Annotated in this window: 142 protein-coding genes, 2 tRNA genes and 1 pseudogene (1 of these 145 only partly in view); 106 read left to right on the forward strand and 39 right to left on the reverse strand. The window is 41.4% G+C overall.

The window, feature by feature from the left end:
* Positions 1–88: 88 nt before the first annotated feature.
* From N5O98_RS07595 to N5O98_RS07655, 13 genes are all read right to left on the reverse strand, one after another.
* Positions 89–463, reverse strand: coding sequence for a hypothetical protein (locus N5O98_RS07595; protein ID WP_269495583.1), 375 nt, complete (start codon positions 461–463; stop codon positions 89–91).
* Positions 464–528: 65 nt separating this feature from the next.
* Complete coding sequence (locus N5O98_RS07600) at positions 529–1,029, reverse strand: DUF3872 domain-containing protein (RefSeq protein WP_007834013.1); 501 nt, start codon at positions 1,027–1,029, stop codon at positions 529–531.
* A 7-nt stretch (positions 1,030–1,036) separates the two neighbouring features.
* Positions 1,037–1,609, reverse strand: a complete 573-nt coding sequence (locus N5O98_RS07605) for a conjugal transfer protein TraO (RefSeq protein ID WP_007834014.1) — start codon at positions 1,607–1,609, stop codon at positions 1,037–1,039.
* Positions 1,610–1,611: 2 nt separating this feature from the next.
* The gene (gene traN, locus N5O98_RS07610) at positions 1,612–2,598 is read right to left on the reverse strand and encodes a conjugative transposon protein TraN (RefSeq protein ID WP_007834015.1); all 987 of its coding nucleotides are present in this window, start codon (positions 2,596–2,598) and stop codon (positions 1,612–1,614) included.
* A 20-nt stretch (positions 2,599–2,618) separates the two neighbouring features.
* Positions 2,619–3,908: a conjugative transposon protein TraM gene (traM, locus tag N5O98_RS07615; protein ID WP_007834016.1), complete on the reverse strand. Its 1,290-nt coding sequence runs from the start codon at positions 3,906–3,908 to the stop codon at positions 2,619–2,621.
* A complete protein-coding gene (locus tag N5O98_RS07620) occupies positions 3,901–4,197 on the reverse strand; it encodes a hypothetical protein (RefSeq protein ID WP_007834023.1) in 297 nt (98 codons plus the stop codon). The genes traM and N5O98_RS07620 overlap by 8 nt, the downstream gene beginning before the upstream one ends.
* Positions 4,198–4,227: 30 nt before the next feature.
* The gene (traK, locus tag N5O98_RS07625; protein ID WP_007834025.1) at positions 4,228–4,851 is read right to left on the reverse strand and encodes a conjugative transposon protein TraK; all 624 of its coding nucleotides are present in this window, start codon (positions 4,849–4,851) and stop codon (positions 4,228–4,230) included.
* Between the two features lie 19 nt (positions 4,852–4,870).
* Complete coding sequence (gene traJ / locus N5O98_RS07630) at positions 4,871–5,878, reverse strand: conjugative transposon protein TraJ (protein ID WP_007834027.1); 1,008 nt, start codon at positions 5,876–5,878, stop codon at positions 4,871–4,873.
* 18 nt (positions 5,879–5,896) lie between these two features.
* Positions 5,897–6,526, reverse strand: coding sequence for a DUF4141 domain-containing protein (locus N5O98_RS07635; protein ID WP_007834029.1), 630 nt, complete (start codon positions 6,524–6,526; stop codon positions 5,897–5,899).
* Positions 6,527–6,573: 47 nt separating this feature from the next.
* Positions 6,574–7,188, reverse strand: a complete 615-nt coding sequence (locus N5O98_RS07640; protein WP_007834038.1) for a hypothetical protein — start codon at positions 7,186–7,188, stop codon at positions 6,574–6,576.
* Positions 7,189–7,219: 31 nt separating this feature from the next.
* Positions 7,220–9,718 carry a TraG family conjugative transposon ATPase gene (locus N5O98_RS07645; protein ID WP_195664315.1) on the reverse strand — a complete coding sequence of 833 codons (2,499 nt, stop codon included), beginning with the start codon at positions 9,716–9,718 and terminating at the stop codon, positions 7,220–7,222.
* Positions 9,715–10,047 (reverse strand): DUF4133 domain-containing protein, encoded by a 333-nt coding sequence (locus tag N5O98_RS07650; protein WP_007834043.1) that lies wholly within the window; start codon positions 10,045–10,047, stop codon positions 9,715–9,717. The genes N5O98_RS07645 and N5O98_RS07650 overlap by 4 nt, the downstream gene beginning before the upstream one ends.
* A 1-nt stretch (position 10,048) precedes the next feature.
* On the reverse strand, positions 10,049–10,345 hold the full coding sequence (locus N5O98_RS07655) for a DUF4134 domain-containing protein (protein ID WP_005794045.1): 297 nt from the start codon (positions 10,343–10,345) through the stop codon (positions 10,049–10,051).
* A gap of 376 nt (positions 10,346–10,721) precedes the next feature.
* On the opposite strand from N5O98_RS07655, the gene N5O98_RS07660 reads away from it, so the two are divergent.
* Both N5O98_RS07660 and N5O98_RS07665 read left to right on the forward strand, forming a co-directional pair.
* Complete coding sequence (locus N5O98_RS07660; protein ID WP_007834046.1) at positions 10,722–11,336, forward strand: DUF6088 family protein; 615 nt, start codon at positions 10,722–10,724, stop codon at positions 11,334–11,336.
* Complete coding sequence (locus N5O98_RS07665) at positions 11,329–12,387, forward strand: nucleotidyl transferase AbiEii/AbiGii toxin family protein (protein WP_007834048.1); 1,059 nt, start codon at positions 11,329–11,331, stop codon at positions 12,385–12,387. Before N5O98_RS07660 ends, N5O98_RS07665 begins: the two co-directional genes overlap by 8 nt.
* 174 nt (positions 12,388–12,561) lie before the next feature.
* Here N5O98_RS07665 and N5O98_RS07670 read toward each other — a convergent pair whose 3' ends face one another.
* Genes N5O98_RS07670 through N5O98_RS07685 form a run of 4 tightly spaced genes read right to left on the reverse strand, consistent with a single transcriptional unit; the run spans position 12,562 to position 14,982 of the window.
* A complete protein-coding gene (locus N5O98_RS07670; RefSeq protein WP_007834049.1) occupies positions 12,562–13,350 on the reverse strand; it encodes a DUF4122 family protein in 789 nt (262 codons plus the stop codon).
* A 2-nt stretch (positions 13,351–13,352) separates the two neighbouring features.
* The gene (locus tag N5O98_RS07675) at positions 13,353–13,781 is read right to left on the reverse strand and encodes a DUF3408 domain-containing protein (RefSeq protein ID WP_007834063.1); all 429 of its coding nucleotides are present in this window, start codon (positions 13,779–13,781) and stop codon (positions 13,353–13,355) included.
* A gap of 2 nt (positions 13,782–13,783) precedes the next feature.
* Positions 13,784–14,221, reverse strand: coding sequence for a DUF3408 domain-containing protein (locus N5O98_RS07680; RefSeq protein ID WP_007834071.1), 438 nt, complete (start codon positions 14,219–14,221; stop codon positions 13,784–13,786).
* Positions 14,222–14,223: 2 nt separating this feature from the next.
* On the reverse strand, positions 14,224–14,982 hold the full coding sequence (locus N5O98_RS07685; protein ID WP_007834075.1) for a ParA family protein: 759 nt from the start codon (positions 14,980–14,982) through the stop codon (positions 14,224–14,226).
* 677 nt (positions 14,983–15,659) lie between these two features.
* On the opposite strand from N5O98_RS07685, the gene mobA reads away from it, so the two are divergent.
* From mobA to N5O98_RS07710, 5 genes are all read left to right on the forward strand, one after another.
* Positions 15,660–16,106, forward strand: coding sequence for a conjugal transfer protein MobA (mobA, locus tag N5O98_RS07690; RefSeq protein ID WP_007664665.1), 447 nt, complete (start codon positions 15,660–15,662; stop codon positions 16,104–16,106).
* 1 nt (position 16,107) lies between these two features.
* Positions 16,108–17,364, forward strand: coding sequence for a conjugal transfer protein MobB (mobB, locus tag N5O98_RS07695; protein ID WP_007834077.1), 1,257 nt, complete (start codon positions 16,108–16,110; stop codon positions 17,362–17,364).
* Between the two features lie 33 nt (positions 17,365–17,397).
* Positions 17,398–19,428, forward strand: coding sequence for a conjugal transfer protein MobC (gene mobC / locus N5O98_RS07700; protein ID WP_250794780.1), 2,031 nt, complete (start codon positions 17,398–17,400; stop codon positions 19,426–19,428).
* Between the two features lie 217 nt (positions 19,429–19,645).
* Positions 19,646–20,137, forward strand: coding sequence for a hypothetical protein (locus N5O98_RS07705; protein WP_007834084.1), 492 nt, complete (start codon positions 19,646–19,648; stop codon positions 20,135–20,137).
* Positions 20,138–20,158: 21 nt separating this feature from the next.
* Positions 20,159–20,449, forward strand: a complete 291-nt coding sequence (locus N5O98_RS07710; protein ID WP_195664413.1) for a DUF4120 family protein — start codon at positions 20,159–20,161, stop codon at positions 20,447–20,449.
* 75 nt (positions 20,450–20,524) lie between these two features.
* Here the strand turns inward: N5O98_RS07710 and N5O98_RS07715 are convergent, their stop codons facing one another.
* Positions 20,525–21,643: an HNH endonuclease gene (locus tag N5O98_RS07715; RefSeq protein WP_007834090.1), complete on the reverse strand. Its 1,119-nt coding sequence runs from the start codon at positions 21,641–21,643 to the stop codon at positions 20,525–20,527.
* A gap of 7 nt (positions 21,644–21,650) precedes the next feature.
* A complete protein-coding gene (locus tag N5O98_RS07720; RefSeq protein ID WP_195664414.1) occupies positions 21,651–22,370 on the reverse strand; it encodes a hypothetical protein in 720 nt (239 codons plus the stop codon).
* A 720-nt stretch (positions 22,371–23,090) separates the two neighbouring features.
* On the opposite strand from N5O98_RS07720, the gene N5O98_RS07725 reads away from it, so the two are divergent.
* The 17 genes from N5O98_RS07725 to N5O98_RS07805 all read left to right on the forward strand — a co-directional run bounded on the left by N5O98_RS07725 (position 23,091) and on the right by N5O98_RS07805 (position 37,869).
* Positions 23,091–24,842, forward strand: a complete 1,752-nt coding sequence (locus N5O98_RS07725; protein WP_005794018.1) for a DUF3945 domain-containing protein — start codon at positions 23,091–23,093, stop codon at positions 24,840–24,842.
* Between the two features lie 52 nt (positions 24,843–24,894).
* Positions 24,895–25,149, forward strand: coding sequence for a DUF4099 domain-containing protein (locus tag N5O98_RS07730; RefSeq protein ID WP_005794016.1), 255 nt, complete (start codon positions 24,895–24,897; stop codon positions 25,147–25,149).
* An 81-nt stretch (positions 25,150–25,230) separates the two neighbouring features.
* Positions 25,231–27,327: a type IA DNA topoisomerase gene (locus tag N5O98_RS07735; protein WP_195664415.1), complete on the forward strand. Its 2,097-nt coding sequence runs from the start codon at positions 25,231–25,233 to the stop codon at positions 27,325–27,327.
* A gap of 196 nt (positions 27,328–27,523) precedes the next feature.
* Complete coding sequence (locus tag N5O98_RS07740; protein WP_005794012.1) at positions 27,524–27,757, forward strand: hypothetical protein; 234 nt, start codon at positions 27,524–27,526, stop codon at positions 27,755–27,757.
* A gap of 11 nt (positions 27,758–27,768) precedes the next feature.
* Positions 27,769–28,119 (forward strand): hypothetical protein, encoded by a 351-nt coding sequence (locus N5O98_RS07745; protein ID WP_195664416.1) that lies wholly within the window; start codon positions 27,769–27,771, stop codon positions 28,117–28,119.
* Between the two features lie 14 nt (positions 28,120–28,133).
* Entirely contained in the window at positions 28,134–28,346 is a 213-nt protein-coding gene (locus N5O98_RS07750; RefSeq protein WP_195664417.1) for a hypothetical protein, read from the forward strand.
* Between the two features lie 45 nt (positions 28,347–28,391).
* Complete coding sequence (locus N5O98_RS07755) at positions 28,392–29,351, forward strand: PRTRC system protein E (protein ID WP_195664418.1); 960 nt, start codon at positions 28,392–28,394, stop codon at positions 29,349–29,351.
* Between the two features lie 4 nt (positions 29,352–29,355).
* Entirely contained in the window at positions 29,356–29,577 is a 222-nt protein-coding gene (locus tag N5O98_RS07760; protein ID WP_025018924.1) for a PRTRC system protein C, read from the forward strand.
* A 34-nt stretch (positions 29,578–29,611) separates the two neighbouring features.
* Positions 29,612–30,703 carry a hypothetical protein gene (locus N5O98_RS07765; RefSeq protein WP_195664419.1) on the forward strand — a complete coding sequence of 364 codons (1,092 nt, stop codon included), beginning with the start codon at positions 29,612–29,614 and terminating at the stop codon, positions 30,701–30,703.
* Positions 30,704–30,708: 5 nt separating this feature from the next.
* Positions 30,709–31,407 (forward strand): prokaryotic E2 ligase family D protein, encoded by a 699-nt coding sequence (locus N5O98_RS07770; protein WP_195664420.1) that lies wholly within the window; start codon positions 30,709–30,711, stop codon positions 31,405–31,407.
* Entirely contained in the window at positions 31,404–32,192 is a 789-nt protein-coding gene (locus N5O98_RS07775; RefSeq protein ID WP_195664421.1) for a PRTRC system ThiF family protein, read from the forward strand. Before N5O98_RS07770 ends, N5O98_RS07775 begins: the two co-directional genes overlap by 4 nt.
* Before the next feature lie 226 nt (positions 32,193–32,418).
* Complete coding sequence (locus N5O98_RS07780) at positions 32,419–34,728, forward strand: ATP-binding protein (RefSeq protein ID WP_195664422.1); 2,310 nt, start codon at positions 32,419–32,421, stop codon at positions 34,726–34,728.
* Entirely contained in the window at positions 34,697–36,007 is a 1,311-nt protein-coding gene (locus N5O98_RS07785; RefSeq protein ID WP_195664423.1) for a sigma-54-dependent transcriptional regulator, read from the forward strand. Before N5O98_RS07780 ends, N5O98_RS07785 begins: the two co-directional genes overlap by 32 nt.
* Positions 36,008–36,291: 284 nt before the next feature.
* Positions 36,292–36,717, forward strand: coding sequence for a dihydrofolate reductase family protein (locus tag N5O98_RS07790; protein ID WP_057327245.1), 426 nt, complete (start codon positions 36,292–36,294; stop codon positions 36,715–36,717).
* 209 nt (positions 36,718–36,926) lie between these two features.
* The gene (locus N5O98_RS07795) at positions 36,927–37,244 is read left to right on the forward strand and encodes a helix-turn-helix domain-containing protein (protein WP_057327233.1); all 318 of its coding nucleotides are present in this window, start codon (positions 36,927–36,929) and stop codon (positions 37,242–37,244) included.
* Positions 37,245–37,264: 20 nt separating this feature from the next.
* The gene (locus N5O98_RS07800; RefSeq protein WP_005793990.1) at positions 37,265–37,561 is read left to right on the forward strand and encodes a helix-turn-helix domain-containing protein; all 297 of its coding nucleotides are present in this window, start codon (positions 37,265–37,267) and stop codon (positions 37,559–37,561) included.
* Positions 37,558–37,869 (forward strand): helix-turn-helix domain-containing protein, encoded by a 312-nt coding sequence (locus N5O98_RS07805; protein ID WP_005793988.1) that lies wholly within the window; start codon positions 37,558–37,560, stop codon positions 37,867–37,869. Before N5O98_RS07800 ends, N5O98_RS07805 begins: the two co-directional genes overlap by 4 nt.
* A gap of 47 nt (positions 37,870–37,916) precedes the next feature.
* On the opposite strand, the gene N5O98_RS07810 is transcribed toward N5O98_RS07805, so the two are convergent.
* Positions 37,917–39,224 (reverse strand): site-specific integrase, encoded by a 1,308-nt coding sequence (locus N5O98_RS07810; RefSeq protein ID WP_195664424.1) that lies wholly within the window; start codon positions 39,222–39,224, stop codon positions 37,917–37,919.
* Positions 39,225–39,244: 20 nt separating this feature from the next.
* On the reverse strand, positions 39,245–40,468 hold the full coding sequence (locus N5O98_RS07815) for a site-specific integrase (protein WP_195664425.1): 1,224 nt from the start codon (positions 40,466–40,468) through the stop codon (positions 39,245–39,247).
* A gap of 435 nt (positions 40,469–40,903) precedes the next feature.
* On the opposite strand from N5O98_RS07815, the gene N5O98_RS07820 reads away from it, so the two are divergent.
* Both N5O98_RS07820 and N5O98_RS07825 read left to right on the forward strand, forming a co-directional pair.
* Positions 40,904–41,956 carry a hypothetical protein gene (locus N5O98_RS07820; RefSeq protein ID WP_022199229.1) on the forward strand — a complete coding sequence of 351 codons (1,053 nt, stop codon included), beginning with the start codon at positions 40,904–40,906 and terminating at the stop codon, positions 41,954–41,956.
* A gap of 105 nt (positions 41,957–42,061) precedes the next feature.
* On the forward strand, positions 42,062–42,547 hold the full coding sequence (locus tag N5O98_RS07825; RefSeq protein ID WP_015531387.1) for a hypothetical protein: 486 nt from the start codon (positions 42,062–42,064) through the stop codon (positions 42,545–42,547).
* A gap of 13 nt (positions 42,548–42,560) precedes the next feature.
* Here N5O98_RS07825 and N5O98_RS07830 read toward each other — a convergent pair whose 3' ends face one another.
* The 3 genes from N5O98_RS07830 to N5O98_RS07840 form a co-directional block, all read right to left on the reverse strand.
* Positions 42,561–42,926, reverse strand: coding sequence for an MmcQ/YjbR family DNA-binding protein (locus N5O98_RS07830; RefSeq protein ID WP_009038839.1), 366 nt, complete (start codon positions 42,924–42,926; stop codon positions 42,561–42,563).
* Between the two features lie 142 nt (positions 42,927–43,068).
* On the reverse strand, positions 43,069–44,430 hold the full coding sequence (locus N5O98_RS07835; RefSeq protein ID WP_269495587.1) for a TPM domain-containing protein: 1,362 nt from the start codon (positions 44,428–44,430) through the stop codon (positions 43,069–43,071).
* Between the two features lie 181 nt (positions 44,431–44,611).
* Positions 44,612–45,220: an HU family DNA-binding protein gene (locus N5O98_RS07840; protein WP_015531390.1), complete on the reverse strand. Its 609-nt coding sequence runs from the start codon at positions 45,218–45,220 to the stop codon at positions 44,612–44,614.
* A 398-nt stretch (positions 45,221–45,618) separates the two neighbouring features.
* Here N5O98_RS07840 and N5O98_RS07845 point away from each other — a divergent pair, with 398 nt between their 5' ends.
* Positions 45,619–47,703: a BT4734/BF3469 family protein gene (locus tag N5O98_RS07845; protein WP_118161214.1), complete on the forward strand. Its 2,085-nt coding sequence runs from the start codon at positions 45,619–45,621 to the stop codon at positions 47,701–47,703.
* Positions 47,704–47,745: 42 nt separating this feature from the next.
* Positions 47,746–48,177: pseudogene (locus N5O98_RS07850) on the forward strand (BRO-N domain-containing protein); the annotation flags it as partial.
* Between the two features lie 127 nt (positions 48,178–48,304).
* On the opposite strand, the gene N5O98_RS07855 reads toward N5O98_RS07850, so the two are convergent.
* Positions 48,305–49,471, reverse strand: a complete 1,167-nt coding sequence (locus N5O98_RS07855) for an exo-beta-N-acetylmuramidase NamZ family protein (RefSeq protein WP_118161213.1) — start codon at positions 49,469–49,471, stop codon at positions 48,305–48,307.
* A gap of 69 nt (positions 49,472–49,540) precedes the next feature.
* Between N5O98_RS07855 and N5O98_RS07860 the strand changes: the two genes are divergently transcribed.
* Both N5O98_RS07860 and N5O98_RS07865 read left to right on the forward strand, forming a co-directional pair.
* On the forward strand, positions 49,541–50,077 hold the full coding sequence (locus N5O98_RS07860) for an HDIG domain-containing metalloprotein (RefSeq protein ID WP_004312347.1): 537 nt from the start codon (positions 49,541–49,543) through the stop codon (positions 50,075–50,077).
* 89 nt (positions 50,078–50,166) lie between these two features.
* Complete coding sequence (locus N5O98_RS07865; RefSeq protein ID WP_022199236.1) at positions 50,167–52,881, forward strand: putative LPS assembly protein LptD; 2,715 nt, start codon at positions 50,167–50,169, stop codon at positions 52,879–52,881.
* A 155-nt stretch (positions 52,882–53,036) separates the two neighbouring features.
* Here the strand turns inward: N5O98_RS07865 and ung are convergent, their stop codons facing one another.
* Both ung and asnA read right to left on the reverse strand, forming a co-directional pair.
* On the reverse strand, positions 53,037–53,699 hold the full coding sequence (gene ung, locus N5O98_RS07870; protein WP_008776256.1) for a uracil-DNA glycosylase: 663 nt from the start codon (positions 53,697–53,699) through the stop codon (positions 53,037–53,039).
* A 6-nt stretch (positions 53,700–53,705) separates the two neighbouring features.
* A complete protein-coding gene (gene asnA, locus N5O98_RS07875) occupies positions 53,706–54,743 on the reverse strand; it encodes an aspartate--ammonia ligase (protein WP_004299370.1) in 1,038 nt (345 codons plus the stop codon).
* A 221-nt stretch (positions 54,744–54,964) separates the two neighbouring features.
* Here asnA and N5O98_RS07880 point away from each other — a divergent pair.
* Positions 54,965–55,037: transfer RNA gene (locus tag N5O98_RS07880), tRNA-Arg, on the forward strand.
* A gap of 145 nt (positions 55,038–55,182) precedes the next feature.
* On the opposite strand, the gene N5O98_RS07885 is transcribed toward N5O98_RS07880, so the two are convergent.
* From N5O98_RS07885 to N5O98_RS07905, 5 genes are read right to left on the reverse strand one after another with little or no spacing between them, the layout of a single operon-like run.
* Entirely contained in the window at positions 55,183–55,713 is a 531-nt protein-coding gene (locus N5O98_RS07885) for a hypothetical protein (protein WP_090616364.1), read from the reverse strand.
* 4 nt (positions 55,714–55,717) lie between these two features.
* Complete coding sequence (locus N5O98_RS07890; RefSeq protein ID WP_130060837.1) at positions 55,718–56,194, reverse strand: hypothetical protein; 477 nt, start codon at positions 56,192–56,194, stop codon at positions 55,718–55,720.
* A complete protein-coding gene (locus tag N5O98_RS07895) occupies positions 56,191–56,967 on the reverse strand; it encodes a hypothetical protein (RefSeq protein ID WP_269495591.1) in 777 nt (258 codons plus the stop codon). Before N5O98_RS07895 ends, N5O98_RS07890 begins: the two co-directional genes overlap by 4 nt.
* An 11-nt stretch (positions 56,968–56,978) precedes the next feature.
* On the reverse strand, positions 56,979–57,146 hold the full coding sequence (locus N5O98_RS07900; RefSeq protein WP_158571588.1) for a hypothetical protein: 168 nt from the start codon (positions 57,144–57,146) through the stop codon (positions 56,979–56,981).
* A 45-nt stretch (positions 57,147–57,191) separates the two neighbouring features.
* A complete protein-coding gene (locus N5O98_RS07905) occupies positions 57,192–57,899 on the reverse strand; it encodes a S24 family peptidase (protein WP_195664398.1) in 708 nt (235 codons plus the stop codon).
* Positions 57,900–58,083: 184 nt separating this feature from the next.
* Here N5O98_RS07905 and N5O98_RS07910 point away from each other — a divergent pair, with 184 nt between their 5' ends.
* From N5O98_RS07910 to N5O98_RS08110, 41 genes are all read left to right on the forward strand, one after another.
* Entirely contained in the window at positions 58,084–58,362 is a 279-nt protein-coding gene (locus N5O98_RS07910; protein WP_195664397.1) for a hypothetical protein, read from the forward strand.
* Positions 58,363–58,364: 2 nt separating this feature from the next.
* The gene (locus N5O98_RS07915) at positions 58,365–58,538 is read left to right on the forward strand and encodes a hypothetical protein (RefSeq protein ID WP_195664396.1); all 174 of its coding nucleotides are present in this window, start codon (positions 58,365–58,367) and stop codon (positions 58,536–58,538) included.
* Positions 58,539–59,173: 635 nt separating this feature from the next.
* Positions 59,174–59,319, forward strand: a tRNA-OTHER gene (locus tag N5O98_RS07920).
* Between the two features lie 23 nt (positions 59,320–59,342).
* Entirely contained in the window at positions 59,343–59,603 is a 261-nt protein-coding gene (locus tag N5O98_RS07925) for a hypothetical protein (RefSeq protein WP_195664395.1), read from the forward strand.
* Positions 59,603–59,983 carry a helix-turn-helix domain-containing protein gene (locus N5O98_RS07930; protein ID WP_195664394.1) on the forward strand — a complete coding sequence of 127 codons (381 nt, stop codon included), beginning with the start codon at positions 59,603–59,605 and terminating at the stop codon, positions 59,981–59,983. The genes N5O98_RS07925 and N5O98_RS07930 overlap by 1 nt, the downstream gene beginning before the upstream one ends.
* A gap of 23 nt (positions 59,984–60,006) precedes the next feature.
* Complete coding sequence (locus tag N5O98_RS07935; protein ID WP_195664393.1) at positions 60,007–60,183, forward strand: hypothetical protein; 177 nt, start codon at positions 60,007–60,009, stop codon at positions 60,181–60,183.
* A gap of 11 nt (positions 60,184–60,194) precedes the next feature.
* Entirely contained in the window at positions 60,195–60,488 is a 294-nt protein-coding gene (locus N5O98_RS07940; RefSeq protein ID WP_195664392.1) for a helix-turn-helix domain-containing protein, read from the forward strand.
* A gap of 135 nt (positions 60,489–60,623) precedes the next feature.
* Positions 60,624–61,562, forward strand: a complete 939-nt coding sequence (locus N5O98_RS07945) for an ATP-binding protein (RefSeq protein ID WP_195664391.1) — start codon at positions 60,624–60,626, stop codon at positions 61,560–61,562.
* Positions 61,546–62,367: a hypothetical protein gene (locus N5O98_RS07950; RefSeq protein ID WP_087318649.1), complete on the forward strand. Its 822-nt coding sequence runs from the start codon at positions 61,546–61,548 to the stop codon at positions 62,365–62,367. Before N5O98_RS07945 ends, N5O98_RS07950 begins: the two co-directional genes overlap by 17 nt.
* A complete protein-coding gene (locus tag N5O98_RS07955; protein ID WP_087318650.1) occupies positions 62,364–62,801 on the forward strand; it encodes a hypothetical protein in 438 nt (145 codons plus the stop codon). The genes N5O98_RS07950 and N5O98_RS07955 overlap by 4 nt, the downstream gene beginning before the upstream one ends.
* A 12-nt stretch (positions 62,802–62,813) precedes the next feature.
* Positions 62,814–63,245 carry a hypothetical protein gene (locus N5O98_RS07960; RefSeq protein WP_087318651.1) on the forward strand — a complete coding sequence of 144 codons (432 nt, stop codon included), beginning with the start codon at positions 62,814–62,816 and terminating at the stop codon, positions 63,243–63,245.
* The gene (locus tag N5O98_RS07965) at positions 63,242–63,979 is read left to right on the forward strand and encodes a hypothetical protein (RefSeq protein WP_195664390.1); all 738 of its coding nucleotides are present in this window, start codon (positions 63,242–63,244) and stop codon (positions 63,977–63,979) included. The genes N5O98_RS07960 and N5O98_RS07965 overlap by 4 nt, the downstream gene beginning before the upstream one ends.
* A 182-nt stretch (positions 63,980–64,161) precedes the next feature.
* On the forward strand, positions 64,162–64,641 hold the full coding sequence (locus tag N5O98_RS07970; RefSeq protein WP_118161074.1) for a recombination protein NinG: 480 nt from the start codon (positions 64,162–64,164) through the stop codon (positions 64,639–64,641).
* A gap of 156 nt (positions 64,642–64,797) precedes the next feature.
* Positions 64,798–65,967, forward strand: a complete 1,170-nt coding sequence (locus N5O98_RS07975; RefSeq protein ID WP_118161075.1) for a DEAD/DEAH box helicase — start codon at positions 64,798–64,800, stop codon at positions 65,965–65,967.
* 2 nt (positions 65,968–65,969) lie between these two features.
* Complete coding sequence (locus tag N5O98_RS07980) at positions 65,970–66,890, forward strand: hypothetical protein (protein WP_195664389.1); 921 nt, start codon at positions 65,970–65,972, stop codon at positions 66,888–66,890.
* Positions 66,880–67,470 carry a hypothetical protein gene (locus N5O98_RS07985; RefSeq protein WP_229128009.1) on the forward strand — a complete coding sequence of 197 codons (591 nt, stop codon included), beginning with the start codon at positions 66,880–66,882 and terminating at the stop codon, positions 67,468–67,470. Before N5O98_RS07980 ends, N5O98_RS07985 begins: the two co-directional genes overlap by 11 nt.
* A gap of 108 nt (positions 67,471–67,578) precedes the next feature.
* Positions 67,579–68,061 (forward strand): DNA N-6-adenine-methyltransferase, encoded by a 483-nt coding sequence (locus tag N5O98_RS07990; protein ID WP_195664388.1) that lies wholly within the window; start codon positions 67,579–67,581, stop codon positions 68,059–68,061.
* A gap of 59 nt (positions 68,062–68,120) precedes the next feature.
* Positions 68,121–68,612, forward strand: a complete 492-nt coding sequence (locus tag N5O98_RS07995) for a class I SAM-dependent methyltransferase (protein WP_118161080.1) — start codon at positions 68,121–68,123, stop codon at positions 68,610–68,612.
* 23 nt (positions 68,613–68,635) lie between these two features.
* Entirely contained in the window at positions 68,636–68,932 is a 297-nt protein-coding gene (locus N5O98_RS08000; RefSeq protein ID WP_229128008.1) for a hypothetical protein, read from the forward strand.
* A gap of 53 nt (positions 68,933–68,985) precedes the next feature.
* Complete coding sequence (locus N5O98_RS08005) at positions 68,986–69,126, forward strand: hypothetical protein (RefSeq protein WP_158570389.1); 141 nt, start codon at positions 68,986–68,988, stop codon at positions 69,124–69,126.
* A gap of 20 nt (positions 69,127–69,146) precedes the next feature.
* Positions 69,147–69,419, forward strand: a complete 273-nt coding sequence (locus N5O98_RS08010; RefSeq protein WP_195664387.1) for a hypothetical protein — start codon at positions 69,147–69,149, stop codon at positions 69,417–69,419.
* Positions 69,416–69,772, forward strand: coding sequence for a hypothetical protein (locus N5O98_RS08015; protein ID WP_195664386.1), 357 nt, complete (start codon positions 69,416–69,418; stop codon positions 69,770–69,772). Before N5O98_RS08010 ends, N5O98_RS08015 begins: the two co-directional genes overlap by 4 nt.
* A 224-nt stretch (positions 69,773–69,996) precedes the next feature.
* Positions 69,997–70,227 carry a hypothetical protein gene (locus N5O98_RS08020; protein ID WP_195664385.1) on the forward strand — a complete coding sequence of 77 codons (231 nt, stop codon included), beginning with the start codon at positions 69,997–69,999 and terminating at the stop codon, positions 70,225–70,227.
* A 17-nt stretch (positions 70,228–70,244) separates the two neighbouring features.
* The gene (locus N5O98_RS08025) at positions 70,245–70,601 is read left to right on the forward strand and encodes a DUF551 domain-containing protein (RefSeq protein ID WP_195664384.1); all 357 of its coding nucleotides are present in this window, start codon (positions 70,245–70,247) and stop codon (positions 70,599–70,601) included.
* Between the two features lie 3 nt (positions 70,602–70,604).
* Entirely contained in the window at positions 70,605–70,808 is a 204-nt protein-coding gene (locus N5O98_RS08030; protein ID WP_195664383.1) for a hypothetical protein, read from the forward strand.
* A 2-nt stretch (positions 70,809–70,810) separates the two neighbouring features.
* A complete protein-coding gene (locus tag N5O98_RS08035; protein ID WP_195664382.1) occupies positions 70,811–71,290 on the forward strand; it encodes a hypothetical protein in 480 nt (159 codons plus the stop codon).
* Positions 71,280–71,642, forward strand: a complete 363-nt coding sequence (locus N5O98_RS08040) for a hypothetical protein (protein ID WP_004303176.1) — start codon at positions 71,280–71,282, stop codon at positions 71,640–71,642. The genes N5O98_RS08035 and N5O98_RS08040 overlap by 11 nt, the downstream gene beginning before the upstream one ends.
* Position 71,643: 1 nt before the next feature.
* The gene (locus N5O98_RS08045) at positions 71,644–71,835 is read left to right on the forward strand and encodes a hypothetical protein (RefSeq protein WP_195664381.1); all 192 of its coding nucleotides are present in this window, start codon (positions 71,644–71,646) and stop codon (positions 71,833–71,835) included.
* Between the two features lie 2 nt (positions 71,836–71,837).
* Positions 71,838–72,110: a hypothetical protein gene (locus tag N5O98_RS08050; RefSeq protein WP_195664380.1), complete on the forward strand. Its 273-nt coding sequence runs from the start codon at positions 71,838–71,840 to the stop codon at positions 72,108–72,110.
* 2 nt (positions 72,111–72,112) lie between these two features.
* Positions 72,113–72,502 (forward strand): hypothetical protein, encoded by a 390-nt coding sequence (locus tag N5O98_RS08055; RefSeq protein ID WP_195664379.1) that lies wholly within the window; start codon positions 72,113–72,115, stop codon positions 72,500–72,502.
* 13 nt (positions 72,503–72,515) lie between these two features.
* On the forward strand, positions 72,516–72,890 hold the full coding sequence (locus N5O98_RS08060) for a hypothetical protein (protein WP_195664378.1): 375 nt from the start codon (positions 72,516–72,518) through the stop codon (positions 72,888–72,890).
* 2 nt (positions 72,891–72,892) lie between these two features.
* Complete coding sequence (locus tag N5O98_RS08065; RefSeq protein WP_118161148.1) at positions 72,893–73,546, forward strand: hypothetical protein; 654 nt, start codon at positions 72,893–72,895, stop codon at positions 73,544–73,546.
* Positions 73,547–73,577: 31 nt separating this feature from the next.
* On the forward strand, positions 73,578–73,718 hold the full coding sequence (locus tag N5O98_RS08070; RefSeq protein ID WP_195664405.1) for a hypothetical protein: 141 nt from the start codon (positions 73,578–73,580) through the stop codon (positions 73,716–73,718).
* 83 nt (positions 73,719–73,801) lie between these two features.
* Positions 73,802–74,236: a hypothetical protein gene (locus N5O98_RS08075; protein ID WP_195664377.1), complete on the forward strand. Its 435-nt coding sequence runs from the start codon at positions 73,802–73,804 to the stop codon at positions 74,234–74,236.
* Positions 74,233–75,327, forward strand: a complete 1,095-nt coding sequence (locus N5O98_RS08080) for a DUF4417 domain-containing protein (protein WP_229128006.1) — start codon at positions 74,233–74,235, stop codon at positions 75,325–75,327. The genes N5O98_RS08075 and N5O98_RS08080 overlap by 4 nt, the downstream gene beginning before the upstream one ends.
* Complete coding sequence (locus tag N5O98_RS08085; RefSeq protein ID WP_195664404.1) at positions 75,284–75,691, forward strand: hypothetical protein; 408 nt, start codon at positions 75,284–75,286, stop codon at positions 75,689–75,691. The genes N5O98_RS08080 and N5O98_RS08085 overlap by 44 nt, the downstream gene beginning before the upstream one ends.
* On the forward strand, positions 75,691–76,005 hold the full coding sequence (locus N5O98_RS08090; RefSeq protein ID WP_195664376.1) for a hypothetical protein: 315 nt from the start codon (positions 75,691–75,693) through the stop codon (positions 76,003–76,005). The genes N5O98_RS08085 and N5O98_RS08090 overlap by 1 nt, the downstream gene beginning before the upstream one ends.
* 46 nt (positions 76,006–76,051) lie before the next feature.
* Complete coding sequence (locus N5O98_RS08095) at positions 76,052–76,453, forward strand: hypothetical protein (protein ID WP_195664403.1); 402 nt, start codon at positions 76,052–76,054, stop codon at positions 76,451–76,453.
* A complete protein-coding gene (locus tag N5O98_RS08100) occupies positions 76,450–77,718 on the forward strand; it encodes a PBSX family phage terminase large subunit (protein WP_195664375.1) in 1,269 nt (422 codons plus the stop codon). Before N5O98_RS08095 ends, N5O98_RS08100 begins: the two co-directional genes overlap by 4 nt.
* Before the next feature lie 6 nt (positions 77,719–77,724).
* Positions 77,725–79,218: a phage portal protein gene (locus tag N5O98_RS08105; RefSeq protein ID WP_195664400.1), complete on the forward strand. Its 1,494-nt coding sequence runs from the start codon at positions 77,725–77,727 to the stop codon at positions 79,216–79,218.
* Positions 79,219–79,289: 71 nt separating this feature from the next.
* Entirely contained in the window at positions 79,290–80,027 is a 738-nt protein-coding gene (locus N5O98_RS08110) for a Rha family transcriptional regulator (protein WP_195664374.1), read from the forward strand.
* A gap of 89 nt (positions 80,028–80,116) precedes the next feature.
* Here N5O98_RS08110 and N5O98_RS08115 read toward each other — a convergent pair whose 3' ends face one another.
* Both N5O98_RS08115 and N5O98_RS08120 read right to left on the reverse strand, forming a co-directional pair.
* Complete coding sequence (locus N5O98_RS08115; RefSeq protein ID WP_229128004.1) at positions 80,117–80,758, reverse strand: Rha family transcriptional regulator; 642 nt, start codon at positions 80,756–80,758, stop codon at positions 80,117–80,119.
* Between the two features lie 148 nt (positions 80,759–80,906).
* Positions 80,907–81,209 carry a hypothetical protein gene (locus tag N5O98_RS08120; RefSeq protein WP_195664372.1) on the reverse strand — a complete coding sequence of 101 codons (303 nt, stop codon included), beginning with the start codon at positions 81,207–81,209 and terminating at the stop codon, positions 80,907–80,909.
* Between the two features lie 194 nt (positions 81,210–81,403).
* Between N5O98_RS08120 and N5O98_RS08125 the strand changes: the two genes are divergently transcribed.
* From N5O98_RS08125 to N5O98_RS08145, 5 genes are all read left to right on the forward strand, one after another.
* On the forward strand, positions 81,404–81,676 hold the full coding sequence (locus tag N5O98_RS08125) for a helix-turn-helix domain-containing protein (protein WP_195664371.1): 273 nt from the start codon (positions 81,404–81,406) through the stop codon (positions 81,674–81,676).
* A 398-nt stretch (positions 81,677–82,074) separates the two neighbouring features.
* The gene (locus N5O98_RS08130; RefSeq protein WP_195664370.1) at positions 82,075–82,542 is read left to right on the forward strand and encodes a hypothetical protein; all 468 of its coding nucleotides are present in this window, start codon (positions 82,075–82,077) and stop codon (positions 82,540–82,542) included.
* 10 nt (positions 82,543–82,552) lie between these two features.
* Positions 82,553–82,957, forward strand: a complete 405-nt coding sequence (locus tag N5O98_RS08135) for a hypothetical protein (RefSeq protein WP_195664402.1) — start codon at positions 82,553–82,555, stop codon at positions 82,955–82,957.
* A gap of 140 nt (positions 82,958–83,097) precedes the next feature.
* Positions 83,098–83,631 (forward strand): hypothetical protein, encoded by a 534-nt coding sequence (locus tag N5O98_RS08140; protein WP_195664369.1) that lies wholly within the window; start codon positions 83,098–83,100, stop codon positions 83,629–83,631.
* A gap of 84 nt (positions 83,632–83,715) precedes the next feature.
* Positions 83,716–84,072 carry a hypothetical protein gene (locus N5O98_RS08145; protein WP_195664368.1) on the forward strand — a complete coding sequence of 119 codons (357 nt, stop codon included), beginning with the start codon at positions 83,716–83,718 and terminating at the stop codon, positions 84,070–84,072.
* 45 nt (positions 84,073–84,117) lie between these two features.
* Here N5O98_RS08145 and N5O98_RS08150 read toward each other — a convergent pair whose 3' ends face one another.
* Both N5O98_RS08150 and N5O98_RS08155 read right to left on the reverse strand, forming a co-directional pair.
* Positions 84,118–84,726 carry an N-acetyltransferase gene (locus N5O98_RS08150; RefSeq protein WP_195664367.1) on the reverse strand — a complete coding sequence of 203 codons (609 nt, stop codon included), beginning with the start codon at positions 84,724–84,726 and terminating at the stop codon, positions 84,118–84,120.
* Between the two features lie 22 nt (positions 84,727–84,748).
* Positions 84,749–84,907 (reverse strand): hypothetical protein, encoded by a 159-nt coding sequence (locus N5O98_RS08155; RefSeq protein WP_195664366.1) that lies wholly within the window; start codon positions 84,905–84,907, stop codon positions 84,749–84,751.
* Positions 84,908–85,319: 412 nt separating this feature from the next.
* Here N5O98_RS08155 and N5O98_RS08160 point away from each other — a divergent pair, with 412 nt between their 5' ends.
* From N5O98_RS08160 to N5O98_RS08300, 29 genes are all read left to right on the forward strand, one after another.
* Positions 85,320–85,949 carry a hypothetical protein gene (locus N5O98_RS08160; RefSeq protein WP_195664365.1) on the forward strand — a complete coding sequence of 210 codons (630 nt, stop codon included), beginning with the start codon at positions 85,320–85,322 and terminating at the stop codon, positions 85,947–85,949.
* 2 nt (positions 85,950–85,951) lie between these two features.
* The gene (locus tag N5O98_RS08165; RefSeq protein WP_195664364.1) at positions 85,952–86,542 is read left to right on the forward strand and encodes a head fiber protein; all 591 of its coding nucleotides are present in this window, start codon (positions 85,952–85,954) and stop codon (positions 86,540–86,542) included.
* A 14-nt stretch (positions 86,543–86,556) separates the two neighbouring features.
* A complete protein-coding gene (locus N5O98_RS08170; protein WP_195664363.1) occupies positions 86,557–87,636 on the forward strand; it encodes a hypothetical protein in 1,080 nt (359 codons plus the stop codon).
* Positions 87,637–87,638: 2 nt separating this feature from the next.
* Positions 87,639–87,968, forward strand: a complete 330-nt coding sequence (locus tag N5O98_RS08175) for a DUF6706 family protein (protein ID WP_195664362.1) — start codon at positions 87,639–87,641, stop codon at positions 87,966–87,968.
* Position 87,969: 1 nt separating this feature from the next.
* Positions 87,970–88,305 carry a hypothetical protein gene (locus N5O98_RS08180; RefSeq protein WP_195664361.1) on the forward strand — a complete coding sequence of 112 codons (336 nt, stop codon included), beginning with the start codon at positions 87,970–87,972 and terminating at the stop codon, positions 88,303–88,305.
* Complete coding sequence (locus tag N5O98_RS08185; protein ID WP_229128003.1) at positions 88,302–88,703, forward strand: hypothetical protein; 402 nt, start codon at positions 88,302–88,304, stop codon at positions 88,701–88,703. Before N5O98_RS08180 ends, N5O98_RS08185 begins: the two co-directional genes overlap by 4 nt.
* 5 nt (positions 88,704–88,708) lie before the next feature.
* The gene (locus tag N5O98_RS08190; RefSeq protein ID WP_195664359.1) at positions 88,709–89,266 is read left to right on the forward strand and encodes a hypothetical protein; all 558 of its coding nucleotides are present in this window, start codon (positions 88,709–88,711) and stop codon (positions 89,264–89,266) included.
* Positions 89,267–89,474: 208 nt separating this feature from the next.
* Entirely contained in the window at positions 89,475–89,855 is a 381-nt protein-coding gene (locus N5O98_RS08195) for a hypothetical protein (protein WP_143241506.1), read from the forward strand.
* A 38-nt stretch (positions 89,856–89,893) separates the two neighbouring features.
* Entirely contained in the window at positions 89,894–90,052 is a 159-nt protein-coding gene (locus N5O98_RS08200; protein WP_195664358.1) for a hypothetical protein, read from the forward strand.
* Positions 90,053–90,054: 2 nt separating this feature from the next.
* Positions 90,055–90,453 (forward strand): hypothetical protein, encoded by a 399-nt coding sequence (locus N5O98_RS08205; RefSeq protein WP_087318688.1) that lies wholly within the window; start codon positions 90,055–90,057, stop codon positions 90,451–90,453.
* A 2-nt stretch (positions 90,454–90,455) separates the two neighbouring features.
* Positions 90,456–94,580, forward strand: coding sequence for a hypothetical protein (locus N5O98_RS08210; protein WP_195664357.1), 4,125 nt, complete (start codon positions 90,456–90,458; stop codon positions 94,578–94,580).
* Between the two features lie 3 nt (positions 94,581–94,583).
* Entirely contained in the window at positions 94,584–94,997 is a 414-nt protein-coding gene (locus N5O98_RS08215; protein WP_195664356.1) for a hypothetical protein, read from the forward strand.
* 80 nt (positions 94,998–95,077) lie between these two features.
* Positions 95,078–100,411, forward strand: coding sequence for a hypothetical protein (locus N5O98_RS08220; RefSeq protein WP_229128002.1), 5,334 nt, complete (start codon positions 95,078–95,080; stop codon positions 100,409–100,411).
* A gap of 2 nt (positions 100,412–100,413) precedes the next feature.
* Positions 100,414–100,674 carry a hypothetical protein gene (locus N5O98_RS08225; protein WP_195664355.1) on the forward strand — a complete coding sequence of 87 codons (261 nt, stop codon included), beginning with the start codon at positions 100,414–100,416 and terminating at the stop codon, positions 100,672–100,674.
* A 14-nt stretch (positions 100,675–100,688) separates the two neighbouring features.
* Positions 100,689–100,985 (forward strand): hypothetical protein, encoded by a 297-nt coding sequence (locus N5O98_RS08230; protein WP_117514123.1) that lies wholly within the window; start codon positions 100,689–100,691, stop codon positions 100,983–100,985.
* A 1-nt stretch (position 100,986) separates the two neighbouring features.
* A complete protein-coding gene (locus N5O98_RS08235; RefSeq protein ID WP_118161119.1) occupies positions 100,987–101,238 on the forward strand; it encodes a hypothetical protein in 252 nt (83 codons plus the stop codon).
* Positions 101,239–101,272: 34 nt separating this feature from the next.
* Positions 101,273–101,881 (forward strand): BACON domain-containing protein, encoded by a 609-nt coding sequence (locus N5O98_RS08240; protein ID WP_118161120.1) that lies wholly within the window; start codon positions 101,273–101,275, stop codon positions 101,879–101,881.
* A complete protein-coding gene (locus N5O98_RS08245; protein ID WP_118161121.1) occupies positions 101,881–102,156 on the forward strand; it encodes a hypothetical protein in 276 nt (91 codons plus the stop codon). The genes N5O98_RS08240 and N5O98_RS08245 overlap by 1 nt, the downstream gene beginning before the upstream one ends.
* Entirely contained in the window at positions 102,149–102,559 is a 411-nt protein-coding gene (locus N5O98_RS08250; RefSeq protein WP_117514115.1) for a gp53-like domain-containing protein, read from the forward strand. The genes N5O98_RS08245 and N5O98_RS08250 overlap by 8 nt, the downstream gene beginning before the upstream one ends.
* 12 nt (positions 102,560–102,571) lie before the next feature.
* The gene (locus N5O98_RS08255; protein ID WP_117514113.1) at positions 102,572–103,108 is read left to right on the forward strand and encodes a DUF4376 domain-containing protein; all 537 of its coding nucleotides are present in this window, start codon (positions 102,572–102,574) and stop codon (positions 103,106–103,108) included.
* 19 nt (positions 103,109–103,127) lie between these two features.
* Positions 103,128–103,628: a hypothetical protein gene (locus N5O98_RS08260; protein WP_128131966.1), complete on the forward strand. Its 501-nt coding sequence runs from the start codon at positions 103,128–103,130 to the stop codon at positions 103,626–103,628.
* Positions 103,625–103,885, forward strand: a complete 261-nt coding sequence (locus tag N5O98_RS08265; RefSeq protein ID WP_117514109.1) for a hypothetical protein — start codon at positions 103,625–103,627, stop codon at positions 103,883–103,885. The genes N5O98_RS08260 and N5O98_RS08265 overlap by 4 nt, the downstream gene beginning before the upstream one ends.
* A gap of 66 nt (positions 103,886–103,951) precedes the next feature.
* Positions 103,952–104,080: a hypothetical protein gene (locus N5O98_RS08270; protein ID WP_255421093.1), complete on the forward strand. Its 129-nt coding sequence runs from the start codon at positions 103,952–103,954 to the stop codon at positions 104,078–104,080.
* Between the two features lie 70 nt (positions 104,081–104,150).
* Positions 104,151–104,552 (forward strand): structural protein P5, encoded by a 402-nt coding sequence (locus tag N5O98_RS08275; RefSeq protein ID WP_117514104.1) that lies wholly within the window; start codon positions 104,151–104,153, stop codon positions 104,550–104,552.
* A gap of 25 nt (positions 104,553–104,577) precedes the next feature.
* Complete coding sequence (locus N5O98_RS08280; protein WP_118161123.1) at positions 104,578–105,222, forward strand: hypothetical protein; 645 nt, start codon at positions 104,578–104,580, stop codon at positions 105,220–105,222.
* A complete protein-coding gene (locus tag N5O98_RS08285) occupies positions 105,219–105,689 on the forward strand; it encodes a DUF6808 domain-containing protein (RefSeq protein ID WP_118161124.1) in 471 nt (156 codons plus the stop codon). The genes N5O98_RS08280 and N5O98_RS08285 overlap by 4 nt, the downstream gene beginning before the upstream one ends.
* 636 nt (positions 105,690–106,325) lie before the next feature.
* Positions 106,326–106,868 (forward strand): hypothetical protein, encoded by a 543-nt coding sequence (locus N5O98_RS08290; RefSeq protein ID WP_195664354.1) that lies wholly within the window; start codon positions 106,326–106,328, stop codon positions 106,866–106,868.
* Positions 106,869–106,872: 4 nt separating this feature from the next.
* Entirely contained in the window at positions 106,873–107,799 is a 927-nt protein-coding gene (locus tag N5O98_RS08295; RefSeq protein ID WP_195664353.1) for a hypothetical protein, read from the forward strand.
* A gap of 244 nt (positions 107,800–108,043) precedes the next feature.
* The gene (locus tag N5O98_RS08300; protein WP_195664352.1) at positions 108,044–108,295 is read left to right on the forward strand and encodes a DUF6965 family protein; all 252 of its coding nucleotides are present in this window, start codon (positions 108,044–108,046) and stop codon (positions 108,293–108,295) included.
* Between the two features lie 16 nt (positions 108,296–108,311).
* Here the strand turns inward: N5O98_RS08300 and N5O98_RS08305 are convergent, their stop codons facing one another.
* The 3 genes from N5O98_RS08305 to N5O98_RS08315 all read right to left on the reverse strand — a co-directional run.
* Complete coding sequence (locus tag N5O98_RS08305) at positions 108,312–109,691, reverse strand: integrase (protein ID WP_269495599.1); 1,380 nt, start codon at positions 109,689–109,691, stop codon at positions 108,312–108,314.
* A 367-nt stretch (positions 109,692–110,058) separates the two neighbouring features.
* Positions 110,059–110,487: a hypothetical protein gene (locus N5O98_RS08310; protein ID WP_004326194.1), complete on the reverse strand. Its 429-nt coding sequence runs from the start codon at positions 110,485–110,487 to the stop codon at positions 110,059–110,061.
* 612 nt (positions 110,488–111,099) lie between these two features.
* On the reverse strand, positions 111,100–112,722 hold the 3' portion of the coding sequence (locus N5O98_RS08315; RefSeq protein ID WP_008650155.1) for a bifunctional fucokinase/fucose-1-phosphate guanylyltransferase. It continues 1,230 nt past the right edge of the window; only the last 1,623 of its 2,853 coding nucleotides appear in the window; its start codon lies beyond the right edge, outside the window — the gene reads right to left on this strand; the stop codon is at positions 111,100–111,102.

The raw sequence follows: 112,722 nt of genomic DNA on the forward strand, positions 1-112,722 counted from the left end.
AGGGACTGTTCTTGAATAATGGAACAATCACTCTTTATTATCTGCTACTAAAATATAACAATTTACTGATATTCAATACAATAAAAAGTCAAGTTGGGATAATATTTTGGTTTGGATAACTTCTGTTATCCGAAATTTCGGATAACAACAGAGCATCTTTCCCATACTGTCGGAAATACTTGTATCGCTCCAATAGGTCGGCTCTGAGTAACGAATCCGCTTGTTCCTCGGTAATATCGGCTGTCAGGTTTTCGTGTGGAAGCAGTTTATGACCATAACCGATGTATGGATAGTGTTTTGCCGAGTGCCACCCCTCAAACTCCTTGATAAGTGCTACCGCCTTATCGAACAGTTCCGCAGAAATCTCCTTGGGTAGTGGTGGCGATGAGTCGCCGCCACGTGTCTGTGCCTTGGCATATCCACAAAGCAAGGTCAGACAAATAATCATCAATTTTATTCTCATAGATTCTCTTTTAGTGATTGGTTATGGCGGCAGACACCCGACAAGCGAGTGCCTGCCACCGTTGTTTAAGGATTGATGTTGATTGGAGAGACGATAGTTCCTATGGGAGTAATCGTGTTACCCTCTGTGGTATCCTCTTCCTCCTTCGCCTCATTATTGAATGTGAATGTGAGCTGATAGAGCTGGTCGTGGTTATCCTCGAAATAGACATCTATCGTCTGCTGGTCTTCACACTCTGAGGTATAGTACAGACGGAACACATCTCTGTCAAGCGGATAGCGGTCATTCGGGAGTAACACCATACCGTCATCCATTCTCAATGTACCCTCGCCATCGGGCTGGAAGTAACGGATTGTGTAGCGAGTATCGGAGAAATACCCCTCACGGACAATCTCACAGCGTATCTCTGCTGTCTCGCCCTGTACCAATCGCTTGGGTACAGGCATTGTCTCAACCTTAAAAGGATAGGCTTGCTGAACATCGAGGTCATCCTCGCAAGATGTGAAGCCTAATACAGCGGTCATCATGGCACCGCAAACCATCATATAGGAAAATAACTTTTTCATAACGCTTTTAATTGATTATAAATTTGACACCTAAGCCGAATTGAGTGCTGAACTTGCCGAGTGAGCCTCCCCAGAGGACACGCTCACGCACATTGGCAAGCAGGACAATACGGTCTGTTATATAACTCTCCAATTCAAGGGTGATGGCACCGCCATAGATGAAGGCATCCTTGGCAAGCAGCGTAGAGCCGTCGTGTAGTAATCTATCGCCCCAATTCACCGTTTCGTAGCCTGCCAATGCAGAGCCACCGATGGAGAGGAAGAAGGTCTTTGTGGGATCGGACAAGAACTTCAGATAGTAACCGCCCTCGGCTGTGAACTGGGCACGAGGAATGGATGTACCACGATAGTCGTAGTTCTTGAGCAGATATTCTGCACCGACCACCCAGCGGTTAGCCTTCTTGGTATATCCCGACATCGCTATTCCCGTGTAGTAGTTGAGCGGAGATTTCGAGCCGTTTACAAAGCCGCCTCTGAGTTCCACACCCATCATCTTCGGGAGATAACGCTGGGCGTATGCCTGCCCTGATGACAGGGCAAGCGATACGACTGCGACAAGTAGAAACAGATACTTTTTCATGGTTACTTCACTTTAAGTTCGTTGATTACCTTTGCTCTTACGATGTCCTCACTCTCCACGGTGAAGGTCTGGTGTCTGCCACCGCTCTTCTCGTGCATCTCCACCACAAGCACCTTGTCGGCAGGGATGGTGAACTTGTCGAACACAAATACAGTACGCTCATCCTTGTTGCCCGCAACGGTTGTGGCATAGTCATAGGCACGCAGAGGGAAGATGACCTGCTCCTGAATGGCTGTACGCTTCATCACCTGCTTATCCACAATCTTGAAGGTCACAAAGTCCACCTCGTATGGTACATTCGATGTGTTCTTCACCTGCGTATGGAAGTAGAGCAAACCATTGTGGGTGTAGAGTCCACGCAACAGATACTGGATGCCGAACGCCTTGCAGCCGATGTGCTTGATGTGGCGTTTGTTGTCCTTGTGGATAGCCTTGCTGATAAGGTGTACCAACTTCGGCGACTCACTGCCAAGCTCCTGCAAATAGATGTCGAGAGCATTGTTGGGACGGTTTACCTCACTGCCATCGTGAATAAAGTCCTTCATCTCGATATTCAGGAGCAGAGGCTCATCCGAGTACTTCACATTGAAGGTGTAGAAACTGCCGCTCTCGGTAATCACCGACATATTGGTCTCATCGCGGAAGTTCTTTACCGTAGCCTTCACACGAATCACATTCTCCGAGCCATCGGCCTTACCTGCAATAAGGTTAGGCGAGCCGAGATCGACATAGCGTACTGCCGCAGGGAAGATGATGTGAGTGGTCTTGTCATATGTCACCTCCAAGCCGTAAGGCGGTATCATACGGTCAAAGGTCAGCTTCTTTGTCAGCCCGTGATAGATGTCACCATCCTCCTGCTGCGGATAGATGTCCGTAGTGAGGGTAACATCACCGGCTACTGTGTTAGTTACTGCGGTTGAATCAACCGACTGTGCATTGGCACTTACAACGCCCATCGTGAGGGCAAGCATTACAAAAATCTTTTTCATGTCTTTAATGTTTTAATAGGTTATTGATTGTTTTGATAAAGCATCAGTGTATATCCTGATTTGAGGTGTACCTTCTCTTCACGCATCTTCTTGGAGATGTACTGCGACACGCCCTGTATGGCACCGCGACCTACTTCGGATAGCAGTTGGTCTCCGGCAGACTGGTTGGTGATGGATATGCTCGTTCCGAGGTTCTGTCCCAGATTTGCCGCCATCTCCTTTGCCGCACTCGCCTCCATGGAGCCGGGTATGAAGATTCCCGCCTGTCCGTCATTGTCGTGGACGGTAAGTTCTACGGGAATGATCGTTCCGTTATGCTCCACCTGAAGAATCTCGATGTCGAGCCTTTCGCCTTTGATGCTGCCTTCACCCGTGATGAGGGTGTTTCGTGGCAGTACATACTTTCCGACACGCATCGCCTCCAAGAGCCTGAGCCGCACACTCTGACCGCTGATGATCGTCTGGTCGCCATGCACACACGCCTTGATGGTGTTACGTGCTGTCTGCTTCGGTGCTTCGCCTACCGCAGTGTGAAAGCCACTGCCTACGGATTGTGCCATCCGTGCTATCATCACCGAGTCGCTTACAGGTTGAGCGAGTGCCGACACTACGGGAGTCGTTACATGACCTACGGGCTGTGCCTTCGCCTTGCCACTTCGTGTGGTGGTCTCCACCTCCTCGGCTGCGCCCTCGGAGGTTGCAGCAGTACCTCCGGGCATATACTTCGCTGCAAGCTCGTATGACTTCTCCAAAAGTGCCACCTGGTCGGCATATGTCGGCTGGCTGTTCTGCTGCTGTGCCATCGACTGCTTCAGCTCCTCAAGTTCCACTTTCAGAGCCTCCTTTTCAGGATCCTCACGCGGCTCTTCGTAGAAACTGCCGAGCGTAGCATTGATGTCGTTGTAGGCAGATGTGGATGTAGAGAACGAGTTGCTCCGACTGCTACTGCCACTTCGATAGGATGAGCCACCACCTGTATATCTCGGTTCCTCGGGTATCTCGACCACCTCTTCCTCCTCGTCATCGGTGGTCATTGCCGTAAAGTCCTCAAGGGTACGCATCTTCTGCTCCTGCTTGACACGCATATCCTCCAGTTCGTAGGCTGCAATCTTATCCGCTTCGATGCCTGCACCTCGCGGATCGGGAAGTTCGGCGTTGAAGCCTACCTTCTGCTGTTCCGCCTGCACCTGCTCCTTCGATGGCTTGAAGATGAAGTAGAATGATACAAGGCATAGCATAACCATTCCGCCATACACAAGAATTTTCTTGATTTGCTCCTTTCTTTTCAGAGCATTTGCATCGTTACTCATAGCTCTCTGAATTAAATTGGTTAAAGAACTCTTCCATCTCCCGTATCTTCTCATCCGAGAGGCTGTCGGCAGGAGTTGCCTCCTCCTCGATAATCAGATTGGTGGCAGGCGGCTCACTTCTGACATACTCCTCATATCTGTAATCGGGAGCAGGCATAAAGATGACATAAAGGGCCACTCCCATATACGCCAGCAAGAGGCCGTAGATGATAAGGCGTTTGGTCTTCGATGCCTTGTTGTTCCAAGACTTGTTGATTGAATCCTTGATTTTCTGAATGTACTTTTTCATCGCTGTAAATGTTAATGGTGAATAATTGGGTTATCTGTCATAGACTCTCAGGTCCTTGTTCTCCACCACACGGAACGCCTCGAAGATGAATCCGTGAGGGTTGTTGTCGCTGCGTGTGGAGTTGAGCAGTCGCCCTTTGGTTACAAGGCTTCGTTCGGTGATACTCTTCTCGCGGATGATGGATAGCCTTGCGTATGTCACCACCTCGTAGGGATAGTGGTTGAAGTTGCAGCTTATGCTATCTACCTCGATACGCTGCGATACATTGCCTGAGATGATACGGTTGTAATACCCCTGCTCCGCAAGGTCGCTGTAGTGCTCATATGCCGAGCGGTCGCTCAGAAACATTGCCCTCTGGATATTACCCTCGATGGCACTCTTGTCGGGTGCAAGCGTGAAGAATAGTTCGTGGAAACGCTTCACATGCTCCCTTGCTTCCACAGGACGGTTCTGCTCCAAGTCCTGCGAGAGAGCCAGCATCAGCGACTTGCCCTCGTCAAGGACATATATCTTCTGTCGTTGTGCCTCGGCAAAGCTGTATGCCTTCCAAAGCGAGAAGCCCACAAGTGAAGCACAGACAAAGAGGTAGGCAATGCCGAAGAAACGTATCTGTCTGAAGCCGGTCTCGATGTTTTTAAATGATTTGAATTCCATTTGAATACTGTTTAATAGGTTATCGTTTAAGTAATCTTCCTGCGATGTTGCCGATGGCGGCACCTGTCGCACCTGCTGCAATCGATCCCGTGCGGCTCGCTGTCTGGGCTACGTTCCTGCCATAGTTACCTGCACCGCCGCCTGCCTGGATTATCCAGTTGGCCACTGTCGGAATGGTGAAATATCCGATGATGCCGATAATGAGGAAGGTGATATAGACCGCATTTGACCCGTCAGGGATGAAGTTGGGATCAGACAGTTGCTCGATGTCCTTCTGTAGCATCAGTACCTGTATGCGTGCAAGCACGCTGCTGAAAAGGTCGCTCACAGGTAGCCACAGATAGATGCTTATGTATCGGACAAACCACTGCGTGAGTGAGGCATGGAATCCGTCCCAACAGGCTATCGCAAAGGATATAGGTCCGAGTATCGAGAGGACGATGAGGAAGAATGTTCTCAGCGTGTCTATGACAAGGGCTGCGGCATTGAACATCAGTTCCAACAGTTCACGGAAGAAGTTCTGAACAGCCTTTTTCATATTGTACATCGCACGATCCACATACATTCCGCAAGCCTCAATCGCATCCAACGCACCCAACTCATCGAGCTTGTTGTCAAAGGACTCCTTATCCACAAGGTAGGCTGTTTCGGGATTGCGTTTCATCGCCTCAAATTCCAGCTTGTCCTTCTGCCTACGATACTCGTTCATATCGAAGGTCTGCGTTTCAAGGATTCTGTGCGTTCCCGTCACGATGGGCGACATTACGCTGTTGAGTGTGCCCAACACCAATGTCGGAAAGAACATGATACACAATCCGAGAGCAAAGGGACGCAGGAGCGGAAAGACATCTATAGGCTCGGCTCTTGCCAACGACTGCCAGACACGATAGGCGACATAGAAGAGAGCACCCAATCCGGCAAGTCCTTTGGCGACACCCGTCATCTGCGAACAGAGGGGCATCATATCCTCATACAGACTCTGGAGTATCTGATGCAGATTTTCAAAGTTTACTGCTAATAGTACCATAGTCGTAGGATTTCAGATTTACCAATAGCGTTCACTCGGCGAGCCGTAGAGGGACATCACACGGTCAACATCGTTCTGCTTCTTCGCTCTGAGGTAAGACACCCCGATGTTCTTGTTGGTGTAATACTGCACAAGCCCACGGTATTGGAGCATCTCGCTGTAACACTTATCGATGATATCCATACGGTCCTTGTCGCTCATCGAGAGTCCGTTCTCATTGACAACCGATTTAAGGTCATTTAAGAGGTGGGCACTCTCTTCGAGCAGTTTCGTATATCCCAAAGCTATGGCACTGAGTTCCTCCACCGTAAAATAGGGGTCGTTCAGCATACGCTCAAAGCTGTTTACATAGATGTCGGTAATGTCGCCCACAAGCAGGATGGTCTGCTGTACCTTGCGTGCATCGCGGACAAGGTTCTTCACCTTCTTCAGAGCATCGTAGTACTCCTTGCCCTGCTTATAGATCTTTACTGTCTCCTGGAAGTTCTGAATCATCGTACTTGCCGTAGAGGATGTATGCACGATGTTCTTCGTGGCATTGATGATGCCTTGTGCGAGGTTGCCGGGGTCTGTCACCACCCACTGCGCCCTCGATGTCTGGCTGACAAAGAGAGCCACCAGACAGAGTATAAAAATTTTCAATCTCATACTGTTACGAATTAAAGGGTGAATACTTAATCATTGTCTTACTGAAATCACAGTCCCATCTTGCGACCTCTTGATTTGGGTTTCTGTCGGATATGCTGCTTTCGGGACGGTCTCTCCTCGGAAGAGTCGCTCTGCCTCTTCTTCATTCCGTTGAAAAGCTCATCAGCATAAGGTCTTCTGCCTGTCATCCTGACAAAGCGGGCATCGAGTTCACGATATGCCTTTTCAGCCTTGGCAGAACACTCTTCCGAAGAAGCCTTCCTGTCAATACCGTACTTGGCAAGGAAATCGGGACGGATATGGATGGTGTCGTGAACATTGTCGGGGAAATGTGCAATCTGCCCCAGCTTCTCCAACTCATCATTCAGTTTGTTGAGATAAGGCACGGGAGGTCGTTCACAGATACTCTCGAAGATCTTCTCCACGGCTCGTGTCAGCCTTGCATCCACCTCAAGCACATCAGGTATCTCTCCCGTTGCTCTTTTCTGCCGATAGATTGCAGGATCCATATCCTCCAACTGATGATACAGACGGTAATCTTCCGTAAGTCCGAAGTAATCCTGCATCGACTGCGGAATGTTCCAATTCTGCATCAGTGACCAATAGAGGCACGAGATGACCTCCTGGCGTCTCTTTTCGTCTGATTTTAAGTTACTATACATACTTCAAATGTTTAATGGTTGATAAAAAGGGTTACTTGCTTCGCTTGCTCTCGGCAAGCTGCTTGATGGCCAGTTCGATATTACCGTCCAACTTCTCGGTGAGCCGCTGCAACTCCAGCTTCTCGGTCTCCTCGGTAGTGTAGCAGTAGTACTCTTCAGGAGATACCTCTGTGGCATAGACTGCCGACTGTGCTCCGCCAAGACCTATCCACACCTCCTTGTACTTCCTGCCGGGAGCATTGGAGAGGTTGATGGAGAGAATCTGTGCACGCTCCTTGTCGGTAAGTCCGAGCAAAGCCTGTATCTCATCGAACTTGTTCACATACTTACGCTGGTCGAGAAGAATCTTGCAGTCGCTGTTGTTGATGATGGTGCCCTTGACAATCGAAGATGATATGATATCCTCGACCTCCTGAGTGACCACAACAGCCTCTCCGAAGAACTTACGCACGGTCTTGAAGAGGTACTTCAGATACTCGGCCATGCCCTCTTTGCTGATGGCTTTCCACGCCTCCTCCAAGAGAATCATCTTACGGATGCCCTTCAGCCTACGCATCTTGTTGATGAAGGTCTCCATAATGATGATGGTCACTATCGGGAAGAGTACCTTGTTGTCCTTGATGTTATCCAGCTCGAAGACGATAAACCGCTTGTTCAAGAGGTCTAACTGCTTGTCGGAGTTCAATAGGAAATCATACTCGCCACCCTTGTAGTATGGCTCCAGGACATTGAGGAATCCCCACACATCGAAGTCCTTCTCGCGTGTACGCTTCTCCTTGAGAATATCCTGATATTCGTCACGGACAAACTCATAGAAGGTATTGAACGAGGGCTTGATGCTCTTGTCTGCACGGATACGCTCCAAGAAAAGGTTCACGGCATTGGAGAGCGCCACCTCCTCGGCTCTCGTCGGTGGCTCATCATCCCTTTTCCACAGGGTGAGGATAAGCGTCTTGATGGACTCCTTCTTCTCAATGTCGAACACACCGTCCTCGACATAGAAAGGATTGAAGGCTATCGGATCACTCTCCTCGTAGGTGAAGTAGATACCGTCCTCGCCACCTGTACGGGCATTGATAAGGTTACACAACCCCTGATAAGAGTTACCCGTATCGACAAGCAGCACATGCGTACCTTGCTCGTAATACTGTCTTACCATATGGTTGGTGAAGAAGGACTTTCCACTGCCCGAAGGACCAAGGATGAACTTGTTGCGGTTGGTGATGATACCACGTTTCATAGGCAAATCCGAAATATCCAGATGGATAGGCTTGCCCGTCAAGCGGTCCACCATACGCATACCGAACGGAGAGAGTGAATCCTGTCCTGTGGTCTCCTCGATAAAGAGGCATAGTGCCTGCTCGATAAAGGTGTAGAAGGACTCCTCGGCAGGGAAATCGCCTGCATTGCCGGGGATAGCAGCCCAGAACAAGGTAGGCGTATCCACTGTATTGTGTCGGGGCTTGGCCTCCATCAAGGCGAGCTGACTGCCTACATCGTTCTTCACACGCTTGAGTTTCTCTCGGTCATCGCTCCACGCGAAGACATTGCAGTGGGCACGGATAGCCGTCAGCCCCTGGCTGTGTGCCTCGTTCAGGTACTCCTCAATCCACTCGCGGTTAATCTGGTTTGAGCGGCTGTAACGCGATAGCGAGTGCATATTGCGTGCTGTCTGCTCGAACTTACGCAGCATCTCCGCAGAGTCATCTATGAAGAGGTACTGGTTCACGATGTGGTTGCAGGTGAGCAACACCCCGATAGGTGCGGCAAACGAGAGGCGACAATCGCTACGGTCTGTCGAGAGACGCTCGTAACGGCTGTCGGTGGCTACGCTTGTCGGCAGGTCTTCGGGATCGGAGAGCGTATGCAGACAGAGGTAGTTGTCACCAATCTTCATCTCGCCAGCTCCGAGGGTGATGTCCTGCAAGCAGGTGGTATCCTCCTGCGAGAGCGAGAAATACTTCTCGATGATGCCCGCAGTTGACTCCGTGCCTGTAATCTCATCGCCCGTAAGACGTGTGAGCGTGATGAATCCGCTGTCGTTGATGATACGCTCGAACTGCTCGCAACACTCCAGGAATCGGCTCACCGCCTCCTTGTCCTGCATCTCCTTCGGGATAATGAAGCCACGGGTAAGGGCATTGAAACTGCTGGTTGTGCGGCTATGCTCCTTGGTGGTCTTGGTGAGGAACAGATAACAAGTATGCTTCAGGTAAGGACGCTCATTGAAGTGTCGCTCGAAAGAGCGGCTGAGGAAACTGAGGTCTTCCTTCTGCAACTCGGGGGTGTAGCTCTCCTCAATGAAGAAGTCCTGCTTATGCACGATACTGTAGTTCGGCAAGACCTTGACCGCCTTGGCCCATGCCGAGTGTATCGCCTCATACTCCGCCTGTGTGACGGTGAAGAGTTCGGGAAGCTCCACACGATAGCAGACCGTGATGTCGGCATCCTTGCTGATGATGCAGTCGTGCTCAACCGACAGAATCGGGAACTTGCTTTCGAGGGTAGCTGCTTTCATTACATTTCTCATGACTTTCTGTTTTTGAGGTTAGGAATAATCAATCGCAAGAATCGCTTGCGGTTGATGATGTAGCGGGGATGGTTCTTTGCAGCCTGCATCTTCATCAAGCCCCACTCGCCATACTTGGCATTGAGGTGGAAGGTCGCCCAGACAAGTACCGAAGCGGAGATGACTCCCAGTGCGATACATATCCATTGATTCACGCCTGCCATATACAGCACCATAAAGGCAATGAGTATGGCAAGCAGACCGCCGGCGAAGATGAAGAGGTATTGGCTGCGTAGCCCCTTGAACTCGGGGCTACGACCAATCCCTTTGTTGATTTGATAGACCGCCATATTAGAGGAAGAATGAACGGAGAATAGTGGCGGCTACAATGAGGAAGATACAGGCACCGAACCAAGAGGCTGCGGTCTTCGAGGTGTCGGGGTCGCCCGAAGAGAACTTCGAATAGACCTTCACGCCACCAATAAGACCGACTACGGCTCCCACTGCGTAAATCAACTTGGTACCGGGGTCGAAATACGATGTTACCATGTTGGTAGCCTCGGTGATACCTGCGATACCGTTACCCTGTGCGTAAGCACCTACTGTTGCAAGCATAAATGCTGCTGCGAATAATACTTTTTTCTTCATACGTCGAAATGTTTTTTAGTTATACAAAAAGTGATTTCGACTGCGAATATATAGCACTTAATCCATTGATTTTCAAATCGGTCTATACGCGTCATAACGTGTCGTCAGATGTCATATTTGGGGTCTTTTGAAGGGTGGATTTTGGGGTAAAAAGAGGGACAAGAAGGCTTGTTTGAAGGATGAAATTTCAACCTTATATTGTCGGGTTAAGCGGGCGAAAACTTCCAAAAATCACAAGTTTTTGCCCGCTTAAAGAGCAAAAAGTATAGGTGTAATGAAATAAACAATGGATTCTTTTGTCACTTCGCAATATTTTCATACCTTTGTGGTCGGAAAAAAACGCTTTTATTCCGACTTAAAATAGGCTAAAAATCGTATGCAAAGAACTGTGGAACATAAAGTTAAGGCAAAGATAACCTACGCAAGATATGGCGAGGTGTTTTTTGTGTCTACATTCCATCAATTTGATGTGGAATATGTAACCAAACTCCTTGCTCAATTTGAGAAAGAGGGTTTGATTACACGAATAGCCAAAGGCGTATATGTTAAGGCAAAAAAAACACGATTTGGAGTGGTATATCCTTCTGCTTTTGAACTGGTAACGGAGATTGCCAAGAGAGATAAGGCTATAGTATTTCCAACAGGTGAAACCGCTGCTAATAGATTGGGATTTTCCACACAAGTCCCAATGAATGCTTGTTTCATAACATCAGGAACTCCAAGAACTCTGAAATTGGGCAATAGAACTGTAACATTAAAACATGGCGTTCCAAGAAATTTTGCATACAAAGGAAAACTAATGCCCGAATTGGTACAGGCTCTTCGTAGCATTGGAGAGGATAATATAACAGAGAGCGTGGAAAAAAGAGTTGCTCAACTATTATCTGCAACACCTGAAACAGAAACAATTGAACACGATCTATTATTGGCACCGGTATGGGTAAGACAAATTATAAAAAGAAACCTCAAAACGGATACTGACAATGAGTAAATGGATAGACTTTTCGATAGATGAACGCAAGGCCATGATACAGGGCGTTGTGGAAGCAAAGAATATTGATGAAGCCGCAGCGGAGAAAGATTGGTGGGTAACAGCCATATTGTACGCCTTGTTCCACACAAAGGCTTCCGAGTATCTACTTTTCAAAGGCGGTACAAGTTTGAGTAAAGGTTGGGATATTATAGACCGTTTCAGTGAAGATATTGACTTGGCTCTTGGTCGTGACTTCTTCTTAAATGAAATGAATCTGTCGTGTGCCAACTGCACCAGCAACACTCAAATCCACAAGTTCAGAGAAAAGGCTCAGGATTATCTTTTCGGTGAATTTAAAGATGACTTGAAAGAACAACTGGCAAATTTAGGGTTGGATGTGATTGTACTTGCAGAAAATGAAGTCGTTGATGAAAATGGTGAACTAAAGAAGGTGGATCACGATAAAGACCCATCTGTGATTTTTGTTCAATATCCATCACTCTATAATAGCGACGCTCCCTATGCAATACCGACTGTGAAGATTGAAATCAGTGTCCTTTCTATGGCTGAACCATACGAAATGAAACGCATATCTTCATTGGTTGAACAGGTCTATAAGAATGAAGATGTTGATTCTGATATTGTTCAGACCATCAAGACCGTGAGTCCTGCAAGGACATTCTTAGAGAAGGCATTTTTGCTTTGTGAGGAATACCAAAAGAAAGAGCCAAGAACATATCGTATGTCTCGCCATTTCTATGATTTGGAAAAGTTATCACATACCGATTATATGGATAAGGCATTGAATGACTCTAACCTTTATTATGACATTGTAGAGCATAGAAAGAAATTCTATCATGTCGGATATGTGGATTATGATAAGGGACTGCCAGAATCCATTACGATTGTTCCAAGTGAAGAACTTGTCCCGAAATATGAGGTGGACTACAGCGATATGCGTTCCAGCTTTATCTATGGAGAGGCTCTGGAGTTTGCAGATTTGCTCAAGTTCCTCGAAACGTTGCAGGAACGATTCCGAAAAGTTCCTCCAAGAGCAACAGCAGAGTAATTATAGCTTAAACAACATAGCAAGGCAAGAATCATAATGCACGAGGCATTACGATACTTGCCTTACTTGTTAATTAAAATAGCGGACTCCATAAAAAACGCTGGCACCACGATTCACATCGGAGTGCCAGCCAACATTGTTTAAGTAATAAAAATCATTAACCATGTACAAATACTAAGCATACTTATTTATATCGAACGACTTGACTTTACTTGCTTTCCTTCGTTTAGGCAGAGGATTTCCATTAGCATCCAAACATTCTTGGAGCAACTGATTTACTTTATCTCCATTGCTTACCTTATTGACAAGGAAGTCCAATATCACCGTATTAGCCAACTTATGATGGATGGTTGATGCTGCACGAATAGACTTCTGCTCGTCAGGATTATCTGAGTTTAGCACATCCACAAGGTTGTTCATATCCTCATATGTTAAGGACTTGTCAAAGTCCGGATCAGGTATTACTCCTTCAGGCTCCATCAACTCACGCTTATCCTCTTCGGTCAAACCCTTCTGAGGTTCGATGTTATCCTCTACATCATCGGGATTGATGTCCTTATCTACAGGCAGTTCTACCTCTTTCAAAGGTAAAGAACGGGTCGGAATCTTCCGGTCAGCTTCAATATCGTTATAATATATGATATTGGACTTTCCCATTACCTCATTCGGATCATCATCAACAGGAGGACTCTCTTCAACCTTTTGAGGCATTACTGTTTGGATTGGTTTAGGCTTTTCCGTAAGCAAATCCTTACCGTATATTTTCTTACGCCTTTCACGCTTGGCTTTTTCTGCCATTCGTTTCTTTCGGTACTTCCATAATCTGACACGGGTTATGCGTGCCCAGTTATGCAGTTTGTCCCACAAACCGTAAATCTTACGGCAAAACAAGAACACCCACAGATGATAGAATACGAATAAGGCACATAAGACCTTTACTGCAAAATATATCTTTACTTCCATAGCTAAAAGAGTTTAGTTTTACTATCCTCAAAAATCTTATTGATAGTCGTAGCATTTTCAGCAATATGGTCTTTGATAATTCTACTGACATAGCCTGCCATACTCGTATCTGGTGCAGCAATTGATAAAAATCGCTTCATACATTCATGACTACTTCTATCAATATAGACCTGGACGCGATTTTTCATCATATAACTACCAAGGAATCTCTTTTTATATTCCGCTTTATCAATTCCTTTTGCAGAAGAAGTATCTTCATATAGCGAAGGATTCTCTACAAGAGCAACTATGGTCTGTTTCTTCACCATAGGAATATTAGTTCCCTGATGATTTTTGTGTCGTACAAATCGACTATAGATATACTTTACGATAACGCCTGCTGTTACCAAATAACAAGCTCTTGTTGTGATATTTACTATTGTTTCAATCATACTTAAAATGGTTTTAATGGTTTGTAATACTCTTTGTTATATAACTCGTTAATCTCATCCCAGTGCTGCTGTAAATGCTCCACAAGGATATTACTGATGTAACCTGATACACTCATATCGGGAGCAATGACAGGCAACACCCGTTTGATGCAGTCCGCCACTTCGCGATTGATATATACATGCGAGCGGTTTGAGGCAGGTATATTCACAAGATACCTCTCTTTATATGTACTTGTTTCCTCACGCTTCTTTCGTGGCTTGGGGGTACTCGGCTTTGAGGCTACCGCCTCAGTGCCTTCGTCCGAATCTGTATCCGAATCCTCGGTCTCAATGACCTTCGGCTCCTGATAGTTCGGTCTTTCCCTGCCAAAGACAGGGATATCACCGACCATAATGTCTTTGAGCATATCCTCATTGACTTCTACTTTCTTCTTAGCCATAACTATTTCAGTTTAAGTTTCACAATCAGCTCATCGGCCAATTCACCGATACCACTGCCCTTAAGAAGTTTCGCAGGAGGCGGTAACATCGTGCAACGGAAGAATGACTTTTTCGCATGGGTAATCTCCTTCTCATACCTGCATAGGTCAGGCAGAGTGGAGTCGAGAACGGATAGCTTCAACTCTCCCATAATCTGCGAGTAGGTCTTCAGTACATCCGTATTGCTACGCTTCTTGAGTCTGTTCCAGAAGAAGATGATGTCTTTGAGAGGAACATCCTTCTGACTCTTTGCATAGTCCAATACAGTGGTGGCAAAGGATAGTGTACTCTGCATAACAATCAAATCGGGAATGGAAGGTGTCAATACATAATCCATATTAACTATGGTGCGGAAGACACCCGTTGATTGCACCGTTCCCGGCAGATCCACAAATACAATATCCAAGTTCTCCTTCTCGGCAAGTTTGTCCGCCGCCTCTCTTGCTTTCTCTGCCGTAGAGCCGATAATGGGATATGCCTTCTTTTGTGTGCGTTCCCATTGCTTCTCCACAAGCTGCTGATGATAGGGACTTGCAGAGATTGCCTTCTTGTCACGCTCACGCATACGCACGAGGCTGTGCTGCGGTGAGTCGCAGTCGATGATTGCGACATTAAGGTCTTTCTCATAGTGAAGGTAGCTGGCGAGTACTACCGTAAGGGCTGACTTACCAACCCCGCCTTTCTGGTTGCTGATAGCAACTAACAAACACTCTTTACTCATAATACTTAAAATTTAAATTGTTAATAAATAAGTTAACTGTCTCTTCCAATATCCCGTGAACGCATCCTTCCAACTATCCATTAGCGGTTGTTTGCACTATCAGAATCTTCCGTTGTTCCGACCATCGTAGCAACCGTTATCGGATACTTCCGACTATCCAACCGCTACTGGTCGGTATATTGGTCATGACCTTCCGTTAACTGTCATATCCGACATTGCTTCCAACTATCCAACTGTTCACGGAAGCAACCGACAGTGTGACCATTATTCCGTTATCGGAGGGTAATTCCCAACCGTTCACACCGCAAAGAAATAGCGAAAAATTGGAATAATCACCATGTTGTCAAGCCTCTGACTATACATGTCATCATATGTCACCACATAGCATATAACTCGCTATTTACCAATAGAATACACCTGTCTAACTTTACACCAGAAAGGTCTATGGACGCACGACGAACGGAGTTTTCGGATGCTTCTCTCTGAGGGGAACGGCGACAGCCAATTTTACGAAGGAAAATTCATGTTCAAGCGAACATAGCAAGTTGTGTTTTGAGGCACCCGAAATGTTTTCGGGCACTCAAAACAAACTTGCCACTCGCCTGCGGCTCGGGGAGGGATTCACTCCAAAGTCGTGAATCCATAGCGGAAGTTAGTAACCAATTAAATGTAAAAGTATGCAGACGAACAACAGGAAAAACCAAAGAAAAGGTGTAGGCAGGAAACCGAAATTAGATCCAGCTATACATCGCTATGTGGTCCGATTGACATCGGAAGAGAACGGACACTTCGACATCCAATTCCAAAAATCAGGATTCAAGGAGAGGTCGAAATTTCTAAAGGCTCTAATCTTCGAGCGTGAAGTAAAGGTAGTAAAACTCGACAAGGCGGCTATGGATTATTACATACGCCTCACGAATTTTTACCATCAGTTCCAAGCCATCGGCAACAACTACAATCAGACGGTACGAGCTGTGAAAGCCAACTTCGGGGATAAGCGGGCATTCGCCCTTGTCGCCAAATTGGAGAAAGCCACACTGGAGTTGGTAGTGCTGAGCAAGCAGATTATCGCCCTCACACGCGAGTTTGAGGAGAGGCACTTAAATCGTAAAAGCGGAGGTTGATATGGTGGCTAAAATCAACAGAGGTGCTTCACTCTACGGAGCCATCATCTACAATCAGCAGAAGGTAAATGAGGATACGGCACGCATCATAGCGGGCAACCGCATGATTACCGATTCTCTTTATGACCCTGATAGGATTGTCCGGCAGACGATGTTCGCTTTTGAGAGTTATCTTGCTGCCAACCGCAACACCGAGAAGCCTATCCTGCATATATCGCTCAATCCGACATTGGACGACAATCTTACCGACAGTCAGTTTGCGGATTTGGCAAGAGCCTATATGCAGAAGATGGGCTACGGCAACCAGCCCTACATTGTCTATCTCCACGAGGACATAGACCGCAGACATATACATATAGTATCTACCTGCGTGAATGAGAACGGTGAGAAGATAGACGATGCCTACGAGTGGAACCGCTCGATGAAGGCCTGCCGAGAATTGGAGCAGATGTTCGGGCTAAAACAGATTGCCGACAAACGCAGAGAGTTGTTGGAGCCATATCTCAAGAAAGCGGACTACACCCGTGGCGATGTAAAGCAGCAGGTATCGAACATTCTCAAGAGTGTCTTTACCTCGTACCGTTTCCAATCCTTCGGCGAGTACAGTGCCATGCTCTCGTGCTTCAACATCGAGGCAAAGCAGGTCAAGGGCGAGTTCGATGGCAAACCCTATTCGGGTATCATCTACACGATGACCGATGAGAACGGTAAGCCTATCTGCACGCCCATCAAGTCCTCGCTTATCGGCAAGCGTTTCGGCTACGATGGTGTGGAGAAGCGTATCGCCTACAATGCTCAGGAGTTACGAGCGAAGAGGTGGCAACCCAAAATCCGCAACGATGTGGCTCTGGCAATGCACGGCTGTCGTGGCAACCGCGAGGAGTTCGTGCGTCTGCTTGGCAGCAAGGGCATTGATGTGGTGTTCCGCGAGAACGATGCAGGTCGCATTTACGGTGTCACATTCATCGACCACCACAATCGTGAGGTCTATAACGGTTCCCGTCTGGGTAAGGAGTTCTCGGCAAACAACTTCGAGAAGCTATTCAACTTGCAGGGCGACATTCCATGGACTGATATGCCACAAGGATTTTCGGAAAGCCACAGCCTCTCATCGGCAGACCTTGAATCGGGCATAGAGCAAGCCTTCGGAATCTTCTCGTTTGACGCTCCTGCAAATGATCCGCAGGAGGAGATGCTCGCCAAGCAGTACCAGAAGAAAAGGAAGAAGAAAAAACGCCGTTCACGCGGCATATCGTAAACCAATTTCACTAACCATTAAAACGAATTTATTATGCAACAGGAAGATGATTTGAGAGGATTGGCAAAGGTCATGGAGTTCATGCGTGCCATATCCATTATATTTATTGTAGTACATATCTACTGGTTCTGCTATCAGGCCATCGTGGATATGGGTATCAACATCGGAGTGGTAGATAAGATACTGCTCAACTTTCAGAATACAGCAGGGCTGTTCAGCAACCTGCTTGTGACAAAGGTGTTCGCCATCATATTCTTGGCTCTGTCGTGCCTCGGCACAAAGGGAGTCAAGAATCAGAAGATGACCTGGCAGAAGATTTATGCGACCTTCCTCGGTGGTCTTGTACTCTTCTTTATGAATTGGTGGATGCTCGACTTACCGTTCTCGCCAATCGTGAATATGGTAATCTACACGGTTACTATGACTGTCGGATATATCCTCTTTCTTATGTCTGGAGTATGGATAAGCCGTATGTTCAAGCATAACCTTATGGAAGATGTCTTTAATGTGGCCAACGAGAGCTTCATGCAGGAGACACGACTGATGGAAAATGAGTATTCGGTAAACCTGCCTACGAAGTTTGTCTATCAAGGCAAGGAATGGGACGGTTGGATAAATGTCGTGAATCCGTTCAGAGCAACCATCGTACTGGGAACACCGGGTAGCGGTAAGTCGTATGCCGTAGTGAACAACTACATCAAGCAAACCATAGCCAAAGGCTTTGCCACATACATCTACGACTACAAGTTTGATGACCTGTCGGTAATTGCCTACAATGAGTTGTTGAAGAACATAGACAAGTACAAGGTAAAGCCGAGTTTTTATGTCATCAACTTTGATGACCCGCGTCGCTCACACCGCTGTAATCCCATTAACCCGAAGTTTATGGTTGATATCAGCGATGCCTATGAATCAGCATATACTATTATGCTTAACTTGAATAAAACATGGATTCAGAAACAGGGCGACTTCTTCGTAGAATCTCCGATTATTCTTTTGGCGGCTATCATCTGGTATCTGAGAATCTACAAGGACGGTAAGTATTGTACCTTCCCTCATACGATTGAGTTCCTGAACAAACCGTATGCGGATATATTTACGATTCTGACCTCTTATCCTTCGTTGGAAAACTATCTTTCACCCTTTATGGACGCATGGAAAGGTGGAGCGCAAGATCAGCTCCAAGGCCAGATTGCATCGGCAAAGATTCCGCTGTCGAGAATGATTTCTCCGCAGCTCTATTGGGTGATGACGGGCGATGATTTTACCCTCGACTTGAACAACCCCAATGAGCCGAAGATACTCTGCGTAGGCAATAATCCCGACCGCCAGAATATCTACTCTGCGGCTCTCGGTCTATACAACAGCCGTATCGTGAAGTTGGTGAACAAGAAAGGTCAGTTGAAGAGTTCCATCATCATTGACGAGTTGCCGACTATCTATTTCCGTGGTATCGACAACCTCATTGCCACTGCCCGAAGCAACAAGGTAGCTGTTTGTCTCGGTTTTCAGGATTACTCGCAGTTGGCTCGTGACTATGGTGACAAGGAGGCGAAGGTTATCCAAAATACGGTGGGGAATATCTTCAGCGGACAGGTGGTTGGCGAGACTGCAAAGAACCTATCGGAGCGTTTCGGCAAGATACTCCAGCAGCGTCAGTCGGTATCTATCAACCGTCAGGACACATCTACCTCTATCAATACTCAGTTGGACTTCCTTATACCTGCCTCGAAGATTTCCAACCTCTCGCAAGGCACATTTGTGGGTAGCGTGGCGGATAACTTCGGCGAGGAGATTGACCAGAAGATTTTCCACTCACGCATCATCGTGGATAGTGCAAAGGTCAATGCCGAGACAAAGGCATACAAGAAGATTCCTATCGTCAATGAGTTCAAAGACGAGAACGGCAACGACATTATGCAGGAGCAGATAGAGCGTAACTATTCCCGTATCAAAGATGAGGTTGAGCAGATAGTTCAAGATGAAATGGAACGAATCAAGGCTGATCCTGAGTTGCGTAAACGATTGTTGCCAGACGAGAAGGACGAAGAGGATAACGATTAGAATCTGTATCCTATTTCTTACCGCAAAGGTTGTCCCGTGCCTTACGGATTGAGCAAGGTCAAGCCCTGTGGGTGTCGTGGAAAAATCATCCTCGCCCCTCGGGGCTTGCGGTATTTTTCCCGCCAACCTTGCACAATCCTGCACGGAACAGTCAAGGCGGTAAAGAAATAGAATACAGTGCTTCGCCTGTAATGTATAACTTAAATAATGATAGACTATGATTAGAATGACATTATCAGAGTATCTCCGCAAACCAAAGGATTATCGTGGAGAATGGACCACAGAAAGATGGGATTTACCCAACTGGGAAGAAGAACGCAAGAAGTATATGGGCAAGCGTACACTTATGACAAATGTAGATGGTGCTACTTGCTTGGTTGTCGAAGGTCTCAGCCTTGAAATTATTGACGACTCCGATTGGAAGAAGCCCGATGCAGTCAGAAAAGAGATAAGTCGCCAATGCTTGAAGTTCTTTACAGAGCGAGGCATCGAGCCTCACTATGCCGATTGTCTTATACGCTATAAGGATAACTACGATACCGTTGAAGTGCGTATTGCCATCGGAATGGATTCCGATACCGAAAAGGATGATGACATTTTCTTCTATTGCGACACGCTGGAAGATATGAAGTCACTTGCAGAAATCGGCAGTGAGGACTTTTACATTGCCGACTGCTACGGCTTTGGAGTATATGAAGATTTATTATAAACCCCTTAAAACATATCAAGTATGAAGATTTTATGTCAAGAGCGTTATGAAAAGGCTGTTGCCTACGCAAAGGAAATCGAGAACGACACGCTGCAAAAATGTATTGACCGCTTGAAACAATGGGAGGAAAATCCAAACTGCCCGTGTGAAATTGAACTCTACTATGACTCGGCTCCACACTCATTCGGATTCCGACAGGTATATCCCGATGGCAGAACGGGTATTGTTGGAGGCTTGCTCTATCACGGAAAGCCCGATCAATCATTTGCCGTATTGATGGAGCCGATGCACGGGTGGAGCATACACACATAGGAACTGCTAATTCCTATAAATGAGAAAGCCAACTTAGGTCTGTATATGCAGGCTTAAGTTGGCTTTTTTGCATTATTAAATTTGAGATGACAACTTATTTTCTACAAATTTCATAATCTCATCTCCTATTTCAGAAATCATTTCTTCCGTTATAACGCATCCGTCAGGATATTTCCCAAATGCTTTTTCTATGGTTTTTGATAATTCTTCATGATCCTTTCTTCTTTGCCATATATTCATAACCCTATCACATCTTTCTTCAATGTATGGCAAATTTTTCACATATTCATCATATGGTTGTTCTCTAAAAACATTAAGTTCTTCAAGAGTAAGAGGTAATGAAAAAGTTCGAGTTATTTCACAACCTTCTACTGTATCATATGTATATGTTTCATTTATATCATCTCCGTGATAGTTTGAATCTAAAACTACAATATAAATGAATATACCATAGTATTCCATCATAGCATATAATAATGCTGTATCTTTACTTCCTTCTATATGAATCATATGAGTTACCTCTTCTTTGGTATCATCATATGGAAGTTTCTTGAAATGATGAAGATACAAGACTTCTTTGGCATCCTTTTCTCCTACTATATAAGGAATTAAATGTTTTATTCGAGGAGTATCTTGAGTTTTAAACAAATAATAATTTACAGCAGATTTTATAATACTAGGGAATGCTTCTTGCGAAATACAATTTCGTTTATGAAGGATCGGCTTATGTTCAACAGTGACAGCCTTCTCAATAAGTTTATCTGCTTCTTCTTGAGAGATTGTTCCCTCTCTAATTAGACCATTAAGAATTCCCTTTAACTCTTTTTCATTGCGAGCAGTTATATGTATGCTGATATTACCTTGATTTTCTTCTTTATCCACATATGGGCGTCTTAATTCTATTTTTTCTCCAGCGTTATAAACTGCAACTTCACGACCTTCATCATCTAACATAATTTGTTTATGCGGATTCTTGCGTACTTTTTTCACTTTCAACATATCTGTATAAAAGGATAAATCTTCTGCCAATTTTGCATCCGCGGTGTCTCCTAATGTATTATTACATCTTTTACACAAAAGTTTATTTGAATGTAAATGTCCTCCAATAGCATTTAGTATAATATGCTCATCTGAATTATTGGTATCAGTAAGTTCTTCATCACATATGTAACAATAATATTTGATTTCTTCCATAGCCTTTTTATTTATTAGTTAGCACACTCCAAGGTGAATCTGATAGTAATTTATCAAGCATATCTTCTTCCAATATTTGAGAAATTGTAGAGCCAGAAACAGCAAAATCATCCAATATATTATTAGAATCTAATTTATCTACTGAAAGACCTTTCCATTCTCGTTTCCAAACTTCACTCCAGTCTTCTTCAATATCTCCAGTATAATGATTTACAAAAGGGGTGAATTCCATATCAAATCTTACAACTAAATCGTTTAAACAATTATAATCAGGAGCTATAACAATCATATCTCCTCTAGGGAATCCAGAGAAATCAAATTTGCCGTTCTTGATTCGCCATTCACGCAGATACTCAAAGTCATAAGAATCTACATCCAATTTCTGCGTTCTCCACTCTAAATGATCTGGTATTTCCTCCGTACCGTCTGTATAAATAACATTTCTAGCTCCAAAATCTCGAACTAATATATCTCTTGAAAAACCTAATCCCCAAGGTTGATACATGGGTTTTCCAGTGCTTTTAACCTTTACGTCAAAAAATTTTGTAATAGCAGTTAATGGTGAAGCCGAAAAACATATATAACCTTTGCTGCTAACAAGTTGCTTTTCTTCCAAAATCTTTCGTAATGTTTCATGAGGAGACTGGTCATACCCATTGATGAAATGAAAAAGATAAGGACTTTGATCAAGCCTTGCCATTTTGAATTTATCATTAAAATATGCCATATACTATATTTTTATAATACTGCAAAGTTACTCCGTTTTTTACGATTGAAAGACAGAATGGGCTACAAAAAGTATATATAGCGTGAAAATCCCGCTTCACTCGCAAAGTCCCTTCAAGAAGTTAACTCGGAGGGACAATACCTCCACGTTCAAGCCGAGGGTTTTCGGGCAAAAAATTCTCTGCGATAATTTTTCACCCGAAAAAACGCTCCGGTATCGCCGTCCGAGTTGAGACAGAGGTTGGGACTTAGCAAGCGAAGCGACCTACGACGCATAGTACAACAGGTCAAAAATCCATTGCGGTAAGATATGCCGCATCTCTATTCTCAACCTGACTGCCATATCTATATTCTCCTATAAGGTCTATCAACCACCGCCATCTTTTTAGTGCCCCAATTTTTAAGTGGGGACAAAAGCAGCTCAGCTCTCAACTCTGCATATTACAAAAGTTATTGCTTTTCGGTCATACACCGCTTCTTTCTCGCACATTTTTTTGCCTTCGTTTTTCGCTCTTTCCACCTCAGCTTTTGTGTGGAGCATTTTCCCTCTTTTCACCCTTCTTTTGCCCTTTTTCGTGTCTTTGCTTTCGTACCTGCTATGACAAGTGATGACATCTTATGACTTGTATAGTCTAACGACTTAAATGTCAATGTTTTATCAAATTTTGCTATATATATTTGCGGTGACAACATTAGTTATTAACGCTAAAAACTCACAGTTATGGCAAAGAAAAATGTAAGGGATGACCCCTCAAAAACACAAGTCACCGAGAACCCGCAGATGAGCGACATCGTGCTGGTCTTAGACAAGATGGAACTGCTCATTCAGGCGGTATCCGAAATCAACAAGAATGGCAAGTATTCCACCGTGCCGGCAGACAAAGAGCATCAGAACTCCTTTCTCAAGATTGACCGTTATGCGACCTTCTTCGAGAATTTCCTCAAGAACTTCTGGAGTCAGTTGAAAGACCCTACACACTTCGGTCTTTTCACGATGAAGGAGGAGGAGTTTGACAAACCCGAAGTCAAGCAGGCCATCGAAGACCTTGCCGAAGGTAAGAAAACAAAAGCAGTGGAAGAGTTTCTCAAAAAGTATGAGATAACCCCAAAAAACCAAACAGAACAGAGTATTAACAATCAAAATTCAGAAGAAATGGCAAAGAAAAATCAAACCCAGCAGCCCGTCGTTGAAGCTAACGACCAGCAGCAGAACAATCAGTATCGTTACAACGAGTCTATGATCAACTGGGACCAGTTGAAGAACTTCGGACTCTCACGTGAGTATCTTCAGGAGCGAGGACTCCTCGACTCAATGCTCAAAGGTTACAAGACCAACCAACTTGTACCTATCAACCTTAACTTCGGCTCTGCCGTACTGCGTACCGACGCACGCCTGTCGTTGCAGCAGTCCAACACAGGTGAGGTGGTACTCGCCATCCACGGTATCCGCAAGCAACCCGAATTGGAGCGTCCTTACTTCGGACACATCTTCTCGGAAGAGGACAAGAAGAACCTCCTCGAAACAGGCAATATGGGCCGAGTGGTGGAACTCAAAGGTCGCAACGGAGAGTATATCCCATCGTTCATCAGCCTTGACAAGATGACCAACGAGGTGGTGGCCATGCGTGCTGAGAATGTCTATATCCCTAACGAGATTAAGGGCGTGCAGCTCACCGACCAGGAGAAGAACGACCTGCGTGAGGGCAAGAAGGTCTATATCGAGGGCATGACCGCCAAGTCGGGCAACGAGTTCAACGCCCACATTCAGGTAAGTGCCGAGCGTAGAGGTATCGACTTCATCTTCGAGAACGACCGTATCTTCAACCGTACCGCTCTCGGTGGTGTGGAGCTTACCAAGCAGCAGATTGAAGACCTCAATGCAGGCAAGGCAATCTTCGTGGAGGATATGCAGCGTAAGGATGGCGAACTCTTCTCATCGTATGTGAAACTCGATGAGGCGACAGGACGACCTAACTACACACGTTACAATCCCGACTCGCCCGAGGGTGCAAGAGAAATCTACATCCCGAAGGAGATAGGCGGTGTGAAACTTACCGCTGAGGAGCAGAAAGACCTGCGTGAAGGTCGAGCCATCTTCCTCAATGATATGGTGAACAACCGTGGCGAGGAGTTCTCATCGTTCATCAAGGCAGACCTTGAGACGGGACGACTGATGTACTCTCGCACTCCCGACGGCTTTGAGGAGCGTGCCAAGTTCGAGATTCCGAAGGAGATCTTCGGTGCCAAGCTCTCCGGTCAGCAGCGTGCCGACCTTCAGAGCGGCAAGTCGGTACTCGTGGAGGGCATGAAGGGCTTCGATGGCAAGAGCATCTCGCAGTATGTCAAGCTGAACTCCAACCAGAACAAGCTCGACTTCTATAACGAGAATCCCGACCGAAACCGCAACGCATCACAGCGTAATGTGGTAGCCGAAAAACAGGAGAAGCGTCAGTCAAAGGGACAGAGCATCTAATCCATAACTCGGACAACTCAAATCAATGTATAACTCTAAAATGAATTTTAAGATGAACGATAAGAATAAAGCACCTTTCAAGGTGGAAGATGTAAACTGGGACGAGCTATCAGGTATCGGTATCCTCAAGGATGAACTCGAACAGGCCGGAGAGCTTGAGACACTGCTCCGAGGCGAGAAGACAGGTGTCGTATCGCTGAGCCTTGTACTCCTCGGTGTAGATGTGGTGATGGATGCCACTTTGCAGCTTGTACGCAAGAACGACTCTCCGCTGCTCGAAATCATCGGTATCAACCCCACGCAGTAACACGATTCCATTACTAACCTGACAGCCGTTTCCCGAACCGTAATCGGGACGGGAGACGGCTTCTTTAATTCCCGAATAATTATGATAGCAATTATAGCAGAAAAGCCGAGCGTAGGTCAGGACATCGCCCGCGTCATCGGTGCAACAGAGAAGAAGGATGGTTACATGGCAGGCAACGGTTATCTTGTAACCTGGGCATTGGGACACCTCGTTTCCCTCGCCATGCCATCGGCATACGGATACGGTAAGGCTTCGCATGAGGATTTGCCTATGCTCCCCGAACCATTCCAGCTTGTGGTAAGACAGATCAAGACCGACAGAGGTATGGTAACGGACATCGGTGCCGCCAAGCAGCTCAAGGTTATTGACGAGGTATTCAGCAAGTGCGACAGCATCATCGTGGCAACGGATGCAGGGCGTGAGGGTGAGCTTATCTTCCGATACATCTACCATTATCTCGGATATACTAAGCCCTTCAAGCGTCTTTGGATCTCCTCACTCACGGACGAGGCTATCCGTGCAGGTATGAGCAACCTCAAGGATGGCGAGGCTTACGATAGTCTCTACCACGCTGCCGACTGTCGTGCAAAGGCTGATTGGCTCGTGGGTATGAATGCCAGCCGTGCATTGGCTTTGGCTTCGGGTATGCCCAACAACTCCCTCGGACGAGTGCAGACACCTACGCTGGCGATGATATGCAGTCGCTACAAGGAGAATCGCGACTTCGTTTCCACACCTTATTGGCAACTGCACATCACCCTTGAGCATCTGGGCGAGTTCCGTCAGTTCGCACATATCGAGGACTTCAAGAGCAAGGAGCAGGCAGAGGCGGCACACGCACGATTCTCGCCCGACTCAACGGCACTCATCACGAAGGTGGAGCGCAAGCGCACCTACCAGCAGGCTCCGCTTCTGTACGACCTTACCACATTGCAGAAGGACTGCAACACGCATCACGATATGAGTGCGGAGAAAACCCTTTCTGTGGCACAGGCTCTCTATGAGAAGAAGTATATCTCATATCCGAGAACGGGTAGCAGATATATCTCGCACGATTTGATGGAGCAGGTCTATGATTCCCTTTGGAAGATTGCCACTATGCCCGAGTTCAAGGAGTATGGCAAGCGTTTCGACTTCGAGCATCTGAATATGCGTAGTGTAGATGATGACAAGGTGACGGATCACCACGCACTCATCATCACAGGCGTAGAGCCTGAGGAACTGAACACCCACGAGCAGATTGTCTATACGATGATTGCAGGGCGTATGCTTGAAGCGTTCTCGCCACGCTGCGAGAAGGAATCATTGGTAATGGAGGCGACTGCCGAGGATATGAAGTTCCGTTCACGCTCTACCACCATCGTCAATCCGGGCTGGCGTGCAGTCTTTGCCCGTAAGGAGGATGCCGAGAAGGACGAGACTGAAGCCAACAAGGGTACGGCACGCTTCGCCGAGGGTGAGCAGATACCCGTTACGGGCTATGGCACAGCACAGCGTAAGACTATGCCGAAACCTTTATACACTGAAGCGACACTCCTTGCCGCTATGGAGACTTGCGGCAGGAACATCACCGATGAGAAGGCTAAGGAGGCAATGAAGGAACTGGGTATCGGAACACCTGCCACACGAGCCGCCATCATCACGACACTCTTCAAGCGCGACTACATCGAGCGTTCAGGCAAAGCGCTTGTACCTACTGAGAAGGGACTCTATATCTACGAGGCAGTCAAGGATATGCAGGTTGCCAATGTGGAACTGACAGGCAGTTGGGAGAAGACGCTCCTTCAAATAGAGCAGCATACTTTGGAGACACGCTCCTTTATGCACTCCATCGAGAGTTTTACCTCGCAGGTAACACGCGAGGTACTAGGACTGAAATTCCCTGCACCCAAACAGCGTACCCTCCCTTGCCCCAAATGCGGTACAGGCAAAGTGATGATACGCCCGAAGGTCGCCAAGTGCGACAATCCGGATTGCGGTCTGCTTGTATTCCGCAAGGTACTGAACAAGGAGCTTAACGAGCAGCATCTAGAGCAGTTGCTCTCATCGGGAACAACCAAGCTGATCAAGGGATTCAAGGGAAAGAAAGGCAACTCCTTCGATGCCGCCGTAGCCTTTGACGATGAGTTCAATGTAACGCTGGCATTTCCCGACAAGAAGAGAGGTAAGAAAAGATGATGTCAGTCATCCCGATTCGTAGGCAAAGGTAGTGAACCGCCCTCATTCCACCCCGCAAGGTCGTGCCGCTGGCGGTTTCGGCAAAAATCATCCTCGCACGGCTGCGGTATTTTTCCCGAAAACCTTGCAGGTGGAGGCGATTCACATCCAAGCCCACGAAATCGGGAACGACTGTTCCCACTAAATAATATAGGATATGAAAACAAATGACCCGACCGTAAGAAAGAGAATGAAGTGGATAGGTATGATACTCTTAGCCGTAGTAGCAGCATTAGGTTTCAGCTATCTCTATACACGAGGTGTATCACCCGTATGGGCTGCGGTAGCCATCGTATGTTTCCCTGGCTTCTTCCGATTCATATACAAGATTGCCTGCATCGTAATGGCAGCATTAATCCTCTTTGCCATACTCAGTTTCTTGGTCTTCTAACTCTTAAAGCAATGAAAAGGTCTTGTCATCGACATACAACATATAAGCAGATATATTGCGATATGGGTTATGGGAGCTGTCCTTCTCGGACGGCTCTTTTTGTAGGTGGACGATTCAAGAATGAGGATATGAATGAAGAAAGGGATAGAGAAAATACCAGCCATTGGCAAGCCGATGAACTACAGGGCAAAGTTGGCCAATGCTTCTTATCGGACAGCAAGGTCGGGCCACAGGTGGTTTCGGAGAAAATCATCCTCGCCGTGCTGCGGTATTTTCCCCGAAAACCTTGCCTTACCGGAAGCATTAGCCTTAACGCCCTCGTAGTTCAACGGACTGCCAAAGTCCGAGTATTAACCATATAATAAAAGATAAAGCTATGAATCAAGCAATCATCGCAAGTGTACCGATGGCACCGATGCAGATGCCTGTGGTACGTAGAAGAAGAGTAACGGTCACTGAACCTGAAATCAAGTTGCCGCCAAGAGGCTCACGAGGTCCGGTACATATATCGGAGCTGCTCAATCCCATTCTGGAGATAAGCAAGCACCCTGACCGTAACAGACTGCTTGCAGAGTTCTTCAACCAGTGAACATCACAAGAAAATCAATCAGTATTAACATTAAATCATAAAGTTATGTTTTTCACATCAATTTCACAGATGATGACCGAGAGCGTAGATCTGACTCTGGTCATCCGCAAAGCGAACGGACAACTTACTGTATCAACACTGCCGAAGGCTAATGGGCTGAAAGATGAGGCTGCAAACCACATCATTCCGCTGACACTAACTGGTACTCCCGAAGAGATGGATGCAGAGTTCCTGCAACACATCATGCAGCCTATACGCAAGGCTACGGGACTTATCTCCAATTTGATGGAGTTCGAGAAGCAGGCAGACAAGGCCGCTGCCAACAGCAAGGCGGCAAAGGATGCCAAGGCTAAGGAGACCAAAGAGGAGAAGGAGAAGCGTGAGAAGTACGAGAAGCATATGAAGAAGGCAGAGGAGCTGATCACTGCCAAGAATCATAAGGATGCCATCACCGCACTTCAGCAGGCTCGTATGTATGCCACTGCCGACAAGCAGAAGGAGGTAGATGAGAAGATTGCCGCACAGAAGAAGGCGATGAACCAAGGCTCGCTCTTCGAGATGATGGAAGAGACTCCTGCACCTGCTCCACAAGTGGCACAACCGCAGAATGTGGCACCGCAATCTGCACAGCAGACTATACAGCCGCAGGCAGCACCACGACAGATGCCGCCACAGCCACAACAGACGGTAATGCGTCCCGTGCAGCAGCCGATACAGCGACCTGTTCAGCAACCTCCACAGCCTCAGTATGGCGGGCAGCCTATGTTCACCGTGCCACAAGGCGGTTATCCTCCTCAAAATGTAGGACAGCAGCATCCTCACTATCCGCAGGGTGAGATTCCGATGTTCCCACATCATGAAGAGCCTCCTATGCCTGAAGAGTTACAGCAGGCATATATGCACGAAGGCCCTGCATACCGCCCCGAGGATTATGAGGAATATCCCGACTTCCCTCAGTCAATGTTAGAAAATCATTATTCACAGGCATACGCCCAAACAGTTTAAGACTATGGCACTTTTAAGAAACGAAATGCAGCGATCATTCACCTTTAAGAAAGGTACAGAGATGATTACACTTCCTGATCCCAATCCGAACGACTCTCCGGAGAGTGTGATGAGCTTCTACTCGAACATCTATCCGGAACTGACCACCGCAACCGTACACGGCCCGACCATCAAGGATGACAAGGCTGTGTACGAGTTCAAGACAACCATCGGAACAAAAGGATGATAACTATGAGTAAGGACACTAAAAAGAAGAAGTCATGCAGACCATTGGACGAACATCAGTCGGAACAGCTCGCAAGGATGATAATCGCATCGACCAAGCGGGAGGTACGATACGGTGTGACAAGAGTAGAGAGAGTTACGGCGCCAACGGGTGCCGTAATTCTTTTCTAAAGACACCTATTCTTCCCATAGCACCACAGACTATTATGAGGGAGAGCTATTGTGGAAACAGTTATAACCTAATCACGCAGGAGAATTACGAATACCTGCGTGATTCTTATTTCCGCTATGCCGAATTGATGAATGTAAAGGCGGAGCATACGCCAGGCAGAACTATCGGTGAAGGTATTGTCAATCTCTACAATGAGATGAACGACCTCGTAAATAAAAGCGGTATGTATCTCAACCTCGAAGATGACAATGGCTGTCTATACTTCAATGTGTGGAACACACATACTTGGGGTGAGTACACACTGTACTACTTCCCTGTAAAGTTCGTGGAGGAACTGAATCCCACACTCAGACGCATTGTCATCACATTCTATCATAATTTTATGAAAGAGAACGGTATAACCACTATCAACGATGAGGATGATATGGACTGGGCTATGGATATGCTGACTGAAGGCTGCTATGAGGATGAAGATGCCAAAGAGAGGCGAGCGAGGGAAAAGCTCGTGAAATCATACAAGGATGGTAGAGCATATAAACTCCTCGACAGGGTGTGGCGAAAGTCCTATTACAAGAACCTGCCGAAAGCCATAGAAGAATATGAGTGTAAGAATGGCTTTGAACAAGGTCTTATCGAACTGCTGAGAAGAGGACTTGAGTTCATAAAGACGGATAAAGCCATCATGTACTATGGCTATGACCCGTTCTATGACGAGGAGCCCGATTATCTGCCGATGACACTCGAACAGCAGATAAGAGTTGTCTATGACAGCGATGATATAATGACGGAACACCTTATCGACTTCTATAATTCCTCCCGTCAGGAGTCATACGATATTATTCCTGCATCAACCTTTGCCGTCTCTCCAAAGACCGACAAGGTTTTTACACTTGAAGATACCTACCCCGAAAGGTTCTTCAAGTGGGCAGATGATTTTATTCACTACATACGATAATCACTATGGATACCAATAAACTTACCAAGCAGATAAATACAATGCTGCGCCCCCGTGCGGCATTGATAGCATACTCCACAGATGGAGGAGATACATACTTCCTTGAAGTAAGGAGCATAGATAATGAGGGAGCCATGAGCGAAGGCCGTCCCGTAACGGTGGACTTCATCAACGAACTGATAAAGGGGTATTCCGAAAGGCACAGCAGCACACCGCATGGTCGCATCCCAACAAATATGCTATGGAGTGATACTCGTAAGGGCTACGAGAAATATATCTGGTACAACCCGCCACAAAAGCGTATGATGTTCTTCAAGGAGTCGCTACATATTGAGAATGCCGAGTACAACCTGCCCGGTGTCATCTATGAGGTGCGCGATGAGCGTATGAATATCTACGCATACATAGACAAGGAGCTGAAGCCCGAAACGGAACTCTACGCTGCTCCGTTCTTCAATGTCACGGGTTCAAGCGTCTGTCTCGGCTCGGCAAAGATTGACAAGCCGACAGAGATTACCTACGACAAATTACTTGAGTATTGGGAGAAGAAATTCTGGCTCACGGAGTTCTCACATCTCGGAGGTAACGGAAATCCCACAAAGAGTAACCTTGTTCTCGTAACAAAGGCGGCAAAGGATGCTCCCTTCAACCTCGAAGAGTTAAAGCCTCTAAAGAATTTGAAACTTAAAGATATACTACGATGAAAAGAGTACATTATACCGACAGTTATCTGCTCGTACCACAACACCCCGTAACGGTAAACCTTATAGGTGGTGGAGGTACAGGCTCACAAGTATTGACAAACCTTGCACGATTGGATGTAACGTTTCGTGCCCTCGGACATCCGGGACTATTCGTAACACTATATGATCCCGATATTGTAACTGAAGCCAACATAGGACGACAACTCTTCGGGTATTCCGACTTGGGGCTGAATAAGGCGAATTGCCTGATAACACGCATCAACAACTTCTTCGGGAATGACTGGAAGGCTGTGCCGGCATTCTATCCCTCCAATATGAAAGATGTTCGACAGGAACATCTTGCCAATATAACCATAACCTGTACGGATAACATCAAATCACGAATAGACCTTTGGAATATCCTCAAGGCTGTGCCTGCGTGCAACTACACCAACTATCAGACACCTCTGTATTGGCTTGACTTAGGCAATACGCAAACATCGGGACAGGTCGTCTTAGGCAGTATTCCAAAGAAGATAAAGCAACCCACCTCACAAATTTATCAGACCGTACCGTCATTAAAGGTCATTACCAAACTTGTGAAGTATGCCCGAATCAAAGAAGAGGACTCTGGTCCGAGCTGTTCACTTGCCGAGGCATTGGAGAAGCAGGACTTGTTCATCAACTCCACATTGGCACAGCTTGGCTGCAATATCCTCTGGAAGATGTTCCGACATGGTATGATAGAGCATCACGGACTCTATCTTAACCTCAGTACGATGAAGGTCAATCCGATAATGGTATAATCAATAGTAGCTGTCATATTCACACAAATATGATGGCTTTTTTTATGCTATCGCCCACTTTTATAACAATATAGCCAACATTTTTAGCGTTTTATATTATGTCACAGCCTTGAACAGCTATTAAGAAATGATAAAGTCGCCTTAATTTTTTGCTTTATTAGTAATTTTGTGGCCAAGGCATATATGATAAACAGATCGGACTAACCCGACTTAAATATAGGACGCAATGAAAATAGAAAGGAAGATAGCCATTGGCTATACTATTATTGTCGCCCTAATTGGTGGTATCGTATATACGTACCTGCACGAGTGGCGACAGATGAACAGATTGGAGCGTGAAGTGAAAGAGATTCACCGACTCCGACAAAATGTACATGAAGCATACGTGCATATGCTCGACCTCACGATGTTCGGTGAGACGATCCTCGAATGGGAGGAGGCAGACACCGCACTCTACCGTGCCAAACGCATGGAGGTCGACAGCATTCTCTGCGAGTTCAAGAACTACTATTCGGGAGAACGAATAGATAGTCTGCGGCATCTGATGGCAGAGAAGGAAATCCAACTATTCAATATCTTCCAACTCTTTGAAAAACAGGTTGAACTTGGCGAAGAACTTGCCGAGCGTGTCCCCGTCATCGCTTATGAGAGTACGCAGGAGCCCCCGAAGAAGAAAGGTGGTTTCTTGGGACTCTTCAAGAAAAAGGAGAAGACTCCGCCTCAATCCACAACTTCCACGAAACTCTACACCCTCAATCGTGATGTCATCAGGAAACAGTCCGAGCAGAGCAGGCAACTATCCGAAACGGCAGATAGTCTGGCACAGCGTAATCTCAACATCAACCAACGTCTGAAGAGTCTAATTGCTGCAATGGATGAGCGTGTCACGACAGACCTGCAAGAGCGTGAGCAACAGATCATTGAGACCCGTGAACGGACAAAAGTATGGTTGGGAGGTATAACAGCCTTCATCTTCCTTGCTCTGCTGCTCTCATACATCGTAATTATGCGTGACTACGGGCGTAAAGAGCGTGGTCGCCGCAAATTGGAGGCAAGCAACTGCAAAAATGCCGAGTTGCTTGAAATGCGTAACAAGATCATCATGACCATATCGCACGATATCCGTGGCCCGCTCAACGGTATCAGCGGTAACGCAGAGCTGGCTATGGATATGAGGGACAAGAAGAGACGCAACCACAAGCTCAGGAACATTACCATTCTATGCAAGCATGTCCTGCACCTTGTAAATAACCTCCTTGATGTCTATCGTCTGGATGAAGCCAAGGAGACTCCGAATCCCGTTCCGTTCCACCTGTCCGAGTCGTTGGAGAGAATAGCCGACAGCGTATCACACCTGATAAAGGAGAAGGGACTGCAATTCAAGCATCGCAACACAAATACAAATGTCACGGTAAAGGGTGATAAGGACAAGATAGAGCGTATCATCAACAATCTCATCACCAATGCTGTCAAATTCACATCCGAGGGAAATGTATGTTTCAAGGCTTCGTATGAGAATGGCTGGCTGACAATGAAGGTAAGCGATACGGGAGTCGGCATCTCCGAAGATATGATGAAACGCATATATGTACCATTCGAGCGTGCTACAAATGAGAATAATGCCGATGGCTACGGTCTTGGTCTGCCTATCACCAAAGGTCTTGTCACTCTGCTTGGTGGAACGATTGAGGTGGAGAGCAAGCAAGGTGCAGGAACGATCTTCATTGTTAAATTGCCTCTGCCTGTAACCGATGAGAGTGTGGAAGAGGAAACGGTAATGGATGATATCTCGCATCACCTGCCTGGCAGCGTAATCACCATTGACGATGATACCTTGCAGTTGGAGGTAATCAAGGAGATGCTGGAGCGTAACGGTGTCTCGTGCAAGACCTGCATCAATGCCAAAGAACTCTTTGAGGAGATTAGAAATAAGGACTACGACCTTGTGCTGACCGACATTCAGATGCCCGACACCAATGGTTACAGAGTCTTGGAATTGTTGCGTAAATCACGCATAGGCAATTCCCGAACCGTACCGGTGGTGGCGATGACCGCCAGAGAGGATGGCGACAGACAGGCTCTGCTGGATGCTGGCTTTGACGGCTGTATCTTCAAGCCGTTCTCCATGGTAGACCTGCTGCAACACCTCGCCTCCGTAGTCAAGGAGAGGGAACAGAACGAAAGTGCTGATTTCTCCGGACTGCTTGCTGAGGTTACAGACAAAAGGAAGGTATTGAGATTACTGCTGGAGAGCTGTGAGAAGGATATGACGGATTTGAAGATTGCGATGACAACAGAGAAGGTGGAGTCCATGCGTAATGTCGTACATCGTATGATGCCGATGTGGGAGATGCTCTCAATGGAGAACACACTCCTTGCATACCGCAAGGCATTGAAGGAACAGGATAATGATATTCAGGCATTATTGGTACATACAGGACAGATTATAACCCACATAGAGCGTCTAATGGAGGATGCCCGTAAAGAGATAGAGAGAATAGCCGATGAAGAAACGGATACTGATAGTAGAGGATAATATAGCCCTCTCGCATATACAGAAAGACTGGCTGGAGCGTGAAGGATATTCAGTAGCTACGGCTATGAATGAGCCCTTTGCCCACAAACTGCTACGCAAGGAACAGTTCGACCTGATACTTTCAGATGTGCGTCTGCCACAAGGCGACGGCATACACCTCCTTGAATGGATTGGCAAGGAGAAGATGGATATTCCATTTGTGATAATGACCGAATATACCTCCATTACCGATGCTGTCAAGGCTATCAAGATAGGTGCAAAAGATTATCTTTCCAAGCCTGTATATCACGAGCAGCTGGTGGAGATGGTCAAGGAACTGCTGAAGCCCATAGCAACGATGCGCAGCAAGGAGAAGGAACTATTCAAGCGTATAAGTCCAAAGGCAAGGGAGGCGGAGCATCTTGCCGAAATCGTTGCCTCATCGGACATAACGGTATTGATACTCGGAGCCAATGGTACGGGTAAAGAGTCCATCGCCCGAAGCATTCACTTCCACAGCACCCGTAAGGATATGCCTTTCGTGGCGGTGAACTGCGGAGCGATACCTCGTGAACTTGCCGCCTCGATGTTCTTCGGACATACGAAAGGAGCATTTACGGGTGCAGACACTGATAAGGGAGGTTACTTCGATGCCGCCAAAGGTGGTACGCTATTCCTTGATGAGATAGGCACTTTGCCATTTGAAATGCAATCCTCATTGCTTCGTGTATTGCAGGAGGGGACATTCATGCCTGTCGGCTCAAGCAGGGAGCGTGTGGCAGATGTGCGTATCGTTGCCGCCACCAACGAGAATATGGAGAAGGCTATTGCTGACGGTCGTTTCCGTGAGGATCTGTATCACCGTTTAGGTGAGTTTGAGATACACCAACCATCACTATGTGAATGTCCCGAAGATATACTCCCGCTTGCCAACTTCTTCCGCGAGAAATATTCGGCGGAGCTTCATAGGAAAAGAACGGGCTTCACGGCTGAAGCGGAACGGTTGTTGCTCTCACACTCCTGGTCAGGTAACATCAGGGAGTTGCAGAACAAGATTAGACGAGCGGTATTGATGGCCAAAGATACGCTCATTGACTATGCGGATTTGAACATTACTCCTGCAATACAAACAGATGCTTCGGAGGCTCCACTGCTTCCGTTAAAGGACGAGGAACTGGAGAAACAGAGCATCATCAGAGCCTTGCAGTCGTGTGGTGGTGTTAAGACAAAAGCGGCTCAAATGCTCAATGTAGACTCATCTACACTATACCGTAAGATGAAAAAGTACGGCATAAAATGATGATTGTGGGGGTAATATGAACCGCGTATCGGCAAAAAGTTGTATCTTTGAGCCGTAAAATTGAAATATCGTGACAGAACATTAATGGTCTCTGTCCGTTTACATAACATAAGTTCGCAAGAATCCTAAACAGAAATCTGGCAGTGGAAGTTAAAGTGATGAATTGCGTAATGCTTATGCTATGCGTATGCATAGCGTGGCATCGCGTGTATCACTTTGGGCTTGCCAGAGCCTCTGTTTAGATGCGTGATGACCACGCTTCTTTTTTGAACGGAGGTAACGATATGGCAAAGATTCAGATCATAACAGCAGTGACAATGGACGGCTTTCTTCCGAAAGCTGACGAGAACCTGATGCAGTGGGTGTTGAACGACTCAAAGGGTTTTCCTTATTGGCACGAGCGTAGCATCTACCGTCTTGTACCAAACTATCCGTTGCTTGACCTGCTTGCTGAAAGAGACTCCGACAAGAACAGATCCGACATCTACATCGCTGAAATATCCGACACGCAGAGCATAGAGTTTATGCGTGGACTATCACGCTACAACCTTATTGATGAGATGGTCGTCTATACTCTGCCACTTATTCTCGGCAAAGGTACACCCGTATTCGATGACCTTACTCCGAGCCGTTGGAATGTTCATAAGACCACAACCTTCCCTAACGGAATAACACGCATCATCTATCGCAACTCTTGCATTTTGCAATAGCAGATTGCGAAAAAGTCTTGCATTTTGCAATACTTTAAAAAGCCCCGATTTTTACGCTGAAAATTTTTATTTCACTGATACACAATGCTGTATCGGTGTCTTTTTATGTCATTTCATGTCGTTGGCACGCCAAATGCCCTTTAGATAGTATAACCTGTTGCGCAACACGGTGTAGTAACCCGATTATTTACACTTAAACAGATTATACGATGTTACAGATAAATAATGAAACCGCCCATGCGATGTTCTACAAACTGATGGAACGCTTCGATAAGATTGAGAAGATGCTGGAGCGACAGAACAAGATGAAGGAGTGTCTCGATGGCGATACCCTGCTGGATAACTACGACCTGAGCAAACTGCTTGGCGTGACTCACCGTACCCTTGCTCGCTACCGCCAGAAGAAACTTATCCGCTACTATATGATTGACGGACGCACATACTACAAGGCTTCCGAGGTCAAGGACTTCTTCGAGCAGAAGGGCTTGCCACTTCCGGCAAGCATGAGAAATAATCCCAATGTCTAACCTCAAAACAAGTATGGAATATGGAAATCGTATGTATAGATAAGAAGGCATTTGATGAGATATGCAGCCACTTCAACGAGTTTGAGGATAGAGTGAACAGACTATGCCGACCTAATCAGGATCTTGGCCTAAAGAACTGGATGGATAACCAGGATGTGTGTCAGATACTCCGCATCTCGAAACGAACACTGCAAGTGTACCGAGAGAAGGGCTTGATACCGTTTGCACGCATAAAGCACAAGATATTCTACAAACCCGAGGATATTCAGAGATTCATTGACAGCACTTATCACCCCATTAAAAAGAAAAGACCATGAGCAGCTTTTTTATAGACAAGACTGACCCGCATATCGCGGAGATACTTGAGCGTTTGAGACGAGTAAACAAAATTCTTCAAAAGACGGAGACTCTGGTACAACCTACATTGAACAATGAGAGGTTTCTGACTGATGAGGAACTCTCCAAGATACTCAGAGTGAGCCGCCGCACATTGCAGGAGTATCGCTCGGCAGGTGCAATACCTTACTACCTTGTTCAGGGCAAAGCTCTTTACAAGGAGTCTGAGATTGAAAAGATTCTCAATGATTCCCATAAACGCTGCGTAGAGGAACAGCGATGGGTATGACCCTAAACAATAGCAACGACCCCGATTTGAGGCCGTTGCTATTGTTTTTATACTGTTGTCCGCTTCCATTTGATACATCTCTCAAACTTCAGACCCTCATCTGCGAGTTCTATCTTCTTGTCTGCTGTAACCTCACGCAAGCGTTTCATATCCTCATCAACCTTCTTATCCGTAACATGGGCATAAATCTGTGTGGTGGTGATGGAGGTATGTCCCATCATCTTACTTACCGTCTCAATAGGTACACCCAGCGATAAAGTAATATGCGTTCCGAAATTATGACGAGCTTTGTGGTAGGTAATATGAAAGCCATACACCTCACTCAACTCCTGCATTAGCATTGACATATAGTTTCGATCCCAGGTATTGAATACCTTATCACTTTGCCGCTCATGCTTGTACTTTTCGATAATCCGAAGTGGTATATCCAACAGACGAATAGATGATAGTGTGTCAGTCTTCTTACGCTTGATGTGTATCCACCAGCTGCCATCTTCTGCCTGTGTTATATCGTTCACGGATAACCGTCTTAAATCAGCGTATGCCAATCCTGTAAAAGTCGAGAAGATAAACCAATCGCGTACCCGTTGCAATTGAGGCTTATCTACAGGCGTTGACATCAAGGTTTTAAGATCCTCCAACTTCATATGTCGGCTCTTGCGCTTAGGCAACGGTGGATGTAGTCGACAGTAAGGATCTCTACGCAAAGTGCCTTGACTGACGGCTCGCATTGTCATCTTTTTCAGTCTATACAAATGTTCGTGTACCGTCTTGGGACTTAGACGACAATCGCTTTGCAGGAATATCTCAAAGTCGTCATAGAACACCTTGTCAAGGCTTCGCAATGTGACATCTTCCACACCTCGTTTCTCCTGAATAAACGCTGCAAGGTGCTTGTATGAGCGTTGATAACAATCGTAGGTCTCCTTGATTCTATCCACGCCAACACGCTTCTTGAACTCCTCGTTATGTTCACGGAAGAGGGCAAGCAATGTTACAGGCTTTTGGCCGATACCCTTGACTGCGTTCTTGACAAGTTCTGCGGTAACAAAGCCTAAACTCTTCTTGATATGATTATAGTGTTCGGTTATCCCCTTGGTAAGTTCGTCAATGGCTCTGTTTACCGTTACGGCATTTTCGCTACGACCATCGGCACGACCCTTATCGGGATTCCAGATAGAAGGATTCACCGATACTTTCGTACCGATTTGTTCCCATTCAGCATCAATGCTAACTTTACACAATAGTTGGCACATACCATCCTTGCGTACTTTCGTGCGGTTGATGTAGAACAATATGGCGAAGGTACTGCGACGCTTCGTGTTCTGATTCTCTGTATTCTTGTCTGTTCTCATATTTAGTCGCTTTAATGGTTTCAAATGGCGATTGTAAAGCGTTCACTAATCTTGCTGTCGAGCCTTTTAGTGTCAGCATCAATCTTTTCATCGGTTACTTTGGCATAAATCTGAGTGGTATCCACCCGTGTATGTCCCAGCATCTTGCTGACCGTTTCCAATGGTACACCATGCGAGAGAGTAATCTCTGTAGCGTATGTATGTCTGGCCGCATGAAAGACGATTCTACGGTTGATACCGCATATTGCGGCAATCTTTTTTAGGGAAAGATTTACGTCTGAATTGCTGTACATAGGCAACAGCTTTCCATTGGGCTCTACATCACGATACTTATTAAGTATATGTAAGGGAACCTCAAGGAGCGGAACCTCATACTCGACCTTGGTCTTTTTACGGGAGGTCCGTATCCAGAGCGTGCCGTTTTCATCCGTTACCAAATCTTCTTTGGTCAACATACACATATCTCCATAAGATATTCCGGTGTAGCAGGAGAACAAGAATAAATCTCTGACGATGTAAAGTCTTGCATTATGCAATGGTGTTGTCATAATCAACTCTAATTCCTCTGCCGTGAGATACTTCTGTTCACGCTGTGGGCGTTCAGGCTCGTAACCCCAGAATGGATTGAAAGTAAGAATACCATCTGCTACGGCTTCATTGATAATGGTTCTAAAAGAGGTTGTAAGATGGACTATCGTACCAAGAGCCAAATGGCAGTCTGTTCGTAAGTGAAGATCATATTTCTCAATAAACGAACGATCGAGTGCCGTAAAGGGAATATCTGTCAGTTTGTATTTCTCATTGAGGAATTTCTCTACATGCATATAGGCATACTTGTAAGCACGAAGAGAACCTGCGACACGATTCACACCTACACGTTTCTCGAAGTTCTTGATAAAGGCGCGGAAATAACTCATCAAGGTCTGCTGCCTCGAAGCCATACCCAAAAGCAGGCACTTGACATCTTCGGCACTTACTCCTTCTCGTATTGCCGATTGTTCTTGATAGATATGTAGAGCCGAGGCTCTGATCTCGTCTAACTGACGGTTGATTTCGCGTGCTGCGACACTCTTGCCCGTAGCACGACCTGAGTGCCACATTGTATGTGGCACAGACATCTTAACGCTGAATGCCGCTTCTGAATACTTGCCGACATTCAACCTTGCCATTACGGGGCAGTTCCCTTTGGCATCTGCTTCGCTCTTTTTGAGGTAGAACGACACCTTTACATCTGCCTGATTCATAACTCATTTCTTTGGTTGCAAAAATAAATTTTACAGAGTTAATGAACGGCATGTAGAACATAGCGGAACAAGGCAACAAGTACTTGACAATTAATCTCATTCCCGTATTTTTCTTCCAACGAGAAAAAATGATTACCTTTTTCAGTGCAATGATAGAAAAAACAAGCGTTCTTTGTGGCTGTTGTAGGGTATGTGCAAGAGATTAAAGATGCTGTTTCTACCAACTTTCCCTTCCATAAAAAGGCAACGGATAGGTAGCATTTCTTTCTCTAATACCCACCATATACGGCTCCTTCTGCCGAAATTAACAATATGGTGAGGTAACACAAAAATGGTATATGTACCAACCACTTATCAAATTTCACCCTTATCCTGCCATTATTACGCAAGTTCTTGTTATCTTTGCGTCGAAACATTGTAACACACAAAGAAAACATGAAAAATAAAGCCGTTGTAGTTCTTGTTATTTTAGGAAGTTTGATTATATCGATATTTGCAGGTTGCCAACAATCTCCTTTGAAATACATTCCCCCGACAATAGATTCTGTCAATAACGACAAAAGCAGGATGGGGTTGAACGGAAAAGTCAAAACGTTGGATATCTATTATTATCGTCCGGAAAATACATCGTCTTTCTTCTCGGTGAAATTCAAAAAAGGCGAGAAATGGGAAGAGGACGGAATACATCACTACCATTTTCATTTCAATATCGACGGCAATCTTGCTCAATGCAACGAGTACGACAAACAAGAAAATATTATCCGAAAGACCGATTATACCTATGAGACTTGGGGATATACATCTACACTTAGCTTTCCGAAAACTAACAGTACGATTGTCAGTAAGTATAATACTGACGGGAAACTACTGGAAATTGTGTATAGTGATTCCCATGGGGAGATAAATACTTATGACGACAGGGGAAATCTTATCCGAACCAAACAGATTGACGGCACGATTGACAAACCGGCTATGACCGAATATGATTATAACGAACATGATTTGTTGGTAGAGAAGAGGGAATATTATAATATAGGGGAATTATCGGGAAAAACAGTCTATGAGTATGATACAAATGGCTTGTTGGCGCAGACCCAAGTGTATGATTTGTTGAGTCGTGATAGGCCGGAAACGCATTTCATCTATGAATACAGTGACAGTAACCGCGTTGTGAAAAAATATAGGATTGACGATGAAGGTAATAAAGAGTTAGAGTCCTGGTGTAAACGTGAATATTATCCGAACGGTAAACTGAAAACCGTTGTTCGTAATAGTATCGTGCAAGAGAAATACGATGAACAAGGACGACCGATTGACGAGCGGCCAGGATTTGAAATACTCTACAAAGACTTCCAAGACTACGGCTGTGATGCGAATGGCAACTGGATTGAAACAAAGAATTTCAAAGATTATGTTGATTTTGGCACGGGGCTCGGTCGTATATTAAAACCTTATGTCGAGCGTATTTTTACTTATTACGAAGAATAAAAGCTTAAAATTGAACAATATGCACACAAACACACCCACATAGCAAGCGGTAAGATTCCAGAAATCATAGTAACATTGTTAGTGCATACTAAAAAAAAGAAAACGATGGGAAAAGTAATGAAAGTATTCAAGACACTGATAAACGAGTTGTTTGGAACTAAGAGAGAGTATAAAGTGGAAGGTTTGGGCATCTTTACCTGTAAGGTTTGTGATTGGTGGCGAGATAAATGTTACCTTTGGAGTGGTGCAGTGCAGTTGCCTTTTTACTCGGTAGAAACTCTTGTTTTGATAGAAGGGGACGCTTCTGCTCCGTTCTCCAGGCAATTATTGGAATTACAGGTGCTATTGCAGAACTGGGTACCTATGGCAGAACAACTAGATAGCATGCTGTCCAGCAAAAGCCAGCAGAAACATAAAGAAAAAATATACGGATCCTGGCAGGATGATTTTTATCCCTATACGATCGTGCCGGCTGTACTATATAGTGACAGTTGGGAGATTGTGTTTTACAGGAATAGTGGTGTAAATTATAATTTCACTGTTTTTTGGAAAGACAACAGAGTACAGGATTTACGTTTGGGAGGTTCTTGAATCCTTCCTTTATTTATAGCATTTCCCGTTCTTTCTTTGTCAAACTTTTGACTACAATATCGTAGGAGTTGCTTACAAGCTCTTTGATTTTCTCATCAGGTACATCTTGGTTGAAATAGACACTGATCCAATATTTCTTGTTCATGTGCCATCCTGGCCTTATGCCGGTATATTCAGTTTGCAGTTCTCCGGATTCGTCAGGGTTGCATTTGATACAACAAAAATCGAAAATCTCAATGTTAACGAAACAGAACCATTTGTCCGCTACATAAAAGCATAGAACGTCACGGCTATATTTGTCGGGCACATTGGGAAACGGCATCTTCTCATGGACTCCCTTAAAAGACAGGCAATATTCTCTAAATTCTTCGATATTCATTTCACTTTTTTATGTTCGGTTATCTATGCAAAAATAGTTAGAATAAAGGAGTGGATAACCATCTTTCTATGAAAATATTCAGGTGAGATGTGTTTCCACGTCTTTGTTTGGTTAGTCGACTTCTTCAAATGAATAGCCGATCTTAAAAACTACTTGACGCTCCACCGCCACCGCTACGTCCACCACCAAAACTGCCGCTACTGCTACTGCTGCCGCTACTACTACTGCTGCCGCTACTACTACTACTGCTGCTACTACTGTGACTATTACTAGGACTGTCACTATTTGGGGGTGTCTTGCGGGGAATCTTCTGTGTTGTCTGCTTTTTATCTCCGCACATTAAGCAAAGATAGTCGGCAACCTCCAATCCGGCATCGGAATATGTGGCTTCTTTAACTGTTTTCCACGGACTGATACGCTTGGAAGCAATGGTATGGCATTGATTACACATCTTATATTCGCTTCCGACGACAGATTTATACCGCAATATCCAGCCGCAGGAAGTACATTGATAAATACGGTGGATGGCAGAACCTAGTTTGTGTTCCATTTGCTCGGAAGCAGATAATAAAGGGGTTGCAAGCTCATTGGATAAAAGTTGTAAAGCCACAGCTTTGCAAGAGTCGCAGGTCTTACTCTGCAAAATAACACGTTGTTTTTGGTAGAACTTATACCATAAGGATGCCGCAATAAGTGCAGGCCAGACCGGAAAAAACAACACAAGACATCCAAGTGGGCTGTAAAGTGTCAGGACTTTGATTGCTGCTAATGCTGAACCGTCTTTGGGGCGAGCTTTATTTACCTTCATGCGATAAGTGAGAACATTTACCAGTATCAAGAATATCCAAAGCATAGGCGACTGATTTGCCAGAAAATTCCACAACGTATTGCCGGCACTTTTCCAGTAATTATCAGAAATGCCTTGAGAAACTGGTTCATAGTCGCTTCCATAGAGCACCAATGTTACAGCCCGGACTCCCTCTGTCATTCCTCTGTCAAAGTCGTTTTTTCTAAACCACGGAACCATTTTATTCTGTTGAATGCGAAAGCATAAAGCGTCGGGAAGTACTCCTTCTAAACCGTATCCGGTTGCGAAAGTGACTTTACGTTGATCGAGTACTAAAAGAATCAGTAATCCGTTGTCGTCCGCTTTCTTTCCGATGCCCCAGTGCTCAAAAAGCTTGTGGGCAAACTCTGCCGGAATATCTTCTCCAATAGAAGAGAGCGCAACAACCGCCACTTCAATACTCAATGAGTCTTCTAACTGTGACAACATATTATTTATCTCCCACACATAACTTTCATCCAATATCTGATTCGGATTGCTAACCCAATTGGAAGAGCTTTCATTACGCGGATTGGGGACATCTGTTACTTTATAAATTTCTACTGTTTGTTCGTGCTCTAAAGCCAATGCAAAAGCATGACTACCAAAGGCATAACAGAAAACAAGAAGTAATGTCCGGGCTATTTCCCTGAAGCTTTTTTGTGTTTTATCTTTCATTGTTTTGTTATTAACTGATTGTTCTTAGAGTAGAAAATAACTATCACAACTCTCATTCTTTTTGCTAATATAGTTATAATCTGATGAATAAGAATGATAGATGTCTCTGAAATTTTGTATCCATCATACTTTCTTCATGAAATATGGGTATCTATCATTCTTATTCCACTGTTTTTACTGTTTAATCTTTCATGGTATTAACCCGCACATAAATTTTATGACTGCCGCTTCCAATGGTGTCAAGTACTCCTTCCTTTACCCAACCGTTCAATTCATTCAGCGCTTTGTTCTTTAGTAGTCCCGTCAGTTGCGTATACTCTTTGCGTCGTATCATCGGTCGTTCATCCAGAAACCTCTCCAACCTGCGCCGACGCTCTTCCACCGGAACTTCGGCGGAATGTGCAAATCCCGACTTCGCTTTTTCTACAAATCCGCGAACCTTCTTTCGGAAAGAAGATGATGGACGAAAATTTACATTATCGAAATAAATGGACTGTGCATGTATCTCTTTGGCATCCATCACCGGACGTGCTTTCAGCTTGGCTGAAAAATATCCTAGGTTCCCCAACTGGACGTGATGTCCGCTGACTAAATATTCGGATATTTTATTTTCAATAGCCAGCTGAACTCCTTCAATATCTGCCGGCGTAAAGCTGGAAGCTTGAGCGATCTCTTTTACAATTTGTTGAAAGTCGATGGTTCCGTTCGATACGATGCGGGGATACAACGGCTGTTCGTCTTCGTCTTCTTTCGAAGACGGTTTTTTGCGAAAATCATACTTTGCGTACATGTCTTTTCTGTTATGGGTTAATGTGGCTAAAACGCCTTTTGAAAGGCATTTTAATGATTGTTTTGCAGCAAGATAACCTACAATTGAAGCCTGGATAATCAACTGGAATCAGTGGCTTTTCTTGGGCACACATTTGTGGGCTGTAGAGCCCACAAATGTAAACTATACAGCCCGCATAGGTGGGCTGTACGGCACACTTATGCGGGCTGAAGTCTTACTGCCTGCAAAGATACATTATCCTGCCTTTATTCGCAAATTTAGTAAGCATTATTTCTATAAAATAAAGTCGTGTGGCGTGGCAAATAAAAGCAGTGAAATTTGTTTGGACGAAGAGCATGTTGTATCTTTGTATGGCTGTAGTGCAGCTTTCCTTTTACTGGAAATAATAATAAAAAAAGATGAAAATAACATTAGTCAGAGACGATGGCAAGGTAAAAACCTTACGAACGTTGAAAATGGAGCTCCTTTTGGAGCAGATGAAAACGGAAGTCAAGACGCAGCCCGTCTCAAAGATGAGGGAAGTCTTGCGGTATACTCTTCCGGGAAATTCGATTGAAGAGGTGCGTAAAGTTCCCAAAGTGATGCCTGCCGCAGCTTTTGTCCGTAAAGAAGGGGTAATGACCTTGAATGAATATAACGGCATAGTGATGATGGAAGTCAACAATCTTTCAGGAAGAGCGGAAGCCGACGAAATAAAGGAACTGGTCAAAGAGCTTCCGCAAACATACCTTGCTTTTACCGGATCTTCCGGCAAATCAGTAAAGGTATGGGTACGGTTCACCTATTCGGACGACCGCTTGCCGACTTTACGCGAGCAAGCGGAACTTTTTCACGCGCATGCTTATCAGACGGCTGTGAAATATTATCAGCCACAACTGCCTTTTGATATCGAACTGAAAGAACCGTCGCTCGAACAATATTGCCGGCTGACGTATGATCCTGAACTTTATTTCAATCCGAAAGCAATGCCCATTTATATGAAGCAGCCCGTCAGTCTTCCGTCCGAAACGACTTTTATCAAACGAACGCGGGAAACTGATTCTCCTTTGCAGCGAATGGCGCCCGGATATGAAAATTATGAAGCATTGTCGGTGCTTTTCTCTGCTGCATTCAACAGGGCGCTCGAAGAACTGGACGGATATCGGGAGGGAGACGATCTGCAACCGCTACTAGTGTGTTTGGCGGAGCATTGCTTTCGGGCAGGTATTCCCGAAGAAGATACGGTGCGGTGGACAAAGGCGCACTACCGGCTCCCTTCGGACGAGTTACTGATTCGCGAAACTGTGAAAAGTGTCTACCGTTCCGCCAAGGGATTCGGCAAGAAGAGCAGTCTGACGGCCGAACAGCTTTTCGCCATGCAGATGGACGAATTTATGAAGCGCCGTTATGAATTTCGATACAATACGCTGACCACGGAAGTGGAATATCGCGAACGGAATAGTTTTAATTTCTATTTTCGTCCGGTAGACAAGCGGGTGCTGGCGAGTATCACGATGAATGCCATGTATGAAGGGGTGAAAATGTGGGATAGGGACGTAATCCGCTATTTGGATTCCGACCATGTGCCTGTTTATCAGCCTGTGGAGGATTTTTTGTATCATCTGCCTCACTGGGATGGTAAAGACCGGATTTTGGAACTGGCCAACCGTGTTCCCTGTGATAATCCGCATTGGGCGCCGTTGTTCCGTCGGTGGTTTTTGAATATGGTTGCCCATTGGAGGGGAATGGATAAGAAACACGCCAACAGTACGTCACCTTTGCTGATTGGCCCGCAGGCATATCGGAAATCGACTTTTTGCAGAATGCTTCTTCCTCCTGCTTTACAGGCGTACTATACGGATAGCATTGATTTCAGTCGGAAACGGGACGCGGAGTTGTATCTGAATCGCTTTCTGCTTATCAATATGGATGAATTCGACCAGATTAGCCCTACCCAACAGGCTTTTCTGAAACATATTCTGCAAAAGCCGGTGGTGAACACACGTCGTCCGAATGCTTCGGCAGTGGAAGAGCTTCGCCGGTATGCATCGTTCATTGCCACGAGCAATCATCGGGATTTGTTGACGGATACTTCCGGTAGCCGTCGTTTCATCGGTATTTACATGACAGGAGCTATAGATGTGTCGCGTCCTATTGATTATGAACAGCTTTATGCACAGGCGTTGGAGTTGCTTTATCACAACGAACGTTATTGGTTTGACTCCGAAGAAGAAGCTATCATGACGGAAAACAACCGTGAGTTTGAACAATCACCTGCCATCGAACAGTTATTTATGGTTTATTATCGTAGGGCGGAAGAAGAGGAAGAAGGAGAATGGCTACTGGCTATTGATATTCTGCGGCGGATTCAGAAAGCAAGTAAAATGACGTTTTCCGCCAGGCAGGCGTCTTATTTCGGACGTATCTTGCAGCGGCTCGGAGTGAAATCTAAACGGAAAACGTATGGTACGTATTATCATGTTGTACCTTTGGAGGTAGAATAGAATTTGTTATTTATTAATTATTTACATCAGATATATAATGCTATGACTAAAAAAGATGCTATAAAAGTATTTGAAGATAAAAAGATCCGTGCTGTTTGGGATGACCAAAAGGAGGAATGGTATTTTTCCATTGTGGATGTGATTGAAGTATTAACAGACAGTGAGCGTCCTCGTAAGTATTGGGGGGATTTAAAAAAGAAGTTGAAAACGGAAGGAAGTCAGTTGTCCGAAGAAATCGGACAACTGAAATTACCCTCTTCCGACGGCAAACTGTATAAGACAGATGTAGCTACAACCCAACAGCTTTTCCGTCTAATTCAATCTATTCCCTCGCCCAAAGCGGAACCCTTTAAAATGTGGATGGCTCAAGTCGCCAAAGAGCGTTTGGATGAAATGCAGGACCCTGAACTGACTATAAATCGGGCGATGATGGAATATAAATCTTTAGGTTACTCGGACAATTGGATTAATCAAGTATGATAGATACCCCGTTTTTGATGGTCTAAGTATGATAGATGCCGGAAATAATAGTTATCTATCATACTTATTCTTTTAATTATAAGTGGTTTATGAAAATGAATGAGAGTATGATACTAGTTTTTTACTCATAGAGAAGATATTTTTTTCTAATCTCCTTGTAATCCTGTAATTCCTTTTGCCAACTATTCCGGATAGCCTCTTCCGATTCTCCTTTGAGGATAGCTTTGCGTACGCTGTCAGTTCCCATCAGCAAATCAAACCATCGGGCACGGGAGAAGAAAGCTGCTTTTTCGCCGGATAAGCGATAAAAGTCCAAGAAGTAGCGGAGTGTAAATCCGTTCACATTGGTTACATTTCGGAGGTCTTCCCCATAACAGGTGATACCTTTGTGCATCGGATTTTTGTCAAAACCGGGTAAGGAGCGGGGAGTAAAAGTGAAACTTCCGTATTTCTTATTTGGTGCGCCCAATACTTGGAAAGGGAAAGTTGTCCCCCGTCCCACGCTGACGCGAGTGGCTTCAAAAGGACAAAGTGAGGCATACAATCGGATAGACTGGTCGTTCGGGAGGTTGGGCGACGGTTTGATGGGAAGTGAATAAGGTGCTCCGTGTTTCCATCCGGTCATTGGAATTACCTTTAATGAACAAGGATTTTTCTTGTTGGCAATCCATCCTTCCCCGTTTATCATCTGTGCCAGTTCGCCGATGGTACATCCGTGGAGAACCGGAAGAGGTAACATGCCGACAAAACTCCGGTAGGCAGGTTTGAGTATCGGACCATCCACATAATCGCACGGATTGGGGCGATCCAGTACAACCATTTCTTTCTTGTTCTCTGCGCAAGCTTCCATCACATAATACATTGTGCTTATATAGGTATAGAAGCGTGCCCCTACATCCTGAATGTCGAATACAATCACATCGATATCTTTTAGTTGGGCAGCAGACGGCTTTTTGTTGTCACCATAAAGCGATACGATAGGAATGCCGGTGCGGGAATCTTTTCCGTCTTTCACCGTTTCACCCGCATCTGCGTTACCACGGAAACCATGTTCGGGAGCAAATACCTTGACCACCCGGACGTCTCTCTTTAATAAGGTATCGAGAAGATGAACCTGCTTTCTTCCTACAACAGAAGTGTGATTGACCACCATTCCGATGCGTTTTCCTTTCAGCAACGGCAGATATTGATCCATCTGTTCTGCTCCCGTGACAATTTGACTGTTTACACGCATTGGCAACAACATAATGAACAAAAATATAAGAATGAAGGAAACTCTAGTTTGCATATCGGTAATTTTTTTGTAATATTGCACAAAAATATTAATTTCTCATCAAGAGAGCAAAAAATAAAGTACATGAATCCATACGAAATCATTGATAAGTATTATCCGGAGAATACCCAGCAGAGACAAATATTAGTAATACATAGTTTGGCCGTGTCCGGAAAAGCAATGAAAATGCTGGATGCTCATCCCGAATTGCGTTTAAACCGGAGTTTTGTAAAAGAAGCCGCTCTGTTGCATGATATTGGTATTTTTCAGACCGACGCTCCAACTATTCAGTGCTTTGGCACTCATCCTTATATCGCTCACGGATATTTGGGAGCCGAAATCTTGCGGGCGGAAGGTTTTCCCCAACACGCATTGGTGTGCGAACGCCATACGGGAGCCGGACTTTCGTTGGAAGATATCATTGCCCAGCAACTTCCTGTTCCTCATCGCGAGATGCTGCCCATCACCCTGGAAGAACAATTGATTTGCTTTGCGGATAAATTCTTTTCTAAAACCCATCTGGATGAAGAGAAAACAGTGGAGAAAGCACGGCAAAGTATTGCAAAATATGGTGAAGAAGGTCTAAGCCGCTTTGATAGATGGTGTTCTCTCTTTTTATAGCACTAAAAAATAATTAAATAACGAAGATTCTAACTCATATTTGGTGAAGATTGTGTACTTTTGCCACTTCAAGCGTAAACTATTAGTTAATGGCGCCATTGAAAGCAAAAATACTTATATCATTCATACTGCTGATTGTCTTACTGATGCTTCCCGATGAGGCTACGTCTCAACGTCGAAGAAGAGGAATGATTGCCTCCAATACCGCGAAAACGGATTCCCTTCAGGGAAATGATTCGTTGAAAGCAGATACGGTAACGGTACGCATTGATTCTATCGCACCGGTAAAGAAAAAACAACCACTCGATGCACCGGTTGTTTATGAATCTAACGACTCCACTGTCTTTACTTTGGGAGGAGCCGCTACACTTTATGGTAGCGGAAAAGTGAATTATCAGAACATCGAACTGGCTGCGGAAGTTATTTCGATGAATCTGGATAGTAGTACTGTGCATGCTTATGGTATCAAGGATACTACCGGAGTGGAAAAAGGTAAACCGGTATTTAAAGAAGGTGATACCTCGTATGATACGGAAACAATCCGATACAACTTCAAAACCAAGAAAGCAGGAATTACTGATATCGTCACCCAGCAGGGAGAAGGATATGTGACCGGAAGCAAGGCGAAGAAAGGGGCCAATGATGAAATTTTCATGGAGCATGGGCGTTATACAACCTGCGATCATCACGATCATCCCCACTTCTATATGCAGCTGACGAGAGCTAAAGTGCGCCCTAAAAAGAATGTAGTGACAGGACCTGCCTATCTGGTTGTGGAAGATGTGCCTCTGCCGTTGGCTGTGCCGTTCTTCTTCTTCCCATTCTCCAGCAGTTACTCTTCCGGTTTCATTATGCCGACTTATATGGATGACTCCAGTCGTGGTTTCGGTTTGGCAGAAGGAGGATATTACTTTGCCATGAGTGATATCATGGACTTGAAAATAACGGGAGATATCTTCACGAAAGGTTCATGGAGATTGTCCGGATTGACAAACTATAATAAACGCTATAAATATTCCGGTACGCTGCAAGCGGACTATCAGGTCACTAAGACTGGAGATAAAGGGATGCCGGACTATACAGTTGCTAAGGACTTTAAGGTGGTATGGAACCATCGACAGGATGCTAAAGCCAGTCCGAACACTACATTCTCTGCCAGTGTGAACTTCTCGACCAGTAGTTATGAACGTTCTAATATCAACAACCTTTATAATTCGCAGTTGTTGACTCAAAATACCAAAACATCAAGTATTAGTTATTCTCGTAGTTTTCCCGATATCGGTCTGACCTTATCCGGAACTACCAATATCGCACAGACAATGCGTGACTCTTCTATTGCGGTCACTTTGCCTGACTTGAATATTACGTTGAGCCGTCTGTTTCCGTTCAAGCGCAAGAAAGCGGCAGGAGCCGAACGTTGGTACGAAAAGATTTCCATTGGTTATACGGGACGTCTGACAAACAGTATCCGTACTAAAGATGACCATTTGTTCAAAGCCGGACTAAGCTCATGGGAGAATGCGATGAACCATAACATTCCTATCAGTGCTACTTTTACGCTGTTCAAATATTTGCAGGTCAATCCTTCTGTGAATTATACAGAACGATGGTACACCCGTAAAATCAATCAGCATTATAACGAAGATACTCACAGGCTGGAATCATTGCCGGGCGATTCTCTTAACGGCTTTTATCGTGTATCCAATTACTCGGCTAGTTTGGCTCTAAGTACGAAATTGTATGGTATGTATAAACCGATCTTTGCGAAGAAGAAGGAGATACAGATTCGTCACGTATTCACACCGCAGGTGAGTTTGAGTGGTGCTCCGGGATTTGGCAAGTACTGGGAAGAATATACCGATTATAATGGTAATACACAATATTATTCTCCTTTTACCAATCAGCCTTATGGCGTGCCTTCTCGTGAGGGGTCGGGAACGGTTAGTTTCTCGATAGCTAATAACTTGGAGATGAAGTATTATGACGCAAAGAATGATACAGTCAAGAAAGTTAGCCTTATTGATGATTTGAGTGCCAATATGTCCTATAATATGGCGGCAAAGGAAAGACCGTGGAGTGACTTAAGTATGAACCTCCGTCTGAAACTGACCAAGAATTATACTTTCAATATGAATGCCCAATTCGCTACGTATGCCTATACATTCGATAAAAGCGGTAATGTAGTGACTAGTAATCGTACAGAATGGTCGTATGGTCGTTTTGGGCGTTTCCAAGGATATGGCTCTTCTTTCAACTATACCTTTAATAATGACACATGGAAGAAATGGTTCGGTCCGAAAGAGGAGGATGAAAAAGGAAAAGATAAGAAGTCGGAGGATAGTGATGATGAAGAATCTGACGGAACGGAAGGAGATGGTACTACACCTAAGAAAGTAGAGAAAGCACAGGCAGACCCGGATGGTTATCAGGTGTTTAAGATGCCTTGGTCGTTGAGCCTTAGCTATTCGTTTAATATCCGTGAAGATAGGTCTAAGCCTATTAACCGTTATTCCATGCGATATCCTTATACGTATACGCATAACATCAATGCAAACGGAAATATAAAGATTTCTAATAACTGGTCGCTCTCGTTCAACTCGGGCTATGATTTTCAGGCAAAAGAGATTACGCAGACTTCTTGTACAATCTCCCGTGACTTGCACTGTTTCAACCTGTCCGCCAGTCTTTCTCCTTTCGGACGCTGGAAATATTACAATGTTACCATCCGTGCGAATGCAAGCATCTTGCAAGACTTGAAGTATGAGCAGAGAAGCCAAACGCAAAGTAACATTCAGTGGTACTAGGATAAGTTGAGAGTTGAGAGTGGAAATTCGGACGTGTAATTGTTTTGCTAGAATATAGAAAAGAAAAATGGCTGCGCTATCATTCGACGAATAGTGCAGCCATTTTTTTTACTCTTTACTCTTTATTCTCAACTCTCCATTCTCAACTTCTCCAACTACCATGCGATTTCTGTTTTTCCATGGGTTTTCAGGTAATCGTTTGTACGGCTGAAATGTTTGTTTCCGAAGAAGCCGTTGTAAGCTGAAAGAGGAGAGGGGTGGGCAGAGGTGAGCACCAGATGCTTGTTGCGGTCGATAAACGCCCCTTTCTTTTGAGCGTATGATCCCCATAAGATAAATACCAGGTTTTCTTTTTCTTCTGTCAGGGCACGGATTGCAGCATCGGTAAATGTTTCCCAGCCACGATTCTGATGTGAACCTGCTTGGTGGGCACGTACCGTCAGAGTTGCGTTGAGTAATAATACTCCTTGTTCTGCCCAGCGAGTCAGGTTTCCCGTGGTCGGGGCATCTGAACCGATGTCGGCTTTGATTTCTTTGAATATGTTCACTAATGAAGGGGGAAAAGGCACTCCGTCGTTTACAGAGAAACAGAGACCATGTGCTTGTCCCGGTCCATGGTAAGGATCTTGTCCTATAATTACAACTTTCACTTTGTCGAAAGGACAAAGGTTGAAAGCATTGAAGATCAGTTTTCCCGGAGGGAAGATCTGATACTGGCTATATTCGCTTTTGACGAAATCGGTCAGTGTGCGAAAGTAGTCTTTGTCGAATTCGGGTTTTAAATGTGCTTTCCAGCTTTCTTCAATTTGTACGTTCATAGTCTGTTATATAAGGTGTATATCAAGTTCTTCACATTCTTTGCGCATATCTTCGGGCCAGATGCTGGCTTGTATCTCTCCAATGTGAGCTTTGCGAAGGTAGAACATACACAAGCGGGATTGTCCGATACCTCCTCCGATAGATAGTGGAAGGGTGTCATTCATCAATCGCTTGTGGAAATAAAGTTCCAGTCTTTTTTCTTCTTTTTCTTCTTTCAACTGACGTTGCAAGGCTTCTTTGTCAACACGGATTCCCATAGATGATAATTCGATGGAGCGTTGCAGTACATTGTCCCACAGAAGGAGGTCGCCGTTTAGTCCGGGCAAGTCGTTCAATCCTTTGGTTGTGTAGTCGTCATAGTCCGGTGCGCGTCCGTCGTGTTTCTTGCCGTCGCTAAGTTTGCAGCCTATGCCTATGATAAACACAGCTCCGTATTTCTGACAGATGGCATGTTCGCGACATTTGGGTTCCAGATCCGGATAAAGTTGGCGCAATTCTTCTGAATGGATGAAATGTAGCTTTTGTGGCAGGCACGGCTTGATTTGCGGATACATTTCGTATACCATATATTCTGTACGGATCATAGCTGCATAAATACGGTTGACGATCTCTTTCAGGAAGTTTACGTTCCGGTCTTCATTGGTGATGACACGTTCCCAGTCCCACTGGTCTACGTAGAGAGAATGCAGGTTGCCCAGTTCTTCGTCTGAACGGATTGCGTTCATATCCGTATAAATACCATATCCGGGTTCGATATGATAGTCAGCTAAGGTCAACCTTTTCCATTTAGCCAATGAATGAACCACTTCGGCTTGTGCATCGCCCAGATCTTTAATAGGGAAAGAAACGGGTCGTTCTATTCCGTTCAAATCGTCATTGATACCCATTCCTTTCAATACGAAAAGGGGGGCAGTCACACGTCTAAGGCGTAGCTCGGATGACAAGTTTAATTGGAAGAACTCTTTTATTTGCTTGATTCCCAGCTCGGTCTGTTTGAGGTCGAGTAGCGGATTATAGTTCTTAGGTTTTATCAAGTAACTCATAGGTTTGTTAAATGTTAATTGTCGGCAAAGATAGGAATAAAATTGATATATGTAATGGATATTCTCTAAAAGATTGTCAATTTGATAAAGTAAATGCTCTAAAGCATTTCAAAATAACAGTGTCTTAACATGGGGAAGTACCTTAAGAACTATAAAAAAAGAAGAATCATTAGGAAGATGAGAAGATTTTTTATACTTTTGTCCTCGCATTTAGAAAGAATGGCCCCGTAGCTTAGTGAATAGAGCGTCAGATTCCGGTTCTGAAGGTCGTGCGTTTGAATCGCACCGGGGTCACAATAAAAAATCGCAATTCATTATTAATTAATGGATTGCGATTTTTAATTTATGTGTGTTGCACAACAATTGCACAACATCTAGGAATGTGGAGAGATTTATTAATAAAATAAAAGCCCGTTTTTTAGACGGGCTATTATTGGTATTACATGTTCTTTTTAACAAGATCAACATATCCGGGGAAGTCTCCGGGATTATTATAAAGTTTCTTTGGATCATTCGTCATCTGAATTATTTCCCAGTTTGGCGAAATATATATAAGGTACTCGTCCAAGATTACAGCTCCTAATTTATTCTTACCTCTAAATTTATACTTGTATAAATAGGCTACATCTTCATTGACTTTATCGCCCATCGCATTTTGAATAGAATCTATTCCAATAAGTATTATACTATCTTTAGTTATTGAAGAAGAATAATCTAATCCATAATTGGATGCCCCTTTATTGTTTTCAATGCTTTTTTGGAAGTATTCTTTTCGATAGTTGATATTATCAATATACTTTATAGTATCAATGGCTTCCGCAGAAACAAACTCATAGCTAGACCAATCATTCATTTCTGTTTTCAGTTTGGCTTCTACTACTTCTCTTACTTTTTTCTCGTTTTGATTACCTGATCCCCCACATGAACAAAGTGCAGTGATTGCACATACTAATAAAATGATCTTTTTCATAAGCTTATTTTCTTTTGGTTGGTGATTTTCTTGTATGAGGTCGTACATAAGTTCCATCTTTTCTATAATATCCTTTTACTTGTACTCGACCTGTACCAGTGGAACGTGAAGGTGAATATGAGGATTTTGTCTTGATTGATTCTGTAAAATCTATTCTTTTTCCTTTAAAGTAATAGGTGGAATCTGTAGAGTTAAAAGTTAGATGTTTTATATCTTTAGAGGATATTTGTATAGGGTTTGATAAATTATAAGTTCCACAAATATATCCTTTATGACTTCCATATTGGGCTTTTTTTACAGTGCTACGACTCTCTTTGATAACTATATGTTTTCCTTTAGGAACATACATATAAGGAAGAAAATTATCTTTTGTAGGTTGTAAATCTATTTTAGATTCTGTTTGATATATATAATATTTACCTGATGAACATCCCGTCATTAATATGGTAAAAATTAATATTAAGAATAATATCTTTTTCATAAGCTAGTTTTTTGATTATCCGATTTTGTTTGATTGTGTGAATTTAAATACTCTACTGCCTTTTGGTACTTTTCATTAAATTCATTCATCTTTTTATTATATATCACTGTGTCTTTAAATAATTCAAAGTCTTCTTTAATATGTGCTTTCTCTGTTTCTGCATTTTCTATAATATCTTTATAATACTCTATGTTCTGTTGTTCAACGACAGAGCGCCATAAGAATATAGGGACCAGTAAAAACAATGAGAGTAAAATATATAATATGCCTGCTTTTATTAGTGATTTTCGCTCGGAAGGATTACAAGGTACTTTTATTCTTATATCTTGTTTTACATGTCCGTTCAGCCTGCGCCCATCTTTATATCTTCTATCTGGTACAAATTGTGCAACTAAAACAGATTTCTTCATGAATACTGTTTTTTGAAAAAATTTCATGATACCAAATATGAATATAATAATAGAAGGTACTACTAAAATAGCAAAAAATAAAGAAACAATATAGAGTACTATTTTAATGCCAGCGTTATATCTAAATAAAGATACTTGAAACCCTTCTGCTTCTGCTCTTAATCTTAATTCTTCGGGGGAGATGACCTCATTGGTTGATTCATCGAAAAATTGGTTATGTGTATTTTTTCCGATACCTCTTATTGGGGTACTATGTGCATTCCCATAAATAGAGTTACTTATCACTTTCCCTCCATCTCGTCCCACTTGATTCACAGCAGACCGTATAAACCCTTTTGCTAAATCTTCAGTAAAATTTCCCATTAAATTTATTGCTATTTTTTATGTTGCCAACAGTAGATGCTTCCTTTTTCTGCATTACGTTTACATTGGTCTCCATCTTTAGTTATTGCCTGACATCTTTGGTTGTCGTCTTCATCACTACATGCTTGCAAAAATGTTGGTAATAAAAAGATTGAAATTAATAGCAGTGCCTTTTTCATAATCTTGTGTTTTAATTAATTTAATATTCGATTGTTATTCTTATTTTATCTTCTTCTAGGTCTAACTGATTCTATAACATTGAAAATCTGTTTTACATCGCACAAATCAATAACTCGATCAGGGTACATATCATTTAATGAATGAATAGTAATAGTGTGATTTTCCACATCATGATCTATAATGCGCTTAACTATGATTCCATCGGTGTGCACTATAACGAAATCCCATTTGCGAAGATGTAATTTGGAAGTTGCCCAAAGGTATGGAGCGATTTCACGACAGTAAAGTCTATCGCCTTCTAGATAGCTTTCTTCGGTTCCATTATTCATACTATCTCCTTTGACCTCAAAGGCTATATAATTTCCATGTCCTTCTTTATCTACTATAAATGGTATTTTAGGTAATTGCTCCATGTAAGATGCGTCTGTGTATCCATCTAAATAACCCGCATAAGCGAATTGATTAACTAACGGGATATAAACCACGTCTTGTTGGATGGGCGTAGCTTCATTATATTGGGGTGTATTATTGGTAGTTTTGAGCATTTCGCCTTCTCCTGTAAGTAGCCAAGTAGGATTTACGTCAGGAATTTTAGACAGTATTTTATCTAAAACACTTTTTCCGATTCCTCTTTTTCCACTAACCCATCCACTTGTAGTAGATGTTTTCTCATTCATGAAATTAGCAAATTCCATGTTATTATCATGGAAAAAGTATTTTCTTACTTCTTTAATCCTTTCAAATACTTCCATATTACAGGTTGAAGATTCGCATTATTGTTAATAAAACTTTTATTTGCGAATTAAATTCGCATAAAATTTGCATGATTCGCAAAAGTGCGTATCTTTGCAACATCAAACAACATCCAACACCACAAAGGTGCAAAGTTTGAGCGAGAAAAGCAAATTTTTTACATAACTAAAAATAGGTAAGACGATGAACGCATTTACATTTTTGACAGAAAACGGAAAATTCAATAACAGTGAGATAATGAAACACGCTCACATCTTGAAAGCGTATCGTCGTATCTCTTTGAGTGAAGCCTTGAAACAGGCTTGGTTTCTGGCAAAGAGACAGCAAAGAGAATACAGAGAGATTGAAGAGGAAAAGAAGTCTTTCAAGCCGGCATTCAATGCAAGCAAGGGAAACGTATTGAAAGCGTTCTTTGCCGGAAATCATGCTGATTATGTAAATCGTGATAGTTCATGGAGGTAATTATGAATACAGAACAGATTAACGACAAATTGGCTTTCCTTCATCAATACGTGAAGGATTTGGAGGGAAGAGACGAAAAGACCGTTCAGTTATTGACCTCTTTTAATAAGCCAAAGGAATGGATCATGAATTACCTCTTCAATTTGGTTAGTGAATACGAATCCCTGTTAGGTTAGAATCTACGAAAGAAGCGAGCGAAACGCTTTCGGGGAGCATTGATTAGTTCTTTGACATATTGGTTCATACGAAAAGAAATTCAACCGTAGCAGAAATGCCGAGACCGGGTTGAAGGTTCGAATTAGTAGCGCATATCACTTGGAAGTCCGAAAAAACGTCTTTATCAGTAAGCATATAGCAGTTAGGCGAGCTATAACGCTATCTAAGTGATTCAACATATAGCCCGTACAGACAGTTGCACTGTTTGCGTGATGTCTTGATCGGATCAAGGTACGGGCGCAAACTTTTAATCCAAATAGTTATGTTTAATATTATAAGAAAACACAGAGAAAAGAAATTAAGAGAAAGGTGTATTAAATATGCATTAAGAATCTCTAATGTGTATACAACTCATTCTTTAATTGATGCGGCAGATAATATTTATAATTATATCAGTAGGCATGAAAGACAATGATGATGTTATTATCATACATATAAAAATAATCATTTTTATATTGGGTTTTATAGCGGGTATATTATTAGGCAAATAATATTTTAATGGTTTTTACTATGTGGGTGTACAGTCTGCGAAGATAGTACACCTTTATTCGTTTGAATTTCGATAAGTCCTGTATCTGACGTGGTACAGGCAAATGGATAAGTGGCGGAATTGGTAGACGCTTAGTTTGATAATACGGCTGACTAGCCTCGAAGCAAGAAAGACGATCGGGGAAGTCAGAACCACAATTGAAACGTACAAACGAAATCTTGCAAATCCCGGTTCAACTCCGGGCTTATCCACAAATAATCAAATAATTAATCTTATGGCAAATAAAAGACTAGAAGTAATCACGGAAAATGTGCTTCGTACTAGAGGGATAAAAGTATCAAAATACCCAGAAAGTGTTTCTAATGGACTTGATGAAATGGAAATTGGGCAAGTTTTTGGTTTCTTACCTAAAAATCCCAATGTACTGAACTCTACAATTAGTAGAAAAAGAAGAGCCTCGTGGAATTGTAAAGAATGGGATGTATTAGGAATAGATCCATTAAATAAAATCTGTTTTGTTAAACGTACATTGTAATGGAACCTTTATCTCAATGTGAGTACCAAGTAGCCCATGAAGTAGCAAAAGGTCATACTCCTGATGAAATAGCGGATTTACTTAAAAAGTCGGTTTGGACGATAAAAGCGCAAATACGGGACATTCATAAGAAACTAGGCATTAATAACAATGTCGAGCTTACTTTATATATGCTATGTGATAGGGCAAAAAGAAATTTCGATCTGAAAGAAATACGAAAGCATGGAATTGAATTTTTCTTCTCTGTATGGTTCTTCATTTTAGCTATAACTCCTAATTTCCAAATGGATATGAGAAGGTTAAGAATGCGTTCCAGTGCTCGAATATCGGCAAGGGCTGTTCGACCTAAAAGAGATAGTTATTTGATGTTCGCTGCCTAATATTAACTATAAAAATATGTTCTATGAAAACAATTCATAAAATACAGAATATAATTGCGGTCATTGCTTTAGGAATGTCTATGCATTTAGCAACGCAATTGGAAATAACTACCAAAGAGACTATATCAGCCGCTATAATGGTAGTTCTCACTATAGTAATGCTACTAGAAAGAAATTATAAAGAAGTTCAACAAAAATAATAGGAGGAATTATGGGAATTACAGAAATATTGGATAGTGGCGCAGATGTTACTTTAAAAATTAAAAGTAAAGACTTAAAAGATTTTGCGGATCATTTGATTGAAAAATCAATAAAAGGGGTCAAAGAATCATTTGTTAGACCGGAAGAGAGATATTTAACGATAAAAGAAGTTGCTGAAAAACTTCATGTTGATCCATCAACTTTATGGAGTTGGGATAAAAAAGGTTATCTCCGTAAAATAGAGGTTGGAGGGAAAAGATTATATCGTGAAAGTGACGTAGAAGCAATTCTAAATCGCAAATAACCATTCTAATCCTAGTGTCCGTTGATTCGGTATCTAGGAATAAAATTTTGTCATTTAAATTCGATTTTGGAAGCGTCGGTTCGTGAGGATAGGCGCTTTATTTATTTCGATTAACCACTTTGAATAATATAAGATATGGGACTTATTAAGAAACCTAACGAGCTGACCGTTAAGACTACATTGTCAGCACTGATTTATGGCCAACCAGGTATGGGTAAAACAACACTTGCATTAAGTGCTCCTAATCCTGTATTGTTTGATTACGACGGTGGTATTCACCGTGTAAATGCAGCTCATCGTGTCCCTACTGTCCAAATAACCAGTTGGGAAGAAACGAATGAAGTATTATCCTCCGAGGAAATAGAAGAATTCGATACTATTGTTATTGATACAGCGGGCAAAATGCTTTCTTTCATGGATAAATTCATTATACAAACCAATCCTAAGATGCGCAAGAATGACGGTACGTTATCTCTACAAGGGTATGGAGTTCGGAAAAATATGTTCATTAATTTTGTGAATCAGGTTTCTCTTATGGGAAAATCTGTGATATTCGTAGCTCATGAACGTGAAGAAAAGAATGGGGATGATAAACAGATTCGTCCAGAAATTGGTGGTTCATCTGCAGGAGATTTAATAAAAGAACTTGATCTGGTCGGGTATATGGAAGCTATAGGAAAAGATCGAACTATATCTTTTGATCCATGTGAAAAGTTTTATGGTAAAAATACTTGTAATCTTCCATCACGTATAAAAATACCTGTCATTATTGATTCTTCCGGGCAAATAACAGGAAAGAATGATTTTATGACAAATGTTATTCTTACATATAAGGAGTATCAAGCAAAACAAACTGAATTATCATCTGTATATGATACAGTGGTTGATGCAATCCGTGATACTGTGGAGCAGGTTACAGACCAGGTTTCCGCCAATGAAGCCAGAACGGCTATCTTAAATATGACACATGTCTTTGATAGTAAATTACGTGGTAGTATCCTACTTAATGAAAAATGTAAGAAACTAGGTTTGAAATTTAACAAAGCATCGAATCTATATGAACCTGCGGCCTAAGTATAAACTATATCCGACGCTACTTGATAAATTCACTCAATATCTAAGAGTAGACGAACAAGTTGAAAGTTTTTGGAATATTGATGCTGAAACAGGAGAATATAAGAAGAGCCCGGAACAGATAGAGGAAGAACTAAAACAAAGCCTATTAGATGCCATAAATCGTGTTCCCTTTGAAAGTGAAGCATCAGATAAGGGTACGGCTTTTAATGCCATCATAGATTGTTATATTCATAAGAAAAACCATATTCCTAATGAACGTGAGCCATATACTATAATTGGAGATAAAGAAACCAATATTATTCAGGTTGATTTTCCTGCCACAGATATATCTCCAGAAAGACATTTCCTCTTTGATAGGATCTGGTGTATTGAACAGTCGGAATATTTTGCTAACGCCTTGTCTCAAGTATTGGTTTCTGCAATACTTCCCACCTGTTATGGAGAAGTGGAATTATATGGATATATAGATGAGTTAATAAGGGATGTTGTTTATGATATTAAATCTACCTCTAATTATCAATTTGGAAAGTATGAACATGGATGGCAAAGACATGTATATCCCTATTGTTTAATTGCATCCGGTCAAATGGATAATATTAAGGCTTTTGAATATACTGCTTTCCATTTAAAAGGCGGAACTAGTCGGAATCCCCTGATAACAGGTGTTCGTTATCCTGAATATTATACATATAATCATGAGCAGACAGTTAAGTTGCTTACCGCTCATGTTGAACGGTTTATAGAATTCATAGAGGAAAATCGGGAATATATTATAGATAAAAAAATATTTGGTTTGGAATGATTTTCGATTTGAAGAATGAATATCAAATACCCAAGTTCAAAGAGTATGTAAACAAGCTGTTTAGTGAACGTGCGGTGGTGGAAGTGAAAAAGAAACTTCCTAACCGCACGCTTGCCCAAAACAGCTACTTACATCTTCTTTTAGGATATTTCGGTAGTGAGTACGGTTGTAGCCTTGACGAAGCCAAAATTGACTTCTATAAGAGAACTTGCAACCGTGATTTGTTTGAACGCAAAACGATCAACAAGAAAGGTGAAGAAGTAACTTATTTACGCAGTTCGGCAGAACTGACAACAGGGGAAATGACTTTATCTATTGAGCGTTTTCGTAATTGGAGCACGGCACAGGCAGATATTTATCTACCGGCTGCTAATGAACATCAAATGTTGGTATATGCCCAGCAAGAAATTGAACGTAACAAAGAATTTATTTAATCATTTTATTTTATGGACAAATTTTTAGGTCAAGAAATCCCCGAAAAGGATAGATGGCAGTTCTTACAGGACAATGCCGATGCAGTGGAAGAGATTGGCTATACTCATCGCTTTACACCGGATGAATTAGCGCAAAAGAAAGAATCTCTTGCTGAAACCTCAATTCAAATTAATGATATTGAGATAGAGAAAAAAGAAGCAATGGAAGCATTTAAGGCAGAGTTAAAGCCTTTGAATGAAAGGAAACAGGAACTTCTTGAAAATATAAAGAAAGGCTCTGAATATGTTGAAAATGAAGAGTGTGTAAAAATTCTCTATCATGAAGAAAAGATGGCCGGGTATTACAACAAACTTGGTGAGCTGGTTTATTCCCGTCCTATCATGCCGCAGGAAATGCAAAGAACTATTTTTAATATTAACCGTAAAACAGGAACAGAATCATGAGCGAAAACAAATTAAACGTGGTTGTACCGAAAGATTATAATGGTACGCCTATTGAAGTAGTATTGAGAGAGGGAACAGCCCCCGAACAACTGGAGATAAAAGAGCCGGAAAGGGTTATGATAGACGGGACGATTGATGCGCCTTACAGATGGTTAGAGAAACGTATTGATTTAATCAACCAAAAGTCTTCCAATATTATCGTGAATCGTGACAAGATGGGGATGATTTTAACGATTAACGAAACAAATTATTACCAAGATGCCATCACCGGTGTACTTCAGCCGTCCAAAGAGATGGTAGAGTTCGGCATTAATACCGATAAGAAATGGGAACCTATCAAATTATCGCAGTTTTTGAAGATGCACCGAGCTTTCTTTACTGACAAGTCGCAGAACATGATGCTTGTTTCTACTTTGAAGAACTTCAAGGCAAAAGTAAACCAAGACATCGAACGCAGTAAGGAGGAAAATGGCAGTAAGGTGGATAACTACTCACAGGTGGTTGATTCCAACCTTCCAAAATCTTTCAAACTAAACATCCCTCTTTTCAAAGGTTTTGCCTGTGAAGAGATAGAAGTCGAAATTTACGCTGATGTGGACGGTCGGGATGTTTCTTTATCTCTTGTGTCTGCCGGTGCGAATGAGGCCATCGAGGAATACAAGAATAAAGTCATTGATGAACAATTGGAGCAGATCAAACAGATTGCACCGGATATTGTAATTATAGAAGTATAAGATGGTTGGTGGTATGGCGGAATTGGTAGACGCTGACAACTCTTAGTAGACTTGGTTATGATGTTATGAAAACTGGGCATCATTGTAAAACGAACCAATCCAGTGTTACACGGAAGATGTAGAAGATTGCCAAGCATTGCAGGTTCGAATCCTGCTACCACCACAAACTAAAATTATAAACAATGCCGTATTACATTAAACGAACCAAAGCTAAGAAAAAAGACAAGCCTTTACCTCTGTTTGATAAAGCAGGGGTAACAGTAAAGAAAAAGCCGGATTTGAAAGCTAAACTCGACAAGGAGTTTTCCCTTTTCATCCGGCTTCGTGATTGTATGCCGAACGGATATTTTCGCTGTATCAGTTGCGGACAGATAAAGCCGTTTACACAAGCAGACTGCGGGCACTATTTCAGTCGTACACATTTGGCAACACGGTTTGATGAGAATAATTGCCATGCCGAATGCCGGCACTGCAACAGGTTCAAAGCCGATCATTTGGAAGGCTATCGGGTGAATCTGATAGCCAAAATCGGGCAACAGAAATTTGACTTGCTGAAAGTGAAAGCTGATGGTACTTCCAAAATGACTGATTTTGAGTACGAACAGCTAATCAAGTATTACAAAGCACTTAATAAGAAGTTACGAAAGGAGAAAGGGGTATGAATGATTTGGAAGCAGGAACATTTGTCATGATGGTCAAGAATAATGATGGTTCATTCTCTCCGGTTGGATTAAGTAAGGAACAGGCTTATATAATCCGGACATTTCTTTCCAAACTTAGTGAGGATTCCCCTTTTATCATTAAATCAGAAGATAGATATGTACAAACTACGTGATTACCAACAGAAAGCCTCTGATGCTGCCGTTTCTTTCTTCAATAACAGGGCGAAGAAGACGAATGCTATCATGGTTCTGCCTACGGGGAGTGGAAAGAGCCTTATCATAGCGGATATAGCCGCAAGGCTTGACGGTCATACATTGGTTTTTCAGCCCTCAAAAGAAATTTTAGAGCAAAACTTCAAAAAACTCTGCTCATACGGCATTCTTGATTGCAGTATCTATTCAGCATCCTTTAACTCAAAGGAGATAAGCCGGATAACATTTGCCACCATCGGCAGTGTGAAGAATCATCCTGAACTGTTCACCCACTTCAAGAACATCATCGTGGACGAATGTCACCTTGTTAACCCTAAAGAGGGAATGTACAAGGATTTCTTCGATGCGGTGAAGTGTAAGGTTCTTGGACTGACAGCTACACCGTATCGTTTAAGTTCCAGCCGTGACTTTGGTTCTATGCTGAAATTTATCACTCGGACAAAACCTCATGTCTTTTCAGAGGTCATTTACCATGTACAGGTATCAACCCTATTAGATATGGGCTACTTGGCGAAGCTAAACTATTATCCGATGAATCCTTCAGGATGGAATGAACTTAACCTGAAAGTAAATACCACCGGTGCCGACTATACGGATAAATCAGTTCAACGAGAATATGAACGGATAGACTTCTACGGTTATCTCGTTCATATCGTCCAAAGACTGATGAATCCCAAAGCAGGTGGTAAGAGAAAAGGCATTTTAGTATTTACTCGGTTCTTGAAAGAAGCAGAGCGGTTGACCTATTCAATACCTGGTTGCGCTATTGTATCCGGTGATACTCCAAAAGCAACTCGTGAAATGATTCTCCAACATTTCAAAACTGGGGAAATACCAGTAGTGGCGAATGTCGGGGTATTGACTACGGGTTTTGATTATCCAGAACTTGACACTGTTGTTATGGCACGTCCTACGATGTCACTTGCTATGTGGTATCAGATAGTCGGTCGGGCTATTCGCCCCCACCCTTCCAAAGAATGTGGCTGGATTGTAGATTTATGCGGTAACATCAAACGTTTTGGCGAAGTCTCTGATTTACGGTTGTTTGATAGCGGTAATGGTAAATGGGTAGTTTGCTCTAAAGGAAGACAATTAACAAACGTGAGATTCTAACTATGGACGAAGGATTTTTGAGGCTAAGCCGCAGGTTTTTCTCGAATGAAATGTGGAAGGTAGCCCGTGAGTTTTCGGAGTGCGAAGCGTGGCTTGACTTGATTCAGTCAGCACGATTTGAGGCAACCGACAAGGCGTACAGCGAACTCATCGGAGGTCGGGAAATCTCTTATACAAGAGGTCAATATCCAGCATCCATATCGTTTTTGATGAAGCGTTGGCAATGGTCTGAAAAGAAAGTACGCTATTTCCTTGCCAAACTGAAAAAGAGAGGTATGATAACGACTTGTAACAAACAAGGCATGACTGTGATAACTTTATGCAACTATGATGAGTATAATCCTGTCAAAGGCAAGGATGAGGACATAGGTAGGGGCATAGATAACAACAAAGAAATCAGTGAGTTAAACAATGCTTTGGGCGAGCTAAGGGCAGAGCTAAGGGCAACTGCTGAAAAAATGGCTAAAAAAATGGAAGAATTGGGGCAGGCTAGGGGCAATAAGAAGAAGAAAGATAAAGAAATAGATAATAATAATCCCCCCATACCCCCCGAGGGGGAGGGGATAAATATAAAATCTCGTTCTGTTTTTGAATCTTATGTGAAATCGACTTTTGACACAGATTACTATTGGACCGAGAAAGACGCTGGATCAATGAGTAAACTTCTTAAGAAGATTAGTTTTTCCCGGAATCAGAAAGGTATGCCTGTTGATGATGATTCTCTATTGTACGCTCTTCAAAGTTTGTTATCATCAATACACGATGATTGGATATTGAAGAATTTTAGCGTAGCTATAATTAACTCAAAATATAACGAAATTGTAAATCAAGCAAGAAATGGAAACAAGGATAAGACCGGTAACTCCGATTCCGATAGGAAAGCTGTTATCCGCACAACTGCCACCTACAACATTGATAAATGACAAGAAGAGACGAGCGGAAGTGTTTGCTGAATGCTGCCGCTTTGTTTGTCCGGGATTTAAAGTTGAAGGGGCTTTTAGAAAGATAATGAATGATATATTTCTCTATGCAGAAGGTGATTCGGGGGCTGGGAAAGGCCTTTTGCTAACAGGAGATTACGGGACCGGTAAATCAACTATAATGCAAATTCTAAATAAATACTTATGGTTTATTGGAGGACGTGATGCCGGGGATTATCCCATTGGAGGATTCAGAATTGATTCCGCCTCTTATGTTGCTACTGGGTTTTCGATGAAAGGACGGGATTATTTGGAGCTGTATACTTACAATGGTGGAATCCCTAGGACGATCTGTTTTGATGAATTAGGGAGGGAACCTATTCCTTCTAAGCATTTTGGTACGGAGTTGAATGTTATGCAGTATATTCTTCAATGTCGATATGAATTGAGATACGAGTGTAAAACTCATATAACGACAAATCTTTCTATAGAAGAGATTCAGGATCGATATGGTGCATATATCGCTGATCGCATTAATGAAATGTTTAATGTAATTGAATTGAAAGGATCTTCCCGCAGATGAGAATACTCCTAAACATCCTCCTTCTCCTAGTAGTGAACATCTTATTTTACCTGGTGGTATATGCGATAGCGGACCACTTGATGGATACAATTAATTAAAATATTTTCAATGAATACAACCTTTGAGAAATCGGTTAATACCACCGATGAATGGTACACGCCAAAAGAAATTATAGACGCATTGGGAAAGTTCGATTTAGATCCATGCGCTCCGGTTAAACCGCTTTGGCAAACAGCTACACAAATGTACAACAAGAACCATGACGGATTAACTAAAGATTGGGTAGGTCGTGTTTGGCTAAATCCACCTTACTCCCGTCCTCTAATAGAACGTTTCGTTAAACGTCTGGCAGAGCATGGAAACGGAATCGCATTACTTTTCAATCGTTGCGATTCAAAGATGTTTCAAGATGTCATCTTTGAAAAAGCAACAGCTATGAAATTTCTACGGAACCGGATTCGCTTCTTTCGACCGGATGGGACTCGTGGAGATTCGCCCGGTTGCGGAAGTATCCTAATCGCTTTCGGTGAAGATAATGCCGATATATTAAGAACTTGCGATATCGCAGGTAAGTATATACGAATCAATTAGAGTAAAACCTTGCAAGTTCTTGAAGGATTATCAAGGATTTGCGAAAAACAAATAAAGTAATGAGTGAAACAAAAATCATATTAGATGCCTGTTGCGGTAGCCGGATGTTTTGGTTTGATAAGAAGAATCCGAATACTTTATTCATAGACAAACGTAGTGAAACCATCACGGCCAAAGATAGAGATAAGATCAGAACCATAGAAGTAAAACCCGATATTGTAGCAGATTTCACTAATTTGCCATTTGAGGACAACTCTTTCTATATGGTAGTGTTTGACCCTCCACACCTTAAAACACTTGGTGAAACGTCATGGATGGCAAAGAAGTACGGCAAACTTCCTTCGAATTGGCAGGAAGTAATAAAAGCTGGTTTCGATGAATGTATGCGTGTCTTAAAGCCAAATGGTACATTGGTATTCAAGTGGAACGAAAGCGAGATAAAAGCTATTGAAATATTGTCTCTTATCCCTTATGAGCCGTTGTTTGGGCACACTACAGGGAGGCAAAGTAAGACGATATGGATGTGCTTTATGAAGTTACCAATTGACTAATAACAAAATTAGAAAGTAATCAAATGATAATAGCATGGTTTTCTTGCGGTGCAACATCCGCAGTTGCTTGTAAGATAGCATTAAGTCTATACGATGATGTGCAGATTTACTACATCGAGACAGGCTCCGGACATCCTGATAACGCCCGATTCCTGGCAAATTGTGAAAAGTGGTACAATCAGCCAATATACACCATTCGCAGCGATAAGTATATCAATGTAGAGGATGTACTGACTAAAAAACGGTATATCAATGGTCCGACTGGTGCGGCTTGTACATTCCGCCTCTTATGTTGCTACGATCCAAATAACAGAGGATGAGTGGAAGAACGCTTTGAAAAATTGTATAAACCCATATTAAAGACAAAAAAGATATGAAGAAATATAGAGTATATGACTGTTACGGACACAACGTAGCTGTATTTTTTGAAGAAAAAGATGCATCAGACTATTGTAATTGGAAAAACTCTTATAAAGGATGGAAATACTACACGTATGAACCTGCAATTGATTAACGTAAAAAAAAAGAACAGAAATGGATATATATAAATTTATTAATAGTACTATCAAAAGCTATGATAAATATCGAAAGAATTGTGACATTATAGCTAAGGAGGCACAAAAGTATATTGATTTTGATGATTCTGTTTCTTGTGAGTATATCATTGGGACTGGTTTAAGTATATTAGTTACAATATCTGCAAATTACACTTTCTCTGAAAGTGTATGTCCTATAGTAGGGTTCTTTGAATATGCCAAAGGGAAGGATAAATTATCAGTGGATGACATTAAAAAAATATCATTATGAGAAAGATAATAGGTGCAAAGGTTAGGACTCTTTGCCAACTAAAAAATAAAGGTGGGATAATCATTGAAAAAGGTGAAGTCTGTACTATTGTTCAAAGCTATCGTGGCTATGGCATACGTACCGATGATTATCGACAAATAAATAGAGTGGATAAATCACAAATTGATTTTATCAAACCACTAAAAGCTAAAAAAATTGTGGTTACTCCTGATGAATATGAAGCTATCCAGTTTGCACTTTCAGAGGTAGAGGCTTCTGTTGGTTATGGAGATCTATCGGAAGAACAATCTGAACTATATAAGGCAAATGAAGTGCTACTCCACAATCTTTTAGATAAAATCAATAACGCATAGCAATATAAGTATGAAAACAGAATCAAGTGCAGTAAATCCGTATAATGGAATGTTCGGGCAGCAGGGATGGATTTGCCCGAAGTGTGGGAGAGTGTATTCACCTTTTACTCAAATGTGTTTGTATTGTAAGCCCAATAATACAACAACTGTTTCTAATCTTGGTAACAGAACTAATAATATTGTCAGTGAAAAAGAACTAAGAGAAAACCGTAAAACAGAGTAATATGAAGAAGATTAAAGATTTAACAATCAAGGTAACTTACATAGTTGGGCTTAGTAATATTGAAGTCCCTGACGAAGTTTATAATGAATTAGCTAAAGCCTATGATGAAGGTGGTGATGTACCTGAATGGGATGATGAGCTTGAAAACGCAAATGAATGGTTGTTAGATAATATCCGACAAAATGATGCTATGGAGTGGGAGTTTGAGATTGAAGATTTTCGAGATAAATAATTAATAACAAAATAATTATGAAACAGACATTAAAAGAAGCAGCAAGAAAATACGCTGACGAGATATATGATCCTGCTGACAGAGGAATTTTGTATAGAGAAACACAGGATGATTTTATCGCTGGTGCAGAATGGCATGCAAAGCAATCCCATTGGATAAATGTTAAGGAACGGTTGCCGGACTATGAGGGAAAAGTTTTAGTTCTTTATGAATATGAAGGGGAAATGCAAATTCAAGAACTTTTCTATATTGGCGAAAAAAGAATGGTGTTTGGTTCTAGTGAAGTACTTGCGTGGATGCCAATACCATCTTTCGATGAAATACTGGAAGCCAACAAAGATGTACTAGAACGGATTAAAGAGAAAGGAGATTGATTAATGAGATTTATATTAATTATACTTATGATAACCATGTTATTATCTTGTAAAGATGATATAGCTGGTCCTTTAAAAGGTGGAACGATTATTACTGTTAAAGGAGACACTATTAAGTTTTATGGAGGAACGTTGACTTATAGCGGATTTGGCACTAGAAGTATTAGGGATATTGCAATTAATGAATTAAAGAAGAAAGGAGATTGAATATGAAATATGTTAGAACATTCTTATATAAATATGATGGTGATGAAAAGGTAAAAAATTGGCAATGGTTTTTAGTATTAATGAATTCATATAATGGTACTAAAGCAGTATATATTAAGATGAAAAAAATGCCTGTTTTTAATGAATTTCAACATCAAATTCATTGCACGAGTGAAATATGCAATGGAATACATAAGCCAACAATATACTCTATAACAAGACTTAAAGAAAATGATGCTATACCAAATATGGCATATTGCTATGAAGAAGAAATTGTTACAAAAGGAAAATTTTATGGAGATCAAGTAGACGGTGAAACTTTTGTAGAATCTTATTGTCGCAAGCCTACGGAGCAAATAAAAAATGATATACCCATATCGTTTGAAAATAGAGAAGTAAATCACTCCTGTAAATATAAAACTGGATCACAGAGAGCAGCCGAGTATATAGATAGATCAAAAAAAATGAGAGATGGTTATTAATTTATTGCTAGAAAAATTAAATAGCAAATATCACTTTAATAGTGGCGGGTGTTGCTATGTGGCTTATCTAATAGCTAAAGAATTAGAAGAAATGAATGAACCCTTTTACTTAATAATACAAGCTAGCTCATGGAAAGGGAATCATTATTGTATATCATGCCCTAAATTCGGGCTTATTAACCCATTTCAGGATTATCAACATCAAGTACATTTACGTGCTTCATCGGACACTATAAAGCGTATTTATGATGATAATGAATGGAGCTTAAAGTATGATACTAGTAAAAATGCAGAGCTTGCCAAAGAAATTAAGAATATATTCAATTTATTCAAAATAAAAAAAGGAGACTAATATGTATGTAGCAAGAGACAAAGACGGTGATTTGTACCTTTATAAGAAGCAACCCGTGAAGTATTCGGAAAGTTGGCAATTATGTAGTGACAATCCCCATGATTTCTATAAGCTAGACTCTTCTTTATTTCCCGAAGTAAAATGGGAAGATGAAGAGCCGACGGAAGTTGAATTGGTAAAGAAGGAGAAATAGCTATGGATGATATAAAATTGTCATTACAACAAATAGAAAAGATGAGACATGCCATTGGATTGGGTTACGAAAACACCAAAAAAAGCAGATATTGCGCTTATCGTAACAGATATATTGTTTCTAAACCAGATAATGATTGGGAAGAATTAGTTTCAATCGGATATGCTACGAAACGTGAATTTGAAATTGAAAAACAAATCGTGTATTATGTTTCAGAGCTTGGAATGAAATACTTAGGTTGTTTGTTTGGGTGCATAATAACAGAAAGCGATTAACGATGACCGAAGAACTTATAACATTAGAAACAGCGAAGCTGATGAAAAATAAAGGGTTCAGCGAATGTGTATTTACTTTTTATGAAGCAGATGGCGTAGAAGGTGACATGATACTATCTGAAACTTACGATTATTCAGAGAATTTCAATAAAAGAGAGGGTTTCCTTTCTGCACCTTCCCAATCTCTCGTCCAAAAGTGGCTACGTGAAACCAAAAATCTACATATTTCCATCATTAGAAACGCTTGCGGTTATGGATATGATATATGCAAAGCTGACAATGGCACTCATATAGCCGATGGGATATTTAAAGGCCCGAATGATGGTGGTCAGTGGGATACCTATGAAGAAGCATTGGAAGTTGGAATACAAGAAGCAATAAAACTAATATAAATAATACAAAATCATGAAAACATTTGATTTAGAAAAAGCAAAAGCAGGTGCATTTGTATGCACAAGAGAAGGATTTAGAGCTAGAATTGTATGTTTTGACGCAGATAACGATAGATTCCCTATTGTTGCTCTACTTAAAAGTGATAATGGCAAAGAATATCCCGTTTCTTTTACTAAAGAAGGACGATTTTCTGATGGAGAAGCCGACAGCCCAAAAGATTTATTCATGGTGGGAGAAAAGAAAGAAGGATGGATAAATATATATGAAGCATTCATGGTAAGATGTATTGGAGCGGTTTACAACTCAAAAGAAACAGCCATGCGTATGAAAGTTAATGAAAAAGATATTACATACATAACTACAGTTAGAGTAGAATGGGAGGAATAATCATGAAGAAAATAATGTTTAACGATAAATTTGGCTTAACCCAAGCCGTATTAGATGGTCGAAAGACTATGACGAGAAGAATAATCAAATGTCCAATAACTTTTAGGGGAGAATGGGTCGCAGGATTCAATATACACAGAAGTCCTTCTGATAAAAAGATAGTTGGCTTTCCTTGTATGTACGATGCAGATGAAAGGGAGTTTGATATGGGCGAGATATTGCCGAAATATGAACTTGGAGAAGTTGTTGCCATTGCGCAAAGTTATATGGATGTTGACCGATTCCATAGAAAAGGGAAAAATGCGGCTTACTTAGAATACTTGGATTCTATATTGCCTGAACTGAAATTATATCCCGGTTGGGGAAATAAGATGTTTGTGAAAGCCGACCTAATGCCCCACCATATCAAAATTACCGGGATCAAGGTTGAACGCCTACAGGACATTAGCGATGAAGATTGCTTGAAAGAGGGGATTATTCATGTGTCAACTTTTCTTGGACAAAAAATATATCATACCCCACATGTAAACGGATCTTACTTGTCAACGAACGTAGCCCAAGAAGCTTTTGCCTACTTGATAGACAAAGTATCCGGCAAAGGTACATGGGAAAGTAATCCGTTTGTATTTGCTTACGAGTTTGTGTTATTTGACTAAGGGAGGAATAGCCATGCCAATAAGCGAAGTTATGAACCAAGCAGACAGCAACCTACTGGCGGAATGTATGAAGGAAGCCATGAAAGTGGAATTCCTGGAAACCAGCGAAGAGATAAAGTTATGGGCTTATTCCCTGTATAATGCGAAAATATGGGGGAGAAGTGTAAAGTAAAAGAGCGTCACCCGAACCACCAGATAGACGCCCTTCCCTAATTCATAGTACAAATATACTATTTACTTTTAAATTATCGTACTATGTTTTCAGAAATATCAGAGTTAAAATCTATCAGAGAGCAGAAATCCAGATTGTCAGAAAGAGAGTCTGAATTATCTGCTCCTATTATGTCAGATCTGGATTATATTCCATCCATATATAAATGGTTTTGCGAAATACAGGATTTTAGGGATTGCCCGGGAAATAAGGATAGCGTTCATATCAGAAAGAAGTTTATATTTATCATTCTTTTCCTTTATGCTCCCAGTGTATTGGCTGGTGGGAGAATGCCAAAAGGACTTCGGGATAAGATTGCCGAATCGGTAAATATCAGCGATAAAACATTTATTTCCCACAATATCGAAACTGTGGTTGTTCTCTACAATAATTATAAGGACTTTCGGAAGGATATAGAGTATATTTACACTGGAATTGTATCTCGGTTGAAAGACAATGGTATAATAGGCAAGGTATGATAAAAAGAGAAAACATAGTAATATCTAAAGTGCATCCCAATGATGGTCAAATAGATGGATTACCGAAGAATCCTCGGCTTATCAAGGGAGAAAGATTTCGTAAGCTTTGCAAATCTATAAAAGAGCTTCCCGAAATGACAGAAGCAAGGGATATTCTTGTTTACCCATATAATAGCGGATACATTGTAATTGGGGGAAATATGCGTTTGCATGCTTACAGGCATTTAGGATGGAAAGAAGTTCCATGCTGTATTTTACCGGAAGATATGCCAGTAGAAAAGCTTCGTCAAATGCTTATTCAGGACAATAATCCATTCGGAGAGACGGACTGGAATATGATTGCCAATGAATGGGACAGCAAAGAACTTGATGATTGGGGATTTGAGGTGTGGCAGGAGCCGGAACAAAAGTCTTCAGAGCGTAGTTCAGAGGAACAACAGGAAGAAGAAAGCGAAGAGGATATAGAAAAGACAGATTTCTATGATATGATGCTTGGTGACAGGATATATGACAGCAATAATGATTTTGACATTCCTAATTTAAGGGCGGACGAACAGCCAGCAAACGGCCTTGTAATTCCCTTATCTGCATGGGGCGCTGATACCAGACAAAAGAAAGGAATATCTACCTATCATTTCTATGTAGAGGATTACCGATTTGAAGCAATATGGAAAGACCCGACAACTGTTCTTAATAGCGGATGTGAGGCTGTCATAGAGCCGAACTTGTCTTTGTTCGACACAACCCCTGTTGCCTACGGATTACATCAGATATACAAAAAGAGGTGGATTTCCCGCTATTGGCAGGAATGCGGTGTGAAGGTGTGGGCTGATTTGAATGTGGCAAAGAAGTTTCAAAAGTGGAATCGTTTAGGTATTCCTGACGGGTATAACGCTTTTGCGACCCGTGGATATTCTGACAGGCAGGAGTATTTAAAGGAAGAAATACAGATTGCCCGTGAAATATCAGGAAAGGATATTCCTAATATGATAGTTTACGGTGGTGGAGATAAAATAAAAGATATATGCGTGCAAAACAGCATTATATATGTCGAACAGTTTATGGCTAACAGAGTTAAGAAAGGAGATTGAAATGGCTAAAACAAGTGGAGGGATTAGAGGAGGATCAAGTAAAAGTTTTTCGGGAGATGCTCGTACTCTATTTAGTAATATAGAAAGAGGTTACGGACGTCAAATTGATTTCTCCGGTTATCAGACCAAAAAACTTCAAAGTTTACAGAGGTTAGGAAAAAGTTATAATCCAAATGAGAGGAATGCGGCTATACAAGCATATAACTCTTATGCAAACAGGGTTACAGGTGGGGCATACCGCTCTATTGAACACAGTTCGCTTGAAGGGGCAAGGTCTGAATTAATAAAGACTGCTCAAAAAGCATCTGCATACAGAAACCTAAATGCAATAACAGAAGAATTAAGACGAAGAAGGAAAAGATAATGGCAAAGACATCAGGAGGAATTAGGGGGGGCAGTGTAAAAGCTACCCGTAGAACTGGGCCGGGATTTACCGAACCTATTCAGGGACCCACAAAAGCGAGTTCCAATGCAACAGAGATTCAATATGTATTTGTTGACAAAATAACGGGGAATGAATCTAACGGTTATATCAGTTCTGATGTTGCGAAAAAGGCGATAAAACAAGCCGAAAGGGGAGATAAGGATGCTGGTATATACGAACCTGATAACTATTATATCCAACGAATAGAAGTCATGAAAGGAACTAATCGCTCTAGTAAGTACAGAGGGTGGTGATTTATAATAATAAAGCAAGTAGAAAACGGTTTGTAAACGGTTTGAAATGGCAAATAAGAATATAGCTAAAGATGGAAAGAAAACAAGATTTACGAGCGAAAACCAGCCTCAAAACAGAGGCCGGAAGCCTAAGCTATATACTATTGCAAAAAAAGCCTATAATATATCCTATGACGAATGGAAGGAGGTTGTAGTGCATGTTATGCAATGTACCAAAAAAGAGGTTGAGGATATTATAGAGAAAGACGATACCCCCATGTGGGTCATTAATATTTGCAGAGCATTATATAAAGATTCCGGCAAGGGATCTATCGCTACGTTAAAGGAATTGACCGAAAAGCTATGGGGAAAGCCTATGCAAGAGACAAAGCCTGAAGATGCCGATGTACCTACCAATATAGACCACGGTATAAGTATTGATTCCTGGATTAAAGATAAACTGAAATGATAGAACCCCAAGCGATATATCACCCCCTTTACACTGATACGGACAAATTTATAATCCTTATCACTGGTGGGCGTGGCTCCGGCAAATCCTTCAATGCTTCCACCTTCATTGAACGTCTGACCTTTGAAATGACGGAAGCTGGAAAGATAGTGCATCAGGTTCTCTACACCCGTTACACGATGGTTTCCGCTGGTATGTCTATCATTCCCGAAATGATGGAGAAGATAGAGCTAGACGGAACAACTAAGTATTTCAAGACTACCAAGACGGATATAGTCAATAAAATGACTAATAGCCGTATCATGTTCCGAGGCATCAAGACTTCATCTGGTAATCAGACGGCAAAACTAAAATCTATTCAGGGGATTACTACTTTCGTCTGTGATGAAGCGGAAGAGTGGACGAATGAGGAAGAATTTGATAAGATAATGCTCTCCATCCGTAAAAAGGGGATTCAGAACCGGATTATCATCATAATGAACCCGTGTGATTCCAATCACTTCATCTACAAGAAATACATTGAGAAAACCCATAAGCTTGTAGAGATTGACGGAGTGCAGGTGCAAGTCTCTACTCATCCGAATGTACTTCATATTCACACCACCTATTTTGATAATTTGGACAATCTTTCACCGGAGTTTCTGAAAGAGGTTGAGGACATGAAAGTAAATGATCCGGATAAATATGCTCATGTGGTTATCGGACGATGGGCTGACGTGGCAGAAGGTGCTGTATTCAAAAAATGGGGCATTGTTGATGAGTTCCCGATTTGGTGCAAAAAGGTTGCTTTTGGGCAAGATTTCGGGTATACTCATGACCCGTCCGCCTCTATTCGCTGCGGAATTATTGATAATGCTCTGTATTTGGATGAAGTGGATTACCGGACCGGGCTTCTTTCCTCTGATATCATTAAAACGCTTCGTCCATGGGGATTGAAGGTTATAGCCGATAGTGCTGATCCACGGTTGATTCAAGAAATACACAATGGAGGGATAAAAATATATCCTGTCGAAAAGGGAGCGGGTTCTATTAACGCAGGTATAGACAAAATGAAGAGCATGGATATTTTTGTAACTAAACGTTCATACAATCTTCAGAAAGAACTACGGAAATATGTGTGGGCTAAAGATAAGGATGGGAACTATATAAATGAACCGGAAGATCATGATAACCACGCTATCGATGCAGCCCGTTATTATGTATTGGGTGAGCTTCTTGGTAAAATTCAGAAACCTAAAGATTATTCGGGGATTTTTGGACGTTAAAAATATATCAATATGACATTAGAAGAGATTTTAGCATTAGAAGATGTAGATCAGAAGATCGAATATTTGAAGAAAGGGCGTAAAACAGAGGAACCCAATACCGGTGAAAACTGGAAGGATTGGAACGCTGATTTGCATGAAATCATTGTGGATAAAGAAAAATACCCGGACATCGAAGTTGTTGAAGAGAAAGAAAGGGAAGAATGGAATGATAGTACCGGTCAAAGCACTACTATCCCAGCTAAAAAACGTACAGAGCCGTGCAACCGTATATCTATCCCGCTGGAGCAAGATATAACCAATATTCAAACAGCGTTTACAGTAGGGGTTGAGCCTAAGATGGATTGCGCTCCGTCCAATGAAGATGAAAAAGGGCTATTTTATGCTATCCAACAAGTACTGAAGAAGAATAAAATAAAATACCAGAATAAACGCATAGTTCGTTCCTGGCTTTCTGAACAGGAATGTGCCGAATACTGGTATGCAGTCAAAGATGATTCGTTCTGGACTAAGTTCTGGAATAAAATACAGAAGGTTTTCGGGGGAAGTGTAAGACCGCAAAATAAGCTTCGTAGCGTAATATGGTCGCCATTCAGAGGAGATAAACTTTATCCTTTCTTCGATGATGCCGGAGATTTGGTCGCCTTCTCACGTGAATATAAAAAGAAAGACCTGGACGATGTAGAAATAGTATGCTTTCAAACTGTTACCGCTACCCATGTTTACCAGTGGGAAAATACTAATGGGTGGGAAGCGGTAGAGGAGAAGTCTTTCAGGCATGGGTTTAAAAAGCTACCTGTTTTATATGGCTATCGCCCAGAGACTTACTGCCATAAGATAAAGACTATACGTGTACGCATAGAGAAGATATTATCAAGCTATGCCGATTGTATAGACTACCACTTCTTTCCGTATTTAATGCTCTTTGGGGACGTGTCAGGCTTTACAGGGAAGAAACGCAACAGAATCATACAATTGACCGGAGATAAGGCAAACGCTCAATATCTGACCTGGAATCAGGTTCCTGATACTGTTAAATTGGAACTCGAAGGGCTTACTAACAGGGCGTACGATCTGACGAATACTCCACGTATATCACCGCAAGAGTTGAAAGGTCTTGGAAATGCCATTTCGGGGAAAGCGTTCAGGTATATTTTTATGGGTGCGCACATGGCGGTATCTAATCATGCGGAAGTAATTGGGGAGTTCTTTCAACGGAGGGTAAACTTCTTGGTATCAGCTTTGGCGGATATTAACCCATCCGAATTTGACAAGGCGTCCCAGACTATTGATATTGATGTAGATTTGGTTCCATATATGATTGATGATATTGATGAACGGGTAACAACGGCAGTTAGTGCAATAGATGGTAAAGTATGGTCCCGGAGAGAGGGTATTTTGTTTGCCGGTAATGCCGAAAGGGTGGATGAAGTCCTGAAAGAGATTGAGGAGGAAGAACAGAAAGAATCTTCTGAATCAGTCAAAAAGGACAATTTTTAGGGTGTGTGGTCGGAAAAATTCCGAGGGTTATACAAAAATCATAGGAAAAATAGAACAAAATATTTAATAATATGAACGATTTAGTATTTAAAGGTGAGAACAACCAAGCGCTAACAAGTAGCTTGTTGGTGGCTGAAAAGTTCGGGAAAGAGCATAAACATGTTTTAGATGCTATTAGGGAACTTATACAGGGGTGTGCCGAAAATTCGGCTGACCCCATGTTTGTTGAAACTATTTATGTTAACGAACAAAATAAGCAAGAATACCCAATGTTTATAATGAATCGTGACGGTTTTACTTTGCTGGCTATGGGATTTACAGGGAAAAAGGCTATGCGCTTTAAACTTGATTATATTGCAGCTTTCAATGCGATGGAAAAAGCTCTAAAGGAAAAGCTGAAGCCATTATCCCAACTTGAAATACTGGTCCAGTCCGCACAAGCTTTGCTTGAACAAAGCAAACGGATTGAAAACGTAGAAAAGAGGCTGGACGCGATGGAGCAGGAGAGAGAAGAAAACGGGAAATTGTTGTTAGCGGTTGCTGTTTCATCTGAAAAGGTACCGGAAATTTCTCTTCGTGATAAGATCCGCCAACTGGTGAACAAATATGCTTCGGCAACCAACACTAGACAACAGGACGTTTGGCACAAGGTTTATGAGCAATTATATTACCTCTATCACATTTCTATTAGTAACTATAAGAAAAAGTTCAAGGGAGAAACAAAACTTGAAATAGCGGAAAGAAATAATATCTTGGATAAGGTTTACGCCATTATCTCAAATATGGTCCGGGAGAGAAACGTTGCATGAGTACAGACATAAAGAAAGGGCAGCCCTAAAGCTACCCTTTCCCGCTGATTGGCGTCAACTAATGTGCCAGGCCGAAGCCCCTGACTACTCTATTTCTTGTTAATAAGCTCTTGTAGCATCTTGTTCGTCTCTACAGCTAACGAAGTCATTAGAAAGCCATCCTTACACATTTCATGTACTTGACCGAATATCCGCTTTAGATTCGATTCCATGCTTTCTTTCGGGTTGTACGCAACTTCTTCCTTTCCGTAAGGTATCATCCCACCGTAGATACTTCCGTGCTTCTTGCGACCGCTAACGAGCGTTTCTTGCAATGATTGGTTGAACTCCTTGATTTGCTTTTTGACGATGCGTTCTGCGTACTTCGTACAACGCTCTGAGCGGAGCTTCTCTTCCATTTCGTTGAAGGCGTTGATGTATGCTTCCTTGAACTGGGCGGCTACCTTTCCGGTGAAGCCCATGGCGAGGAAGGTGAAGCCGTCACGGGTCATGTAGTACATGGGATATGTTTTGCTTACATTCCCATTTTTCTTTGTATAGTCAGATAAGCCAAAATTGGCTTGTCTGAAATTTATGCTACATTCTAACTGATTTATAGCCCTTAAGACTTTACCATGTTCTTTGTGGAAGTAATCCGCAACCACCAAAGAAGAGGTTACGGCTTGACCGTTTTTCGCTTCTACCAAATCAATCCTATCGGTAGACCATAATTCCAAACTTCTTGTTTCCATAATGATTTTATTTAATGTGTTGATACTATCGTGTCGCTCTTGCTTAGCACATGAAAAACCTGTCGTTATCATCACCGAACATCTTATATCCGGCAAGTAGGCATAATACAATGATTGTAATTTCTGGCATATTCGTATATTTTAATGGTTAATCTCCTACGTAATGAGCACCGTATCTTCCAGTACTAGCCGTATAGTAAGCCGATGCTGGTATGCTCTTATTATTGTACCCCTTATCCATTGTATCCTTAGCAGCGTTGCTCATGGCTTCATGTCTTTCCGCCAAGAACTGATCCGTTCTAGCCTTTACCGCTTCCGGTGAACAGTATTCTTGCAATTTCGCAAGGCTCCAAGCTGATTTCAGACATTCGGAGAACGTTCTTTCGTTGCCGGCACGTTTGTAAGAGCGCCAAGCGGATTTCATTATTTGGGATAAGTTGTAACGTTTCATAATCGTATGTATGCTATCCGTTAAACATTTAGTTTTATTATTACGATGCAAATATAACTATGATTATAATACAAACAAACCTTATAAAGTTAATAAATGCTAATTTGATATACTCGAAGTATGTTTTCAAGCAAAGAATAATAACTAATGCTATAATTTTGTATATTTGCAAGCAATAAACTATAAGTATAATTATGAAGTTACGAATATTGGATATCTGCAAGCAAGCAGGAATAACTCAAAAAGAGTTAGCGGAAAGAATAGGGTTATCGGCTGTGGGTTTATCTAAAGCAATCAATGGTAATCCTACTAAAGATACATTGGAAAAGATAGCCAGTGCCCTAAACGTGAGAATTACTGAACTATTCGAGGAACCGACCAATATAAATGGCTACATCGAATTAGATGGAACTATCCACAAGGTTTCGAGTAAGGAGGATATTAAAAAGTTAGCGGAAAAACTATAAACCAAATAAAAAGGAGGTATTTATGTTAGAAACAGAAATTGAGATTCGATCATACATTTTAAATTATCTACAAAAATGTAAAACATGTAGGATAGCCACGATAAATTGCAAGTGCAAAAGTGAAACTATGTTTTTCAATGTATTAGATGAAATGGTTGCTAATGGAGAGATCGAGAAAAACAATAGCTTCATTTGGATACTTGATCGGGAATAGGAAGTAAGGCCGGAGAAATCTGGCTTTTCTTCATTTATAATCCCTCTTTTTCAAATTACCTAGTTGCCGTATTAAATATATACGGAAATTTTCATGTATTGAAGTCAGAAAGGTATTGTAAAACTTGTATTTTATTTTTGATTTTTGTACGTTTGCGTATTGTATAACATAAAACACACATAGCATGAGATTATTCAATTTATTTAAAGGTAAACAGGATATACCTCCTAAAAGAGATATAAAGGATTTCTTTTCGATTGATATAAATAATCTTTTTCAATATAATCCAGTATACTCTCATACAGAAACAAGCTCGTATGGAAATGAAGTAAAACATTATACGCTACGCTTAAAAAAGCTAGAACTTGGAATTTTCTATGAAGCTGAAATATTAGAAGTCGCAGAAAATGAGTTAAATGTCATATTTAAAGGGAGAAGCAACCTTTTAACCAAAGAACTTGTGGAATTCATAAATTTTTGTGCTGATTGTTTGGGATTAGATAGTAGCGGATATGGTAAAGTTGAGAAAATAGATTATCAGCATGTTGATGCCCATGTATTCTCTCGTATGTGGGATAAAATATGGATTGATAATATGACAACTCCAACTATTATAATGACAATATATTCTTTAAATAAAAGCATTAACTAAATTGTAAATCATGGAAGGAATGACACTATTTGTATCTATCGTAATCATCGTATTCGGAATATTACAAATTATTCTGTTTTTCAAGTTATGGGGAATGACCAATGATGTGAAGAAGATAAAATCATCTCTTCCCATATCATTAGAAGGGATATCTCCTGCGAAAATCGAATTTGCCATAGGGAATAAAGAGAAGGCAAAAGAAATGGTAAAAAGGGAGTTCATTTCAGATGTGTATAAAATATACAGGGAAGTGTTAGCTTATGAATACTCCCAATATCAGCAAGAAAAAAGTCATTATGATAAAGGATATAAAAAATTGGAAGCAATATATAAGAACAGATTTAGTAAGCCTGAAGAATATATAGACTTTACTATGTTTGAAACATTTGACAAAGCTAACGATTTCTTTAAATAGTTATTCATCCCGCTATTTAGCGGGGCTTTTTATTTAATGCTAGAAAAATCACCTAAAACCAAAGAAAGGTAAGGAAATATTTGCATTTGTGTGCATTTGTATGTTAATTTGCCTCCGTACAACCATAATACACACAAAATATGAAGAAGTTTTTATTATTACTTTTAGTAAACCTGGCTACGTCTGTATACTCTCAAGATACATTCTTAAACTTTAAAATATTTAATGATAGAATTATATGGCAGAAGGTATATGAAACCTCTTTTTCAACTCAAGAAGTAATTGATTACTTTAAAATATTTGGGAATATAAGCATAGCCGAACAAACTGAATCTAGGATAATCGGAAGCTCTTCTGGTAACAAAATTGATTTCAACAAATATAAAGGTAGCAAAATTGGAAATACAATATTTGATGATGACTTAGCATATAAAGTCATCATAGATTTAAAAGATAAAAAATACAGAGTTACAATCTTGGATATACAATTTACAAAAGGAGATGGAATAATGATCGATGGGTGGGGAAATACAGGAAATCGTTCATCAATTATAGATAATAAATACATAAAAGATAATAAATTTAAGAACTCTTTTTCTAGGGAAGGATCAGAGTCTTTAGATAAGTTTCTTATAGATAAGTTTAGTGTGAAAAAACTTTTGGATATCTTTTGATACTCATTATAACACAATAGAATCATGAAAAATATCCTATATCCGATCATAATAATATTGGCTCTATCTGGATGCACTAGAGACATGTATACCGAATCTGTATATGTCGTTGACTACAGAGAATACACCAAAGATGGTTTCACCATTAGCCCTACAGTGACAGGATTCAATTACCAGCCAATATCTAATATAGAAGTGGTATTTACTGTTGGCAAGTTGAGAAAAGGCGAAACAGCCGAAAATCTACGGCTAATTGTCCCATACGAAGGATATACAGGAAAAACGAATAATGAGTATGCTCCATCTAGCAAAAGGATGATGGATAAAATAGTATCCGAAGCAAAGAAAATGGGAGCGAATGGATTGATTGATTTTAAAACGACTTATAACGCAAGGAACAGGGCGTGGGTTGCTTCTGGAATAGCCGTTATTATAAAATAGGATTTCATTCCCGCCCTTCGCAAGAGGGCAAAAGAAAAGCGGAGGTTACTCCGCTTTATCTTTAATACAAAGCTGTATAAGATCGAAATACATAAGCCTTGTTTTTAACTTCTCTCCTTCTGGAATTCCTGTATTTTTACCCTCTTGTTCTTCTGTAGAAAATAGAAATTTAAAATCATTTCGATAATAATAACTTAAAGGCGTTTCTTCGTTGTAAGCGTCTACTACTATAAACCTGCATCCTGTTTTATTTAATGGATCAACAAACCAAACTTTGATAAAATCCATCAATTCGGTACCAATATGCATGCTTTGAAAGTCGGAATTAACTCCAAGTCTTCCTATAAGAACTGCCGGATATCTTCTCATTTGTTTTTCTCTAGGAATATGCTTGCTTACTACTCCTTTTCTTGCATTTGGCAGCATATTTACTTTTATACTATCATTTGATAAAGTGAAGGCACAAACTATAATACTAGGATCGGAATCAAGTCTAAAACAATAACTTTTTCCTAATAATTGCTTGGAATACAAACAACATTCTTTGGAAAAGAATTCGTCTAAATCGTTATTGCCACATGTAAAAGGAATACATTCCTTTAGCGTAGTTTCATTTAATACTTGAAAGGTACATTTATCAAGAAGAAAACCCACAAACTATAGATTTAATGTCAATTTATAACATTTTGGCTTTTCCCAGTATAGAACGGGCAGTTTTTGCCTGTCTACTATAATCAATAGTAGCACGCTTACTTTCAGCTTTGCTTGCAGCTCTAACAAAGCTTTTAGCATCATTTCCTTTTAAAGTTGGGATACTTTTAATTGCTATTGCCATAATCTTTATTAATAGGTTTGTTATCATCAACAGTATTACTACTATCTTTGTTCGTAACGTATCATAGTTGCGTTACTTTGATGGTACAAAGGTAGTAACTTTATCAACAACAACAACATCAACAGTGTTAAAACAACATCAAACAACATTCAACACCTCACTTTTTAGCAATATTTATAAGATTAACAGTTTCAGCACCGTCTTTTCTCTCACCAATAACACTAACTTCATTACCTTGTATTCTCTGTCTATTAGAACGGTGAATAACACAAAGAAGAGCATTTATTATGCCTTAAAACAACTAATTTCCCACAATTGGGCAATTGTGGTTTATCCCTCATGTAATTATTTTATAGCTTTCTTCTTTGAGTGTAACTTTATGCTGTTGAAAATCAAAACTAATTCATACAGTATGAAAGAAAAAATCTTAGTAGCACTAAAAACGAAGTATAAAACCTTTGGGTTTGGTGATAAAGCGTTTGACGGGGTGGCTGACTACTTGTCTAAAACCGTAACTGAAGAAAGTCAAATAGAAACTGCTATTAGTGGGGTCGAAGGACTTCTGAAGGCTTTTCAAGGAGACATTGATACTGTTAGAAACGAAAAATCGGGTCTACAGAAACAATTGGACGAATTGAAAAATAAAATCGAGAATCCCAATCCTAACCCAAATCCGAAGCCGGAAGAAAAGAAAGATGATATAGCGACCATCATTGCGAACGCAGTGAATGCAGCCGTTAAACCTCTTTCTGACAAGCTTACTCAATTTGAAACAGAGAAGGCGCAGGCCACTCGCCAAGAGCAAATCATGGGAAAAGCAAAGGAATATGGTATTCCCGAAAACCTTGTTCCTATGTTGAGCATTCCCGAAGATGCAAACTTGGATAACTATTTCAAGGATGCAAAGCAGACGTTTGCCAACGCAGGATTTCAAGATGTGAGAACTCCCGAATCGGGAAGCAATGAGCAGAACAATTCAAATGACATTGCCACCCTGATAAACAAGGGAACTGAAGAAATTAAAAACTCTAAACAGGATTAATTATGCCAGCAGGTTTTAAGTATGATTTAAATCCGATTGAGAAACAAATGCCGGAAATGTGCCGTTTTGAAACGGTTTATAGATATTCCGGTGGCTTCAATCTGGATATTTCGAATTTGACAGGGGTTGCGCAGATCCCGCCTCTTACCCCTTTGGTTCTTGATTTTGTGAAACGAACGGCAAAAGCTGTTTTGAACGTTGAAGTAGCCGAAAAGATCACTGCCGGTTCTACTTCGTTGAAGATCAAGAAAAATTCTCTTGCGTACGTCGGTATGCATATTGGTAACGGTACAAATGGCGGTACAATTGAAGCTATCGACAAAAGTAATGCGGAATATGATACCGTTACTCTGGCCGCTTCGCCAACGCTTGCCGCAGAAAAGGATGCGGTATTGTTTGAAGCTACTGCCGCAGCCGGTAAAACGGCAAAAGCAACAGCAACGGCTTTAAATTATGAATGGACTAAAGTAGAAGCGGGTGCAACTGTTACCGCTATAGGCCAAGCGTACGAGATCAGACCGACAAGACTCATTGTTCCTATCTCCGATAAGGATAAGGAGACTTTGGGTGACAGATTCATGTTCACTTATTAAAGAAAGGAGGAACTATGTATTTGACTATTCAAACATTACTGAATGATCCGGGAGTGGTGAAAGCGGTTATCGACCGTGTGCAGGCTCTAAGGCTGGATCAAATCTTTTGGAAAAAGCACCTCGATTTTGAGGAAACGAAATCCCGTGTGTTTAAAACATATTTGGGGACAGTAACGGGTGTTGTTGCCGGTTCTGTAATTGACCGTAACTCTAACAAGCCGTTAAGAGAACGTAAATCTCTGGGTTCCGGATATGGCGAAGTTGCCTATATGGGGGATAGATACCAGATGGACAACGATAGACTTGATATGCTTCAAGAACTAATCAATAAGTTCAATCAGGCGAAGACACCAGATCAACGGGCCGCACTGGACGACATTATCAACTACATTGTAGATGATATGCGTCAGGTATTGCTTGCTCCACACAAACGTATGGATATTGTGGACGGTGATCTTCGTTCTGATGGTAAAGCATCCGTAAAAGTAGATGACAATCCGCAAGGAATCGAATTGCTTGAAATGGAGTTGCCGGTTCATCGTATCACTCCGCAAGTTGCAGACAAACTGAACTTTGTTCGTTATCTTATGGAGAAAACCGTTGAATTACGTACTAAGTTCGGCATGTTCGTTTCTATGGAAATGTCTCGAAGGACTTTTATCAATAGCATTATTGGATCAAAAGACTTCGGGGAATTCTACAAACAAAGCTTTGATTCTAAAGAAGTCCAACTGTCTGCCGGGCTTATGTCCAGTGAGATGGCGACCACTATCTTTAGAGGATTGGGCTTGCCGCCTATCGTAATCAACGAAGATTTGGTGGAATTGTCAGACGGCACTTTCAAACAGGTGTTCAAAGACAACCGTATTTCTTTGTTTACCACTCCTAAGCAGGGAAAGATGCGCTGGCATACTCCGTATGAAATTACCGATCCAGTTCCGGGAAAGACTTACACCCGTTCAGAAGGTGGTATGTATATTTCCAACATACGTACGGATGAAGGCCGCTTCATGGAATATGGAGCTGAATGGATTCCAGAATTTACATCTCCAAACAAGATTGTAATTTTTGACCTGGACACGATGAATGCGTAAGTATGATAATTAGTGACTACATAAAGCAAAAGTTTCAGTCCTTCGGCATATCATTGTCGGAGGCTGACTTGGTAGAGATTAATCTTTCTTCCGGGGTTGACCCTGACGGGGAAATGACTGAAGATAATTTGCAGTCCATCTCTGTTGCTATAGCAAGATTTATTCCCTCCTTATTGCTTAGAGCTACTTCTAAATCGGTATCAGAAAACGGTCATTCAAAGTCTCTTTCTTGGGATATTTCCGGGATAAAGTCATACTATTCTTTTTTATGCAATAAGTATGGACTGAAGGACGAACTGAATACAGATAAACCTAAAGTAACATTTTGGTGATATGCTAGAAACTGCCCCACATAAATTACAAATACAGGTTATTACTCTGGAAGAGAACGACGAGTATAACCGACCAATACCGGGAACCGGTGGAGAGTCTTGGCAAGATGTAACAGATTGCTTCTGCCATGACAACTCCCAACAAAAAGAAGTCTCTGTCAATGGTGAACGCTGGGTGTATAATTACCATGTGGTTTATGAGGGTAAAAAGATTGTTTTAGGATCTCATATCAGGTGTCTGGATGCTGAAGGAAATACTGTAGGAGAGGGAGATGTGAAGAAGAATGCCGAATGCTATTCGGAGGAGTTTAAGGGTAGATGTGATATTTGGGTATGATTGTAACGACTGACATATATAAGATTTTGTGTGATAAGCTAAAAGACTTCTTGATAAAAGACGTTTACGACAGTTGGAATGCCATTAAGAAAGGTGTAAAAAACGAATTAATAGTGATTGTTGTAAGAGACGCTTTGGAGCCGGAAACTTATTGGGAGGTATGTTATCCTCATATCAACATCTGCGTTCCATATTTGACCAGTGGTAAGACTAATACGGTACGATTAAACGAGTTGGAAAGAACTGCAAAACTGTTTTTAATAGGAGAAAGTGGAGTGTTTGATAGTACTCAATATCATTGGGAAATAGACCGGATAGGGATAGAAGAAGATCTAAAGCTTGCATGTAGTTATGTAAATGTGGTTTTAAAGTTTAAAGTTTTAAATGTAAAAATATAAAAGATATGGCGGAAAGTATACAAATATCAGCGGTTGATATAAAAAGATTATGGTATGCCGATGAAGATGCAGTATCAGCTGATTTGACAGGTACAGCGTTATATGCCCTAGTAAAAACGAACGGATCTGCTACCGAGATTAAAAATGTGCATCAAGACACGTGGACCATTGAAGAAGGAGATCCTACGCAAGAACCTTACAAAAATCAGCTGACAGGTTCAACTTACCGTATGGGAGCTAAAACAATGGGAGATGTGACCTTTAACTTCACGATTGGTCGCTATGATTATGCAACAAAAAAAGAACTTATGGGCGGTGAAATTATTAATACCGATAAAGGTTGGAAGCGTGCCCGTGGTATTGTGGAGGTGAAAAAATGTTTGATTGCATTAACGCAAGACGATCAGTATTGCGTTCTTCCTTATGCAAATGTAGTAGCTCGTGAAGCCAATACTGATGGTGCAGTTGGTATTGCAGTCGTAGCTACGATGCTAGAGCCTTTAAATGAGGCTGTTATGCCGGAATACTGGTTTGATGCGAGTGAAGTAAAAGAAGGGGTATGAAGATCTGAAAATGTAGCACTTGCTTCTTCTGAAACAGCTACGAATTCAAATAGTTATTCAGCTAGATCAAGGCGGGTGAACGCTGGGAGTACTGTAAACTATGGCTCTTCAGGAGAAGATGGGACGCAACCGTCAGAGGCATTATCTATATTGTAAAGTGGTGAGGGGTGAGGATTTGTCGTTCTTGCCCCTTTTTAATAAGATAGTTATGAATAAAGGAGCAAAAGTTATATCACAATCAATTATTGGAAATGATTTTAGGACAATTATTGTGAATAAGAAAGGATATACAATATATCCTCCAACTATACACAGTTTGTCAAATGCTATATCATACTTATGTGATGTGCGAGAGGGAGAAACATTAAGAGAGATTCTGCTTTCTCTAGCAGATTTAAAATACTATGCTCACGCTCTTTCATGGTTTATTAACGGTGATGATAGTCTTTTTGAGGAACTTTCTAAAGGTACTTATGAAGAGTGCGTAAATGGCGTGGAAGAAGCAATCTCAATGATTGATGTATCGGTTTTTCAGAAAGCTGTCGGCTTAGCGAAGAACGTAAGTCTGCTGGCAGCGACACCGAAATAGCCGGTAATGAAACGTTATTAGGACAAATTGCGTCGTTCATGGAAAATTTGCATTTGTCTTATAAAGAAGTTGTGTATGAAATACCATATAGAAATCTGGTTTTAATGCAACGTGATAAGATACATCAAATATTTGGAGATAAAATAAAGAAAGTGAAAGGTAAAGATATGGCATCACGGAGGCGTCAAAATAAGTAAGTATGGAATTCATAGGGGATGATAGCGGATTGAGCGAACTTCAAAAACAAATAGAGGACGCTTTCTTTTCTAAGTTAGTAGAAATAGGGAAAGACGCCATACGTTACGCCCAGAAAAACGGAGAATACCAAAATCATACATTTAATCTACGGAATGCTCCTGGTTTCTGTGTGGTAAGAGATGGGCGTATAGTAGCTATTGAAGTGGGGGATGATGGGGGGCATCCCGAAGCTGTGAGAAATACGGAAAATATGTTGATATACTCGGAAAAGCCGCAAGACGGATTATATTTAGCTGACGGAATGCCTTATGCCTCTTTTGTAGAATCAAAGGGATATGATGTGTTGACGGCAGCAAGAAAATACGCAATAAGGCAAGTCCAAAAGAAAATATATAAATAAATATGGCAGGGATATTTGCAAATGTAGACAGTGACATTCAGAAGCTCCAAAAATTGAAGCAAGAAATCGAGAATGTAAAGAAGTCATTGAAAAGTATCAATGTAAAAGTAGATATTGATATAGCACAAGGTTTGGAGGCACAATTAAAGAGTCTCACAACTCAATATGATGCCTTAGCCGCTAAGGTGGGAGAGACGGAGGCTAGGATAACAGCGTCTGCAAATAAAATTATTGATGCTTCGAATAAAATTATTCAGGCACAGGACAAAATGTCGCAGGCAGCAAAGGGTATTAATACTTCTTCTAGTACCAATACCAATTCTTCTACTAATGCATCGGAAACAACTTCTATTCAGGCGCAGGCTAAGGCGTATGAAGAACTGAAAGCTGAAATCGGTGATGTTCTCGGTACGAGAGGGCAAAACATAAAGAGGTTAATAGAAGAGCAAAATGCGGTCCGGCTACTTAACGCAGAAATAAAAAAGATCACTAAATCACAGGGGGAATCTTCTAGCCTTTCATCTGCTCAACAAAGGAGACTGGAACAATTAAATAACTCTTTGCTTACTCATAAAACAGCACTTGCTGAAGTAAGACAGAGTTTGAGTGCTAACGCTAAGTTAGACAATGCTGCCGCCACTTCTATGGATGCTCTTTCTCAATCTTTAGGTAGGATGAGAGCTGCTTATAGAGCATTGACAGAAAGTGAGCGAACATCTCCATTCGGGAAAGAACTATTAGTCTCTATTCAACAGGCAGATGCAAAAATAAAAGAGCTAGATGCAACGATTGGGAATCATCAAAGGAATGTCGGTAATTATGCAAGCGGCTGGAATGGACTAAGCATGTCTATTCAACAAATAGGTCGTGAGCTCCCTTCTTTGGCTGCTGGGTGGAGAACTTTCTTTTTGGCTATCTCTAATAACTTGCCAATTCTTGCCGATGAAATAAAGAGGGCTAGGATTCAGTTTGAAGCTTTGAAAAAGAGCGGGCAAACTGCTATACCTGTTTGGAAACAGGTTGTTTCTTCCATAGTTAGTTGGCAGACGGCTTTAACTGTGGGGATCACTCTTTTAACGTTGTATGGAGATAAGCTTGTAAAATGGATTAGTGGTTTAGGGAAAGCCGAAAAAGCTATCAAGAATTTATATACAGCTCAACGAGATTTATATAATGTAACATCTACAGGAATGGAACAAAGTTCAAAAGAAATTACCAAACTTAACAGTCTATATAAGATTGCAACAGATGTAACTAAATCTACAAAAGAAAGAAATAATGCAGTAAAAGAGCTGAAAAGATCGTTCCCTTCTCATCTTAAAAACTTATCAGATGAATCTATAAAAAATGGTGAGGTCGCAAAGTCTATTAAAGAGCAAACAAGGCAAATTATAGCAAATGCTAAAGCGACAGCAGCGGCCGATCAAATCGCAAAGAATTGGTATAAATCATTTCAAGCTGGAGTATCTAAAAATATTGCATATATCACAAAACAGAGATTAGAGCAAGAATTAGTTGCAAAAGAAGCAACGGTTCAACAGCTTTCTCAAATGAGAGCCAGACCAGAAAGTTATGCCGGATTAGCTAAAGAAATTGAGGGAATAAAAGACCGAATAAAAGAAACTGATAGAGAAATAGCAATACAAGAAAATCTACAAGATTCTTATCAAAAATCGTCTCAATCTCTTGAGAAGTTGGTAACAGTTGCTGGTCTAGGTGGAAAGTATGAAAATCCAGATAAAAATTACAATTCTATTTTAGACCAACAAAAGAAGATAGCCAATCTTTTGGATAAACAGGCTCTTGAAAGAAAGCGACGGGAAGAAGATTTGGAGAATCAGGTTGTACAGTCCCGTATTGATGCTATGGCAGAAGGGGAAGCTAAAATCCGTGCTCAACGTGAATTGGATAACAAAAAGGAAATACAAGACTTAAAACGCCAGAGAGAAGATTACATTCGGACAGAGATTGAGTATCAAAGGAAACTTTTTGATGCAAGGGAAGAATTGAATGTAAAGAAAAATAAGAACTATAAAAAGAAAACATTCGATCCTTCTTCTGTTAAAGTAGATACCTCTTCTATTGATGCTACTATTGGATATGTGAGTAAACGCCAAATTAACGACCAAATACGTAACCAAGAAGAGGCGTGGAATGAATATATCATAAAATATGGTACATTCCAACAGAAAAAAGAGGCCATCACTCGGAAATATGCAGATGCTATTAATAAAGCCGCCAATGCCGGAGAAGCAGCATCCTTACAAAAGGAGTTTGAGGAAGCTTTAGCTAACTTGGATTTGAGTAAGCTTAAAGAGGAAATAAATTGGGAAATGATTTTCGGTGATTTGAGCAAAGTTACTAAAGATCAACTAACCAAAATAAAGAAGCAGTTGCAGGAGTTTAAGAAGTCTTCTGAATTCAAAAATGCTACTCCGGAACAAATACAAGTTATTGAAACCGCAATAAATTCCATCAATGATACCCTTGTCGATAAAGGTGGTTTCTTTGGAGGTATGGCTGATTCTATGAAAGAGTTAGCGGATGCTACAGAACAACTGAAAAAAGCAGAAGAGGAACTGGTTGAAGCTAATAAGAAAGGAACGGATGCCGAAAAAGAAGAAGCACAAAAGAAAGTAAATAAAGCTCAAAATACACAAGTCAATGCACAGACCAATGTTGAAAAATCCAGGGATAAGGCAATTAGTAATATAACGGCTGTTGCTGATGCTATGCAGCAACTGGGAAGTGCGGAATTTAACTTAAGTAGCTTTGGTAGTGCTGTTGGAGGATTGGTAGATGCGTTAAGTGAATCCGGTAGCAAAATAGGAGGAATTATTGCAGCTGTCCTCTCTCTTCTTGATGAATTTGGGAAAGATGGAGGAGTCGAATTTGGCAAAAATATTGTGAACAATGTTATTAGTGCCATTGGTGGAACTATTGAGGTTCCGTTCAAGATGTTAGGAATTGATTTGGGGCTCGGAGGTGCAAACTATTCTGATTACAACGAAATGGTAGCCAAGTATGACGTATTACTTGATGTTTGGGATCAACTCTTAGATAAGAAAAAAGCTTATATAAATGAATCATACGGAGCGGAAGCAACCAAAGCGGGCAAGGAAGCTTTAGACCTATTGAAAGCCGAAAGAGATATAACTAGGGAGCTTGCTAGTGAACGCTTAGACGCTGGAGCAAGTGCAGGCAGTCACTCTATGGCGTATAGAATGTGGCAAGGCTCCTATAAATATGAAGGTCAGAACTGGAAAGATGTAGCTGGAGAAATATCTAGTGCTCTTGGAGGTGTCGAATTCAGCAATATGTGGAACCTGCTTTATATGTCAGCCGATCAACTGGAGTGGATAAAGACAAATTATTCCGGTCTGTGGTCACAAATGGACACGGATTTTAGAGGTTATTTGGATGATATTATTCAATACGGAGAGACGGAGGCGGAAATCATAGAATCAGTAAAGGAGCAGATTACAGGAATATCCTTTGATAGTTTCCGAGATAGTTACGTAAGCCTGTTATCTGATCTTGATAGCACCAATAAAGATTTTGCCGATAGTTTTGAAGAGTATTTAAGAAAATCCATACTTCAGTCTGTTATATCCAAGAACTACGATACTAAAATACAGGAACTTTATGATAGTTGGTCTAAAGCTGGAGAAGATGGATTATTCAGTGAATCAGAAGTAGACAGGTTGCGTTCTATGCAACAAAGTATAACAGATGCGATGTTGGCGGAACGTGATCGACTGGAGGAAGTTTTTGGATGGTCTTCATCTTCATCCCAAGAAGCCTCAAAGAAAGGCTTTGCCACTGCGTCACAGGATTCAATCGACGAGCTTAACGGACGTTTCACCGCTTTGCAAATTGCCGGAGAGGAAATCAAGAATCAGAATCAGCTACAAACAATGTCTATTCTTGAATTGAGAGCGGATATGCTGCCTATTATTGCCAATACCACAGGGATAAAGGACATTGCTAGTGAGACACGGGATTTGTTAAGGCTGTCTTATGAGGAGTTGACTGGTATTCATGATGATACAACAAGCATGAACAAGTCATTGAAGAATATTGAGACGGATATTGCTGAAGTTAAACGAAATACATCAAAATTATAATATATGGCCGACTTATTAATTAACAATAAAGACGCTTTCGCAACGTGGGGCGTGAGAATGGGAGATGGGTTCATTGAAGCTATCTACGCTCCGCTTCCAATGAAAGAAGTTATAGAGAATAAATCCCGTTTACAGGACGGGAAGAAAATAATTATAGCCAATCGGAAGATTGACGAACGGGATATAACACTAACCTTTACCCTACAAGGAAGTTCTCCGTCTGACTACATCACCAAGTATAAGGCATTTCTGAATGAGATTACAAAAGGGGAATTTACTGTCAAGGTTCCCGCCTTAGGAGAGGAGGTTTATCATCTATATTACACCCGTTCACAGCCTTTCGGTTTCAATACGGCAAGGACGTTTTCAAAGATTTCGGTAAAGCTTAACGAGCCAAATCCGGGTAATAGAGAGTAAAATTACCACAATAGGCAAATTGTGGTTCATAGGATTGCCGGATTTTATGTTTTGACGTTTCTATCTGCGAACTTTGTGATATGGCAGAATTAGTAGACATCAAAGACATATCCGGCAACATTCGCTTTTCGACTACTATCAATGAGGGTTCGAAAAGACACTTCCTTTTGATGCAGGAAGATTATATCACTTTGCTATTTAGCCTTTCCAATCCGGTGTATTTCAAACTAGGCGACTACGTAGACAATGAGTTGGGAATATTTGAGCTTGTAGACCTTTATAAGCCTACCTACAATACAACGACAGGTGCATACGACTACGAACTCCGCCTTGATGCTTATTACTGGAAATGGAAGAACAAGAAGTTTTTCTATACACCGGAAACCACCGGACGCGAAGCCGCATGGAATCTCACCGCTACCCTTGACACGCATTTAAATGTTTTTCTAGATAACCTGAATGCACTCGGATATAAGTTCAGAGAGGAAGAGTTTACATACGAGATTGACAGCACAGTAGAAAACACTTCCAAGCTCATTTCCTACGATAACGTGAATCTGATCGACGCTCTCACACAGATGGCGGAGACTTGGGAGTGTGAATGGTGGATAACAGAGCACGTTATTCATTTCGGACGTTGTGAATACAGCTCACCCGTTGATTTCAAAGCCGGTGATTTGACAGACACAGAAAACGTGAATGTCAACAGCATGACACGCAGCGACAGCCAGACCACTTATGCGACCCGTATCTACGCTTTTGGTTCTACCCGTAACATTCCTTCCAGTTACCGGAAAGAATTGATATTCGACGTAAAAGAGGTTAATGGACGTAATATATCCGATACGTCAAGACCGCTCAAAATAAACTACTTTCCGTCACGAGTTACATATAAGGAAGACTATACCGCTAATAGCAACGAAGGCAGCGGACCCTTTACTCCCTCTTATACAGAATGGACACTTAATAAAGCTTTAACTTCATCAGCCAAAGGTGGTTCTTATAAAGTTGTTTCGGAAGGAATTTCAATCAATATATCAACAGCCGTCCCACAAATAGGGAACCGTGCTTTTCTCCCGGCAGGAGATTATATATTGAAAGCGTCATATATCTATAATATTTCCGGGGAATCAAAAGAGGTAATTATTGGCAATCAGACGGTTTCATTAGCCCAAAATCAACAATATGAGATTGCGGCTAAAATACAGGTTCCCGACACGTTGGTTATCGACAAGAACAGTTCTGATTTAAAAGTAAGGGTATACGTTCACGTACCAGCTCCAGCTTCTTCCGAACTGTTATCGACTTTTCAGGCGTATGTAACATACGATATTAACCTGTATGGCGGTTCTTCTGCAACGACTTCCGTAACATTCCTTTCCGGTGCAAATGCCGGACGGGCTTTTGATGCTGTTTACAATCCCGACCTTTTAACCGGTGACGCAGCAAACGTTATCCAGTTACCAGAAGGTGTAACCGTTTCTCTAGGTAACCGGTACACCATTAACAACATCATAAGCGGTAAAGTCCCCGATAACTACTTCAGTAAGGATGACAAGGAAATGACCCTTAACGGAGTTGTTCAGAAATGCCTTATGCTTCCGGAGGGTATTTCTTATGTAGATGCTTATAAATACAGCCCGACCGGTGAACGTATCAACATCGGAGATGAAAACTACGATGATCCGGATAACGTGGAAATGCCGGAAGAGGAGGCAATCGAAGAGATTGTTATATTTGAGGATGAATATCCCAAGTATATTGGTAGTACTACGGTAGTTCCTGATCCTACTTGGGAAGATGAAAAGGTTGATGACAAGCCAACCGGCAATAAATATCCTATCTATACCTTCAAAGATACGGGACTGAAGAACTTTACAAAAGACTTCCTTCTGGAAGAGTTACACCTGATTTTCCAAACCGGAAAACTTGCCGGACTGGATTTTGCTCTTACTCTCAAAGAGAGCGACAATACCGGTACAACCTTTGAAATAGTCCGTAATGAGGATTACGGGCGTGCACTTCCTGACGATGTACTATTTCCGCAAGCCGCCCACAAAGAAGAAGATAAGGATGTTCCCGCAGACACATATATCCTTTACGGCTTTGATACCGCATACATCTCCGAACAGATGTTGCCGGACGCACAACAAGCACTTCTGGAAAAGGCTAAAGATTATGTAAAAAAGTCCATGATTGACCCGTCCACCTACGATTGTGAGATGGATGCTGATTTCATCTACAATAAGGGTAATATTCGTACATACGAAGTCGGGGCTAAAGTCAACCTGATAAATAAGGCATTTTTCCCGGAAGGCAGACAATCAAGAATAATCGGTTTCGAGTGGCCGCTGGATATTCCTTACGATCACCCGATTTATACAGTCGGTGAGACGGCTTCATATTCCCGTATCGGTGAGATAGAGAGCAAGCTTGATTCCCTCACTTACAAGGGACAAACCTATTCCGGCTCTGCTGTTGGAGGTGGTGGAATCAGTGTGTATGTTATCGGGGTTAATGACAAGACGATCCCGTCTGACAGAAACGTATTCTCTGCAAAAAGAGTGCTTCAGGAGATTATAGCTTATGCTATAAGTAAGACGAAAGATGACACAGCCCTAGGGCTTATTTCATTCCTGAACGGCATTAACGTTACCAAAGGTGTTGTAACGGACACGATAACTGCAACAGAATTGAGCAGCAATATTGTAAAGGTGCTTGATAAGCTTACAGCCAATAATGCCGCCTTCTCCGGCAATATATCTTCTGTTGATTATGCTGAAAAGTTACTTGGCTGGCTGATAACCCCAGCCGGTGATATAGATGCGAAATCGTTGCGCCTACGTGATTTCCTTGAAGTGCCGGAATTGCGATATAACCGGGTATCAGTTATCACGGGTGAGGAATGGAACGCACCCGGAGGCGGTATAATCGAATCTGTGGACGAAGAGAACAGCATCGTTTACCTGAAGCTTGAACCGGGCGAGGTTGCAGCTGTTGAAGTGGATGATATTTGCAAGGCTAACTTTAACAATGACACAGGCTTTCAGACAACCTATTTCCGGATCACCGAAAAGCTGGATAATGGTTCTTTTAAATATGTTCTCCGTAGCGGATATACTTACCATCCTCAAAAGGCTATGCACTTTGTTTGCTACGGCAACTTCACCAATGCAGAACGCCAGAAGTCCAGCTATTCCACGCAGAATTATATCCGTTTCCTTAAAGGTGTAAACAACTGGGAGATCACAAAGGATATGATTGCCATGCAGTTGGGAGACCTGTCTAACCTGAAACTGTTTGGAATGGATATGACCGGACATAGTGCATATCTTAACAGAATCTACATGACCGGTACGATCAAACAGATTTCAAACGATGGTGTGACGGAAGTACCGGTTCCGGCTTTCAAAGGTGAATGGAAATCCGGAACGTATTGGTATTATGACGAAGTAACCCACAACGGAAGCACATGGATTTGCATTGAATCTACGACTACGCAGGAGCCGTCAGATTCTTCTACTGACTGGTTGAAGGTTATTTCTAAAGGGGAAGATGGGCAAGATGGACAGGATGGAAAAGACGGTAAAGGCGTACAGAGCGTTGATGTCCTTTATTACCTATCCAGTTCTTCAACCTCCCTTTCCGGTGGTTCATGGTCTACAAACTCACCAACTTGGGTAGATGGGAAATACATTTGGAGCAAAACCAAAGTGGTGTATACAGACGGTTCATCTATTGAAACCAATCCCGCTTGTATCACCGGAGGTAAGGGTAGTACAGGGGATGATGGTAGGGGAATATCAAGCATTGTCGAAGAGTATTATCTGTCTACTTCTTCTAATTCTTTGGTTGGTGGTTCATGGAGCACAACGCCTCCGACATGGGAAAATGGGAAATATATTTGGACTAGATCAGTAATAACATATACAGACAGCACATCAACAACCACTAACCCTATCTGCTCTACCGGTTCCACGGGTGAAACTGGGATCGGAGTCAAGAGTGTTGCCGAACAATATTACCTGTCTACATCATACAGCACGCCTACCGGTGGATCGTGGCAGACTTCTGTTCCGGCATGGCAGGATGGCAAATACATCTGGACACGTGTAGTTATCACCTACACTAACAATACATATACAGAGACAGATCCGGTATGTGTAACAGGTGGAAAGGGACCAAGCGGAAACGATGGCGTAGGGATAAGTGCCGTTGATGTTTTGTTTTACCTTTCAATCTCTTCTTCATCATTGGAAGGCGGAGCATGGTCTACCACGTCTCCAACATGGGAGGATAGTAAGTACCTATGGACTAAAACAAAGGTAACTTATACGAATGGTTCGACATGGGAAAGCGATCCGGTTTGCATCACTGGAAGCCAAGGAAAAACTGGGTTACCCGGTGCAATGCTCCGTCCCCGTGGAGTATGGAAAGCCAATACCGAGTATTACCGCAATGAGACCTTCATAGATACAGTAATCTATAACGGTCAGAACAAACTTTGTAAGATTACGCATACGTCTACAACTTCTTTTGACTCAACGAAGTGGGAAGAGTTCAGCGAGTTCGAGAACGTGGCAACAAACGTCCTTCTTGCGCAAAATGCGACGATTGATGTATTAGGAACTTCTGGGATATTCGTGGGGAACCTTGAGAAAACAGAAGGCTGGATGATAACCGAAGGGGCTTTTAAGCATAATGTTACAGGTGTCGAGCTAACATCTGACGGTAAAATATCTCTTCCAGAAACCGGTGGAATGACCGTAGGCGGAGAGACATTTATCGAGGCTGGCAAGATAAAGACTAAGTTTATTGATGTTGAAACTCTTGAAGTAACACATCTTAAAGGTGCAACAGGTTCTTTTAAAAAACTTGTAGGAGTTGAGATTGAAAACGGGAAAGAGACAGAAAAGTGTGCAATAGGCTTTGATGTAAGTCAGGAGAAAATGTACCTTGAGGGAGATATACAACATCAAGGTACTTATGAGGGAGAGGGCGGAACGAAGAGAAGTTATCGTTTTCTGACTGCTGATTTATGGTGCCGTGGCGAATTCGGGCATTACAAGATGACTAAAATAACAGTTTCTGCTAACTACAGTGCTAATTTTTATGTGCATGTATATGGATATGGTACTGATACTTCAGAGCATAAATATCCTGAATCAGGTCGACCAATTGACTGTGTTGTTATGGAAGGTAGCGGGAATAGCGTACTACGAATATGCGAATCCGCAATGTATAAAGAAATTACAGTTGTAAATAACTCAAGTTATCCCAAAAGGGTAATATACAACCATCCTAATTCTCAAACTTATAGTATTGAAGCTTGGGGATTTAAAACTTTTATCACAGCAGAAATTCAAACAAGTGTTGCTCCATATATTGTGAATAATTTATTTCTTCCAAAATAATTATGAAAATAGACTTTCGAAAAATAGAATTAACCGATCTCGAAGGGAACAAGAGTACCGTCGATGTATCTAAAGCATTCGGAAATGCGATTTATCAAAATACAGGTGATCTTGGAGAATTTAATCTTGCTCAAGATATATACCGGAAAGGAGAAGTTGATATATCCCCTGAACAAGCTAAATCTCTAAAAAAGTATGCGCAGTTATTTACTCGTGTCATTGACCGAATAGCTGTCAGCAATGCTCTATCACAAGAAGAATAAATAAGTTGAAAACAATGGTAGCAAAAGGAACGATCATAAAATTAGCAGTATCTATTGAACTACCTTCGGGCTTGACAATGGATGACATAGATTTCGAATGCAAGTTCTCTGTAACTCTCAATTCCCAGACGATCAAGAAGTCGGAAATGGTACGTAATGATAAGAACAGCTATACTTGTTTCCTTGATACCAACATCATAGGGAGGGGAGAAATTTGGATAGAAACCACGGCTTATCTTCCTGACACTGATTATGAAGGAGGAATAAGACCGGAGGTAGACAAGTCGGCAACCGGAATAAGAATTGTATAATATGGGATGCATACGGGTTAACATAGAAGCCTCGAAAGGAATAAAGGTGGGCACATCTCCTTTGTCTGGGATAAATGTCTCTGTAAATCCCAGCCGTTCAATTAAAGTGTCGGTAGGGATTGTCTGTGACGTTGGCAAAGATGCTTATTTGAGAGTAGAGCCTGATTACATCTGGTTGATGCTCTCCAATAACTTTGAAGATAACGTAGATGTATTGTCAAATGTGGTATGGACCACAGCAACAAAAGAATAAAATTTTATTGTTTAATTACTTAATGATTTGAATTATGGCAAAGCCTAGTTGGTTAAATTTAAACCCTTCAACTGGAAGCGGAAATGGGACAATTGCAAACAGTGCAAGTGCTCATACAGGTCGTACAGCTAGAACCGGTACGGTGACAATAACGGGTGTCGGAGTATCTACTCCTGCAACTTATAAAGTAACTCAAACTCCTAAATCCGAGTTTGCATCTTTTGATAACGGAGCGGAAATGTCTGCGCCCAAAGCTGCCGGGACTGTCACAGTTGAAGGTAAGACTAATTCTCAAAAGCTGACCTTTGCATGGGCGGGTAGCGTATCAGATGTTCCCATTCCAGCGAAATATAGTGCGAATGGGACACAGACAGATAATGCGGCTAGCATCACAGGTGACCCAGGTGCTACAGCAGAGTTCCCATTCTCCATAGAACTTGAATTCCCAGCAAATGAAACTATTGAAGAAGTTGTAAGAACATTAAAAGTAACCGCAAACGGTGGTCAGGCTGTACAGATTGCAATCAAACAGGCAGCAGGAGACGCAAAACTATCCGTTTCCCCAACAGAAATTACAATTCCTCAAAACGGTTCAGCTGTTTCCGTTGCTGTTACGTCTAACACTTCTTGGACTGCCGCATAATGGATATACTTGTACCTTGGAAGGAAGGAGAAGGAAACATTGTCATTACGCCCGGCCCTAATGGAGCCGCAAGCGTAATGAGCGATGTTGCCAATGAAGGATTGGACAGGCAACAAACTGTCGTGTTCTCGACTACTAAGGGCAATAATCCAGTTTCCGTTTCTACTACGGTATCTCAAGAAGGGAAAAGACAGGCATTTGCAGTGACCGAAGGACGGTTTATACTGTCTGACGGCAGTACGTTTAACGTTATAAAGAGTAAGTTCTATGAGTGATTATAACAGTCAATATTCGGGAGCTAGGATTGAAGAACTATTGGCAATGATACCCAACTTGGCTAAAGCAGACCTCTCCAACGCTATGACGGTTTCTTTGGGAGCAAACGGTTATGCCAAGTTCAATAATGGGCTTTTGATACAGTGGGGGACAAGAGTCGGAGCAACCGGGGGGGCAATTAATCTGTATTTTCCTACCAGTTTCTATAATACTGATTATAACATTTATTTCACTGGAGCAGTAAATAATACAGGTGAATCTTTTATATATGCTCCGGGGTATGACCTTAATGGTAAATATACATCATATTGTAGAGTTCTCACCCGTGGAATAAATTCAACTCCGGCTATTGTTTGGACTAGCTGGAATTTTACATGGTTTGCAATTGGTAGATGGAAATAAGGAGGTAATATTATGGGAAAAATATATTGGAAAAATGGTTTCTATGATAAACCACAAGAAGGAGCAGTAGAAATATCGGTGGAGTACTGGCAGGAATTGCTTGACGGTCAATCATCCGGAAAAGAAATCAAGGAGAACGAAAGCGGTTACCCGGTATTGGTTGAGCATGAGTACACCATTGATGAATTGAAAGAGATAAAGATCGCAGAGATCAACGCTTACGACAAGTCGGATGCTGTAAACTCCTTGACGCTGGACGGAAAACAAATATGGCTGGATAAAGACACCCGTGTAGGATTAGTCAACTCAATAAACATAGAAAAAGAAGCGGGCCGGGTATATACTACTTTGTGGTACAATGCGGAGAAGTATGTAATTCCCGTAAATGACGCTTTAAATATGCTTGACCAATTAGAATTATACGCTCTTGATTGCTACAATACTACACAGGCTCATATTGCAGCCGTGAAAAATTTGCTTAGCAAAGAAGAGGTTAATTACTATAATTATAAAACCGGTTATCCGGAGAAACTCAATTTTGTATTATAAACTATAAACAGATAAAGCTATGATTCTACTAGTATTAATGTCGTTCATCCTCATTGCCGGCTACGTCTTTGCAATGATTAAAAAGATGGAGGAAATTCCTTACTCTATCAGTGACACCTACTATGCCCTGACGCATAAGTTTTGGTTCGGTTTGTGCATGATCGGCTCCGGTGCATTGCTTCTTCCGGCAGCATTTGAAGCAAGTACGGAAAACAGCCAGTTTCTTGTATTCCTTTCGGTTGTCGGGATGATTGTATTGGGTGTATCTCCCAATTTCAAAGGAAGCCAGAAAACCGCCCATTGTATCGGTGCTGCTATGTCTTTAATCTTCTCCCAGATATGGGTAGGTTGCAATTCTTGGTATTGGTTATTGTTATGGGCTGGATTCATTGCGTACATGGCTATCTCCATGAGTGAGCACTGGACCGGTAACTTCATCTCCGACTTCATAAAGAGAAAGCCGATGTTCTGGATTGAGGTAATTTCATTGTTGACCGTTTATCTAACCTGTTTAGTATGAAAAAGAATACAAAAGAAGATATACAAGTATGGACCGCAGTGGGAATGTTGTTTGCTGGAGTCGGATTATCCGTTGCAGGTTTTGTTGTAGAGCCGTTAGGTCAGATTCATGACAGTGTATTGTGGTTTTTTGCTCAATGTCTGATATATGCTGGCAGTATATTTGGGATTGGGATTTATGTTAATGGGAAGTTTAATAGTTTGGTTGATAGGCTTAACAACAATAAAGAAGTAAAGGGTGATGAATCACATAAATAAAATCAGCGCATTAGCCAGCAAGCTTCTATCCAAGATCGGAATAGACGGCATGGCACATATTATAGTATGCCAGAACTTAGTTATGTGGCTATCAAAATATACGCCACTGTGGTCAGCAATCATTATAACCGTCGTGATCTTCGTCCTGAAGGAAGTGTACGACAAGTATTTCAAGAAAACAGAGTTCTCAATTAAAGACATCATCTGTGATTGCGTAGGTCTGGCGTTGGGAATATTAACATTGATATTATAGGAGGAAATAAGCATGAGTTTACCAAGAGGTTTGAGAAATAATAATCCGGGCAATATCCGGATCACAAAAGATAAATGGCAGGGATTGAGAGAAAAGCAGGAGGACAAATCGTTCTTCCAGTTTACAGAAATGAAATGGGGCTACCGTGCCCTTATCCGAACCTTGCAAAACTACCGTAAAAGACATGGCTGTCAGACGGTGGCAGATTTTATCCACCGGTGGGCACCGGAGAACGAGAATAATACAGCCGGATATATCAGCCGTGTATGTAGCGAAATGCAAGTCCCGAACACATACGTTCCGGACATCAACGACAAAGCAACCATGTGCGCTTTTGCTGCTGCCATCTCACGTGTTGAGAATGGAGTTCCGGCTGTTATGGCTGACATAGAAGCCGGATGGGATTTATTATAAACTTTAATCAATAGGAGGAACAATCATGGCAACAATAAATTTGGAGTTTAAAAAGAACAGTAGCGTATGGTATGCGGAATTTCAGGTGAATTCTGATTTCAACATCCATTTGGAACGCGACAACTACGGTCGGGTGAGTATCCTTCAACGGACAACAAGTGAGGGGAATTTTGAACCCGTAGTTTTGCCCGGAAGTCTTGCGTACAATGCAGGGGTAACCATAGACTGTGATTTTTCCGCATTGGTCTACCCCAAGACAATCCGCATCGAAAGTTATAGCGAAGTATTAAGTGGAACAGTAACCGAATCCGGCAATGAAGCATTGAAGGTTAAGTCTATGTACCCGTATTGGATGGAGTTCATAGGCAAGTCACTAACAACCGGGATGAAAGTACAGTACAACGATGGACTGTACCGGGTTCGTCAGAACATTGCTACAGTCATGGAGAATCAACCTCCCAGCATTGACACCGCAGCTCTCTATGAGGAAATCAACGAAACGGCTTCCGGAACAATTGACGATCCTATTCCGTATAACAACAATATGGAATTATTTGAAGGGAAATACTATTCGCAGGATGGCGTTACCTATAAGTGTACCCGTTCGACCGGACAGGCGGTTTACAGTTCATTAAAGGATCTTGTAGGCATTTATGTTGAAGTAGCATGAAATCCCTTCCTTGGATACTAGTCTGCCTGTTGCTTGGCGTGATCGTGTGGATGCGTTGTAATCCGCACGATCCACAAACTGTGTATGTAAAAGGAGATACTGTACATATCCGGGATACAATAAGAGACACAATACCCAAACCTGTAAAAGAAACTCCGAAGCGTACCGATACGGTATATTTACCGATCCTGATAGACACCACCACCGATAGAACCGTAGAAGGCGATTCGGTTCCGGTACTTATACCAATAACAAGCAAGGAGTATAAAACGGATGATTACCGGGTCATAGTCAGTGGATATAATCCTAGTCTTGATTCTATGGAAATATACAGAGACAATAAAATTATTACTTTTCCATCTTTACAGAAGAAGAAACGCTGGGGATTAGGTTTACAGGCAGGATATAGTTATCCGGGTGGTTGGTACGTAGGAGCTGGAGTTAGTTGTAACTTATTTATGTGGTGAGAAAAAGGTGCTATCTTCCCAGACGGCACCTTAAGTAATATGAAAAGTTTAGGTACAATTTTTCACAAAAGTTTATTCTACCATTTTCTTATGACATATAGGCTATGTAAATTCAAAATGTGTTATCCTATTTTGGCTTCATTCATTATGAAACTGTTTTGCTACAATCTTTATAAATGATAAAGCAAAGTGTGTGCCATATTCTGCTTTTGTTTATATTTAGCTATATATCAATGGTATGAACACGAATGAACATATTGCGTATCTGTGGAAAATATGTGGAATTGTTAACATGATTGTGGAATATATCCTCAAAAAAAACGGTAACTATCTTCGCAGACCGTTACCGGTATGAAAAGCTTAAGTCTTACTTACATAACAATTTCCAGTGAAAAAAAGGTTTAAAGGAAAGGAGGCCAAAATGATACATTAATTAATACTAAGCACTAAGTTTATCCGGTAAAGTAGAAGGCCGGTAATCGTTAGCGATTATTGCAAGGGTTATATCTTTGTGTGCACGATTGATATTGTAATGTCCACTTTGCAATATTAAGCAAATAAAAGATAAAAAAAACGTTATTTTTGAGCAAAATCAGACTTAATGTGTTTAATTTGCGAAAAAGATAATATAATTCTATGAATACTTATAAATGTTTTGTTCATAATTTAGCAGAACAGCAAATTAATAAAGTTTTCCTTAATTCGGATAATGATAAAATGTTGTCTGTTTTTCAAGAAATGTTCGATCATTCTAGTACGGAGTTTAGAATATTTGCAGGGAATTTATGTAACGAAGTAACAGGAAGTAAAGAATACATTGAATCTGTAAGTAATTTTATTGAGAAAAAAGGATATTTGTATATATTATTAAATAAATTTCGACAAGAACAGGCTGTAAATCACAATTTATATAAACGTTTGGCTTATTATCAATCATTAGGGGAATATCACATTTTAATAAAGTCAACAACCACACAAATTGCTTATAAAGATAAGTCAGCTCATTTAGCTATTGGAGATCGTTGTTCTTATCGTATTGAAACGGATATAGAAAAACGTACTGCAATATGTAATATGGCAGATTCTGATTATTCAGAGAAATTAGTATCTTTTTTCGATACAGTATTTAACGATCCTGCTAATCTAGTTATTGACCTAGTGAAAATATTTAATTTGTAATAAAATGGAATTAGATAATTTCACTTCTTTTATAGAAATGGGCGCGACACTTACTATCGCATTTGTGGCTGTTGAATATACAAAGCAATACACTTGTTTAATAGCCCAAAAAGTATTCGATTATTTTGGACGTATTGAGAAAATTGTTTTAGAATGTAAAAAAGCTATTGACGAAGATACAATTGATGGGTTAAGCAGTTTTAGTATTGATGGTTGCGATGCAGGTTTTAAGATAGAGGGATTGAAAAGGAAGAAAGAAAAAGCTTTGCAAGATATTAATGATAAGAAGAATTCTTTAAATAGCTACGTTTTAGAAAAATGTAATTCAAAAAGTTATTCAGCTTTGAGTTTATTTACATTCTTATTTTCTTTGGTTTCATTATTTATTGCAGGATTTGATTCAAACTCTATAAGGGTCTTTTGGATTGTAGTTGTTTTATTATCGTTCTTATACACAGTCTCTTCATGGATTTTTGGTGAAAAGAAAAGATGTAAATTATGGGTTGATTATTCTTCATTAAAGTGTTCAATATATGTATTTTCTATCATATTGTTATTGGGAATAATTACTACTTGGATTTGGGGTGAAATCTTAACAAGGTACCTGTTAGTGCCTTATTATGATATTGCAGTTTATATTACTTTATTCCTGCCATATGTAAATTTTGTAGTATTTGCATTTTTTATACGAAGCAAGTCTGTTGATATATATAATGCAATAGAGAAGACTTTTGAACCATTAAAGGCAATATGTAAGGATATACAGAAAGAAACGGACAAGCTTTCGACAGTGAAAGACCTTGCTCTAGAGATTAAGGGAGCACAGAAAAATTCTAATGTAAATGAAATAAATGATGCAAAGAACTTGTCTGGAGTTGAAAAACGTCCTTTTAAAAAGATGGTAAATAGAGATTTAAGAAGACGATTATAGCTTATTCCTCTTTAAAATGGAATCCTCCCGGTGTATTAGATATGCCGGGATTTTTTATATCTTTGCGTAGAAAGTACTCCCTTGCGAACTGAAAGGCTACGTGTTTGTAGCTCACGAGGTAGGTTCCAACGGTTGCGTTTTTATCGTACGATTATGCCTTTGGCTTACGTTTGTTCCTCGCTTGATAATGAACATGCCTAACCAAAGGCTTTTTTTATTACCTTTGTCGAAAACTAACATTAGTATGGCAGAAGAAAAGAAATACGACCACGAGTCGATAAACGAGTTACTAACTTGGGCTAAAGAAATGCTCAACAATAAGAGATACCCGGCCGGGGAATTTCAGCTTGATAAATGCGCCAAGATTCTCGATTGCGGGAAATACCTTGATTCGATGATAGCAGTGATTTCGAGGAACTGGGAGAACCCTACGTTTTATCCGACTGTAGACCAGTTGAGATTGTTTAGGGAGAAGATAGAGAAGGTAGTCGGATAAGCTACCTTTTTTGATATTAAATGATATTTAGTTGTTCATCTACTTTATATTCCGAACATTCAAAAGCCGCACACATTAAAACAAAACGGTCTTTAATGCTTAAACTGGTATATCTATTGACAGCATTGCTATTTTTTGAATGTAGTCCTGCAGCATATTTATCAATTTGAACTTTATTCATCATATCTACATGGGTTTTTCGGGCAAGTTTACTGCTTGCTATTTTATATAATGGTCTATATTCATTCTTTCCGGTAGATTCATTAAAAATAGGGGTTAAACGCTCTATGCCGCAATGTTCTAATAATATTTTTATTTTGTCATTATATCCACGTTCTCCAGACACATAACGAAGGATCGGGAAATTAAAATTGTATTTTTGTATAATTTCTAAAGCAAAGCGCATTAATGGAGTTTTTATTTCTATTCTAGTGTCATTCTCTTTTATTGTTTTTCTTGGAAGATAATGTATGTATGGTATATTCTCTTCGATGCTAATATTTTCGAATGATAATTCTTGAAAGTCTCCAACTCTGCACCCTAAGCTACATTGTAGGATAAAAGCATCTTTTGTCTCCTGTAAAGAGGAAGGAACATTGGTGTTTTGTATTTTTATAAATTCGTTTTTTGTCAAAAATATAGGTTCATCATATTGCTCTTTCATCATTATCGTTTTGCGTTGCTTCCCTAGCTTTCGAAATGGTGAAACAGCTATTTCGTCATTGCTTTCTAGTTCATTGAAGAACGCTTGAAGTTTTTTTAATTTAGTTGCAACTGTATTTTGACCTCTTGGTGACGTTGGGATGTTGCGATTATCCATATTTACATATAGACCTCTATATTTTTCTACCAATATATATTCATTAAATAGAAAGTCACGGAATAAAATAAGTTTCTCATTATTAAAATCAGTCGGAGTGATGTTACTTATTTTATTGATAATAAGGAAGCGATTAATTTCCCGTAGTAAAACATCATAATGCTTTTTTCTGCCTTCACCAAATATCCCGTCTTTGTATGATTGTTCTATGTATAGGGAAAATCTGTTGTAAAGGCTTGAATTTGCTTCTTTAACATCATATTTATCCGGATTGAGATATTCATCTATATATTTATTTAACTGTTCGCTAGTTTCTATCTTGTATTCTGTATATAAGCGCAAAATTAAATTTTTGCGTTCAGTTATGTCTCTATATAATTCTTCTCTAGTTTTGCAATGAATTGGTATAATGGCTTTGGCTCTATATTGTTCCTTCTTTTCGTCCCAGATAGAAGGTTGCACTAAAAATTCAGAAGTATGAAACATCTGGATTTTTCTTCCGTCGGATAAACGAAATCGTATATTAACAAAGTTATCCTTTTTGTCTGAACGAATAAATGCTTTTATTGTTGCCATATAGTTATCATTTTACGGTTGTGCAAATATACTATTTTTGCACAACGAAATCTCAAGATTGCACAACTATATTCGATTTTATCCAATACTATTTTTTATTATTGGCTGATAATCAAATGTATGTCATTTTGCAAAATCTGTGCTAATTGAATATCTTAGACCGCACCGGGGTCACAGAAAAATCCCTTGATAATCAGTTGATTATTGAGGGATTTCTGTTTTCTTATACCTTGGATAACTAAAACTAAATGCAGGATTTAGCCCTTGTAATTGATTTTTGTTGGTCTATTGTTGTTCCCAAGAAACCAATGTTATATGTTGACTATCAAAGTGAAATCTTTCTTTTATCTCGTAAGAGGTTCTATTATTAGTCTTTCTTTGTATAAGAATTACAAACTAATCGTCTATTTGGGTCATCTGGAAAATCCGGATTAGTTATTTGATTATAAAATTCCCAGTCTCTTTCAAGTCTTTGGGCTACATCTATGTTGGCTGTATAGCAGATGTATTTTTTATTTGCTACATCCAGAATGCCATAGGTAAGAATATCCTTTTCCTTTCCCTCCTTATTTATATATGTACTCTTGACCAATAATATCTTATATTTTCCGTCTTCCCGAGTACAGTATTCTTTATTGTTCTCAAGAGTATATGTGCCGGAGACATCTGTAAAATCATTGGAGGCCATTTCTACGATAATCTGTTTGGGCTCTCCTGTTTCCGGAGTGTCTGTCGAGTCATTGTTGCATGCGGATAGCAAGATGGCGGATAAGAATAATAGTTTAAGTAATTTCATCTTTATATTTTATTTGTTTTTGATCCTTTTTTTAGTCTAGTATATTATTTATAGTGCAAATGTACAGTTTTTGTGTGATATAAAAGCGGTAATGAGTAAAATAAATGTGTTTCATATTCTTGATATTTACATTCATAATCCTTAGATAGTCAGTCATGTATTTTGCTTTGCATTTTCTCAAACCTAGTTAGTTATTATTGTATGTAGTTGCATAATTTAGCCTAAATAGAATGAAAAAGTTGATTTAAATAAAAGGATTCTCGTGAGAAATGCTAACTTTGTAGATATGAAAAAGTAAGGAATGATATTCTGTAGTAGTATGTTCATAGCTTTCCAGATGTAGACATTTGACGATAAATTATATTAATCCCAATAAATATAAATAAGAATGGAAGAAGCTAGAAAAAAGAAATGGGGTAGTGTTGCGCTGATTATCGGAGCTATTGCTTTTATCATTATTATGATTTACTTTACAGTTATTTCAAGTCTCAACATGTAAAACAGATCATTATGGCGTTGAAAAATTAAAGCTTGGACATTTCGTTTGAATCTGTCCAAGCTTGTTTTTTATGGTTCCGGATGATTGACCGGCAATATGGTAACGCTTTCTCTTTAGCTTCTTGAAACCTGAAGTCCCTTATCAGAAAGAGTCATTTCTACAAAACGAGCACGAGGATTGGGGGCTTGTTCCGTCAGTATCCGTCGGATTTGTCCGGCTGCTTGCGGGTCTTTGGCTACCATATATAAATAGCCTCCGCCACCTGCACCGGGGAGTTTGTATCCCAGGGTGTAATCCTTGATTTTTTCGATAATGGCTGCTACTGCCGGTGGATTGGTTCCGCAGTCTAATGCCTGGTTCTGTATCCAGGTTTTGCCGACCAAACGACCGAAACTCTCGAAATTACTTCGTAAAATGGCTTCACTCATATCCATTGCATGAGCTTTCATTTCGGCCAGCAAGCTTAGATGCGGACCGGAATTGAGGAACATGGAACTGACGATCTCTGCCAAAATACTTTTAGCAGTACGAGTAATTCCCGTATAATATAACAGATGACAGTCGCGGTAATCAGGATGAACAAAGAACTGATCGGGTAACCAGCGTACTAATGGATTCTGTTCGAAACCAGCTTCGGATTGAAGCAACTTAATACCGGAAAAGACACCGCCATATTGATCTTGCCAACCTCCTCCAGTGGTCAGGAGCTGTTCTAATACTAATGTGTAACTACATATATCATTTTTATCCCAAGCCAATCCGCAGAAATCATTGATTGCTCCGAGCACGGTAGATGCCAGTATGGAACTGGTTCCCAAGCCAGAGCCCGCAGGAATAGCAGCCAGCAGAGTAATTTCGATTCCTGAACCGAAATCTTCCAGCTGTTTAGCTAAAGAAGGATAAGATTCCGTAGAGAATGCCGGTGCAAAGCCCGCCAATGTAAGGGCGGCTTTCGGAATAGAGAATGGAGAACCTACCTTTTTATAATCTTGCAGTTCCTCGTAATTCCTTATCACTTCCATTGCACCCATGTCGATAGAGCGAAGAGTGATGTGATATTCCTTGCATGGTTTCACATATACTTGTAGCGGTGGTTGACCGTTTAGTTCGATAGCAAGATTTACAACACTTCCCCCTGAATAAAGAGAGTAGGGAGGTGTGTCCGTCCACCCTCCGGCCACATCAATACGCACAGGACTGCGTCCCCATACGATTTGATCGGAATAAACGTTGAGTATGGGATGGCTCTTTCGTTCGCTCATTACCCCCAATAAACCGTCGCGAAGCAGTTGAAAGGCTGCCTGTTCCTCTTTGGCACAATCCTTGTCTTCATGTAGTTTCATGATACGTGCACGAAGCATCCGGTTGTGTATCCGTAACATGGGGGCAGCATCTTCTTTCAAGACGTCAGGCATGCCCAGATTGAAACGTACAAATTCATTTGCGGCATCCAGCAAATCGAGTTGATAGAATACGCTCTTCTCATAATTGGCCGCCAATCCTTTCCAGTTCTCCTTGCGGAAAGCATTGCGCTGTTCGTAAAGACGCTTGAGGTTGGCGTTTGCGGATATTTCGTCTGCAGAAACTTTTTCTGCTTTCAACCAAAGTTTTTTCCCTTCTTCCAGTTGTGGCTCCGAGGTCATCCAGCGTACTAATATGCCTAAATCTTCCACAGAAGCCACTTTGGGGAAGATGGATGCCGATTGTAAATCATCTGTACGCCCTTTTATATCCTC

It is taken from the genome of Bacteroides sp. LFL-34 (assembly GCF_027257075.1).
Taxonomy (GTDB): Bacteria; Bacteroidota; Bacteroidia; order Bacteroidales; family Bacteroidaceae; genus Bacteroides; species Bacteroides ovatus.

Coding starts and splice junctions, on each gene's coding strand:
- N5O98_RS07595 (WP_269495583.1), bottom strand. CDS start 463: ATGAGAATAAAATTGATGATTATTTGTCTGACCTTGCTTTGTGGATAT.
- N5O98_RS07600 (WP_007834013.1), bottom strand. CDS start 1,029: ATGAAAAAGTTATTTTCCTATATGATGGTTTGCGGTGCCATGATGACC.
- N5O98_RS07605 (WP_007834014.1), bottom strand. CDS start 1,609: ATGAAAAAGTATCTGTTTCTACTTGTCGCAGTCGTATCGCTTGCCCTG.
- traN (WP_007834015.1), bottom strand. CDS start 2,598: ATGAAAAAGATTTTTGTAATGCTTGCCCTCACGATGGGCGTTGTAAGT.
- traM (WP_007834016.1), bottom strand. CDS start 3,908: ATGAGTAACGATGCAAATGCTCTGAAAAGAAAGGAGCAAATCAAGAAA.
- N5O98_RS07620 (WP_007834023.1), bottom strand. CDS start 4,197: ATGAAAAAGTACATTCAGAAAATCAAGGATTCAATCAACAAGTCTTGG.
- traK (WP_007834025.1), bottom strand. CDS start 4,851: ATGGAATTCAAATCATTTAAAAACATCGAGACCGGCTTCAGACAGATA.
- traJ (WP_007834027.1), bottom strand. CDS start 5,878: ATGGTACTATTAGCAGTAAACTTTGAAAATCTGCATCAGATACTCCAG.
- N5O98_RS07635 (WP_007834029.1), bottom strand. CDS start 6,526: ATGAGATTGAAAATTTTTATACTCTGTCTGGTGGCTCTCTTTGTCAGC.
- N5O98_RS07640 (WP_007834038.1), bottom strand. CDS start 7,188: ATGTATAGTAACTTAAAATCAGACGAAAAGAGACGCCAGGAGGTCATC.
- N5O98_RS07645 (WP_195664315.1), bottom strand. CDS start 9,718: ATGAGAAATGTAATGAAAGCAGCTACCCTCGAAAGCAAGTTCCCGATT.
- N5O98_RS07650 (WP_007834043.1), bottom strand. CDS start 10,047: ATGGCGGTCTATCAAATCAACAAAGGGATTGGTCGTAGCCCCGAGTTC.
- N5O98_RS07655 (WP_005794045.1), bottom strand. CDS start 10,345: ATGAAGAAAAAAGTATTATTCGCAGCAGCATTTATGCTTGCAACAGTA.
- N5O98_RS07660 (WP_007834046.1), top strand. CDS start 10,722: ATGCAAAGAACTGTGGAACATAAAGTTAAGGCAAAGATAACCTACGCA.
- N5O98_RS07665 (WP_007834048.1), top strand. CDS start 11,329: ATGAGTAAATGGATAGACTTTTCGATAGATGAACGCAAGGCCATGATA.
- N5O98_RS07670 (WP_007834049.1), bottom strand. CDS start 13,350: ATGGAAGTAAAGATATATTTTGCAGTAAAGGTCTTATGTGCCTTATTC.
- N5O98_RS07675 (WP_007834063.1), bottom strand. CDS start 13,781: ATGATTGAAACAATAGTAAATATCACAACAAGAGCTTGTTATTTGGTA.
- N5O98_RS07680 (WP_007834071.1), bottom strand. CDS start 14,221: ATGGCTAAGAAGAAAGTAGAAGTCAATGAGGATATGCTCAAAGACATT.
- N5O98_RS07685 (WP_007834075.1), bottom strand. CDS start 14,982: ATGAGTAAAGAGTGTTTGTTAGTTGCTATCAGCAACCAGAAAGGCGGG.
- mobA (WP_007664665.1), top strand. CDS start 15,660: ATGCAGACGAACAACAGGAAAAACCAAAGAAAAGGTGTAGGCAGGAAA.
- mobB (WP_007834077.1), top strand. CDS start 16,108: ATGGTGGCTAAAATCAACAGAGGTGCTTCACTCTACGGAGCCATCATC.
- mobC (WP_250794780.1), top strand. CDS start 17,398: ATGCAACAGGAAGATGATTTGAGAGGATTGGCAAAGGTCATGGAGTTC.
- N5O98_RS07705 (WP_007834084.1), top strand. CDS start 19,646: ATGATTAGAATGACATTATCAGAGTATCTCCGCAAACCAAAGGATTAT.
- N5O98_RS07710 (WP_195664413.1), top strand. CDS start 20,159: ATGAAGATTTTATGTCAAGAGCGTTATGAAAAGGCTGTTGCCTACGCA.
- N5O98_RS07715 (WP_007834090.1), bottom strand. CDS start 21,643: ATGGAAGAAATCAAATATTATTGTTACATATGTGATGAAGAACTTACT.
- N5O98_RS07720 (WP_195664414.1), bottom strand. CDS start 22,370: ATGGCATATTTTAATGATAAATTCAAAATGGCAAGGCTTGATCAAAGT.
- N5O98_RS07725 (WP_005794018.1), top strand. CDS start 23,091: ATGGCAAAGAAAAATGTAAGGGATGACCCCTCAAAAACACAAGTCACC.
- N5O98_RS07730 (WP_005794016.1), top strand. CDS start 24,895: ATGAACGATAAGAATAAAGCACCTTTCAAGGTGGAAGATGTAAACTGG.
- N5O98_RS07735 (WP_195664415.1), top strand. CDS start 25,231: ATGATAGCAATTATAGCAGAAAAGCCGAGCGTAGGTCAGGACATCGCC.
- N5O98_RS07740 (WP_005794012.1), top strand. CDS start 27,524: ATGAAAACAAATGACCCGACCGTAAGAAAGAGAATGAAGTGGATAGGT.
- N5O98_RS07745 (WP_195664416.1), top strand. CDS start 27,769: ATGAAAAGGTCTTGTCATCGACATACAACATATAAGCAGATATATTGC.
- N5O98_RS07750 (WP_195664417.1), top strand. CDS start 28,134: ATGAATCAAGCAATCATCGCAAGTGTACCGATGGCACCGATGCAGATG.
- N5O98_RS07755 (WP_195664418.1), top strand. CDS start 28,392: ATGTTTTTCACATCAATTTCACAGATGATGACCGAGAGCGTAGATCTG.
- N5O98_RS07760 (WP_025018924.1), top strand. CDS start 29,356: ATGGCACTTTTAAGAAACGAAATGCAGCGATCATTCACCTTTAAGAAA.
- N5O98_RS07765 (WP_195664419.1), top strand. CDS start 29,612: ATGCAGACCATTGGACGAACATCAGTCGGAACAGCTCGCAAGGATGAT.
- N5O98_RS07770 (WP_195664420.1), top strand. CDS start 30,709: ATGGATACCAATAAACTTACCAAGCAGATAAATACAATGCTGCGCCCC.
- N5O98_RS07775 (WP_195664421.1), top strand. CDS start 31,404: ATGAAAAGAGTACATTATACCGACAGTTATCTGCTCGTACCACAACAC.
- N5O98_RS07780 (WP_195664422.1), top strand. CDS start 32,419: ATGAAAATAGAAAGGAAGATAGCCATTGGCTATACTATTATTGTCGCC.
- N5O98_RS07785 (WP_195664423.1), top strand. CDS start 34,697: ATGAAGAAACGGATACTGATAGTAGAGGATAATATAGCCCTCTCGCAT.
- N5O98_RS07790 (WP_057327245.1), top strand. CDS start 36,292: ATGGCAAAGATTCAGATCATAACAGCAGTGACAATGGACGGCTTTCTT.
- N5O98_RS07795 (WP_057327233.1), top strand. CDS start 36,927: ATGTTACAGATAAATAATGAAACCGCCCATGCGATGTTCTACAAACTG.
- N5O98_RS07800 (WP_005793990.1), top strand. CDS start 37,265: ATGGAAATCGTATGTATAGATAAGAAGGCATTTGATGAGATATGCAGC.
- N5O98_RS07805 (WP_005793988.1), top strand. CDS start 37,558: ATGAGCAGCTTTTTTATAGACAAGACTGACCCGCATATCGCGGAGATA.
- N5O98_RS07810 (WP_195664424.1), bottom strand. CDS start 39,224: ATGAGAACAGACAAGAATACAGAGAATCAGAACACGAAGCGTCGCAGT.
- N5O98_RS07815 (WP_195664425.1), bottom strand. CDS start 40,468: ATGAATCAGGCAGATGTAAAGGTGTCGTTCTACCTCAAAAAGAGCGAA.
- N5O98_RS07820 (WP_022199229.1), top strand. CDS start 40,904: ATGAAAAATAAAGCCGTTGTAGTTCTTGTTATTTTAGGAAGTTTGATT.
- N5O98_RS07825 (WP_015531387.1), top strand. CDS start 42,062: ATGGGAAAAGTAATGAAAGTATTCAAGACACTGATAAACGAGTTGTTT.
- N5O98_RS07830 (WP_009038839.1), bottom strand. CDS start 42,926: ATGAATATCGAAGAATTTAGAGAATATTGCCTGTCTTTTAAGGGAGTC.
- N5O98_RS07835 (WP_269495587.1), bottom strand. CDS start 44,430: ATGAAAGATAAAACACAAAAAAGCTTCAGGGAAATAGCCCGGACATTA.
- N5O98_RS07840 (WP_015531390.1), bottom strand. CDS start 45,220: ATGTACGCAAAGTATGATTTTCGCAAAAAACCGTCTTCGAAAGAAGAC.
- N5O98_RS07845 (WP_118161214.1), top strand. CDS start 45,619: ATGAAAATAACATTAGTCAGAGACGATGGCAAGGTAAAAACCTTACGA.
- N5O98_RS07855 (WP_118161213.1), bottom strand. CDS start 49,471: ATGCAAACTAGAGTTTCCTTCATTCTTATATTTTTGTTCATTATGTTG.
- N5O98_RS07860 (WP_004312347.1), top strand. CDS start 49,541: ATGAATCCATACGAAATCATTGATAAGTATTATCCGGAGAATACCCAG.
- N5O98_RS07865 (WP_022199236.1), top strand. CDS start 50,167: ATGGCGCCATTGAAAGCAAAAATACTTATATCATTCATACTGCTGATT.
- ung (WP_008776256.1), bottom strand. CDS start 53,699: ATGAACGTACAAATTGAAGAAAGCTGGAAAGCACATTTAAAACCCGAA.
- asnA (WP_004299370.1), bottom strand. CDS start 54,743: ATGAGTTACTTGATAAAACCTAAGAACTATAATCCGCTACTCGACCTC.
- N5O98_RS07885 (WP_090616364.1), bottom strand. CDS start 55,713: ATGAAAAAGATCATTTTATTAGTATGTGCAATCACTGCACTTTGTTCA.
- N5O98_RS07890 (WP_130060837.1), bottom strand. CDS start 56,194: ATGAAAAAGATATTATTCTTAATATTAATTTTTACCATATTAATGACG.
- N5O98_RS07895 (WP_269495591.1), bottom strand. CDS start 56,967: ATGGGAAATTTTACTGAAGATTTAGCAAAAGGGTTTATACGGTCTGCT.
- N5O98_RS07900 (WP_158571588.1), bottom strand. CDS start 57,146: ATGAAAAAGGCACTGCTATTAATTTCAATCTTTTTATTACCAACATTT.
- N5O98_RS07905 (WP_195664398.1), bottom strand. CDS start 57,899: ATGGAAGTATTTGAAAGGATTAAAGAAGTAAGAAAATACTTTTTCCAT.
- N5O98_RS07910 (WP_195664397.1), top strand. CDS start 58,084: ATGAACGCATTTACATTTTTGACAGAAAACGGAAAATTCAATAACAGT.
- N5O98_RS07915 (WP_195664396.1), top strand. CDS start 58,365: ATGAATACAGAACAGATTAACGACAAATTGGCTTTCCTTCATCAATAC.
- N5O98_RS07925 (WP_195664395.1), top strand. CDS start 59,343: ATGGCAAATAAAAGACTAGAAGTAATCACGGAAAATGTGCTTCGTACT.
- N5O98_RS07930 (WP_195664394.1), top strand. CDS start 59,603: ATGGAACCTTTATCTCAATGTGAGTACCAAGTAGCCCATGAAGTAGCA.
- N5O98_RS07935 (WP_195664393.1), top strand. CDS start 60,007: ATGAAAACAATTCATAAAATACAGAATATAATTGCGGTCATTGCTTTA.
- N5O98_RS07940 (WP_195664392.1), top strand. CDS start 60,195: ATGGGAATTACAGAAATATTGGATAGTGGCGCAGATGTTACTTTAAAA.
- N5O98_RS07945 (WP_195664391.1), top strand. CDS start 60,624: ATGGGACTTATTAAGAAACCTAACGAGCTGACCGTTAAGACTACATTG.
- N5O98_RS07950 (WP_087318649.1), top strand. CDS start 61,546: ATGAACCTGCGGCCTAAGTATAAACTATATCCGACGCTACTTGATAAA.
- N5O98_RS07955 (WP_087318650.1), top strand. CDS start 62,364: ATGATTTTCGATTTGAAGAATGAATATCAAATACCCAAGTTCAAAGAG.
- N5O98_RS07960 (WP_087318651.1), top strand. CDS start 62,814: ATGGACAAATTTTTAGGTCAAGAAATCCCCGAAAAGGATAGATGGCAG.
- N5O98_RS07965 (WP_195664390.1), top strand. CDS start 63,242: ATGAGCGAAAACAAATTAAACGTGGTTGTACCGAAAGATTATAATGGT.
- N5O98_RS07970 (WP_118161074.1), top strand. CDS start 64,162: ATGCCGTATTACATTAAACGAACCAAAGCTAAGAAAAAAGACAAGCCT.
- N5O98_RS07975 (WP_118161075.1), top strand. CDS start 64,798: ATGTACAAACTACGTGATTACCAACAGAAAGCCTCTGATGCTGCCGTT.
- N5O98_RS07980 (WP_195664389.1), top strand. CDS start 65,970: ATGGACGAAGGATTTTTGAGGCTAAGCCGCAGGTTTTTCTCGAATGAA.
- N5O98_RS07990 (WP_195664388.1), top strand. CDS start 67,579: ATGAATACAACCTTTGAGAAATCGGTTAATACCACCGATGAATGGTAC.
- N5O98_RS07995 (WP_118161080.1), top strand. CDS start 68,121: ATGAGTGAAACAAAAATCATATTAGATGCCTGTTGCGGTAGCCGGATG.
- N5O98_RS08000 (WP_229128008.1), top strand. CDS start 68,636: ATGATAATAGCATGGTTTTCTTGCGGTGCAACATCCGCAGTTGCTTGT.
- N5O98_RS08005 (WP_158570389.1), top strand. CDS start 68,986: ATGAAGAAATATAGAGTATATGACTGTTACGGACACAACGTAGCTGTA.
- N5O98_RS08010 (WP_195664387.1), top strand. CDS start 69,147: ATGGATATATATAAATTTATTAATAGTACTATCAAAAGCTATGATAAA.
- N5O98_RS08015 (WP_195664386.1), top strand. CDS start 69,416: ATGAGAAAGATAATAGGTGCAAAGGTTAGGACTCTTTGCCAACTAAAA.
- N5O98_RS08020 (WP_195664385.1), top strand. CDS start 69,997: ATGAAGAAGATTAAAGATTTAACAATCAAGGTAACTTACATAGTTGGG.
- N5O98_RS08025 (WP_195664384.1), top strand. CDS start 70,245: ATGAAACAGACATTAAAAGAAGCAGCAAGAAAATACGCTGACGAGATA.
- N5O98_RS08030 (WP_195664383.1), top strand. CDS start 70,605: ATGAGATTTATATTAATTATACTTATGATAACCATGTTATTATCTTGT.
- N5O98_RS08035 (WP_195664382.1), top strand. CDS start 70,811: ATGAAATATGTTAGAACATTCTTATATAAATATGATGGTGATGAAAAG.
- N5O98_RS08040 (WP_004303176.1), top strand. CDS start 71,280: ATGGTTATTAATTTATTGCTAGAAAAATTAAATAGCAAATATCACTTT.
- N5O98_RS08045 (WP_195664381.1), top strand. CDS start 71,644: ATGTATGTAGCAAGAGACAAAGACGGTGATTTGTACCTTTATAAGAAG.
- N5O98_RS08050 (WP_195664380.1), top strand. CDS start 71,838: ATGGATGATATAAAATTGTCATTACAACAAATAGAAAAGATGAGACAT.
- N5O98_RS08055 (WP_195664379.1), top strand. CDS start 72,113: ATGACCGAAGAACTTATAACATTAGAAACAGCGAAGCTGATGAAAAAT.
- N5O98_RS08060 (WP_195664378.1), top strand. CDS start 72,516: ATGAAAACATTTGATTTAGAAAAAGCAAAAGCAGGTGCATTTGTATGC.
- N5O98_RS08065 (WP_118161148.1), top strand. CDS start 72,893: ATGAAGAAAATAATGTTTAACGATAAATTTGGCTTAACCCAAGCCGTA.
- N5O98_RS08070 (WP_195664405.1), top strand. CDS start 73,578: ATGAACCAAGCAGACAGCAACCTACTGGCGGAATGTATGAAGGAAGCC.
- N5O98_RS08075 (WP_195664377.1), top strand. CDS start 73,802: ATGTTTTCAGAAATATCAGAGTTAAAATCTATCAGAGAGCAGAAATCC.
- N5O98_RS08080 (WP_229128006.1), top strand. CDS start 74,233: ATGATAAAAAGAGAAAACATAGTAATATCTAAAGTGCATCCCAATGAT.
- N5O98_RS08085 (WP_195664404.1), top strand. CDS start 75,284: ATGTCGAACAGTTTATGGCTAACAGAGTTAAGAAAGGAGATTGAAATG.
- N5O98_RS08090 (WP_195664376.1), top strand. CDS start 75,691: ATGGCAAAGACATCAGGAGGAATTAGGGGGGGCAGTGTAAAAGCTACC.
- N5O98_RS08095 (WP_195664403.1), top strand. CDS start 76,052: ATGGCAAATAAGAATATAGCTAAAGATGGAAAGAAAACAAGATTTACG.
- N5O98_RS08100 (WP_195664375.1), top strand. CDS start 76,450: ATGATAGAACCCCAAGCGATATATCACCCCCTTTACACTGATACGGAC.
- N5O98_RS08110 (WP_195664374.1), top strand. CDS start 79,290: ATGAACGATTTAGTATTTAAAGGTGAGAACAACCAAGCGCTAACAAGT.
- N5O98_RS08115 (WP_229128004.1), bottom strand. CDS start 80,758: ATGGAAACAAGAAGTTTGGAATTATGGTCTACCGATAGGATTGATTTG.
- N5O98_RS08120 (WP_195664372.1), bottom strand. CDS start 81,209: ATGAAACGTTACAACTTATCCCAAATAATGAAATCCGCTTGGCGCTCT.
- N5O98_RS08125 (WP_195664371.1), top strand. CDS start 81,404: ATGAAGTTACGAATATTGGATATCTGCAAGCAAGCAGGAATAACTCAA.
- N5O98_RS08130 (WP_195664370.1), top strand. CDS start 82,075: ATGAGATTATTCAATTTATTTAAAGGTAAACAGGATATACCTCCTAAA.
- N5O98_RS08135 (WP_195664402.1), top strand. CDS start 82,553: ATGGAAGGAATGACACTATTTGTATCTATCGTAATCATCGTATTCGGA.
- N5O98_RS08140 (WP_195664369.1), top strand. CDS start 83,098: ATGAAGAAGTTTTTATTATTACTTTTAGTAAACCTGGCTACGTCTGTA.
- N5O98_RS08145 (WP_195664368.1), top strand. CDS start 83,716: ATGTATACCGAATCTGTATATGTCGTTGACTACAGAGAATACACCAAA.
- N5O98_RS08155 (WP_195664366.1), bottom strand. CDS start 84,907: ATGGCAATAGCAATTAAAAGTATCCCAACTTTAAAAGGAAATGATGCT.
- N5O98_RS08160 (WP_195664365.1), top strand. CDS start 85,320: ATGAAAGAAAAAATCTTAGTAGCACTAAAAACGAAGTATAAAACCTTT.
- N5O98_RS08165 (WP_195664364.1), top strand. CDS start 85,952: ATGCCAGCAGGTTTTAAGTATGATTTAAATCCGATTGAGAAACAAATG.
- N5O98_RS08170 (WP_195664363.1), top strand. CDS start 86,557: ATGTATTTGACTATTCAAACATTACTGAATGATCCGGGAGTGGTGAAA.
- N5O98_RS08175 (WP_195664362.1), top strand. CDS start 87,639: ATGATAATTAGTGACTACATAAAGCAAAAGTTTCAGTCCTTCGGCATA.
- N5O98_RS08180 (WP_195664361.1), top strand. CDS start 87,970: ATGCTAGAAACTGCCCCACATAAATTACAAATACAGGTTATTACTCTG.
- N5O98_RS08185 (WP_229128003.1), top strand. CDS start 88,302: ATGATTGTAACGACTGACATATATAAGATTTTGTGTGATAAGCTAAAA.
- N5O98_RS08190 (WP_195664359.1), top strand. CDS start 88,709: ATGGCGGAAAGTATACAAATATCAGCGGTTGATATAAAAAGATTATGG.
- N5O98_RS08195 (WP_143241506.1), top strand. CDS start 89,475: ATGAATAAAGGAGCAAAAGTTATATCACAATCAATTATTGGAAATGAT.
- N5O98_RS08200 (WP_195664358.1), top strand. CDS start 89,894: ATGGAAAATTTGCATTTGTCTTATAAAGAAGTTGTGTATGAAATACCA.
- N5O98_RS08205 (WP_087318688.1), top strand. CDS start 90,055: ATGGAATTCATAGGGGATGATAGCGGATTGAGCGAACTTCAAAAACAA.
- N5O98_RS08210 (WP_195664357.1), top strand. CDS start 90,456: ATGGCAGGGATATTTGCAAATGTAGACAGTGACATTCAGAAGCTCCAA.
- N5O98_RS08215 (WP_195664356.1), top strand. CDS start 94,584: ATGGCCGACTTATTAATTAACAATAAAGACGCTTTCGCAACGTGGGGC.
- N5O98_RS08220 (WP_229128002.1), top strand. CDS start 95,078: ATGGCAGAATTAGTAGACATCAAAGACATATCCGGCAACATTCGCTTT.
- N5O98_RS08225 (WP_195664355.1), top strand. CDS start 100,414: ATGAAAATAGACTTTCGAAAAATAGAATTAACCGATCTCGAAGGGAAC.
- N5O98_RS08230 (WP_117514123.1), top strand. CDS start 100,689: ATGGTAGCAAAAGGAACGATCATAAAATTAGCAGTATCTATTGAACTA.
- N5O98_RS08235 (WP_118161119.1), top strand. CDS start 100,987: ATGGGATGCATACGGGTTAACATAGAAGCCTCGAAAGGAATAAAGGTG.
- N5O98_RS08240 (WP_118161120.1), top strand. CDS start 101,273: ATGGCAAAGCCTAGTTGGTTAAATTTAAACCCTTCAACTGGAAGCGGA.
- N5O98_RS08245 (WP_118161121.1), top strand. CDS start 101,881: ATGGATATACTTGTACCTTGGAAGGAAGGAGAAGGAAACATTGTCATT.
- N5O98_RS08250 (WP_117514115.1), top strand. CDS start 102,149: ATGAGTGATTATAACAGTCAATATTCGGGAGCTAGGATTGAAGAACTA.
- N5O98_RS08255 (WP_117514113.1), top strand. CDS start 102,572: ATGGGAAAAATATATTGGAAAAATGGTTTCTATGATAAACCACAAGAA.
- N5O98_RS08260 (WP_128131966.1), top strand. CDS start 103,128: ATGATTCTACTAGTATTAATGTCGTTCATCCTCATTGCCGGCTACGTC.
- N5O98_RS08265 (WP_117514109.1), top strand. CDS start 103,625: ATGAAAAAGAATACAAAAGAAGATATACAAGTATGGACCGCAGTGGGA.
- N5O98_RS08270 (WP_255421093.1), top strand. CDS start 103,952: ATGCCAGAACTTAGTTATGTGGCTATCAAAATATACGCCACTGTGGTC.
- N5O98_RS08275 (WP_117514104.1), top strand. CDS start 104,151: ATGAGTTTACCAAGAGGTTTGAGAAATAATAATCCGGGCAATATCCGG.
- N5O98_RS08280 (WP_118161123.1), top strand. CDS start 104,578: ATGGCAACAATAAATTTGGAGTTTAAAAAGAACAGTAGCGTATGGTAT.
- N5O98_RS08285 (WP_118161124.1), top strand. CDS start 105,219: ATGAAATCCCTTCCTTGGATACTAGTCTGCCTGTTGCTTGGCGTGATC.
- N5O98_RS08290 (WP_195664354.1), top strand. CDS start 106,326: ATGAATACTTATAAATGTTTTGTTCATAATTTAGCAGAACAGCAAATT.
- N5O98_RS08295 (WP_195664353.1), top strand. CDS start 106,873: ATGGAATTAGATAATTTCACTTCTTTTATAGAAATGGGCGCGACACTT.
- N5O98_RS08300 (WP_195664352.1), top strand. CDS start 108,044: ATGGCAGAAGAAAAGAAATACGACCACGAGTCGATAAACGAGTTACTA.
- N5O98_RS08305 (WP_269495599.1), bottom strand. CDS start 109,691: ATGGCAACAATAAAAGCATTTATTCGTTCAGACAAAAAGGATAACTTT.
- N5O98_RS08310 (WP_004326194.1), bottom strand. CDS start 110,487: ATGAAATTACTTAAACTATTATTCTTATCCGCCATCTTGCTATCCGCA.